This window comes from Bradyrhizobium sp., assembly GCF_047605465.1.
GTDB lineage: Bacteria > Pseudomonadota > Alphaproteobacteria > Rhizobiales > Xanthobacteraceae > Bradyrhizobium.
Genome location: NZ_JASGFS010000009.1, coordinates 1 through 110769, shown reverse-complemented (window position 1 = coordinate 110769; position 110769 = coordinate 1). Strand labels below are relative to the sequence as shown.

The window sequence follows — 110769 nt, the reverse complement described above, 5'->3', positions numbered from 1 at the left end:
CGGCTGCGCTCGTCCGGCTTGCCGGTTTCCTTCTCGACGATGGAGGCGAGCGTCACCAATTGCTCCGGCGTTTTGACCGGAAGGTCCTGGCTGCGGCGTTCCCAGATTTCGGCCAGCACGCGCTTGTGCGCCTGCTGCATGCGCTGGACCACCTGGTCGCGCGTCGTGCCGCGCGGGAACTTGTAGGTCTCCGGCAGGAGCGTTCCTTCACGCGGCAGTTCGCGCACGCTGCCGGTGAAGATGTCGTTGTCGGACAGCCGCGCCACGATCTGCTCGGAGGTCAGGCCTTCCGGGATCGTGACGGCGTGCTGCACCACCTTGCCCTCGACGATGGTAGCGATGACGTCGCGCAGCGAAGCGTTCTTCTGGAATGAATATTCACCCGGCTTCAGGTCCGAGCTCGCCTTCAGCGCCGCGACGCTGGCGATGAACACCCAGGGATTGACGTCCGTCACGCCTTCCCGGTTCAGCGTCTCGGCGATGTCGCGCTTGCCCGCGCGCTGCGGGATGTTGACGACCTTGTCTTCCTTGAGAGGGCCGGCAGCCTCAAGCACCTGGCGGCCGTAATAATAGACGGCGCCGGCGCCGATCATGGCGATCAGCAGAAGCGTGATGATGGCGTTGCCGACGACCACGAAGGGGTTGCGTGCCCGCTCCGACCGCTTCGGCGGCGGCGGGACCTGCTCGGGCTCCAGCGCAGCCCGCGGACTCCGGGGCGAAATGGGCGGCCTTTCACTCATCGAAGCAACCTGAATCCTGCCGGTTCAATCGCGGACAATCGCTTGTCCCGCCGATGCACGCGCCCACGGGTATGACTATCGCCGAATACGGCAAAACGGTGGATTCGTCCCGACCCAAATCAATTGACCAGGCGACGGACGATCACCGACGCATTGGTACCGCCAAAACCAAAAGAATTCGACAACGCGACGTTGACCTCGCGCTTCTTCGCGGTGTGCGGCACGAGATCGATCGCGGTCTCGACCGACGGGTTGTCCAGATTGATGGTCGGCGGCACGACATTATCGCGAATCGCGAGAATGGCGAAAATCGCCTCGATGGCGCCGGCCGCGCCGAGCAGATGGCCGGTCGACGATTTCGTTGAGGACATCGCGACCTTGGAGGCCGCATTGCCGAGCAAACGCTCCACCGCGCCGAGTTCGATCTCGTCACCGAGCGGCGTCGAGGTGCCGTGCGCGTTGATGTAGTCGAGATCGGAGGCCGTGAGGCCGGCGCGCTTCAAGGCTGCCGACATGCTGCGGAAGCCGCCATCGCCATCGGGTGACGGCGAGGTGATGTGGTAGGCATCGCCCGACAGGCCGTAGCCGACCACCTCGGCATAAATCTTCGCGCCGCGGCGCTTGGCATGATCGAGCTCTTCCAGGACGAGGACGCCGGCGCCCTCGCCCATCACGAAGCCGTCACGATCCTTGTCGTAAGGGCGCGAGGCCTTTTCGGGCGTCTCGTTGAAGCCCGTCGACAGCGCGCGGGCGGCGTTGAAGCCGGCAATGCCGATGCGGCTGATCGGCGATTCCGCGCCACCGGCGACCATGACGTCGGCATCGCCGAGCGCAATGAGGCGGGCGGCATCGCCGACCGCATGCGCGCCGGTCGAGCACGCCGTGACCACCGAATGATTAGGTCCCTTCAGCCCGTGGGCGATCGAGACATAGCCGGACGCGAGATTGATCAGGCGGCCCGGGATGAAGAAAGGCGACACCCGGCGCGGCCCGCGTTCCTTCAGGAGAATGGCGGTGTCGGCGATACCGTTGAGGCCACCGATGCCGGACCCGATCATGGTTCCGGTCGCGCATTTGTCTTCTTCGGTCTCGGGGTGCCAGTTGGCATCGTCGAGCGCCTGGCCCGCCGCCGCCATGCCGAAAATGATGAAGTCGTCGACCTTGCGCTGGTCCTTCGGCTCCATCCACGTGTCGGGATTGAAGCTGCCGTCGGAGCCGTCGCCGCGCACGACCGTGCAGGCGATCTTGGTCTGCAGGTCGGAGACATCGAAGCTCTCGATCCTGCGCGCACCACTCTCGCCGTTGAGAATGCGCTTCCAGGTCACGTCGACGCCACAGCCGAGTGGCGACACCATGCCGAGGCCCGTGACGACGACCCGCCTCATATCCGACAACTCCGCTTCGAAAGAATCACGGCGGATAACAAGAAACCGGCTGACCGCTGTGAAGCGGCCCGTCCGGTTTCAATGTTGTCCCCGCGAAATGAAGAGCCTTAGCTCTTCGCGTTCTTCTCGAGAAACTTGGTGGCGTCGCCGACGGTGAGAATCGTCTCCGCGGCGTCGTCCGGAATCTCGCAACCGAATTCTTCTTCGAACGCCATCACCAGCTCGACGGTGTCCAGACTGTCGGCGCCGAGGTCGTCGATGAAGCTCGCGTTGTCGACAACCTTCTCGGGCTCAACACCAAGGTGTTCGACCACGATCTTCTTAACCCGCTCGCCAATGTCACTCATTGCTTAACCTCGTGTTGTTCCCTGTAGACCCGACCCCCCGGGACGATACGAGCCGTCGTGGTCGTTTACTGCCTTCGCAATCGCTACGAACTTTAGATTGGCCCCATCCTAACCGATGCAGGGCCCGGCGAACGACGGCCAAGGCTCCGCATCGCCAATATACAGGGTTTCAAAAACCTGCAATGGCGTTCTTTGCCCATCCGTTGAAGGTCCGGTTATCACACTTCAACTGCCTTGACTACAAGCCTCATTTCGCTCCGGAAATGGCCGTTTGCCGCATCCCGCTCCACCCGCTTGTGGATGGCGGCGGGACAAGGCGTCAGACCATGGCCATGCCGCCGTTGACGTGGATCGTCTGCCCGGTGACGTAGCTTGCCTCGTTCGAACTCAGGTAGACGGCGGCCGCCGCGATGTCCTCAGGGGTGCCGAGTCGGGCTGCCGGAACCTTGGTCAGAATCGTTTCGCGCTGCTTGTCATTCAGCGCATCCGTCATCGGCGTCTTGATGAAGCCGGGCGCGATGCAGTTCGCGGTGACCCCGCGCTTGGCATATTCGGCGCCTAGCGTCTTGATCATGCCGATCAGGCCCGCCTTCGACGCGGTGTAGTTGCCCTGCCCCGGGTTGCCGGTCACACCGACCACCGAGGTGATCGCGATGATGCGGCCAAAGCGCTTGCGCATCATCAGCTTGGTGGCGGCGCGCGTGAGCCGGAAGGTCGCGGTCAGGTTGATGTTGATGACCTCGTCCCAATCCTCGTCGCGAAGCTGGACGAAAAGATTGTCACGGGTGATGCCGGCGTTGGCGACGAGGATATCGACCTGGCCCATCGCCGCTTCGGCGGCCGGCACCAGCGCCTCGACTTCGTCGGCCTTGGAGAGATTGCAGGGCAGCACGTGGGTGCGCTCGCCGAGCTTGCCGGCAAGCTCATCCAGCACTTCCTTGCGGGTTCCCGAAATCGCAACGGTGGCGCCCTGCGCATACAGCGCCTGCGCGATCGCACCGCCGATGCCGCCGGTCGCGCCGGTGACGAGCGCTTTTTTGCCAGTCAGATCGAACATGGATAACTCCCCTAGGCCTGCTTCGCGGCGGCCAATGCGTCCTTGGCAGCGGCAATATCGTTTGGTCCGCCGACGGCGACACCGACGGCACCATCCGCAATGCGCTTGACGAGACCCGTCAGCACCTTGCCCGCGCCGATCTCGAAGAAGCGGGTGACGCCCTGCCCGGCCATATAGGTCACCGACTCGCGCCAGCGCACCGTGCCGGTGACCTGCTCGACCAGACGGCGACGGATCTCGTCGGGATCGGTGATGGCGCTCGCCAGCACGTTCGAGACCAGCGGAGCGGCCGGCGCCCTGATGGTGACCTTCGACAGCGCCTCGGCCATCGCATCCGCGGCCGGCTGCATCAGCTTGCAATGGAACGGCGCGGACACCGGCAGCAGCATCGCGCGCTTGGCGCCCTTGCCCTTGGCGATCTCGACGGCGCGATCAACCGCCGCCTTGTCGCCGGAGACGACCACCTGCCCGCCGCCATTGTCGTTGGCGGCCTGACAAACCTGGCCCTGGGCCGCCTCGTTGGCGACCTCGATGGCCGCCTCGTAATCGAGGCCGAGCAGCGCGGCCATGGCGCCGACTCCGACCGGCACCGCTTTTTGCATCGCAAGACCGCGGGTGCGAAGGAGACGAGCCGTGTCGGAGATCGTCAGGCTGCCGGCCGCAGCCAGTGCCGAATATTCGCCGAGCGAATGACCCGCGACGAAAGCGGCGTCCCGCCCCACGGAAAAGCCGGCTTCGCTCTCCAGCACGCGGAGCGTGGCGACCGAAACCGCCATCAGCGCCGGTTGGGCGTTCTCGGTGAGCTGGAGGGTTTCAGCCGGGCCATCCCAGATCGTGGCCGTCAGCTTCTCCCCGAGCGCGGCGTCGACCTCGTCGAACACGGCGCGCGCCGCCGGAAAAGCGTCAGCGAGGGCCTTGCCCATGCCGACCGCCTGGGAACCCTGCCCAGGAAATGTGAATGCTGCCGTCATCGGCGCTCCCTGCTTGTCGAGCGAGATCTTTTTGGGAACCGGCAGCCAATGACGTGCGGCCGAAGCATTGGTTCCGGATCATGCTCCAAAGGGGGCCGTAGACACTGTCCAAGGCCGCGATGTCAAGCAGGGATGGCAGTTCGGGCGGGCATTCAATTGGGGATGCGGCCCTCAAAAGCCGCCGGCCGTCTGATTGGCGTCGACGTCCGCCCCTGCCCGCGCGCGGCGGGCACTGCTGACCAACTGACCGGGACGGTCGTCCTGGTCGGGCCGTGCCGTCGCCAGCCGCAGCACGGCGGCGTAGCCCGACTGCACCTCCATGCGCGCGGCATGGCGGCTTTCGCTCAGCAGGCGATGCACCTTCGGCAGATTGTAGCAGGGCACGTAGAACAGAAGATGATGCTCGAGGTGATAGTTCACGTAGTACGGCGCGATGAACAGACGCTCGAGAACGTTGGCGTGCGTGGTACGCGTGTTGCGCAAGGGATCGTTGCTGTCGGGCACGACGGCGTGCTCGGCGATGTTGCGGATGCGTGTGATGACCATCATCCAGGTCAGCAGCGGCACCAACCATAACAGCGGATAGGCCCACCACACGCCCGCCGCCGCGAGCATTGCGAACATCGCGGCGTTGACGAGGCATTGCGGGCCAAGCTTCTCCCAAAAATGCGCCACCCGCTGCCGCAACGACCAGTCCTTCGGGCCGAGCGCATTGAGCAATTGCGCCTTGCGCTGCTGGTAGCCGGTCTGTCCAGTGATGTCGCGGACGAACTTGCGGCGGTAGCTCAGCTTCGTGATCGGGAATGGTGCCGACAAAACGAGATCGGGATCGTCCTCCTGCTGGGTGCGCGCATGATGCTGAAGGTGATAGCGCCGATAGCTCCGCGTCTCCGCGAAGACCGGATAGGCACAGAACCATTGGCTCAGCGCGAGATTGGTCTTCTCGTCAGCGGACAGGCAACCATGGGCACCGTCATGCATGAGAATGGACAACCCGAGCTGGCGTGAGCCGATGATGGCGACCGCAAGGAGATAAGTGAGCGGGTTCGGCCACCACGCGACGAGCACGATCGCGCCGATGATCAGCGCCCAGGCGTGCGCGATCAGCGCGGCGCCTTTCCATGTCACGCGCTGGCGCACGTCGGCGAGTTGGTCCTCGGTCAGGAAATCACGGGCGCGCATGCGAAGTGCGGTCATGGCCTAACCCTCCCCGTTTTCGGTGGTCGACGGCTCACGGTCGCCGACGAGCCGCAGGCGCGCGGCATCGCCGGTGAATTTCGCCTGCTCGCCGAGCACGCGCAGCATCTCGGCGCATAGCGCATCCGGCGAACGCCCCATGGCGTAGCCTTCGAGGATGACGCCGATGGCGACGGCCCAGAATCGACGAGAGCTCTCGTCGGGTGAGCGCAGGGAGCGCCAGCCGTGCCGTGCGACCTGGCCCGCATAGGCGCGCGCGCCTTCGGCATGAAGACGCTCGACGGTACGCTCGACCAGGGGCGAGAGGTCCTGACGCCGCCGCGTCAGCGTCAGCGCCTCCGCGAAGAAGGCAACCGAATCGCTCGCCGTCACGGTCTCGGCCAGGGCACGGGAATATTCCTGCGGCGTCCGCGCCGTCAGCGCAGCCTGCTCGGTGGCCCGCGCCAGATACAGGAGCTCGCGGCAAGCGCATTCGACGAACAGCGCTTCCTTGGTGCGGAAGTAGTAGGTGATCTGACTCGGAAACGCATCCGCGGCCGCGGCGATGTCGGTGATCGAAGCGCCGGACAGTCCCCGCTCCCGGAACAGCGGGCTCGCCGCATCCAGGAGCTGCGAACGCATCCTGCGACCTGCCGAACGCGTGGCGCGGGCGGTATGCCTGGGGTCGCCATTTGTCGCCTCGGACGGCGCAGGGACCAGCTTTTTGGTCATTGGGGGCCTCTCCCCTGGTTTATTTGTATGACATACAAACAAATAAATCAAGCCGGCAGGATCGAGCCGCGATCAGTAAGGCCTGATGGTCGGATCGGCGCCACCCCCGTGACGGCCCGGGCGGCTAAACCTGACCTGCAACCTTGCCAAGCCGGCCAAAATCCGTATAAGGCGCTCATCCGCAGACCCCGGCCGGGAGCTGAACGGACGGTCTCAACAAGTCATTCGTGATTTTGCTGTGGCAGGGCCAGTCGGCCCGTCGTCCCGTGTTTCCGCCTTCTGAGCTTGATCCCAGAGTCCTTTCCGAAGGTCTCTTAAGGGTTTGACGCCGGGCGATGCGCCAACATGAGGAAAGGACTTCCATGCCTCTTTACGAGCATGTTTTTCTCGCGCGCCAAGACGCGAGCCCGCAGCAGGTCGAAGAGCTGACTGCGCAGATGACCGGTATCGTCGAAGGTCTCGGCGGCAAGATCACCAAGACCGAGAACTGGGGCGTACGCTCCCTCACCTACCGCATGAACAAGAACCGCAAGGCGCACTTCGTGCTGCTCAACATCGACGCGCCGTCCGCGGCGATCGCCGAGATCGAGCGCCAGGAGCGCATCAGCGAAGACGTGATCCGCTATCTCAGCGTCCGCGTCGAGGAGCTCGAGGAAGGCCCGTCCGCGATGATGCGCAAGGCCGATCGCGATCGCGATCGCGAGCGTGACGACCGTGGCGGCGGATTCCGCGGCGATCGTGAAGGTGGCTTCCGTGGCGACCGCGAAGGCGGTTTCCGTGGCGGTGACCGCGAGGGTGGCTTCCGCGGCGATCGCGGTCCGCGCCGTCCGCGCGAAGAAGCTGAAACCACGACGGATGCGGAGTAAGATCAATGGCTGAAGCTGGTGCACGCCGTCCGTTTTTCCGTCGTCGCAAGAGCTGCCCCTTCACGGGCGCGAACGCTCCGAAGATCGACTACAAGGACTCCAAGCTGCTGATGCGCTACGTCTCCGAGCGCGGCAAGATCGTGCCGAGCCGCATCACCGCGGTGTCCGCGAAGAAGCAGCGTGAGCTCGCCCGCGCCATCAAGCGCGCGCGCTTCCTGGGCCTGCTGCCCTACGTCATCCGCTAAGACGACCACTTTCGACCGGCGGCCTGCGCCGCCGGTCGCGACTTTCTGATTTCATAAGGCTTCCGGGTCGTCCGGTCGCCGATGGTTGGGGCGAGATGCCTCTAACCGCTCGAAGGGAGCGGGACAGCTGATGATGGCTTTTGGACTGATAGCCCTGATCGCCGGCGCTGCGTCGGCCCTGATGTTCGCCTCGATCGTTTCGGGCGCGCTGATCTCGCTCGTCCTGTTCTATCTCGCACCGCTGCCGCTCATGGTGGCCTCGATCGGCTGGGGGCCGCTTTGCGCGAGCCTCGGGGGCATCGCTGCCGCGATCGGCCTCGGCGCCCTGTTCGGCCTGCCCTACTGCCTCGCCTTCGCCGTCACGGTCGCGCTGCCGGCCTGGTGGCTCGGCCATCTGGTCCTGCTCGGCCGGCACGCGGCCGGCGTCTCGCCTGCCGCCGGCGCCGCGGCACAGGCCGAGCCTGACATCGAATGGTATCCGGTCGGCCGCATCCTGCTGTGGATCGCCGGCTTCGCCACACTGACCACGATCGCCGCCCTGCTCACGCTCGGGACCGATGCCGACACCATCACCGGCACGTTGCGACGTGGCCTGATGCGCATCCTCCGCGCCACCGACCCGCAGGCCTCGGGCGAGGCCGATCAGCTCGTCGACGCGCTGGTGCGCATCGCGCCGGCTGCCGCGACCGTCGTCTCGATGATGACGCTCACCCTCAATCTCTGGCTCAGCGCCAAGGTGACGGCGACGTCGGGCCGGCTGAGGCGCCCGTGGCCGGATCTGATGACGGCCGAACTGCCGTCGATGACGCTCGCCGTGCTTTGCGTCGCGCTCGCCTTCTGCTTCACCGGCGGACTGCTCGCGATCCTTGCGCAGATCGCGACGGCGGCGCTGATGATCGCCTACGCGCTGACCGGTTTCGCCGTGCTGCACACGCTGACCCTGGCGCTGAAGAGCCGCACCTTCTGGCTGGGCTCGACCTACGCCGTCGTCCTCGTGTTTGGCTGGCCGGTGATCGCAATGGTGATCCTCGGTCTCGCCGACGCCGTGTTCGGCTTTCGCGAACGATTCCTGCGCAACCGGCAACCGCCGCCTTTGCCGACCCCTTAAGTCCAACCCTGAAACTGAAACTCAAAGCACATCAAAGGAGAACGAATATGGAAGTCATTTTGCTGGAACGCGTCAACAAGCTCGGTCAGATGGGCGAAGTCGTGAAGGTTCGCGACGGCTATGCCCGCAATTTCCTGCTCAAGCGCGGCAAGGCGCTGCGCGCCACGGCTGACAACCGCGCCCGGTACGACGGCATGAAGGCCGATCTCGAGGCCCGCAACCTGCAGGCCAAGGGCGAGGCATCCAAGGTCGCCGAGAAGATCGAGGGCAAGAACATCATCGTGATCCGTCAGGCCTCCGAAGCCGGCCAGCTCTTCGGCTCGGTCACGGTGCGCGACGTCGTCGCCGCCTTCGAAGCCGACGGCGTTTCGCTCGCCCGTCCGCAGGTGCAGCTCGATGCGCCGATCAAGACCATCGGCAAGCACAGCATCACCGTCGCCGTGCACCCCGAGGTCGAGATCGAAGTGACCGTGACGGTCGCGCGCAGCCAGGAGGAGGCCGAGCGCATCAACCGCGGCGAGGATATCTCGACCCGCAACGAGGATCGCGATGCGGCCGCCGAGGCGATCGCCGCCGCCGGCGAGTTCTTCGATCCGGAAGCCCAGCACGACGACGTCGAGCCGGCGCCGGCTGCGGACGAGACCGAGAAGTAAGCTTCGCGTCCACGCGCAAAACAAAGCCCGGCTGCCTCAGGCAGCCGGGCTTTTCGTTGTCTTGGCGACGTCCTCGCTCAGGATCGTGGTCGAGGCGAGGATGCCTGCCTATCGCGAGATCGGCGGAGCGGGCGGACCACCGGACGCGTCGGCCGGTGCAGGCGTCGGAGCCGCAGCGGTCGCAGGCCGCGCCGGCTCTTGCGGCTTGGCTGCCGGCTCGGAGCTACCGCTCGTCGTGGACTCTGCCGGCTTGGCAGCCGGAGCTTCGGCGGGCTTCGCCGTGGGAGGCGGGGCCGGCGTGACCGGCGGCACGGGATCCGGCCGCGCGGCCGGAGCCGCGCCGGCGCTCGGCTCGACCTTCACGCTGTCAGGCTTCGCCTCGGCCGGCTTTTCGGTCGCCTTGCTGCTCTCGGACCTGGGCTCGTCGGCCTTGACGCTGTCGGATTTCGGCTCGGCCTTCTTGTCGTCGGCCGCCGGAGCGGCTGTATCGACCTTCGGCGCCTCGTCGGTCTCGGGCTTGCCACGCTTGCTCAAGCGCTTGGACTTGCGCCCCTCGCCGGCGGCCGCCTCACCTTCCCTCGCGCCCTCCTCGTTCGGCCGCGCCTGGCGCTTCTGGCGTGCGCCTTCGGGTCCCGGAGCGGCGCCTTCGCCCTCCGGCCTGGCGGCCTCCTGCGAGCGCTGGCGACGGCCCTGATGTTCGGAGCCCTGCGCTGGATTGGTGTTGGCGTCCTTCTCCTTGGCGCCTTCCTTCTTGTCCTTGCCGTCCTTCCCGTCCTTGGCCTGGTAGCGGGTGTCCGTCGCGCCGTTGGACACGAGATAGGATGCAAGGACGCCCGCCATGTCCGAGCTCGTGGTGTAGTGCTGGCGGAGGAAGCCCGGCAGCGATCCCGGCGCAACCGTCTTCAACAGACCACGCGGGCTCTTGTGGCACGCATTGCAGGTCTGCGCGAACAGCTGGGACGGGGTTTTGCCGGCTTCGAGGTTCTGCGCCTGTGCATTTGCGGCATCGGTCGCGCCGAAGCCGATCAGAAGCAATACCGTCGCGAGGCTGAGCGCTCGGCTCGACATTCCCGTCATCTCCATTGAAAAACTGCAGGCGCGCACCGGCATCCGGCGCGGCGGCGGTCACCTTTTAGCCGATTGTGTCGCGAATGGAAGCAGGCTCGTACGCAAGGATGCGATCCCGCGATTTTCGAATATCGGCTTTGAACACAGCGCAATAGCGGGGCCGCAACGCGCCACCTAAATTTGAATGCAAACGCATCGGAACCGCTTCGGTCCCGGAGCGTGGGATGCGAAGGCCGGGTTAGTCGCGTCTTTCGGGTTTGCTCGAAAGGAAAGGTGGGGATGGACCGTTTGTTACGCAGGTTCTTGTCTCAATTCATCCGCCGCGGGTCGATGACCGTGACCACCGCCGGCGGAACGAAGTTCACCGTCGGTGACGGCTCCGGCGAACCTGTCGCGGTTCGCTTCGTCACTGCAGAGGCACAGCGAAGGGTTCTCATCAATCCCGAACTCGGGCTTGGCGAGGCCTACATGAACGGCGAATTCGTCGTCGAGCGAGGCACCATAGCTGATGCCCTCGCAATTCTGCTCGATCAACCCGACCTATTGCCGCACTGGGCAAAACCATGGTGGCACCTGCGCTACCTGACGCGGCACCTCAAGCAGTTCAATCCGCGCTCCCGCTCCCGCAGCAACGTCGCGCATCACTACGACCTCGACGGCCGGCTCTATTCGCTCTTCCTCGATGCGGACAAGCAATATAGCTGCGCCTATTTCGAGACGCCGGAGACCACGCTCGACGACGCGCAACTCGCCAAGAAACGGCACATCGCCGCGAAGCTGGTGGTCAACGACGGCCAGCGCGTACTCGACATCGGGTCCGGCTGGGGCGGGCTCGGGCTCTATCTCGCCGAGATCGCAGGGGCCGACGTCACCGGCGTCACGCTGTCGACCGAGCAATTGCAGGTCGCCAATGCGCGCGCAGCGGAAAAGGGCCTGACGGCATCCGCCAGATTCCTGCTCCAGGACTATCGCGACATCGACGGGCCGTTTGATCGCATCACCTCGGTCGGCATGTTCGAACATGTCGGCGTGAAGTTCTACGATACCTATTTCGAGCGCTGCGCGGAGCTTCTGAGCGAAGACGGCGTCATGCTGCTGCACTCGATCGGCCGCTCGCAGGGCCCGGACTCGACCAATCCCTGGATCGCCAAATACATCTTCCCCGGCGGCTACATTCCCGCATTGTCGGAGGTGCTGCCTTCGATCGAGCGCGCCGGCCTCCTCGTTTGCGACATCGAGATCCTGCGCCTGCACTACGCCGAGACCCTCAAGGCGTGGCGCGAACGCTTCATGGCACGGCGCGAGGAGGCCGTGCAGCTCTACGATGAGCGCTTCGCGCTGATGTGGGAATTCTATCTCGCGGCGTGCGAGATGACGTTCCGCAAGCAGGACATGATGAACTTCCAGATCCAGCTCACCAAACGCCAGGGCGTAGTACCCATGACGCGCGACTACATCGCGCGGGAGGAAACCCGGCTGCGGGCTCGCGAACACGGCGCCAAGCCCAAGCTGAAGCTGGCTGGTGAATAATTCCTAATGACGCAGGGTCGAGATCGGGAGAGTCCGGAAAGAAGCCGTTAGCACCAGATGCGCCCTCAGTTCCGCCAGGATTTCCGGCGCGACCGGTTGGCGGCGAATTTCGGGCTGCTCAGCGCGTTCCATGGCGGCGATGAGCCCGCACAGCCAAAGCCGGCTTTCCGCCTCGTTCCGCGATATCTGCTGATACCGTTCTGGCTGCATTGCCTGCCTCGTCTTCCTGGTGGCGTATCGCGGGAGATAATTCCTAGCCCGCCTGCCCGTTCCGGTCTTACCCCCGAAAGAATCCGGGGAGATGTGATCTGCTTCACATTCCCTGGGTCGGGCTTGGCCTAGACCGACACCATGAGCAAAGAGACCCAACCTTCAGTCGACCTGCAGGACGACCTCCGCACCGACTACGCCCTGATCGCCACTGGCGTCGGCGCGGCCCTGGTTGCGCTGGTCTACCTTCTGCTGGTCTGAATCCGAGCCGAAAGCTCCCGGCGACGCCATCTCACGCTCTTCGATAAGTCAGCCTCCCGACGCATAAGGTTCACTCCATCCGGATTTTTCCGTGGTGCGGCGGTTGATTTCACGCGGCCAAGTTCCACGAAATTCCGTCAAGCGCGGCGCGTGCGGCGGCCGCCAGTCATCCACCGCTTTAATGATCGGTTGATAGCGATCAGCTTTTGCTTCCGCTTTGAGCCGAGGCGGCGCTTTATCCCGGCCCCGTATCCGCCCCAGAAAATTGCTATCGCTGGATCATGGCCCTGACTGATTCGAACGTCCTCAAACTCGCGCCCGAAGCTGGAACTCCCGCCTACCGGAGCGCGCCACACAATATCGAGGCGGAACAGAGCCTTCTGGGCGCGATCCTGGTCAACAACGACGCCTTCTACCGCGTCTCCGACTTCCTGGAGCCGAAGCATTACTTCGAGCCCCTGCACCAGACCATCTATGAGACCGCCGCCAGCCTGATCCGGATGGGCAAGATCGCCACGCCGGTGACACTGAAGACCTTCCTGCCGGCGGACACCGATGTCGGCGGCATGACCATCGGCCAATATCTGGCGCGGCTGGCGGCCGAGGCCACGACCATCATCAACGCCCAGGACTACGGCCGCACCATCTATGATCTCGCACTGCGGCGCGACCTCATCGGCATCGGCGAGGACATGGTCAACGTCGCCTATGACGCCCCGGTCGACTTCGCGCCGCGCGCGCAGATCGAGGATGCCGAGCGCCGCCTCTACGAGCTCGCCGAATCCGGCCGCTATGACGGCGGCTTCCAGAAATTCTCGCAGGCGCTGACGGTTGCGGTCGATCTCGCGGCCAAGGCGTTCCAGCGCGACGGAAAGCTGTCCGGCATCTCGACGGGCATGCGCGACCTCGACACCAAGATGGGCGGCCTCCAGCATTCCGACCTCATCATCGTCGCGGGACGTCCCGGCATGGGCAAGACGTCGCTGGCGACCAACATCGCCTACAACGTCGCGCAAGCCTACATTCCGGAGCTCCAGGCCGACGGCACCACGAAGGCCGCCAATGGCGGCGTGATCGGGTTCTTCTCCTGCGAAATGTCGGCCGACCAGCTCGCCACGCGTATCGTGGCCGAGCGCACAGGCATTCCCTCCTCCCACATCCGCCGCGGTGGTATTTCGGAAACCGATTTCGACAAGATCCGCGAGGTCTCGATCGAGCTGCAGTCGCTGCCGTTCTACGTCGACGCGACGGGCGGCCTGTCGATCGCACAGCTGATGGCCCGCGCGCGCCGGCTGAAGCGACAGAAAGGTCTCGATCTCCTTGTGATCGACTACATCCAGCTGCTCTCCGGCTCGGGCAAGCGCGCCAGCGACAGCCGCGTCCAGGAAATCACGGAGATCACGACCAGCCTGAAGGCGCTCGCCAAGGAACTCAATGTTCCCGTCATCGCGCTGTCCCAGCTTTCGCGCCAGGTCGAATCCCGCGACGACAAGCGGCCGCAGCTCTCCGACTTGCGTGAATCCGGATCGATCGAGCAGGACGCCGACGTCGTGCTGTTCGTTTACCGGGAGGAATATTACCTCGCCATGAAGGAGCCGCGCCCGGGCACGCCCGAGCACGAGAAGTGGCGCCTGGACATGGACCTTGCGCACGGCAAGGCCGAAGTCATCATCGGCAAGCAGCGCCACGGCCCGACCGGCACCGTCGATCTGGCATTCGAAGCCTCGGTCACGCGGTTCGGCGACCTTGCGCCCGACGCTCAGCTGCCGGCGCGCAGCGGTGGCGACTACTGAGTTCCTTGAACAGAACCAGCCTCTTGCGTAAAACGGCGGCATGGCGTCCGATCCGAAGATGATCCCGCAGACCGGCCTTCTCTCCGCCGATGCCAATCAGGCTGCCGCGCTCGCAGCTTACGGCGGCGTGCTCACCGTCGATCTCGACGCGGTCATCGCCAACTGGCGCAAGCTCGAGAAGACGGCGGTTCCCGCAGAATGCGCCGCCGTGATCAAGGCCGACGGCTACGGCTGCGGCGCCGGGCAAGTCGCGCAGGCGCTTGCCAAGGCCGGCTGCAAGACATTCTTCGTCGCGACCATCGAGGAAGCGCGCACGGTGCGAGAGGCCGTGCCCGAGATCACGATCTACGTGCTCGGCGGCTATTTCCAGAATACCGGCGAGCACTACGCCAAGATCAACTGCCGTCCGGTGATCGGCGACCTCAACGAGCTCGCCGAGTGGGACGTGTTCTGCCGTCGCACCGGCTGGTCCGGCGGCGCGGCGATCCACGTCGACACCGGCATGAATCGGCTCGGACTGACGCTTGCGGAAGCGCAGGCCATCATTCCCCGGATCAACGCCGGCGACCATGGCATCGCGCTGGTGATGAGCCATCTGGTCTCGGCCGAGCAGCTCAACAATCCCGCAAACGCCAAGCAGCTTGCGGCCTTTCGAGGCATCGCCAGCGAATTCTCCGGCGTCCCGGCCACACTCGCCAATTCCTCCGGTGTCTTCCTGGGCGCCGCGTTCCAGTTCGACATAGTGAGGCCCGGCGCGGCGCTCTACGGCGTCAATCCAACGCCGGAGGCCGACAATCCGATGCAGCCGGTGGTCGACCTCAAGGCGCGCATCGTGCAGATCCGCAATGTCGAGCGCGGCGAGACCGTCGGCTATGGCGGCACCTGGACCGCGCGGCGGCCGACCAAGCTCGCGATCATTGCGGTCGGCTATGCCGACGGCTATTTCCGCGCCGCCAGCTCCAATGACGGCACGCGCGGCGCCGAAGTGGTCGTCGCCGGCAAACGCTGCCCGATCGCCGGACGCATCTCCATGGACCTGATCGCGATCGACATCACCGATCTGCCGCCGAATGCGGCCCGGCGCGGCCATATGGTGACGCTGCTCGGCGACGGCATCACGGTCGACGAGCTCGCCCATCACTTCGGCACCATCGGCTACGAGGTCTTGACCAGCCTCGGCCGCCGCTATGCCCGCGTCTACAAGGGCGGCCACGAGGTCGCGCCGCTGACGAAGCCGGAGCCCACGCAGGCGGCCGAACAGCCGTCCTCCCCGCCGTCGACCGAGCAGCCGACGGCTCCACCGCCATTGCCGAGCTGAGCAACAAGTCTGAGTCCCGGGCGCAAGTGCAGCGCGTTGCGCTTTTGCCGGACCGCGAGAGCTACTTCTTGCGGCTGTCCAGCGCTGCCTTGCAGGCCTCGCTGAGCTGATCGCGCTTGCCGTTGAGGCAGGCCACGATGCGGCCGCCGCCGGGTGCGATGCCGGCGCAGAACTTGTCATAATCCACCTTGCACGCACCGCGCTGATCGGACGATTGTGCCGATGCGGCTCCGGAGAGCGCGACGACGAGTGCGATTGCGGCAAAGCTCAGCCTGGACATTTTATCTCCGGTATCGGGATGCAGAAGCCTTCAGCTCTACATGAAGATTGCGACATTCAACGTCAACAACATCAACCGCCGCCTGCCGAACCTGTTGCACTGGCTCAAGGCAGCAAAGCCCGATGTCGTCGCGCTTCAGGAATTGAAGGCAAGTGATGGCGAATTTCCGGCCGACGCCATCGAAAAAGCCGGCTACGGCGCGGTATGGCGCGGACAAAAGACCTGGAACGGCGTCGCCATTCTCGCCCGCAACGCAGAGCCCGTGCTGACGCGCGATCGATTGCCGGGAAAGCCCGGCGACCAGGAAGCGCGCTACATCGAGGCCGCGGTTCGTGGTGTCATCGTCACCAGCATCTACCTGCCCAACGGCAACCCGCAGCCCGGCCCGAAATTCGACTACAAGCTCGACTGGTTCGCGCGGCTCAGGCGCCACGCCAGTTCGCTCATCAAGCAGGATCTGCCCGTCGTTCTCGCCGGCGACTACAACGTCGCGCCGACCGCGATCGACATCTATCCGACGCGCTCATGGGACAAGGACGCGCTGATCCAGCCGAAGAGCCGCGCCGCGTTTGCCGCGCTCGTCAAGCAAGGCTGGTGCGACGTCCTCCGTGAGTTGCATCCGGAGAAGCGGGTCTACACGTTCTGGGACTACAAGCGGAACCGCTGGCCGCGCGATGCGGGCCTCAGGCTCGATCATCTCCTGATTAGTCCTGTCCTCGTCTCGCGCCTCGCAAAGGCCGGCGTCGACAGAGAGATTCGCGGCTTGGACGGGGCCAGCGATCATGCGCCGGCCTGGATCGTTCTCCGCTAACGCACCCGGCCGCGCCCCACCACGGCAACCTGCCCTCCCCATTTTCCGACGCACAACCAGACGAAAGGCTCTTGACCTCCGAGCTCTGGTCATCCTACTGGTCTAACCAAGATCAGACCAAAAAGAGACCGGGATGGAACTCAAGCGTGCGGCCGAAGGCGATAAGGGCTTCGAGAAGGTGTTCGCCTTCTTGCGCGAACGCCTGCTTGCGGGCTCGCTCAAGCCCGGCGACCGCCTGATCTCCGAACGTGAACTCGCCAGCCTCCTCGGCGTCAGCCGGCCGATCGTGCGCGAGGCGCTGCGCGCCCTCACCATGCTCGGCATCGTCGAGATCCGAGATCGTATCGGCACCGTGGTGACGCGGCCCGACGTCTCCGTGCTGAACGACTTCTTCACTTTCGCGCTCGCCCAACAGGCCGACATGGTCGACGACGTGATGCAGGCGCGCGTCGCGATCGAATGCCAGGCCATCAGGCTCGCCTGCGAGCGCGCCAACATCGCCAATTTCGAACGCCTGCAGCGTGCGCTCGCAAGGATCGAGGAGACGATCGACGAGGCCGATGCCGGCGGCATCGCCGACTTCGAATTTCACCGCGCCATCGTCGTCTCGTCGCGCTCGGAAACGCTGACGGTCCTGCACAATTCGATGGCGGGCCTGCTCACTCATTCGCATCGCAGCCGTCGCGAATTGGTCCAGGCCTTTCCGTCGATGAAGACCTATCTGATCGACGATCACCGGCGGATTTTCGAGGCAGTGATCGCGCGCGACCCCGAGCGGGCGGATGCGACGCTGCGCAAGCATTTCGCCATCGGCGACGAATACCGGCGGCGGGCCGTCGTCGGCGACATCGACAAGACCAGCGCCTCGCGCTGATCGCAAATATCAACCGGGAAACGGACGATCGACATGGGACGAGATGACAAGGGCAGCGTCGGCTTCATCGGCATCGGCACGATGGGCAAGGAGATGGTCCGCAACCTCCTCAAGGCTGGACACTCGGTGCGTGCCTTCGACCTCAACGAGGCGGCTATGGCCGATATCGTCAAGGACGGCGCAACGCGCGCGCACGATCCGGCGGATGCCGCACGCGCCACGGATATCGTCATCACCATGCTGCCCGACACCCCCCACGTCGAGGCGACGATCTACGGCGAGCACGGCCTCCTGAAGTCGCCCCCGACCGGCAAGCTCATCGTCGACATGAGCACGATATCTCCGGTCGCCGTGCGTCGCATCCATGCCGATCTGAAGCAGGCCGGCATCGGTTTCGTCGATGCGCCGGTCTCGGGCGGGCCGTTGGGCGCGAAGAACGCCGCTCTCTCGATCATGGCGGGCGGCGATGCCGACGACTTTGCGAGAGCCGAGCCGTTCTTCCGCGCGATGGGCACGACCATCACGCATGTCGGCGCGGCCGGCGCCGGCCAGACCGTCAAGCTTTGCAATCAGCTCATCTGCGGCATCAACATCCAGGCAATTTGCGAGGCGCTCGCGCTCGGGCGCGCCTCGGGCGTCGATCTCGATCTGCTGCGCCGGGTGCTGCTCGGCGGCTCGGCGGCATCGTGGATGCTCGACAAGCTCGGCCCCGCAATGATCGCGGGTGACGTCTCCGCGGGCTTCCGGATCGACCTGCAACTCAAGGACCTCCGCCTGGTGCAGGAACAGGCCCAGGCGCTGAGCGTGCCGCTGCCCGGCACCGCGCTCGTCACCAGCCAGTATGTCGACGCCCGTGCCCACGGCGAAGGCAGCAATGGCAACCAGGCACTGTTCCGCGTCTACGACCGCATGACCAACCAGACCACGGGCTGAACTCACAGCGATGAGCCTGCAACTCGACTTTCCCGCAGTGTTGGAGCGCTGGCCGAGTTTCCTCGGCGGCGCCGCCCTCACGCTGGAGCTTGCGGCCTTCGCGACGGTGCTCGGCGCCGCGCTCGGCACGCTCGCAGCGGTCGGGCGCGGCACTCGCAACACGCTGATCGCGAGCGCGTGCAGGATCTATGTCGAGACCATCCGCAACACTCCGCTGCTGGTGCAGATCTTCCTTGTCTATTTCGGGCTGGCCAGCCTCGGTTTGAAACTGTCCGCATTCACCGTGGCCGTGGCGGCGCTGACCATCAATGTCGGCGCCTATACCGCCGAGATCATGCGCGCCGGTTTCGAGGCGATCCCGCGCGGACAGATCGAGGCCGCCGAAGGGCTCGCCCTGTCGCGCGTCCAGATCTACTGGCACATCATCCTGCTGCCGGCCATCGAGCGGGTCTACCCGGCGCTCACGAGCCAGTTCGTCCTGCTGATGCTAGCCTCCTCCGTCTGCTCGCAGATCTCCGCCGAAGAGCTCACCGCGGTCGCCAACTACATCCAGTCGGATACCTATCGCGCCTTCGAGACCTACATCATCGTCGCCGTCCTCTACATCATCCTGTCCCTCGTGATGCGGGCGGGCTTCTGGGGCCTCGGCCTCGTGCTGTTTCCGCGCCGGCGCCGGCTCGGCACGCCCTTGTGAGATGACCATGGGCGGACATCTCAACATCAACCATCTGCTCTTCCTAGGCCATGGCGCGCTATGGACGATCGGATTGTCCGTGATTGCACTGGTGGGTGGCGGCATCGTCGGTTTCGCGATTGCGCTCGCCCGGATATCGCCGCTCAAATCCGTGCGGCTGGCCAGCGGCGCCTACGTTCAGCTCATCCAGGGCACACCCCTGCTGGTCATCCTGTTCCTCGGCTATTTCGGCCTTGCGGCGATCGGCCTTCAGGTCTCGCCGATCGTCGCTGCCGGGGCCTCGCTGACGCTCTATGTCGCCGCCTATCTCGGCGAGATCTGGCGCGGCTGCATCCAGTCGGTGCCGAAGCCGCAATGGGAGGCTGCCGAAGGCCTTGCGCTGAGCCGGACCCAGCGCATGACGAAGGTGATCCTGCCGCAAGCGATCCGCATCGCGACGCCTCCGACCGTCGGCTTCATGGTGCAGATCATCAAGAACACATCCCTAGCTTCGGTCGTCGGCTTCGTCGAACTGATGCGTTCGGGCCAGATCGTCAACAACTCGCTGTTCGAACCATTCGCCATCTACGCCATCATCGCCGTCATCTATTTCGCCATGTGCTACCCACTATCGCTGCTCAGCCAGAGGCTCGAACGGCGCATGGAGCGTGGCAGGGTCAACCTCGCTCCGGCCTGACATGCAGCAAACTCCCTCTCCTTCCGAACCGATCGTGTCGCTCCGCGACGTGCAGAAGAGCTTTGGCCCGCTTCGGGTCCTCGATGGCGTGAGCTTCGCCGTCGAGCGAGGCGAGGTTCTCGCCCTCATCGGCCGTTCCGGCTCCGGCAAGAGCACGGCGTTGCGTTGCATCGACCGCTTCGAAAAGGTCGACGGCGGCGAGATCGTCGTCTGCGGCCACCTGGTCGACCGGCCGGACGTCGACCTGCGCGCCCTGCGTCAGGACGTCGGCATCGTCTTCCAGAGCTACAATCTGTTTCCGCATCTGACGATCGAGCAGAACATCACGCTGGCGCCCTGTTCGGTGAAGCGCATGGCCGCCGGCCAGGCAAAGGACCTCGCGCGCAAGGTCCTCGCGCAGGTCGGGCTCGAGGAGAAGCTGCACGCCTATCCCGAACAGCTTTCCGGCGGCCAGCAGCAGCGTGCGGCAATCGCCCGCTCGCTGGCGATGCAGCCGAAGGTCATGCTGTTCGACGAAGTCACCTCCGCGCTCGACCCCGAGCTGACCGCCGAGGTGCTCAAGGTGATCGAGCAGCTCGCCGCGGACGGCATGACCATGGTGATGGTCACCCACGAGATGGGATTTGCGAAGAGCATCGCCGACCGGATCGTCTTCATGCATCGCGGCAAGGTCCATGAGACCGGACCCGCCTCGATCCTGACGTCGCCAACGACCCCCGAGCTGATGCAGTTCGTCGGCACGGGCAATCTGAAATCATAACAAGGAGAGGAGAACCAAGGATGACAAGCAGGATATTGCTGGGGACCGCCGCCGCGCTTTGCAGCCTCATCGTGATGGCTGCGACACCGGCTTCGGCCGACCTGCTCGACGACATCGTGCAGGCCAAGAAGATCCGTATCTCGACCGATGTCGCCATCCCGCCCTCGGGCATGATGGACAGCAACATGAAAGCGACCGGCTCCGACGTCGAAGTGGCTCAGCTGCTCGCGAAGGATTGGGGACTCGAGCTCGAATTCATCCAGACCACCGGCGCAACCCGCATCCCGAACGTCTTGACCGGCAAAGCCGACATCATCATCTCGACCCTCTCGGTGACGCCGGAGCGAGCCAAGGTCATCGACTTCACCAAGCGCTACGCGACGCTGCAGTCGGACATCGGCTGCCTGAAGTCCTCGACCATCAAGGACTGGCCCGACGTGAAGGACAAGGCGATCGGCGTCTCGCGCGGCACCACGCAGGACACGCTGCTGTCCAACATGAAGGACAAGGACCTCAAGATCTCCCGCTACGACGACGACGCCACCATGGTGACGGCTGCGGTCTCCGGCCAGGTCGATTGTGTCGGCACGTCGGCGACGATCATCAACCAGATCGGGGTGAAGAATCCGGCTCGCGTCTTCGAGTCCAGGATTCCGCTCGCGACCTTCGATCTCGCGATCGGCCTGAAGAAGGGCGAACCACGCTTGATGGACAAGCTCAACGCCTGGATTGCCGAGAACATCAAGAACGGCAAGCTGAACGCGATCTACAAGAAATTCCACGGGGTCGAGCTGCCGCCCGACATGCGTGGCTGAACCGGAGCAAAGCCGTGACGGCCGGCCGCGGCTATCACGGTCAAAGGACAATCGAAAAGGAAATCACATGCGCATCGTCATCGGATCCGACCACGCCGGATGGCCGCTCAAGCAGACCGTCATCAATCACATCCGCAGCCTCGGCCACGACGTCGTCGACGTCGGTTCCTATGACGACAAGCCGGTCGACTTCCCCGACATCGCGCGAGCCGTGGCGCATAAGGTGACCTCCGGCGAAGTCGCGCGTGGGATCATGGTGTGCGGCACCGGCGTCGGCGCTTCGATCGCGGCCAACAAGATGAAGGGCATTCGCGCCGCGGTCTGCCACGACATCCATTCGGCTCATCAGTGCGTCGAGCATGACGACGTCAACATCATGTGCATCGGCGCGCAGATCGTCGGCGCCTGGCTCGCCGTGGATCTCGTCTCTTCCTACCTGTCGGCCGAATTTTCGACGGATGAGGATTTCCGCCGCCGGGTCGAGAAGCTTCGCGTCATGGACGAAGAAGGCTGAGTCCAGGGGCCTGCCAGCCATGATCCTGGTCTTCGGATCGCTCAACATCGATCTCGTCGCGCAGGTCCCGGTCATTCCCGGCCCGGGTCGAACGGTGCTCGCACCGTCCTACCAGACGCATTTCGGCGGCAAGGGCGCCAATCAGGCGGTGGCCGCGGCACGGATCGCCGGACCGGGACGCGTCCGGATGGCAGGCCGTGTCGGTCGAGACGGATTCGGCGACAGCGCGATCGGGAATCTCGGAGCGAACGGCGTCGACAGCACTCTCATCGTCAGATCCGACGAACCGACCGGCTGCGCCTTCATCACGGTCGATCAGGCCGGCGAGAACGCGATCACGGTGGCGAGCGGCGCCAACATGACTGCGAGTGCCGGTGATCTGTCCGCCGCGCTCGTCAATTCTGGCACCATCCTCGTGCTTCAGATGGAAATTCCCGTCGCGCAGGCGCTCGAGGCCGCGCGCCGCACCGCTTCGGCATCCGGCACGGTGGTCTGGAACCTTGCGCCCGTTCCGGAAAAGATGACCCGCCGGATGGTCACGGAGCTTCTCTCCGTCACCGACCATCTCCTCGTCAACGAGCACGAGGCGCTCGACGCCGCCGCCGCGATCGGGCTCGCCTCGTCCGACTACGAAGCCGCGGCCGCCGAACTCGCCAGGACGGGCAACCTCACCTGCATCGTGACCGCGGGCGCATCGGGAGCGCTGGCGGTGACAGCCGATGGAGCCCGTCTGCGCGCGCCCGCCCCCCGGATCATGCCCGTGGACACGACCGGGGCCGGCGACACCTTCGTCGGCGTGTTCGCTGCCATGCTGAGCGAAGGAGAGTCCCTGCAGCGCGCGCTCGAGGTGAGCTGCGAGGCCGCCGCACTGAAGTGTCTCAGCGCCGGTGCCCAGGCGGGCATGCCGCGGCGCAGCGCAATAGGCTCCCTCGCCTAGACGGATCGCGCCCATCGCGGCTCGCGGCTAGAGTCTCCCGATTCGTGGAGACCGCCTTGGCCCTTCTCTTCGTCCTCAGCGTCGGCCTCGTCGCAGGCATCATCTCAGGGATCGTCGGCACCGGCTCGTCGATCATGCTGATGCCGGTGCTGGTCTATGCCTACGGCCCGAAGGAAGCCGTACCGATCATGGCGGTCGCGTCGGTGATGGCGAATTTCTCGCGCATCCTGGCATGGTGGCGCGAGGTCGACTGGCGGGCCTGCGCGGCTTATTCGGTCACGGGGATCCCGGCCGCGGCACTCGGTGCGCGCACCCTGCTCGCGCTCCCCTCGCACGCCGTCGATCTCGCCATCGGCACGTTCCTGATCGTGATGGTCCCGGTCCGGCACTGGCTGGCGCGGCATGACCTCAAGGCCAATCTCTGGCACCTGGCGATCGGCGGCGCGGTCATCGGCTATCTCACCGGCATCGTGGTGTCGACCGGACCGCTCAGCGTTCCGCTGTTCCTGTTCTACGGCCTGTCCAAGGGCGCCTTCCTCGCAACGGAGGCCGCCTCCTCGCTCGGCCTCTATTTCGCGAAGTCGGTGACCTTCGAACGTTTCGGCGCGCTGACGGGCGATGTCTTCGTCAAGGGCCTCGTCGCAGGCTCCTCGCTGATGTCAGGCGCCTTCATCGCAAAGCGTTTCGTGCTGCACCTGAGGCCGGACATGTTCCGCCTGGTGATGGATGCGATCATGATCGCGGCCGGACTCTCGATGCTCTGGAACGCATCGCAGCCGTGACGGCGCGACCGCTCAGGCGGCGAAGTCGGGCGTGATCGACGGGCTGTCGGCGAGAACGCGATTTTCCGACGCTGCCTGGCTGTCGAGCCATTGCATCGCGGCTTCGAGCGGCTGCGGCCGCTGATAGAGGAAGCCCTGCCCGAACCTCACGCCCATCTCGCGCATGGCCTGCGCCTGCTCGGCCCGTTCGATGCCTTCGGCGACCAGCGTGAGGCCCAACGTGCCGGCGAGCGAGGCGATGATCCCGACGATCGCCTTGTCCTCGGCGCTTCCAGGGATCTCGCGGATGAACGCCTTGTCGATCTTGACCTTGTCGAGCGGAAAGCGGCGCAGATGCGCGAGCGAGCTGTAACCCGTTCCGAAATCGTCGAGCGCGATCGTGGCGCCGAGGCGACGCAGACGTCGCAGCGTCTCCGATGCGCCGGCGATGTTGTTGATCAGGGATCCCTCGGTGATCTCCAGTTCCAGTGACGAGGCGGCGACGCCAAGACGATCGCAGGTCTCGCCGATCTCGCCGGCCAGCGAATGGTCGGCAAGCTCGGACGGCGGCAGGTTGATCGCGATGCGGATATCCGGCTTGCCCGCGGCGGCGAGCCGCTGCAGTGCGTGGCAGGCGTCGGTCAGCACATAGCGCGTCAGCCGCGCATTGTTGCCGCTGCGCTCGATCAGCGGAAGGAATTCACCCGGGCCGATCACGCCATATTCGGGGTGCCGCCAGCGGATAAGCGCCTCGAGGCCGACGACCCTCTGGCTCTCGATGTCGACCTGGCCCTGGTACCAGACCTCAAACTGTCCCTCGGCGAAGCCCGCGGGGATCGCCAGTTCGAGATCCCTGCGGCGGCGATAATCGCGCTGCAGCGCCTCGTCCAGCACCGCGACGGTGCCGGGCGCCTTGCTCTTGGCATGGTAGAGCGCGATGTCGGCGAGCGCCGGCAAATGCGACAGTTCGGGATCGTCGGCGCGGCGCACGGCAAGCCCGATGCTGGCGCGCGGCACGACCTGCTTGTCGTGCAGCCGGATCGGCTCGGAGATCGCATCCAGCAGGCGGTGCGCGAACGCCTGCGCGGCCTCGGGACCGCTGACTTCGGGACGAATGACCACGAACTCGTCACCGCCGAGGCGCGCGACCCAGTCCGCAGCTTCGACCGTGCCGCGAAGCCGCTCGGAAATGTGAACCAGGAACTTGTCGCCGGCATCGTGACCGAAGGTGTCGTTGATGCCCTTGAAGTCGTCGAGGTCGATGAAGCAGAAGGCGACCAGGCAATCCGCCGAGTTCGCATCGCAACTGAGGATCGCGAGGCGGTCGGAAAGCGAGCGGCGGTTGGGCAGCCCGGTGAGCGGGTCGTGCGAGGCCATGTGCCCGAGCCGGTCGAGCGCGCCCGACGTCGTGTGCTGCATGGCGTTGAAGGCGCGCGCGAGCTGGCCGAATTCGTTCGACGATTTGACGTCGGCCGGATAGGCACGGCCGTCCTGCTTGCTGCGCTGGATCGCCGACATCATCGCCGCGAGCGGCCTGCCGATGAAGATGTTGGCCGAGATGCGCATCGCAACCATGGTTGCAAGCGTCGCGAGCAGGCCGACGACGAGCAGCAGCACCAGACGGCTGCCCGTATCCGCGTACAGCGTCGCATAGGAATAGGCGATCGAGATGCGGCCGGCCTGGACCGCGATATTGCCGTTGCGGTAATTGATGGGACGCGAGACCTCGGCGACCGCCGGGCCTTCCGGCCGCGCCTCGACGCGAGCGATCGCAGCTCCGGTGTCATCATAGACGGCCGCTGCCGAAATCGACTCGTCGTGCATGATCTCGTTGAGCACGCCCGTCACCTGCTCGTAGCGCATCTTCCAGAGCGGCTCGGCGATCAGCTCGGCACGGCTCTCGGCGACACGGGCGATGCGCGCGTCGAGCAGCCTGATCTGCGACCAGAAGCTCGAGACCTCGACACCGGCGGAGGCGAGCAACTGCACCAGCAGCAGGACCGGAACGGTCGCCCAGATCATCGCGCGCACGACCGAGCGGGAGCGCGAAGGCGCCGCCTGTCCCGTGCGTTCCGGATCGGTCATCCCGCCACCTGCCCGCATCACTCGCCGCCATCGTTCGGAGGCGAGAGCGACGAGATCATGGCGTCCAGCGAGAAATCATAATCGCCGCAGCGTCCCGGCTTCGCCCTGAACTTCGTGAAGTCGATCCGGTCGAACGCGCGCGACTTGATCAGCGCGCCCACGGAGACGAGATTGTCGCGCGTGATCGCGGACGTCTTGACCTCGACATGGGGCGAGACCGCCGCAAAGTCGCAACCATCGGCATAATCGCGCAGGAGCACGATCGACCAGCCGCCGAGCAGGAAGTGGCCGCCGTCCGACATGAGAAGGCGGCCGGCCTTGATCTCGCGCAGCGCGTCATCCGACCAGTTGAGGCCGACCACCTGGATGTCGCGGCCGGGCGCGAGGCCCGCCGCCGCGACCGCCTTCAGCGCGCCGAGCGCCATCGGATCGTTGCCGGCCCATATTCCCGCGGGACGGATGCCCTTGCGCGACGCCCAGCTGAGATAATTGGCGGCGACCTGCTCGGCCTCCGATTGCGTCCAGTTGGCGAACAGCATCCGGTCCACCACCACGTCGGGGGCCGCCGCCACCGCGAGCTGGAGCCCGGCATTACGGGCGATCGAAGCCGGCGTGATTTCGTCGCCGCCGATTCCGAGAAGATGGATCTTGCCGTCCGGGCTCTGCCATTTTTCGTTGCGCGCCGCGCCGATCAACGCATTGGCCATCCGCGCACCCGCGGTCTGGAGATCGGTCGTGATGTCGCCGAGCCAGGTCTTGAGCTTGACACGCGGGGGTCCCAGACGCACCGCATCCTCGCCGATCAGCGAGTTCGACAGGAGCAGCGTCTTGACGCCGGCAGCCTCGGCAGCCTCCATGATCGGCACCGCAGCGGATTCCTCGTTCGACAGGATGAGGAAGTCGGGCTTGTCGGCACGCGCGACCACGCCGAGGCCCATCTCCTGCATGGTGCGATAATTGCGCTCGCTGGTGAGCACCTCGACATGCGCATTCAGCTTGCGGCCCGCCGCCTGCATGATCTGCGCGACCATGTCCCAATAGATTTCGCCGGTCTTGCCCGGGCTCACGAAGACGATATTGAGGGGCCGTCCGTCCGCCGCCACGGCGCGGCTGCCCGGCGCGAAGACGCCGACAGTCATGGCCATAGCGAGCAATAGTCGCAGGAGTTTCGTCATTTTCTCCGCCGTCCCCTATTAGTTCCGAAACTGGACCCCCGTCCGCTAACATTTGGCAAAGTCCGGCCCGTCGCGGCGGTGTAGAGCTAACAAACGGTGTACCGATTGCAGTGAATTGCGATGATCGGCGCGCTTGCGATCGCGCTTCCGGCCGGTCATTCCGTGCTATCAGCGCACGGTAGACATCCCCCGACTCGCTGTCCCCATGGCCAAGAACACGCTTTCCTTCGTCTGCCAGAACTGCGGCGCGGCCTATAACCGCTGGCAGGGCAAATGCGACGCCTGCGGCGAGTGGAATACGCTCGCCGAAGAGGATCCGACCGGCAGCGTCCCCGTGTCGATCCGCTCCAAGCGCAAGGGACGGACATTTGCGCTGGAGAGCCTCGCCGGGAAAAGCCCGGATGCCCCGCGCCTGTCCTCGGGCATGACCGAGCTCGACCGCGTCACCGGCGGCGGGTTCGTCCGCGGCTCGGTGCTTCTGGTGGGCGGCGACCCCGGCATCGGCAAGTCGACGCTGCTGACGCAGGCCACCAGCATGCTGGCGCGCACCGGGCATCGCATCGTCTACATTTCCGGCGAAGAAGCCGTGGCGCAGGTGCGCCTGCGCGCCGAGCGGCTCGGACTGTCCGATGCCCCGGTGCAGCTCGCCGCCGAGACGTCGGTGGAGGACATCGTGTCGACGCTGTCCGAAGGCGCGGTGCCCCGGTTGATCGTGATCGACTCGATCCAGACCATGTGGACCGACACGGTGGAATCCGCGCCCGGCACGGTGACCCAGGTGCGCGCGTCCGCGCAGGCCCTGATCCGCTTCGCCAAGAAGACGGGCGCGGCCATCATCCTGGTCGGCCATGTCACCAAGGACGGCCAGATCGCCGGTCCCCGCGTGGTCGAGCACATGGTCGATGCGGTGCTGTCCTTCGAGGGCGAAGGCTCGCAGCAGTTCCGCATTTTGCGCGCGGTGAAGAACCGTTTCGGTCCCACCGACGAGATCGGCGTGTTCGAGATGACGGGGCTCGGCCTGCGCGAGGTCACCAACCCGTCAGAGCTGTTCCTGTCCGAGCGCGATCTCGGCACGCCCGGCACGGCCGTCTTCGCCGGCATCGAGGGCACGCGACCCGTCCTGGTCGAATTGCAGGCGCTGGTCGCGCCGACCTCGCTCGGAACCCCGCGCCGCGCCGTCGTGGGCTGGGATCCGAGCCGTTTGTCCATGGTGCTGGCGGTGCTGGAGGCCCATTGCGGGGTCAAGCTGTCGGGCCACGACGTCTATCTGAACGTGGCGGGAGGCCTGCGCATTCACGAACCCGCCGCGGATGTCGCCGCCGCGGCCGCGCTGGTATCCTCGCTGGTCAATGCGCAATTGCCCACCGATGCCGTCTATTTCGGCGAGATTTCGCTGTCCGGCGTGGTCCGCCCGGTGGCACAGACCCCCGCCCGGCTCAAGGAGGCCGCGAAACTCGGGTTCAAGCGGGCCGTATTGCCCGAATCGGCCCGCGGCGAAGCCGGTGGTGATGCCGGGCTCACGCTCAATGCGGTCGGCAGCCTGACGACTCTGGTCGCCGAGATCGCCGCACGCGGCTCCCGCCGGGGTGAACCGAATGCGCCGGCGGAGAAAAATGCCACACCGGCAAGATTCCGCCGTGGAGAGGGTTAGGCGGAGGTGACGTCTCGCGCCCCCGCCGCTATACAGCCGTCACAAAAGCAGCATGGGATTGCGTGGTTGCGGCCTTGCCCGAATGGCCGTCTGCCCCTCAGTTAGGGCGGCGGCCAAAACACCGATTCGCTGAGCACCTTTGAGAGTACGAGCGGACCAGACCAGCCGATGCCGATTACAATCCTCGACCTGATCCTGCTCGGTGTGATGCTCATCTCGGGCCTGCTCGCCATGGTCCGCGGCTTCATGCGCGAAATCCTGTCGATCGCGGCCTGGGGCGCGGCGGCGATCGTGACCCTCTACTCGTTCTCCAAGCTGCTGCCGACCGCAAAGACCTATTTCAACAACGACACCGTCGCGAGCGTGGTGGTGGTCGCGGGCGTGTTCGTCGGCACCCTGGTCGTGGTCTCCGTGATCACCGTCCGGATCTCCGACATGATCCTGGATTCGCGGATCGGCGCGCTGGATCGCACCTTGGGGTTCCTGTTCGGCCTGGCTCGCGGCCTTTTGATCGTGGTCGTCGCCTTCCTGTTCTTCACCTGGCTCGTGCCGGACAAGCAGCGGCCGGACTGGGTCACGGGGGCAAAATCCCGGGTGGTGCTGCAAGGAACCGGGGATTGGCTGATGTCCCTCTTGCCGGACGACCCCGAGAACACCATCTTGAAGAGATTCAAGAAAAACAAACCAGATGATGATCAAGCTGATTCCGAGCAGCAGCCTTCGGGCAGCGGCGACGGATACAGCAAACCGGCTCGTGACAGCCTTAAAAAGCTGATCGAGAAACCTGCGGCGCGTTGATTTGAGCCCAGAGAGAGGCGCGGACGAGATGCGACACCCTGACCAGGACGCCCAATATGATCTCGATCTCGGCCCGGCCGCGCTAGAGCTTCAGGACGACCTGGAGGGGGATACGCTACGCGAGGAATGCGGCGTATTCGGCATCTACGGCCACCCGGACGCCGCCGCCATCACGGCGCTCGGCCTCCATGCTCTCCAGCACCGCGGCCAGGAAGCCGCCGGCATCGTCTCCTACGACGGCAGCCGGTTTCATTCGGAACGCCGCCTCGGCCTCGTCGGTGACACCTTCTCCCGCCGCGAGGTGATCGACCGCCTGCCCGGCAACATGGCCGTCGGCCATGTCCGCTATTCCACCACCGGCGCGACCATCCTGCGCAACACGCAGCCGCTGTTCGCCGAGCTCAACGCCGGCGGCCTTGCCGTCGCCCACAACGGCAACCTCACTAACGGTCTCACCCTGCGCCGCGAGCTCGTGAAGAACGGCGCGATGATGCAGTCGACCGTCGACACAGAGGTGATCCTTCATTTGGTCGCGCGCTCGAGGCGCAGCCGCTTCATCGAACGCTATATCGATGCGCTGCGCGAGATCGAAGGCGCCTATGCGCTGGTCTCGCTGACCAACAAGAAGCTGGTCGGCGCGCGCGATCCGCGCGGCATCCGCCCGCTGGTGCTCGGCGATCTCGACGGCTGTCCGATCCTGACGTCGGAGACTTGCGCGCTCGACATCATCGGCGCGCGCTTCGTCCGCGACATCGAGCCGGGCGAAGTCATCGTGTTCGACGAGAACGGCCAGGATGTGCACAAGCCGTTCCCGCCAACGGCGCCGCGGCCCTGCATCTTCGAATACATCTATTTCTCCCGGCCGGATTCGATCGTCCACGGCCGTTCCGTGTACGAGGTGCGCAAGGCCTTCGGCGCCCAGCTCGCGCGCGAGAGCCATGTGCCGGTCGACGTCGTGGTGCCGGTGCCGGATTCCGGCGTGCCCGCCGCGGTCGGCTACAGCCAGCATTCCGGCGTGCCGTTCGAGCTCGGCATCATCCGCAACCACTATGTGGGCCGCACCTTCATCCAGCCGACGCAGGCAATCCGCGAATCCGGCGTGCGCATGAAGCACTCGGCGAACCGCGCCGCGATCGAAGGCAAGCGGATCATCCTGATCGACGACTCGCTGGTGCGCGGCACCACCTCGAAGAAGATCGTGCGCATGATGCGCGATGCGGGCGCGACCGAAGTGCACTTCCGCCTCGCCTCGCCGCCGATCATCTATCCCGACTATTACGGCATCGACCTGCCCGACCGCGGCGGCCTCCTGGCGGCGACGCATTCGCTTGAGGAGATGCGCGAGATCATCGGCGCCGACTCCCTAGCCTTCCTGTCGATCGACGGCATGTACCGCGCCATGGGCGAGCCCGGCCGCGACCCGGCCAATCCGAAGTTCTCGGATCACTGCTTTACCGGCGCCTATCCGACGCATCTCACCGACCAGACCCAGACCGAGCCACAACAGCGGCAATTGTCGCTGCTGGCCGAAGCAAGCTGAGACCGCGGGAGCCATCCCGATCTCCGCAGGATTTCCCCCGACGCCCGAGGCGCCGGGGGGCCTGCAACGGATCTTAGCCTCTCGCTTCCGGGTCGGATGCCTTGCACCGCTCCGGAATGACGATGCCGCGGGCTTGTGCGGGCCGCGCACCTCTGCAATACCGCCCGCATGACAAAGCCCCTCGCCAACCGTATCGCTCTCGTCACCGGCGCCTCCCGCGGCATCGGCTTCGCCACCGCCAAAGCGCTCGCGAAGGCCGGCGCGCATATCGTTGCGACGGCGCGGACGCAAGGCGGCCTGGAAGAGCTCGACGACGAAATCCGGAAGGACGGCGGCAGCGCCACGCTGGTGCCGCTCAACCTGACCGATTCCGACGGCATCGCACGGCTCGGCGCAGGCCTGCACGAGCGCTACGGCAAGCTCGACATCCTCGTCGGCAATGCCGGCGTGCTCGGTCCGTCCTCGCCGATCGGCCATATCGAGTTGAAGAACTTCAACGACGTGATGGCGGTCAACGTCTCCGCGAACTTCCAGCTGATCCGCTGCATGGAGCCCTTGCTCAGGCAGTCGGACGCCGGGCGCGCCGTGTTCATCACCTCGGGCGCCGCCAACAAGGCCACCGCCTATGTCAGCCCCTACGCCGCCTCCAAGGCCGCGCTGGAAACGCTGGCCCGGGCCTGGGCGCAGGAGACCGCGAACACGCCGCTGCGCGTCAACCTGTTCAATCCGGGTCCGATCCGCACCCGGATGCGCGCCACGCTGATGCCGGGCGAGGATCCGGCGACTCTCGACACGCCCGAGCAGGTCGCCGAATTCATCGTGCCGATGTGCGCACCCGACTGGACCGAAACCGGCAAGTTCTACGACTACAAGGCCCGCAGCCTGATGAGCTTCCGTCCCCCGGCCTGATTGACTCGGATGCCTCCCCGCGATTGACTGCCCGCGCTCAAGCGGCAGCAAGCCGCAAGCCAAAAAGGGAGGTCGCCATGGCACCATGGCATGATTGCGCAGGTCTTGCTCGTGCAAGGCTGAAGCCTGTGCTCGCACGTGTCTCTCACGCCTTCTCCATCCTGATTGCAGCCGTCGTGTTCGGTCTTCCCGGCATGGCGACCGCGGGCGACATCCCGACCTTCGCCGTCGATCCTTCCTGGCCGAAGCAATTACCGAACAACTGGATCCTCGGACAAGTCGGCGGCATCACCGTCGACTGGCAGGGCCACATCTGGGTGATCCATCGCCCGCGTTCGCTCACCGACGACGAGAAAGGCGCGAGCCTCGACCCGCCGCGCTCGAAATGCTGCGTGTCGGCCCCGCCCGTGCTCGAATTCGACGTCGACGGCAACCTCCTGCGCTCCTGGGGCGGTCCGGGCCAGGGTTATGAATGGGTCGGCCGGGAGCACGGCATCGAGGTCGATGAGCGCGGCTTCGTGTGGATCGGCGGCAACGCCGACAACGACAACGCGATCCTGAAGTTCACGCTCGACGGCAAGTTCGTCGCCCAGATCGGCAAGATCGCACCGAGCCTCGGCAGCAACGACACGACGCAACTCGGCAAGCCCGCCGAGACCGCGCTCGACAAGGATGCGAACGAAATCTACGTCGCCGACGGCTACGGCAACCGCCGCGTCATCGTGTTCGACGCGACGACGCTCGCCTACAAGCGGCACTGGGGCGCCTATGGCAACAAGCCGAACGACGACAAGCAGGCCGCCTACGATCCCAAGGCGCCCGTCTCGCAACAGTTCGGCAATCCCGTTCACTGCGTGAAGATCGCCAATGACGGGCTCGTCTACGTCTGCGACCGCATCAACAACCGAATCCAAGTGTTCAAGAAGGACGGCTCATTCGTAAAGGAGTTCTTCTTCGAGAAGAACACGCTCGGCAACGGCGCGGTGTGGGACATCGCGATCTGGCCCGATCCGAAGCAGACCTGGCTGCTCAGCGCCGACGGCGAAAACAACGAGATCAGGGTCATCAAGCGCGACGACGGCAGCGTAGTCGGCAGCTTCGGACACAACGGCCGCAACGCCGGGCAATTCCACTGGGTGCACGCCATGGCGATCGACGCCAAGGGGAACGTCTATACCGCCGAGGTCGACACCGGAAAACGCATCCAGAAATTCAAGCTGACCTCCGACGCGCTGAAGTAAAGACCGCAGCGCACTCTGCCCAAAAGTTAACCGCCGGATGACGCGAGGCCACCGCATCATCCGGCTTTAGGCGCATTGCCGCAAACCGCGGGACACGGTAGAGCCAACACCCGGAACAAGGCTCCACAAGAGAGCCATCCGGATATTTGACAATGGAGGAAACCCTTTATGACGACGACGTTCGCTCGCCGCTCAGCGGCCCTTCTTGCCTTCGCCGCCTTCGGTTTTTCATCATCCGCCTACGCCCAGGACAAGACCGCAAAGATCGGCGTCCTGACCGACATGTCCAGCCTTTATGCCGACATCAACGGCCCCGGCGCCGTGGTGGCCATCAAGATGGCCGTCGAGGATTCCGGCCTGCTCGCAAAGGGCTGGAAGATCGACGTGCTGGGCGGAGATCACCAGAACAAGCCGGACGTCGGCGTCAATGTTGCACGGCAGTGGATCGACACCGAGAAAGTCGACGTGATCTCGGATACGCCGAACTCAGGCGTGGCGCTCGCCATCAGCAATCTCGTCAAGGAGAAGAACGCCATCCTGCTGAACTCGGGTGCGGCCAGCGCCGATCTGACCGGCAAGGCCTGCAACGCCAATACCATCTCCTACACCTACGACACCTATATGCTCGCCAACGGCACCGGCAAGGCACTGACCAAGGCCGGCGGTGATACCTGGTTCTTCCTGACCGCGGATTATGCCTTCGGTGCGGCGCTCGAACGCGACACCACGGCCGTCGTGACGGCGAATGGCGGCAAGGTGCTCGGCGGCGTCAAGCATCCGCTGAACACCTCGGACTTCTCGTCCTTCCTGCTCCAGGCGCAGAACTCGAAGGCCAAGATCGTCGGTCTCGCCAATGCCGGCGGCGACACCACCAACTCGATCAAGCAGGCGTCCGAATTCGGCATCGTCGAAGGCGGTCAGAAACTCGCCGCGCTGCTGTTGTTCATCAACGACGTTCACTCGCTCGGCCTCAAGACCGCGCACGGCCTGACCTTCACCGAATCCTTCTACTGGGACCTGAACGACGACACGCGCGCCTGGTCGGCCCGCTTCCAGGAACGGGCGGCCAACAAGGCAAAGCCGTCGATGACGCAGGCCGGCAACTATGCGGCCGTGCGGCATTACCTGAAGGCACTCGAGGCCCTCGGCGGCAACCCGCATGACGGCGCCAAGGTCGTCGCCAAGATGAAGGAACTTCCGACCGACGATCCGCTGTTCGGCAAGGGCCCGCTGCGCGAGGACGGACGGCGCCTGATCCCGGCCTATCTGTTCGAGGTGAAGAAGCCGGAAGAGTCCAAGGGACCGTGGGACTATTACAAGCTGATCGCCACCATCCCGGCGGAAGATGCGGCAAAGCCCCTCAAGGACAGCGACTGCCCCCTGGTGAAGAAATAGAAGACAGACGCACCTGTAGGGCGGGCCGTGGCGCGAAAGCGCCGTGTCCACCCTATGGGATGTCCTTCGCCGCGGTCAGTGTCCGCACCGCAATTGCAACGCACACGATCATCAGCACAGCCGCAAGCAGGAATGGCGCGCCGGGCAGAGGCAGCGGCGCGCCTCCGCTGATGAAATACGAAAACGTCAGCGTGAACAGGAACGGGCCGACGAGCTCCGATACGCTCTGCACGCTCGCGGTCGCTCCCTGCAACTGTCCCTGCTGATCGGGAGCGACCTGGCGCGTCATCAGGGATTGTATCGCCGCGCCGGAGACTCCCCACAACGACATCACGGGAATGCCGATCCAGAACAGCGGCCCGGTCGGCGCGCACCCGAAGATCAGGAAGCCGAGCGCTCCGCAGTACAAGCCGAGCAGCAGCGCATTCCGCTCACCGAGCACGCGCACGATCGGACCGACCGCAAGCCCCTGCACCACCATGGCGCAGATGCCGACCATCGCGAGCGTCAGCCCGACCGTCTTGGAATCCCAGCCATAACGGTACGTCGCATAGAGCACGAAGGTCGAAGGCAGCACCACATGCGCGACCTGAGCGATGAAATTGACCACCGACAGCCCGGCGAGGACGGCATGGGAGCGCAGGAGATGCAGCGCCCCGATCGGATTGGCATGAGACCAGCGGAAGGGCGCGCGCCTTTCGGCCGCCAGCGACTCCGGCAGGATCAGCAGTCCGTAGAGCGCGTTGGCAAGACTGAGACCGGCGGAAGCCCAGAACGGCAGGCGTGGATCGATGTCGCCGAGCAGGCCGCCGAGTGCGGGCCCCAGGATGAAGCCGGCGCCGAATGCCGCGCCGATCCTGCCGAAGATCGCCGCGCGGCGCTCCGGCGGCGTGACGTCGGCGATATAGGCGAACGCCGTCGAGATGCTCGCCGAGGTGATGCCGGAGATCACGCGGCCGATGAACAGCCAGATCAGGGACGGCGCGAGCGCCATCAGCACGTAGTCGGCGGCGAGCCCGAAATTCGACAGCAGCACCACCGGCCGGCGTCCGAAGCGGTCCGACAGCGCACCGAGCACCGGCGAGAACACGAACTGCATCAACGCCCAGGCGGTCCCGAACAGGCCGAAGATGCGCGCCGCGTGCGCGGCATCGTTGTCGACGAAGCTCGCGACGAGCTTCGGCAGGATCGGCATGATCACGCCGAGGGCGACCATGTCGAGCAGGATGGTGACGAAGATGAAGGCGACGGCGCTGCTCCGGACCGGTGTCACACCTGACGGAGGCTCACCGGTCTCGCCGCTCACGACAATCGCTTGCGCTTGTGCGCGAAAGGATTGGCCTTCTCGCGCAGGGTGATGCGCACCGGCGTGCCCGGCAGGTCGAACGCCTCGCGCATCGAGTTAGTCAGGTAGCGCAGGTAGGATTGCGGCACCGCGTCCGCGCGCGAGCAGAACAGCACGAAGCTCGGCGGGCGCGCCTTGGTCTGGGTGATGTAATTCAACTTCAGCCGGCGGCCCGACACCGCCGGCGGCGGATTGGCCTGGACCGCCTGCTCGAACCAGCGGTTGAGCGCGGACGTCGGCACGCGCCTGTTCCAGACCGCGTAGGCGTCCTGGATTGCCTGCATGAGGCGATCGATGCCCTCGCCCATCAAGCCGGATACGGCGACGATCGGCACGCCCTTCACCTGGGGCAGCCAGTGGTCGGCATCGCGGCGCAGACCCGAGATCGCGCCGCCGCCCTTGCTCTCCATCAGGTCCCACTTGTTGGCGGCGAGCACCACCGCGCGGCCTTCGCGCTCGATCAGGTCGGCGATCCGCAGATCCTGCTCCTCGAAGCGGTTCTGCGCGTCCATCATCATCACGACCACTTCGGCGAAGCGCACCGCGCGCAGCGCGTCCGCGACCGACAGCTTTTCCAGCTTCTCCTCGATACGCGAGCGCCGGCGCAGGCCCGCGGTGTCGAACACGCGGAAATCGCGGCCCTTCCAGTTGATCTCGACTGCGATGGAATCGCGCGTGGTGCCGGCCTCCGGGCTCGTCAGCAGGCGCTCCTCGCCGAGCAGATGGTTGATCAGCGTCGATTTGCCGGCATTGGGCCGGCCGACGATGGCGACCCGGATCGGGCGCGTCGCGGCCTCTTCCTCGGAGATCGGTTCGTCGTCCTCGTCCTCTTCCTCGTCGACGGGCTCCGGCATGAGCTTGCTGAGCGCGTCGTAGAGTTCGCCCATGCCCTCGCCGTGCTCGGCGGAGATCTGGATGGGATCGCCGAGGCCGAGGGCGAAGGCCTCCATCGCACCGGCGTCGCCGTGCTTTCCCTCGCTCTTGTTGGCGATGAGCAGCACCGGCTTGTCGGCCTTGCGGGCGAAATCGGCGAAGGCGCGATCGGTCGGCGTCAGGCCGATGCGGGCATCGATCACGAAGAACAGCGCGTCGGCCTGCGCGATCGCGGTCTCCGTCTGCTCCTGCATCCGCGCCGTCAGCGAGCCCTTGGCGCCCTCGTCGAGCCCGGCAGTATCGATGATGGTGAACTGCAGGTCGCCGAGCCTGGCCTCACCCTCGCGCCGGTCGCGGGTGACGCCGGGCAGATCATCGACCAGCGCGAGCTTCTGCCCAACCAGGCGGTTGAACAGCGTCGACTTGCCGACATTGGGCCGGCCGATGATGGCGATCGTGAAGGACATCGGTCATTCGTGCGCTGCCGGGGCTGCGCCTGTCAATGCAATGAAGGGATCAGCGTGAGAAGCTGCCGCTCGGAAGCGGAGCCGGGAAAGCGCCCGGTGACTGCTGTTGCTGCGTGGTCTGCGCCGATTGCGCGGGCTGGGCCGTCTGGGCGGATTGATCCGGCGGAGGCGCGGTGGTGCGCTTGCGCACGATCTTGTGCTTGGGCGGCGGAGTGGCCGCGGGCGGCGCCGCCTCGGGCTGGGCCTCGCCATCGACTTCGCCGGCCGGCGCCTCAGCCGGTGCCGTCTCGGCCGTGGCCGGCTGCTTGCTCTTCTTGGCCTTCGCGGATTTCGACGATTTGGGCGGCTCGGGTGGCGGCTCTGCGGCCGGAGGCGCCGCCGCAACGGCAGCGTTCTGCTGGTCCTGCTGCTGTTGCGCGCCCTTGTACATGTCTTTCGGCACGCCCTGCTCGAGGCCGGGGACGCCTTCGGGGAAGACCGGCTTGCGGTCGCCCGGCAGCTTCTTCTTGGTGTCGAGGAAGTCGAGAAGGTCGCTCGGATCGAACCCGCCGCTGGAGCAGCCGCCCAGAACGCCCGTAAAGGCGATCAGGACGGCGGCTGCGATCAAACGTGGCGTGCGGCGCATATTGATGTCCCGTCTAACTTCTGAAGGCCGTCGGCTCGTCGTCAGCTCTTGGCGACGGTCGGCAGCAGGGCCTGGAGTGCTTCGGCACGCGAACGCAGGCCCGGCGGCGTTTCGCCATCCTCGGCGATCGCGTCGAGCCACTTGCGGGCCGCGGTCATGTCGCCATTGCGCCAGGCCGACAGGGCCAGCATCTCGCGGGCACTGTGGCGGAAAGTCGCCCCCGGCGCAGCGGAGGTTTCCAGACGCTGTTGCATGTCGGCGTAGCTCGCGCCGTCGAGCAGCAAGCCGGCGGCGCGAATCTTCGCGAGATCCTGCCACTCCGTGCCCACGCTGCGATCGGCGGCGACGTCGTCGTACAGCTTGGCGGCGGCCTTGGGGTCGCGGCTCGCGGCCTCGGCGGCGGCGCGCAGCCGCGCCAGCGCGCGATAGCCCGCAGGCGCCTTGGCGGCGAGATCGGTGAACGCCGTTTCGGCTTCCGCATGCTTGCCCTGATCGGACAATTCGGCGGCCTTCTCGAAGGCGGCACCCGCTTCGGCGGCCTTCTTGCCCTCGAGGTACTGGTAACCGCGCCAGCCACCCACGGCGGCGACGATCAGCACCATCAGCGCGATGAAGTAGATCGAATACTTATCCCACAGCTTCTTGAGCTGTTCGCGACGTACTTCCTCGTCGACTTCGTCAAATAATTCAGACACTTATGCTAATCCCATGCCCGTCCGGGTGCGCGCGCCGAGGCGTTCGCGTCAGGAATCCCGTCCCCCACGTGGCGGCGAGGTACCCTAACGATATGGCGGTGGCAAGGCAAAGCGAGCCCGATCAAGGCGTTAACGCCCCGATGGGAGCCGGCAGGCCCTCCCCCGCTCACGTTCCCAGGACCTCCCGCAGCTGTCGTTTCATGACCTTGCCATTGGCGTTGCGCGGCAATGGCTGGGCCGTGATCGCCACCGTTTCGGGGACCTTGTAGTCCGACAGCCGTTCCGCACACCACGCCCGCAGCGCTTCGTCGGCCACCGGCGCACGCGTCACCACGACCGCGTGGACCCGCTCGCCGAGCACCGGACACGGCTTGGCGATGATCGCGCTCTCGACCACGGCGGGATGGCCGGCCAGCACGGATTCCACCTCGGCGGAATAGATCTTCAGGCCGCCGCGATTGATCATGTCCTTTTGCCGGTCGAAGACACGGACGAAGCCGTCGGCGTCGATCGAGCCGAGGTCGCCGGAATGCCAGAAGCCGGCGGTGAAGCTCTCGGCCGTGGCCTTCGGATTGTTCCAATAGCCCTTGATGACCGAGGCGCTCCGGATCCAGAGCTCACCGATCTCGCCATGTGGCAGTTCGCGCCCATCCGGCCCCATCGCGACGATCCGCGCGCCGGGACACGGCAGGCCGACGCTGTCGATATGGCTCGCCGTCAGCTCGCCGGGCATGATGGTCGACGGCGATGTCGTCTCGGTCGCGCCGTAGCAATTCGTCAGCTTGAGGCCGGGAATCTTCGCCTCCAGCTTCTCGATGGTCGCGACGGGCATCGGCGCGCCGCCGAAGCCCCCGATGCGCCAGCTCGACAGGTCGTAGCCGTCGAAATCCGGCTGAAGCAGGCAGAGATTGTACATCGCAGGCACCATCACCGTGTAGGTGACGCGCTCGCGCGCGGCGAGCTTGAGATAATCCGCGGCCTTGAACTCGGGCATGATGATCAGCGTGCCGCCGCAGCGGATCATCGTCGTGATATTGGCGACGACGCCGGTGACGTGGCCGAGCGGCACCGCCGCGATCGAACGGTCTGCCGCCGTCAATTTCAGGCAGGACACGAACACCATCGAGGAATGCACGATGTTGCAATGGGCGAGCATGGCGCCCTTCGGTTTGCCGGTCGTGCCCGACGTGTAGAGGATCATCGCGGTGTCCTCTTCGCCCACTTCGGCGGGCGCTGGCGCCGGCGTGTTGTCCGCGAGCACGGCAAAGCCCGACAGATGCGGGTCGTCATCGACGGCGATGCGGTGGATCACGTCGGGAATGTCCTGCGCATCGGGCAGCCGTGCGGCCAGCGTCGCTTCGTGGATCAGGATCCTGGCGCCGCAATCGGCGAGCACATAGGCGATTTCCGGCTTCTGCTGCCGCGTGCTGAGCAGCACGGTGACGAGCCCCTCATGGGCGGCCGCGAACAGCAGCAGCGGAAATTCGATGCGGTTGCCGAGCAGGATCGCGACGCGGTCGCCGCGCTGCAGGCCGAGCTTGCGAAAGCCCGCCGCGATCCGCGCGGCCCGGTCCACGGCCTGCCGCCAGCTCAGACGGACCTCGCCGCAGATCAGCGCATCACCGTCGGCGTTGCCGGCGCACGCCTCCGCGATCATCGCCCAGAGGCTGGCGGGCCGGTCGCAAAATGCCGGCACGACCCGATCGCCGAAGCGTGCTTCGGCTCGCATCGGCGGAATCTGAGATTGCGACCAGTCCATCCAGGGCCCTCGGCTTGTTGTCTCGTCACTTGCCGCGCACGGAGACGCGGAACTGTCCTGCGCAGACCTGCCGCCGCTAGCTTCCCATGACGGGAACGCCGATGACAACGGGATGGAACGCGAAAGCCAGCGCCAGATAGGCGACGACGCCGACCGCAACCGCGATCAGATCGTTGGTGACGCCGCCCACCGGAATCGGCGGTGCGCCGCGATCGGCGCGATGCTTCAGCGAAATGCGGTCATACACCGCCCAGCCGAGAAACGAGCCGAACAGGATCATGGAGCCGAGGTCGCCGTTCGCCAGCAAATGCGCGGCCGCCCACAATTTGATGCCGGCGAGCATCGGATGCTTCAGCGTCGCGTAGATGCGGCCGCGCAGATATGACGCGACCACCATGATGACGGCAGGCAGCATCAGCGCAAGGGTGATGTGCTTCAGCGCCTTCGGCGGATACCAGACATCGATCCAGCCGGTCGCACGGTAATGCGCGAAGCCCCAGATGATCAGCGCGAGCCCCGCGAGCGAAACCAGCGAATAGAGGATCTTGTAGGTCCCCTCGCCCAGCTTCGCGATCGCCTGCGCACGCGCGTCTCGTTTCGTTGTGAAAATATGGGCAGCGAAAAACAGCACCAGCCCCAGGATCATGACCAGCAGACCCACGACATCCTCTCCTCAGGAAACGCCCCCGCTGCTGAGGTATCATTGATTGGCGGCCGCTCGCAACGGGGCTGCTTTCGGAGGTCATAGCGGGAACGGGGCAACGCGCGCTTCCCGGGACGACGGAATGGAACGGCGTTACTTGCCGAGCTCCCGATTGTCGACATAGCGGATCGCGATCGGCCGGCCGGCCAGCGCGCCGCCGAGACCGCTGGTGAATTTGAGCGGCAGGCAGGCCTTCAGCGATTCGTTGATTGCGTTGAGGTAGGTCGTCCTCGTCTCCGCCGGGACGCCCCCGGTCGCGTAGGTCAGGCGCGGCGGCCCGATCAGGCCTCCGGCCCTGTTGAAGCTGAAGCGGACCGACATCTGCATGCCCGCATGCGCATTGTCCGATGGCGGCGACCAGCAGCCCCGCAGTTCGGCAAAGAGATCGCCGATCGTATCGAGATCGTGATCCGGCTTCTGGTACTTGCCGCGGTCTGCCTCGGGCGGCACGCTCTCCACCGTCAGCTGGAGATTCTCGCCGTAGGGATAGTCGATCTCGGGAATGCAGGGGCCGTGCTGGAGCACGCTGCAATAGGACGGCGTGCAAGGGCGCGAGTCGAGCACGCTGCACGGCTCGTGCGAAAACGGGATCGGATTGATCTGGCGCCGCTGCGCGTCGGCGGCGACCGCCGATATCGCCAGCAAAGCAAGAACGAGAATGCCGCGCCACATGACGTGACCTCACAGTGCCATGTCATCCAACGTGGCATCGTCGATCGACGCGTCAAGCCCGCCGCCGTTCACATGCTCGCGTTCGACCTCGGTGCCGTCGTCGGGCCTGACCGGGGCGCAACCCACAGGCTGTCCTGCCCCCAATGTGCGCAAGGCACGCTTGGCCGCGGCGGGCGCGAGCGCGCCCTAGCCTTTCTTCTTCACGTCCTTGACGTTGGTGAACTCGATGCCCTCGGCACGGTCCTTCGTATAACCGAGATAGAACTCGTTCCTCGCCAGGTACACGGGATCGCCGTCGACGTCGTCGGCGATGCTCGAGGTGTTGGCGGCGATGAAGGTGTCGAGCTTCTTGCGGTCGTCAGAGGCGACCCAGCGGGCGAGCTGGAACTCGCTCACCTCGAACTCGACCGGCAGTGAATATTCCGCCTCGAGCCGCGCCTTCAGCACGTCGAGCTGGAGCGCGCCGACGACCCCGACCAGCGCAGGCGCGCCGTCGCGCGGGCGGAACACCTGCACCACGCCCTCTTCCGACATCTGCTGAAGGGCTTCCTTCAGCTTCTTCGCCTTCATCGCGTCGGTGAGACGCACGCGGCGAACGATTTCCGGCGCGAAGCTCGGCACGCCCACGAAGGTGAAATCCTCGCCCTCCGTCAGCGTGTCGCCGATGCGCAGCGTGCCGTGATTGGGAATGCCGACGACGTCGCCGGCGAACGCCTCGTCCGCCACCGAGCGGTCCTGCGCGAAGAAGAATTGCGGGCTCGACAGCGGCATGCTCTTGCCGGTGCGCACCAGCTTGGCCTTCATGCCGCGGCTGAGCTTGCCGGAGCAGAGCCGTGCGAAGGCGATACGGTCGCGATGATTGGGATCCATGTTGGCCTGGATCTTGAACACGAAGGCGCTCATGCGCGGATCGGTCGCCTCGACCTTGCGCTGGTCGCTGTCCTGCGCGCGCGGCTCGGGCGCGAACTTGCCGAGCCCTTCCAGCAGATCGCCGACGCCGAAATTGCGCAGCGCGCTGCCGAAATAGACCGGCGTCAGATGCCCCTCGCGGAACGCGGCGAGCTCGAACGGCTTGGAGGCCTCGGTGACGAGCTCGAGTTCGTCCTTCACGGCCGACACGTCGAGATTGGCGTTGAGCTTGGCAAGCTCAGCGATCTCGATCTGCTGCGCCGCGCCGGTCTTGGCACCGCCGCCTTCGAGCAGTCGCACGCCGCCATTGACGACGTCGTAGGTGCCGAGGAAGTCGCGGCCGCGACCGACCGGCCACGTCATCGGCGTGGTGTCGAGCGCCAGCGTCTTCTCGATCTCGTCCAGGAGCTCGAAAACGTCGCGGCTCTCGCGATCCATCTTGTTGATGAAAGTGATGATGGGAATGTCGCGCAGGCGGCAGACCTCGAACAGCTTTCGCGTCCGCGCCTCGATGCCCTTGGCGGCGTCGATCACCATCACGGCGGAATCGACGGCCGTCAGCGTACGATAGGTGTCTTCCGAGAAGTCCTCGTGGCCCGGCGTATCGAGGAGGTTGAACACCAGCCCTTCGAACTCGAAGGTCATCACCGAGGTCACGACGGAGATGCCGCGCTCGCGCTCGATCTTCATCCAGTCCGAGCGCGTGTTGCGCCGCTCGCCCTTGGCCTTGACCTGGCCGGCCAGGTTGATGGCGCCGCCGAACAGCAGCAGCTTCTCGGTCAGCGTGGTCTTGCCGGCGTCCGGGTGCGAGATGATCGCAAACGTGCGTCGCCGCGCGACTTCAGCGGCAAGCGGGGAACGGGCCGGCGATTCGGCTGATATGGCGATGTCGGACATGGCGGGAGCGTTTGGCAGGGAAAATGGGCCTGATCAAGCCTCATTTGGTGATTGAAAAGCCCCCTGGCCAGCCCCATATCGGCCTTGGGAAGGACGACCTTCCTGCTCATCAGCACATCACCTGCGGGGACGACCCTGCCTCAAATGGAGGGTTGTCATGGCTTGGGCCATATTGTTCGTCGCCGGCCTTCTCGAAATCGGCTGGGCGATCGGCCTCAAATACACCGAGGGCTTCACCCGGCTCGTTCCATCCGTCCTCACGCTCGCGGCCATGGCCGGCAGCGTCATCCTGCTCGGGGTGGCCCTGAAAACGCTCCCGATTGGAACCGCCTATGCGGTTTGGACCGGTGTCGGCGCGGTCGGCACCGCGGCGCTCGGCATCATCCTGTTCGGCGAGCCCGCCACCGCGTTTCGCCTCGCCAGCATCGGGTTGATCGTCGCCGGCATCGCCGGGTTGAAGTTCGTTACCTGACGAAAATCTGGACCGCCCACCAGGACAGCGCCGCGACGATCGCCGAGGCCGGGATCGTGATCACCCAGGCATAGACGATCGAGCTCGCGACGTTCCAGCGCACCGCCGAGACCCTGCGGGCGGCACCGACACCGACGATGGCGCCGGTGATGGTATGGGTGGTCGAGACGGGAACTCCGAGGAAGGTCGCCATGAAAAGGGTCGCCGCGCCTCCGGTCTCGGCGCAAAAGCCCTGCATCGGCGTCAGCTTGGTGATGCGCAGGCCCATGGTGCGGACGATACGCCAGCCGCCCATCAGCGTGCCCAGCGCCATCGCCGCCTGGCAGGACAGCACCACCCAGAACGGCACCGAGAATTCGCTGCCCAGATGGCCCTGCGAGTACAGCAGCACGGCGATGATGCCCATGGTCTTCTGGGCGTCATTGCCGCCATGGCCGAGCGAGTACAGCGAGGCCGAGGCGAATTGCAGGATTCGGAAGGCGCGGTCGACTGCGAACGGCGTGGAGCGCACCGAGGCCCAGGACACGATCGCGACCAGCATCATGGCCAGGAGGAAGCCGACCAGCGGCGACAGCACGATCGCCAGCACCGCCTTGGACAGCCCGCTCCACACCGCGGCCGAAATCCCCGCCTTGGCCATGCCGCCGCCGACGAGGCCGCCGATCAGGGCGTGCGACGACGAGGATGGGATACCGAGGGCCCAGGTGACGAGATTCCAGACGATGGCGCCGACGAGAGCCGCGAAGATCACCTGCGCATCGACGATCGCGGGATCGATGATGCCGGTCCCAATGGTCTGGGCGACGTGCAGCCCGAACACCATGAAGGCGACGAAGTTGAAGAAGGCGGCCCAGAAGACCGCGAATTGCGGCCGCAGCACCCGGGTCGAGACGATGGTCGCGATCGAATTGGCGGCATCATGCAGGCCGTTCAGAAAGTCGAACAGCAGCGCGACGGCGATCAGTCCGACCAGGACGGGAAGACCCAACGCGGTATCCACGGCGAAGCCCCTGCTCTAGAACTTGTGCAAGATCCCCGCGCAAACGCATTTCGCGTTCGTCGCGAGGCAAGACCGCTGCCGACTTGTCCGGATCATGCCTAGACCTGCTCGATGACGATGCTGTTGATTTCGTTCGCGACGTCGTCGAAGCGGTCGGCAACCTTCTCGAGGTGATCGTAGATCTCGACGCCGACGATGAAGTCCATGGCGTTGCCTTCGCGATGCTTGAGAAACAGCTCCTTCAGTCCGATGTCGTGGAGGTCGTCGACGCGGCCTTCGAGCTTGGTCAGCTCTTCCGTGATGGCGGTCAGCATCGCGACGTTCGGGCCGATCGATTGCAGCAGCGGCAGTGCCCGGCCAACCAGATTGGCGCATTCGATGAGAAGCGCGCCGATCTCGCGCATCGGCGGCTCGAAGGTGCGGACCTCGAACAGCATCACGGCCTTGGCGGTCTGCTGCATCTGGTCGATGGCGTCGTCCATCGACGTGATCAGGTTCTTGATGTCGCCGCGGTCGAACGGCGTGATGAAGGTGCGGCGCACGGCCGTCAGCACCTCACGGGTGATGTTGTCGGCGTCGTTCTCGAATTGGCTGACCCGCTGGCAGTAGACCGGCGTCTCCTCGCCCCCGTTCAACACGCCCTGGAGCGCAATGGCACCCTGGATCACGGTCTGGGCATGGCGGTCGAACAGGTCGAAGAACCGTTCTTCCCTGGGCAGGAGAGCGCGAAACCATCGCATCATTGGGGAGTCTACCGGTTGGAAATGGCCCGGCCCGAGCGAGCCGTCACAAAACTGTCATAGACCATTTTCGATCCGCGCGCGTGTCATCTCACGCCCGCGAAGCCGGATCATCCACCGCTTTCACGAAACAGGTAAATAGGCTCTAAATCAAAGACTTAGAGCGACCGTCGGAAGTAATGCGCGATTTCACCGATGACGCCGCGGCGGAAGGCCAGGACGCAGAACACGAAGATCGAGCCCTGGATCACGGTCACCCACTGGCCAAAACCCGCCAGGTATTGCTGCATCGCGATGATCACGAAGGCTCCGACCACGGGACCGAAGATGGTGCCGAGACCACCCACCAGCGTCATCAGCACGACCTCGCCCGACATCGACCAATGCACGTCCGTGAGCGAGGCATTCTGCGCCACGAACACCTTCAGCGAGCCGGCGAAGCCGGCCAGCGTCCCCGACAGGACGAACGCCAGGAACTTGTACTGGTCGGTCCGGTAGCCGAGCGAGATCGCGCGCTGCTCGTTCTCGCGGATCGACTTCAGGACTTCGCCGAACGGCGAATTGATGATGCGGTAGATCAGCAGGAAGCCGGCAAGGAAGCCAACCAGCACGACGTAGTAGAGCACCGTCGGCTTGGACAGATCGAACACGCCGAACATGCGTCCCTGCGGAATGCCCTGGATACCGTCCTCGCCATGGGTGAACGGTGCTTGGAGATAGATGAAATACAGGAGCTGCGACAGCGCCAGCGTGATCATCGAGAAGTAGATGCCCTGGCGGCGGATCGAGATGTAGCCGGTGATGATCGAGAGCACGAAAGCCGCCGCGATGCCGACGAGAATGCCGAGCTCGGGCGGGAGCGCCCACACTTTCAGCGCATGCGCGCTGCAATAGCCGGCCGTTCCCAGGAACATCGCGTGTCCGAACGACAGCAGCCCGCCGTAGCCGATCAGGAGGTTGAAGGCGCAGGCGAGCAGCGCAAAGCACAGCGCCTGCATCACGAAGAACGGGTAGACCCCCGTGAACGGCACCGACGCCAGCAGCAGCGCCATCACCACGAACACGGTCATCTCGTCGCGCATCGCGCGCGGGGTCATCGGCAAAGTATCGTCCGTCAAGGCTGTCATATCAGGCCGCCCTTCCCGTCAGTCCCGTTGGCTTCACCAAGAGCACCAGCACCATCAGCACGAACACGACGGTGTTGGAGGCCTCGGGGTAGAAATATTTGGTCAGGCCCTCGATCACGCCGAGCGCGAAGCCGGTGATGATCGAGCCCATGATCGAACCCATGCCGCCGATCACGACCACCGCGAACACGACGATGATGAGGTCGGCGCCCATCAGCGGCCGCACCTGGTTGATCGGCGCCGAAAGCACACCGGCGAGCGCGGCGAGGCCGACGCCGAGGCCGTAGGTCAGCGTGATCATGCGCGGCACGTTGATGCCGAAGGCGCGGACCAGCGTCGGATTCTCCGTGGCGGCGCGCAGGTAGGCGCCGAGCCGGGTCTTCTCGATCAGGAACCAGGTCGCGATGCACACGACCAGCGAGAAGATGACGACCCATCCGCGGTAGACCGGCAGGAACATGAAGCCGAGGTTCATGCCGCCCTTGAGCTGGTCCGGGATGGCGTAAGGCAGGCCGGAGGAGCCGAAATAGTTCTGGAACACGCCCTGCACGATCAGCGCAATGCCGAAGGTGAGGAGAAGACCGTAGAGGTGATCGAGCCCGGTCAGCCATTGCAGCATGGTCCGCTCCAGGATCATGCCGAAGATGCCGACGATGATCGGCGCGAGCAGCAACGCCCACCAGTAGTTGATCCCGCCGAGGTTCAGCAGGAAATAGGCGACGAAGGCGCCCATCATGTAGAGCGCGCCATGGGCGAAATTGATGATGTTGAGCATGCCGAAGATCACGGCGAGCCCGAGACTGAGCAGCGCGTAGAACGAGCCGTTGATCAGTCCCACCAGTAGCTGAGCGTAAAGAGCCTGCATCGATCTCGCACCCGGTCCCTTCGGCGTCCCCTGGAGGTGCCCGCAGGCCTGAAAGACCTGCGGGCGGTTGTCTTACTTCTTGAGCAGCGCGCACTTGCTCTCGGAGAGCGGCGTGAAGGCCTGGTCGCCCGGCACGGTGCCCACGAGCTTGTAGAAATCCCACGGTCCCTTGGACTCGGAGGGCTTCTTCACCTCGAACAGATATGCGCTGTGGATGGTGCGGCCGTTCGGCTGGATCTCACCCTTGCCGAACAGCGTGTCGTCGGTGGGGATCGACTTCATCTTGTCGACCACCTTGACGCCATCATGCGGATTGCCGCCGAGGGCTTCGAGCGCCTTGAAATAGTGCAGAAGGCCGGCATAGACGCCCGCCTGCACCATCGTCGGCATCGCGCCGTTCTTCATCCGCTCCGAGAACTTCTTGGAGAACGCCCGGGTCTGGTCGTTCATGTCCCAGTAGAAGGTCTCGGTGAAGTTGAGGCCCTGCGCCGTTTCCAGGCCGATCGCCTTGACGTCGGTGAGGAACAGCAGCAGCGCCGCGAGCTTCTGGCCGCCCTTGACGATGCCGAATTCGGCCGCCTGCTTGATCGAGTTGGTGGTGTCGCCGCCGGCATTGGCAAGGCCGATGATCTTGGCCTTGGAGGCCTGTGCCTGCAGCAGGAAGGACGAGAAGTCCGGCGTGTTCAGCGGATGCTTGACGCCGCCGACCACCTTGCCGCCGTTCGCGGTGATGACCGCCGTGGTGTCGCGTTCGAGCGCCGCACCGAAGGCATAGTCGGCGGTCAGGAAGAACCAGGTGTCGCCGCCCGCCTTGACCAACGCCTGCCCCGTGGTGTGGGCCAGCATGTAGGTGTCGTAGGTCCAGTGCACGGTGTTCGGCGTGCACTGCGAGTTGGTGAGGTCCGAGGTCGCCGCGCCGGAGTTGATGTAGACGCCGTTCTTCTCCTTGACGACGTTGTTGACGGCGAGCGCCACGCCGGAATTCGGCACGTCGACGATGATGTCGACCTTGTCGACGTCGAACCATTGACGCGCGATCGCGGTGCCGATGTCGGGCTTGTTCTGGTGGTCGCCGGAGATGATGTCGATCTTCCAGCCCTTCGCCGTGAGGCCGGAATCCTCAACGGCCATTTGCGCGGCGAGCGTCGAGCCGGGTCCGCCGAGGTCGGCGTAGAGGCCGGACTGATCGGAGAGCGCTCCGATCTTGACGGTCTTGTCCTGCGCGGAGGCGACGCCGGCTGCGGCGAACGTCAGTGCAGTCGTCAGCAGAAATGACGCAATCGACTTGGTCTTCATGCAACTTCCCTTTTCAAAGCTTTCTCGTCTGGCCGTTCTAGACGCCGAGATAGGCGTGGAGCTTGTCCATGTTGGCGGCAAGCTCCGAGTTCGAAAATCCGTCGATGATCTTGCCATGCTCGACGACGTAGTAGCGATCCGCAACCGTGGACGCGAACCGGAAATTCTGTTCGACCAGAAGAATCGTGAAGCCTTCCTTCTTCAGCCGCGCGATGGTGTGGCCGATCTGCTGGATGATGACGGGCGCAAGCCCCTCGGTCGGTTCGTCCAGCATCAGGAAGCTCGCGCCGGTGCGCAGGATGCGCGCGATCGCGAGCATCTGCTGTTCGCCGCCGGACAGCTTGGTGCCCTGGCTGTTGAGCCGTTCCTTCAGGTTCGGGAACAGATCGAAGATCTGCTCGAGGGGCAATCCGCCTTCGCGGACGACCGGCGGCAGCAACAAATTCTCCCGAACGTCGAGGCTGGAGAATATCCCCCGCTCTTCCGGACAGAACGCGATTCCCATCCGCGCGATCTTGTCGGAGGTCGTGCGGATGATCTCCTGATTGTTGAACTTCACCGAGCCGGCACGCTTGCCGATGATGCCCATGATCGACTTCAGCGTGGTGGTCTTGCCGGCGCCGTTGCGGCCGAGCAGCGTGACGACTTCGCCGGCATTCACGTCGAAATTGATGCCGTGCAGGATGTGCGACTCGCCATACCAGGCCTCCAGGTTGCGGACCTGAAGCACGTTGCCGCCGGTCGCCGCCTTGGCCGGGGCTTCCGCGGTTGCAGTCTCAGGCATGACCGGCTCCCAAATAGGCTTCCTTGACGCGCTCGTCCTTGGTGAGTTCGGCGTAATTGCCCTGCGCGAGCACCTGCCCGCGCGTCAGCACCGTGATGATGTCGGAGAGGTTGGCGACAACGCTCAGATTATGCTCGACCATCAGGATGGTATATTTCGCCGAGATGCGCTTGATCAGGGCCGCGATCTTGTCGATGTCTTCATGGCCCATGCCGGCCATCGGTTCGTCCAGGAGCATCATCTCCGGATCGAGCGCGAGCGTGGTCGCGATCTCGAGCGCCCGCTTGCGCCCATAGGGCATTTCGACCGCCGGCGTATTGGCGAATTCGCTGAGCCCGACGTCGTTGAGCAGTTCCAGCGCGCGGTTGTTGAAGCGGTTGAGCACCGACTTGGAGCGCCAGAAATCGAACGAGCTGCCATGCTGGCGCTGAAGCGCGACGCGGACGTTCTCCAATGCGGTGAGATGCGGAAATACCGCCGAGATCTGGAACGAGCGCACCAATCCCATGCGCGCAACGTCGGCCGGCGCCATCGCGGTGATGTCCTGTCCCTTGTAAAGGATCTTCCCGGCGGACGGCTTGAGGAATTTGGTCAAGAGGTTGAAGCACGTCGTCTTGCCGGCCCCGTTCGGACCGATCAACGCGTGAATGCTTCCACGGCGAACCTTGAGCGCAACGTCACGGACGGCGAAGAAGCCCGCGAACTCTTTGGTCAAGCCTTCGGTTTCGAGAATGAACTCATCGGCCAAACAAATCTCCCCCTCACGCGCGACGCGCTGGCCGCGCGTGGCTGTCCTTGTTGCATTGTTTCGGCGTTCCAAAGGGGCCTTGGAGCCCGCCCTGGAAACACCGCCTCCGGGCGCGGAATATGCCGGAGGTGACGGGGGTTAGGCAAGGCGGAAAGCTGAGCAGAGCAAGGCTCCGGCCGGGATACGGATGCTCCCTTAGTCGGAGGTGTTTGAGGTCGCCCTGCCCGGCCTGGCGGCTGTCGCGGCACCGGTCATCAAGCCGTCGTTAACGGTCTTTCGCCCGGCACACCAGCCTTCATAGAAAATTTTCCCGCGGCAGAGATCATGCGCGGGTTTTCACAGGGTCGGGAATATTGTTTTGGATTTCTCAAGCGCCGCTCCGTCCGTCGTCAAGTCGATCAAGCAGCGTGATCTCCTGAACACTTGGCTGCGGCTCTATGCGCGCCAGCAGACTGCACCGGCGATCTGGGAGTATCAGCCGACGCGGCTCGAGGAAGAGCTTTCCGATCTCATTTATTATACGGTGGATACGTCCGTATCGCCGCCTCGCCTCATCATTCAGAGCGAAGGGACGCGCATCTCGCGCGCCTACGGACATACCGGCAAGGGCGCCTCACTCGAGGAATACATCGGGGCCCAGCTGGTGCCTTTCGTGATGCCGGTCTACTACGAATGCGTGGCACGCGGACTTCCGGTCTACAGCATTGCCGACGTCGACGACATCTACGGTCGCGTCGTCGCGTACGAGCGACTGCTGCTGCCCTTTCTGACCGACGGCAAGGTCTGCCACATCATCGCCTCGCTCAAGACGTTCTGCGAGGACGGCGGTTTCGAGATCAAGAATCTGATGCGCGGAAATGACGCGCCGCCGCGTCCGAAGCTGCGAACCGTGATCGATCGCGACCTCTTTCATCGCACGCCCCACCGGATCGCGGACGCCGACGTGATCGAGTTCGCCGATCAACCCGCGCCCGGCGTCACCGCCGAGATCATCGAGTTGAACTAGCCGTCAACGCGACTTGGCGCCGACTTCCTTGGCATAGATGTCCGGCTTGAAGCCGACCAGGAGCTTGCTGCCGACCTCAAGGACCGGCCGCTTGATCATCGACGGCTGAGCCAGCATCAACGCCAGCGCCTTCTTCTCGGTCAGGCCTTCCTTGTCCGCATCGGGCAGCTTCTTGAAGGTCGTGCCGGCACGATTGAGCAGCGTCTCCCAGCCGAGCTTGTCGCTCCACTGCTTCAGCTTGTCCTTCTCGACACCTGCCGTCTTGTAGTCATGAAACTCATAGGCAATGCCATGGCTATCCAGCCACGTACGCGCCTTCTTCATGGTGTCACAGTTCTTGATGCCGTAGATGATGTTGGGCAAGTCCGGTTCCTCGCACATGCTTTGCGTGTTACGTCGGCCGCGGCGTTGTACGAAACTCTGGCTCGCGCCACAATATTCCAAGCGATGCCGCGAAATCCCTGAACGGACAGACCATGCACGTGACCCACGACTCCGCCGCTCCGGCGGCACCGACCATCGACTTCAACAGTTTCCTGGCGGTCGACATCCGCGTCGGCACCATCGTCGATGCCAAGCCGTTTCCGGAAGCGCGCAAGCCGGCCTTTCGCCTCTGGATCGACTTCGGTCCGGCGATCGGCGTGCGCAAGAGCTCGGCACAGATTACCGAGAACCATCCGCTCGAAACCCTGGTCGGACAACAGGTCGCGGCTGTCGTCAATTTCCCGCCCCGCCAGATCGGACCGGTCGTGTCGGAAGTGTTGACGCTCGGCTTCCCCGATGCCGAGGGCAAGGTCGTGCTGGTGCAGCCGAGCAAGCCCGTGCCGAACGGCGGACGGCTGTTCTAGCCGCGCCTGATCAGGGTCCGGCTGCCGGCCCGCTCGTCGCCGGATCCTTCTGTTTCCCGTGCCAACGGCCACCCGGACTTGACCAAAACCCGGCCGCGGTTTAAAAATGACTGACTGATCGTTTTTTATTTATTGCGCCTGCCGTAATCGTTGAGTTCGGCAAACGCCAAAACGATCGATCTGTCAGTTATTTGGGGAACGGCCGCGATGCCCAAGATCAGCGAGACGAAACGCGAAGGCCGGCGGCAGCAGATTCTCGAAGCCGCCCTCGCCTGCTTCTCAGAGGAAGGCTTTCACCAGACCGGCATGGCCGACATCGTGAAACGGTCCGGGCTGAGCCACGGCGCGGTCTATCTCTATTTCCAGAGCAAGGACGACCTGATCGAGGCGCTCGCCGACGACCGCCATCGCCGCGAAGCCGTGCTCAACTCGGTCGCGCAGGGATCGGGCGATCCGATCGAGGGCCTTCACGCGCTGACGCGGGTCTACGCGCAATGGCTCGTCGATCCCGCCGGCGATGCACGGCGGCGCGTCGGCATTCATGGCTGGGCCGAAGCCCTGCGCAACCAGCGCGTCCGCAGCAGCGTCATCGAGGGCATCGACATGCCGCGCGCCCTAATCGTCGCGCTGGTCGAGCGCGGCCAGCACGACGGCCTGCTCAGGCGCGACCTCGATGCCGACGCGATCGCGCGCGTGCTGATCGCGATCTTCCAGGGGTTCGTGCTGCAGAAGTGCTGGGGCCAGGCTTTCGACGTGGCCGCCTGCATGGCCGCGGTCGCGGGCGTGATCGACGGATTCCGGACGACAAGGCCGGATATCCGGCGACGAACCAGGACGTGAGCGATGTCAGAGATCCACGAGTTGCTTGCAGGTCTCGGCGTTGGCCTCGTCGGAGGGCTGACATCGGGCTTCATGGGGACCAGCCCGGGCGGCGGCCTCGTGATCTTCAGCGTGCTGCTTCTCGGCGCCGAACAGCATGTCGCCCAGGGTACGTCGCTGATCGCGCAGATACCGCCGACAGGCCTCGCCGGCGTGCGCCGCTACTGGCAAAGCGGCAATCACAGCCCTCTGGCGTGGATCGTCTGGATCGGAGTTGGATTTCTCGCTGGCGGAATAAGCGGAGGCTATGCCGCGGCCGCCGTGTCTGATTCATTCCTGCAATGGACCTACGCCCTTTACCTCGTTGCGCTGCTCGCGGCGCTGGCTCTGCGCGGCGAGAAGAAGGATGGGACCGGCGAGGCCGATGATCGACGCGAGTTGCCGTGGCTGCCGCTGCTGCTCATCGGCATGCTTGCCGGCTTCTCCTCCGGCTTCATGGGCATCGGCGGCGGCCTTGCGATCACGGTCGGCCTCGCCGCCGGCCTGCGGGTGCCGCAGCATCAGGCGCAACTGGTCAGCCTCATGTTCTCGGTCATCCCGACGAACATCCCGTCGGCCTGGATCTACTGGAGCAAGGGGCTCATGGCCGGCTGGCCGGCCATCATCGGCATCGTCGCCGGCCTGTGGGTCGGCACCGATCTCGGCGCGCGCCTTGCCAACGGTGTCAGCAAGCAACTATTGCGGCAGATGATGATCGGCTTCGTCTCGCTGATGGCGCTGTTCATGACATACAAGGCGCTGAACTGAAGCGCGATGGGCTCGCGCATCAAGCTCCAGCCTCACGGACGCTTTGGAATGTTGAGCCCGCGCTGCACGGCCGGACGCGCCAGCCCGCGGTCAAGCCAGGCCGCGACCGCCGCGAACTTCGTGAAGCCGACGAGATCGCCGGCGCCGTAGAAGCCGATCAGATTGCGCACCCAGCCGAGCAGGAAATATCGGCGATGGTGTAATCGTCGTCCATGAACCATTGCCGCCCGGCGAGATGCGTGTCCATGACGCCGAGCAGACGCGCGGACTCGGCCACATAACGCTCCAGCGGCCGCTTGTCCTCGAAATCCTTCCCCGCGAATTTATGGAAGAAGCCGACCTGGCCGAACATCGGCCCGATGCCGCCCATCTGGAAATGCACCCACTGGATGGCCTGATAGCGGCGCGCCGCGTCCTGAGGCAGCAGCTTGCCGGTTTTCTCCGCGAGGTATTGCAGGATCGCACCCGACTCGAACAGCGCCAGCGGCTTGCCGCCGGGACCGTTGGGATCGAGGATCGCCGGAATCTTGCCGTTCGGATTGAGCGAGAGATATTCCGGCGTCTTCTGGTCGTCCTTGCCGAAATCGACGAGATGAACCTCGTAAGGGAGTCCGATCTCCTCCAGCATGATCGAGACCTTGACGCCGTTCGGCGTCGGCAACGAATAGAGCTGGAGCAACTCCGGGTGTGTGGCCGGCCAGCGCTTGGTGATGGCAAAGGAGGACAGGTCGGACATCGGAACCCCGGCTTTTCGTGGAATGCCGCCTAATCTAGGCGAGCCGGAGCATGGCGCAAGACCGGGAGGTGGCTACACCCATGTCCTCCCGCGATGCCCGGTCACAGCGGCCGCAGCAGATGACTGACGGCATAGACCGCGTCGCGTTTCGCGCGCTGCTCGATGAAGAACTGCCCCGTGACGATCAATGCTCCGGTGAAGACAAGCGCGAGCATTGCGGTCGCGAGTTGGCTGACATCATTCATCGTGCGGACTTCCTCGTCATCGGTTCGCACGGTGAACGCAGGCCGGCCACCACGGTTCCTGCGCGCGTCAAAGAAATTGCCGTTTTTTCCCGATCTCAGCCACACAGCCGGCGGCCTTAATAATTGATCTCCATTCGCAAGCCGCGGGGGTCGATCTCGTCACCGCCGACGCGCCGGCTGCTGTCGCGCGCCGCGACCGCGCAGGCGCAGGCATCGATGAGATCGTCGCGGCCGATGCCGGTGCCATGGCGCAGGGTCAGCCATGTCGTCAGGCGCGCAAAGCCGCGTTGCTGCAGCAGCGCGATGCGCTGCTCGCGGCCTTCCGCCGACGTCTTCCTCGCGAGCCGGGCCTGCCCCGACAAATTCCAGAAGATCAATTCCGGATGTGCCTCGCCGACGATCGCCTGTCGGGCCGGCGTCATGATTGCGTCGACGTCCCTGATCTTGTCCCTGATGTTCCAGAGCTGCGCCGACACGCCCCTGCCCTTGCCCTCGTGCTCCCAATAGTGGCGGTTGGCCGTCGTCATGTCGGGAAACGTCCAGAGATCCCGGCGCGCGCCGAGAAACACGGCAGGGCCGACCAGCTCGCGGGCGCGCAGGTCGCACGTTCGGTAGCCGCTCCTGTTCAACCCGATCGGCATGTCGATCATCGCGCGCGCATGCGGCATCGCGAGCAACCGCGTCAGGTCCGGTCCGTAGTCGAACCCATGATCGCCGCGATCGTCGATCCAGGCCGCAACCCAGCCGAAGCGAAATCCGTCGAGGCCGAGATAATTTGGCAAACCAGACTTCCATTCTGCACGCCGGTATCGATGATGGGCGGGAGGCCGTTACCTCCCGCCCCCACCCATCATGTCGCCTTCCCGTCTCGATGGCGCTCGAACAGACGCTGCGCCAGCAATGCGTGGCCGAGCGTGCCGCCGGCGCGGACGGCAGCAGCGATCAGGGCGGCTTCCGCCACTTCCTCGCGTGTCGCTCCTGCCTTCGCCGCCTGCGCCGTATGCACGTCGAGACAATAGGCGCATTGCGTGGTGAGCGCGACCGCGAGCGAGATCAGTTCGCGATATTTCGGCGGGATCAGTCCGTCCTTGCGTTCGACCGCGTGGTTGAACGCAAGGAACGCATTGGCCTCGACCGGCGCGAGCGTCACGAAGGCCGGGATCGACTTCAGGTCGTCAGGGGTTTGGTAGCCGGTCATGTTTCATCTCGTCAGATATTCGCGCATCAGGGCGCGAGCACGATGCAGGCGAGCTTTCACGGTCTGCCTTGATGCATTGAGCGCGACGGCGATCTCCTCGATGGTCATTTCCTTGACATCGCGCATCAGCGCTACCTCACGGTAATGCGGCGGAAGCGCCTCGAAGGCAGCGGCGACATCGAGCCGCAAATCGGCCTCGGGGCGCGACAGCAACGCGGCCTCCGCCTCGCTCTCGTCGATCGAAGGCGCAAGACCCGCCTTGCGCGCCAGCCGCAGGCATTCGCGCCGGACCACGCTGAAGAGCCACGCCGAGACCGCAAGCAGCGAACGGATCGACCCGACATGGCGGGACAGGATCCACAGCGCTTCCTGCGCGGCATCTTCGGCGTCCGCCGAACTGCGGCAGGTGGCGCGGGCGTATCGGCGAATGTCGGGCTGCGCCGTTTCAAGCAGGCGGACGATCGCGTGGGGATCGCCGAGCCGCGCCGCCTCGAACAGATTGGGTGAGATCGCGGCCGTGCTCACGACATGCCTCCCCGCCCGATGCCCGCCACCGCGCACATCGGGCAATAGCCGACGAGGCCGGTCAGCGCGAAAGCGCTCCCGCCGAGCGCGACCAGCCATGCCGCCGCGCCGGTCAGATACACCAATGCCGCGACCGCCGTCGCAAGCCCTGCGGCGACCCGCGCCGCCTGGTGCAGGCCGCCGATGTTCTTCCTGTAAAATGCCATCATATCCTCCGGGATGGGCCGAGGCGGAGTGCCTCGATCACCAAGAGGGCGCGATGGCCGAAAAGGATTCGCGGGCGCCTGCAATTTTTTGCGGTCAGCCTCCGATAGCCTGATAGGCCAGACGCTTGAATTCGAAGAAGAACGGATTCCAGAAGCCCATATGGCGCTGCGCCATCAGCACGCCGGCGGTATTGGCCTGCGGGCAGATCCACCAATGCGTGCCGGCCAGGCCACCCCACTGGAATTCGCCTGTCGAGTTCGGAGGATCGAACGGCATCGGGGCGAAAGTCACGGCGCCGCCGAGCCCGAAGCCCTTGCCGGGCATCGGCCCGAGGTTCGCGAAACGGATGGTCTGGCCCGCTGGCAGCTGGTTAGTCATCATCTGCCGCAGCGTCTCCGGCTTCAGCAGCCCGTCCGGACTGCGCACCAGGGCGCGCATCAGCGCAAGCATGTCCGGCAACGTCGAAACCAGACCACCGCCGCCCGACAGCCGCGGGAGTGGCCGGCGATAGGCCTGCGGGTAAGGCAGGTTGTCGGCGCGAGTGAGCCCGGGCTTCATCGGATCGAGCACGTCGGCGCCGGTGTAGTGCGCGACCAGCCTGCCCTGCTGCGCCTCAGGCACGAAGAAGCCCGTATCCGTCATGCCGAGCGGATCGAAGATGCGCGCCTTGAAGAAGGCATCGAGCGGCTTTCCCGAGACGACCTCCACGACGCGGCCGAGCACGTCGGTCGCCACCGAATATTCCCAGGACGTGCCGGGATGATAAGACAGCGGCAGATCGGCGAGCTTGTCGATCATGTCGGTCAGCGGCGTCAGCGGATTGAGCACGCGTGCGTCGTTATAGCCTTTGAACAGCACCGTTCCTGGATCGAAGATGCCGTAACTGAGACCCGACGTGTGGGTCAGCAATTGCCGGATCGTGATGGGGCCGTTCGCCGGCTCGACATCGGCAAGGCTCGAAGCTCCTTGCTTCAGCACCTTGCGGTGGCCGAGCTGCGGCAGGAACATCTCGATGGGATCATCGAGCCCGATGCGGCCTTCCTCGACCAGCAGCATGATTGCGCAGGTCACGAAGATCTTGGTGTTGGAGAACGCGCGAAAGATATGGTCGGGCTGCAGCACCGTCCCGGCTTCGCGATCGGCAAAGCCGACACATTGCTGGTCGACGACCTCGTCGCCATGCATCACTGCCCAGGACACGCCGGGGACGATGTCCTGATCGACGTACCGTTGCATCGCCGTCCGCACGGCGGAAAAATCCTGCGACTTGTTTGTCGTCCTGGCATCCATGAATTGTCTCCTCCCCGAACTGGTTGAGATGGATATAACGCCGAATCGGCGGCAGGGAAGCCTGTCCACGCGAAACCTTCGAGGCTGAGGCAAGTCTCGCATTTTTGTTTCGCCGCGTGTTCATTCCGGAGCGAGCAACAGAGCGAAAAGCGCTGCAACTGTCCCGGCAAGACCTCGTTAAGCGCGCGACCTTTAGCCTCACACCCATGTTAGGCGTATCTTCAACATCATCAGGGGTGACCGGCAATGACATCGATCTCTGCGACATCGACCAGTTCTTATTCCCCGCTCGACCTGCTCAAGAGCGAGCTCACCAAGGAGGTTTCGGCGGGCACTATCAGTTCGAGCGACGAGTCGGCGCTTTCGTCCGCGCTTGACGACATCGACTCGGCGCTCAAGAGCGGCGGATCGAGTTCGAGCTCCTCGACGCCTCCTTCGCCCGACGAGATGCAGTCCAAGATCGACGACCTCATCCAGAACGAGGTGTCGAGCGGCAAGCTGACCAGCGACCAGGCCAGCGAGCTGAAGAACGTGTTCGCCAATACGTTCTCCAATGGAGCCGGCGCTCCGCCTCCGCCGGATGGAAGCAGCGACAGCTCGAGCAGCACGGATTCCACGTCTTCGTCGAGCTCCTCGTCCGCCAGCACCGCAGACCTGATGAAGGAGCTGATCTCGCTGCTCCAGAGCGCGACCAGCCAGTCGACCTCCTACAGCTCCAGCGGCACCAATTCGGCTTCGTCGGCATCGAGTTCGCTGCTCGTCGACTACCAGACCTGACCTTCGTGGCCACGTCCTCGCGATGGCGCGGCCCTACTCCTGCTTCATCAGCACGGTCACGTGCAGGCGGCGGCGAATGCGCATTCCCTGCCGCTCGTAGAGTGCGATCGCCGACGCATTGTTCGAGAACACGTGCAGGAATGGAATTTCCCCACGCGCCTCGATCTGGCGCGCGATGGCCGCGAGCAGCGCCTGCGCGTAGCCCCGTCCACGATGTGCGGGATGCACGCAGATCGCGGTCATCTCGGTGAAACGCCCGGGCTTCATGCGCTCTCCGGCCATCGCGACCAGTTCATCACCGGCACGGATGCCGAGGAACGTACCGAGCTCGTGGGTTCGAACGGCAAACGGCCCGGGCCTGGTCAACGCGGTCAACGCCACCATGGCAGGGACGTCGCTCGCACCGAGCCTGACGATCTCGGCGCCATGGAGTGCACTTTCAGCCGGCGAGCCGATCATCTGCTCTCCGGTCTCCGCCATGACGATCTTGAAGCCTGCGGGTGGAGCGACCGGGGCGAGCGTGAACAGCGCCGCAGCCTCCGAACCCGACAGGAGATCATGCAGCGCGGCAAAGCTTGACGCCGACATGTCCACCATGTCGGCGAACGGTGTCATCGCCACGGGATAGCGCAGTGCTTGCGGCCCGCCTTCCGCCAACGCCTTCTGGCGCGTCGTCAACGCGCTCCAGATCGGACGATCCAGCAGCGTCAGATCGCTGTCCGACACCGGATCCTATTCCTTGTCGAAGCTGACAATGACGGCGGCATTGGCGATGATGATGGCATCACTGCCTTGCTCGGCCGGAATCTCGAGTCCACCCTTCACCGCGTTCACCGTGACCGTTCCGTAGGGCAGCTCCTTGGCCACGGCATCCTTGTCGACGGCTTCCGGATTGGGCACGGCGACCGTCACGTCGACGAACATGTCGTTCGCGGTTTTTCCGATCATCCGGAAGAACCCCAAGCTCGAATGCCTGATGGCGTCCGACACCGCGCGTTTGGCCGCCTTGGTGGCGTCCTTGCCGTGGACGTCGACGCCCATCCCCATCTCGGTAATGCAGCGAACGCGGGTCATGCTTCAGTCCTGTCGTTGATTGGATGATCGCGATTGTCTGCGATCGATGATCGCGACACAAGCACGGTTGTGGCATTTTGCTGGGCGCAATCGCGGCGTCCGCCACCGCGAGCACGGCAATTCACGGTGTTCGCGACGGTTTCAGGCAAACTACGCCTTTGTCTTCTCGTGCGCCCGCAGTTCGTCGACCAGCACCCGCACGTTCTCCGAATAGTCGACCGGGATCGAGACGAGGTGCACGCCGCCGTCCCTGAAGGCCGCATCCAGCGTCGGACCGAAGCTATCTATACTTTCGATGCGATGCCCCTTGGCGCCATAGGCCTTCGCGTAGGTGACGAAATCGGGATTGCCGAACGTCATGCCGAAATCGGCGAAGCGATCGACGGCCTGCTTCCAGCGGATCATGCCGTAGGCGTGATCCTCGAGCACCAGCACCACGAGATTGAGCTTGAGGCGGACGGCCGTTTCCATCTCCTGGCTGTTCATCATGAAGCCGCCGTCGCCGGCGACCGCGAGCACACGACGGTCGGGATGGAGCATCGCGGCCATCATGGCCGACGGCAGACCGGCGCCCATCGTTGCCAGCGCATTGTCGAGCAGCAGCGTATTGGCGACACGGGTCCGGTAGTTGCGCGCGAACCAGATCTTGTACATGCCGTTGTCGAGCGCGACGATGCCGTTCTCCGGCATCACCTGGCGGACGTCGTGCACGATGCGCTGCGGCGTCGGCGGCCAGCGCGCCTCGGTCGCGCGATCGGCGATGTGGCTGAGGATCGTCTCGCGCAGCGGCAGCAGCGCGGCCGCTTGCGGCAACTTGCCTTCGACGCGATCGGCCAGCAATTCGAGGCTCGGGCCGACGTCGCCGACGACCTCCGCATCGGGAAAATAGACCTGCTCGACGCTTGCCGGCGTATAGCTGACGTGGATCACCTTCGGACCCGCAGGGCCCATGATGAAGGGCGGCTTCTCGACGGGATCATGGCCGATCGCGACGATCAGGTCGGCCGCATCGATCGCGTCATGGACGTAGTCGCGCTCGGACAGCGCGGCGGTGCCCATGTAGAGATTGGTGCCGCCGGGGACGGTGCCCTTCCCCATTTGCGTCGTGAAGAACGGAATGCCGGTCCGCCGCACGAATCTGGCGATTCCGTGGGTTGAGTGCGGCCGGCTCGTGGCCGCCCCCATCATCACCAACGGACGCCTCGCCGCCAGGATCATCGCGGCGGCAGCGTCGAGCGCCATGCCATGGGCAACGGGGATTTCGATCGGATGGATCGGGATCACGGGAACAGAAGGCACTTCATCGCCCGCGATGTCCTCGGGCAGTTCGAGATGCACCGGTCCGGGCCGCTCCTCCATCGCCACACGAAAGGCATCGCGCACCACGGTCGGAATGCTGGAGGCGCTGACGATCTGCCGGGACAGCTTGGTGAGCGGCTTCATGGTCGCGACGACGTCGACGATCTGGAAGCGTGCCTGCCGGCTGCTCATGATCGGCTTCTGGCCGGTGATCAGGATCATCGGCATCGCACCAAGATGCGCATAGGCCGCGCCTGTCGACAGGTTCAGCGCGCCGGGACCAAGCGTCGAAAGACAAACGCCGGGCCTGCCCGTCAACCGTCCATGCGTGGCAGCCATGAAGGCGGCGGCCTGTTCATGGCGGGTCAGGATCAATTCAATTCTGGAGGTGCGCAGCGATTCCACCAGATCGAGGTTTTCCTCACCGGGAATGCCGAAGATGCGATCGACGCCTTCATTTTCCAGCGCCGCGACGAACAGATCCGACCCCTTTGCCGTACGTGCCTCTCCGCTCATGCCGCCTCCCGCTCACTGTGCAACTCCCGTTGTCGGGGAGCGGATGCATGGTAGCTGCCTGTCGGTTCGGTACAACTCACAATGCGGCGCGTCGGACACGGATGATCATGTTGGTTCCGACCTCCGGTGAGAGGTTCATGGTCCGGGCACATTGCAAGCTCTCGCTGCCCGGAGCAATTCCGGGCTGCGAGAGCAGAATTTTACGCCGATGCGCGACGGCTCACCGCACCTTCAACGACAGTTCGGTGCCGCCCTTGAGCGGCAGCGTCATCGAGACGAAGCCGTTCCCGGGATCGCGGATGAAGGCAAGGTAGTCCGGCTCGGCATTGTCGTTCATGACGTAACCGCCGACGAGAAGCTGGGGGGCGACGATCTCGATCACCTCCCGCGCCAGCGAGGGTCCGTCCTCCCGCGGCCAGCCATCGATCAGGATGAAGTCGACGGGGCCACCGAGATCGCGCAGCGTTTTCCGCGCGTCGCCCTCGCGGATCTCGGCGTAGTCCGACAGACCCGCCTCTGCGAGGTTGCGCCTTGCGGTTTCGACCTTCGCCGGCACGATCTCCGATCCGATCACGATCCCACCGCCATTGTCGCGCATGGCCGCCGCGAAATAGAGCGTCGACATGCCGACCGAGGTTGCGAACTCGGCAACGCGCGTGGCGCGCAGGCCGCGGCACAGCATGTAGATCAGTTCGCCCTGTTCGGGATGGATCGAGAAGCCCTGCTCGACATAGGCGTGCGGATCGCGGCTGTTGAACGATCCGCGCGGGCCGCCACCCGGAGGCCGCTGCCGCGCGCCGTGCATGCGCGCGATCACGGCGTTGATGCGTGGATCCCCGATCGGGCCATGCCATTGCTCATTCGTCATGCTGCTGCGTCCTTGAAGCGTCACTTGCCGAGGATTTCGGCCGCGGCGCGGTCCAATATCCCGGCGACACGCCGCGCCTCGGCGGAATCGCAGCCGTGCTTGCTGCGCAGCGCGCGCTTCAGACCGTGGCGGGCGCGGTGCAATTCGTCCGATGCATCGCCGTCGAGATCGCTGACGCCGGCAAAGGCCTCGCGGACCTCGTCCATGCGGCGCCCGATGCGCGTCAACGCCTGAAGGATCGTCTCCGCAGTCGCGTGGTTCGCCGAGAGATGCGCCTCGCCCTGCGGCGTGATGCTGTAGAGCTTGCGGCCGCCATCCTGCTCGACGCTGGCATGCCCGACCTCTTCGAGGTAGGTCAGAGCCGGATAGATCACACCCGGGCTCGGCGTGTAGAAGCCATCCGAGCGTTCCTCGACAATCTTGATGAGCTCGTAGCCGTGCGCGGGCTTTTCGGCGAGCAGCGCCAGGATGACGAGCTGAAGATCCTCGGAGGACAGCCGCCGCGCGCCCGGAAAATCGCCGCCGCCGCCGCGCCCGAAAAAGCCGTGCCCGCCACGACCAAAGCGGCGTCCTCCGCCGTGCCGGCCCATCGCAAGCATGAACCGGAAGTCCCTTTCGTCCCGATTGTGGAACATATCTTACGTCTCCTTCTCAAAACATATCTTACGATATTATTTGAGATAGTAAGATCGCAACCCACAAATCCGTGATCGGACAGCGAAGGAGACCCGCCGAGGGAGCCGCGCCAGCGCTCACTCCGCCGCTTCGCTATGCGGCACACCATGCTCGACCTCGATCTGGAGGATGTCGTTGAAGCGGTTGAAGGCGCCGCAGAGCGCGATCCGCCACGTCAGCTCGACAATCTGCGCTTCGGAGAAATGCGCGCGCAGGCGGCCAAAGATCTCGTCGCGGGTCTTGTTCCAGTTGTTCGTGACGGCGATGGAATATTCGACGACGAGCTTGTCGAGTTCATCGAGCTCCGGGTGATCGCTGTAGTCGACGAGGCGCGCCGCCCCCTCCTCCGAGACGCCCTGCACCGCCAACTTGGGCGCATGGTGCGAGACGCAGTAGTCACACTTGTTGAGCAACGACACCGTGACCAGTGCGAGCTCCAGATGGCGTTTCGAGACCAGACCTTCGCTCGCGAGATCGACCAGCAGGGACCACATGTGCTTGAAGATCGGGAGCCGATGCGCCATGACACCGGCTTGGTTCTCGAAGGCACCGTAGCTAGCCATCTTGTCCCACAGCGGCTTCAGCGTCTCAGGCAGATCGTCCCTGGTCTTGATCGAAACTCGCGACATGACATTTCATCCCCGGTTGGACACCACATGCTGCCACAACGGCGCGCGCGTGTCCCGTTCCGTAGCCGCGGCCGCATGACTCCGAAGACGTTTGAAGCACGCTGCCTGCGCCTGCCCGCCGTTACCAAGGTGGTGCAGTGGGAGGGCACTTCCGTGTTCAAGGTCGGCGGCAAGATGTTCGCACTTGGCGGCGGGTTCGCCGCGCGGTCCGGCGGCTACATGTTCAAAGTCTCGAACATGGCCTACGCAATGCTGATCGAACACGGCCTCGCACGACCCGCGCCCTACCTCGCGCGCGCCAAATGGGTGCAGCTCGTCAGCAACAACGCTCTGCCCGATGCAGAACTCACCGCCTACCTGGCGCAGGCCCATGCGCTGATCGCGGCAAAGCTCACGCGCAAGTCGCGCAAATCCCTGGAGCTGGACTGAGCGCGAGCCGCCTCAAGACTTGTTCTTTGCGAGCCCGGTGTTGCGCAGGAGATTGTCGCGCAAACGACTCACCGTCTGCTGCACCACCGGAAAATCGTCACCGAGGCCCGTCGCCTTGACGAGGGACCCGCTGAGCCCTTGCTCGACCAGCTTGTGTCCATCGGGCGTGAGACTCACCCGGACCTGCCGCTCGTCGGCGGGATCGCGGTGGCGCCTGATGTATCCCGTCTGCTCGAGCTTCTTGAGGATGGGCGTCAGCGTGTTGGATTCCAGGAACAGCTTTTCGCCGAGCGCGCTGACGGTCTGCTCATCCTCGTCCGACAACGCCACCAGGGCGATGTACTGGGTGTAGGTCAATCCGACCTTGTCCAGCAGCGGCTTGTAGGCCCGGCCGAAGGCGAGATTGGCCGAATAGACCGCAAAGCACAGAAAACTCGAAAGTTTTCGGCCTTTTCCGGCAGGTTTGGGTTTACGGGCCACGGGAACCTCCGCAATTCGTGATCTGGTCCACCATATAAATCGTGTGCGATTAAATCGGAAGGGCTTGACCAGGCGGCAGCCGGGCTTATTTCAGCCGCACCCGATTAACTCGGATGCGATCTAATATAACTTGAGCCAAGGAATATGCCCATGACTTCCGCTGCGAAAGTTCTGTTTACCGGCAAGACCCACGTCACTTCCGGCCCTGACGGCGCCGCGCGCTCCAGCGACGGCTTCGTCGACATCAAGCTCGCCCAGCCGCACCCCGCCGCCGAAAACCTGTTCGCGGCGGCCTGGTCCGCCTGCTACCTCGGCGCACTCGGATTGGCAGCCGCCCAGCGCAAGGTTACGCTGCCGAGCGAGCCGTCGGTCGATACCGCGATCGACCTGAACAATGCCAGTGGGGGCTTCTTCCTGCGCGCGCGTCTCGACGTCAGCGTCCCAGGTGTCGACCGGGCGGTTGCGCAGGAGTTGATCGAGGCAGCGCATGGCATCTGCCCCTATTCCAAGGCTGTGCACGGCAACATCGAAGTGACCACGACCCTCGTCTGAACGGTGCGACACGGGCCGGCCTGCATCGGCCGGACCCGCGACGCGGACCATCGATCGATCGACCATACTGAGCTGACCATGAGCCATCGTTATCTGCAGACCCTTCGAGTGCTGTCGAGCGCGGTTCTGCTCGCGGCGAACATCTACACTCTTCCGGCAGCGGCAGCGCAGGCGGGCGTCACGCGCACCGATCTGCAACGGCACGACCTCAGCACGCCCGGCCGCGAGGCCGTGCAGGTCCGCGTCGACCTCGCTCCCGGCGTGGCATTCGGCCGGCACACTCACCCCGGCGAGGAGATCATCTACGTGCTTGCGGGCGCCATCGAGTACGACGTCGACGGCAAGCCGCCGGTGATTTTGAAGGCGGGCGACGTTCTGTTCATCCCGGCCGGCACCGTGCATGCGGCGAAGAACGTCGGCCAGGACACCGCGAGCGAGCTCGCGACCTATATCGTCGCCAAGGGCAAGCCGCTATTGACGCTTGTGAAGTGATCGCGGCCGTCAAGATTGATCGTTGTGATTGATCTTGGCATGATATCTGACTAAAGTCAGATATCATGTTCGACCCCGTTTCGCGCGTCCGCCGCTTCAACCGTGCCGTGACCTCGGCCGTCGGCGCCCTCGATACCTCGTTTCTCGGGCGCGGACGGCCGCTCGGCGCAGCGCGCGTGCTCAACGCGATCGGGCATGGACGCTCCGACGTGGCGGAAATCCGCGATTATCTCGGGCTCGACTCTGGGCTGATGAGCCGTCTCCTGCGCGGCCTCGAGGACGAAGGCCTGATCGAGACCGCGGCACATGACGAGGACGCCCGCCGCCGTGTCGCCAAGCTGACGCGTACGGGCCGGCGCGAGTTCAACGCCTATGAGGCGCTGTCCAACGCGCAGGCGGAAGACTTTCTCGGCCGCCATTCGCAACGCGACATGCTGCTTGCGGCGATGGACATGGTCGCATCCGCGCTGACGCGCGATCGCGTCGTGCTGACCGAGATGGATCCGCAGGACGAGACGGCGCGCTATTGCCTCGGCGAATACTACGCCGAACTCGGCCGCCGCTTCAGGCAGGGCTTCGACGTCAAGCTGTCGCGCGATCCCGACGCCGAGGACATGCGGCGCCCGCGCGGAACATTCCTCGTGGCAATGTCAGACACGCTGCCGATCGGCTGCGTCGGGCTGAAGGGAACGGATCGCGGCTATGCCGAGATCAAGCGGCTGTGGGTCGCGCCTGCCGCGCGCGGCCTGCGGCTCGGCCGGCGCCTGATGGACGCGGCCGAAGATACCGCACGCGAGATCGGCATCGCGCTGCTGCGGCTCGACACCAACAGCGCGCTGCCCGAGGCCGGCCAGCTCTACCGCACCACCGGCTGGACCGAGATCCCGCGCTTCAACGACGATCCCTATCCCGACCTGTTCTTCGAGAAACGGCTGTGATCATTTAGGATCGACGGCAATCGATGCGGCGCGCGTCGGGCGCACGACGATCTCGTTGACGTCAACGTCATCGGGCTGAGCGATCGCATAGCGCACCGCGCGCGCGATGGCGTCAGGCTGAAGCGCGATGGCGCGGTAGGTCTTCATCGCCTCCGCCGCCACGGGATCGGTAATGGTGTCGGCGAGCTCGCTTTCGACCACACCGGGATGGATGCAGGTGACGCGGATGTTGTCGTGCTCCTGGCGCAGTCCGTCCGAGATCGCCCGCACCGCATGTTTCGTCGCGCAATAGACCGCGGCGGTCGGCGACACGCTGAGCGCACCGATCGATGCGATGTTGATCACGTGTCCGGAGCCGCGCGCCACCATCTCCGGCAGCACGGCCGCGATTCCGTAGAGCACGCCCTTGATGTTGACGTCGACCATCCGGTCCCACTCCTCGACCTTGAGCGAAGCCATCAGCGACAACGGCATCACGCCGGCATTGTTGACGATGACGTCGATGCGGCCCCAGACGCCGCGCGCCGCGCCGGCGAAAGCGTCGACGCTGGCGCGGTCCGTCACGTCGAGCGGATGTGCCAGCGCCGTTCCGCCCGCTTCATTCAGCTCAGCCGCGAAATCCTTGAGCCGATCGACGCGCCGCGCGCCCAGCAGGACCTTGGCGCCGGCGCCGGCGAGTTCGCGCGCGATGCCGGCGCCAATGCCGCTGGAGGCGCCGGTGATGAGAATGACTTTGTCGAGAGGCATGGTGGGTCCTTCCGGATCGCTTCGGGGGATCGATGCGCGGAAGATGGACCTCGGCCATTGTCATGATAAGACGACAGTCCCTAACCAGCCCGGCAAGTCCTTCTAACCAATGGAACCAGACCTCAACGCCCTCGCCGTGTTTGCGCTGGTGGCCGAAGAGCGGAGCTTTCGTGCCGCCGCCGACCGGCTCGGTGTGACACGCTCGGCCGTCAGCCAGACCGTCCGGCGACTGGAGGAAGGCCTCGGAATCGCGCTGGTCCAGCGCACGACCCGAAGCGTCAGCCTGACCGAGGCCGGCGAACGGCTGAATGCGGAGATTTCGCCTGCGATCGCCGACATGCGCGCCGCGCTCGGCAACACGGAGAGCTTACGCGGACGCCCGCGCGGGCTGCTGCGTCTGGCGGTCTCCTCGATCGCCGAACATTTTCTGTCCGGGCCGTTGCTCGCGGGCTTTGCCGAGGCCAATCCGGAGGTGCAGCTCGACATCACCGTGACCGACGCCGAGTTCGACATCGTCGCCGCCGGCTATGACGCCGGGGTCCGGCTCGGCGAAGTCATCGAGCAGGACATGATCGCGGTGCCGATCGCCGGCGACGAACGGCAGCTCGCGGTGTGCGCACCGGCCTTCCGCGACCGCTTCGGCATTCCGTCGCATCCGTCGGAACTTGCCGCCCTTCGCTGCATCGGATGGCGGCCGGCGCCCGGCGTCGCGCCCTATCGCTGGGAGTTCGCGGACGACGGCAAGGAGTTCAGCGTCGCGGTCGCGCCCGAAATCACGACCAACGACATGGCCCTGATGATCAAGCTGGCCATCGCCGGTGCAGGCATCACCTTCGGCATGGAGGCGAGCTTCCGACCCGCCATCGCGCGCGGCGAGTTGGTGCCGATCCTGGAAGACTATTGCCCCGTCTTCGCCGGGTTCTATCTCTATTATTCGAGCCGTCGCAACGTTGCCCCGAAACTGCGTGCGCTGGTCGAGCATCTGCGGCGACCGGCCTGATCTGCCAAGGAGCCTGCGATGCCGGAAGCCGAGCTTGCCGACATCTACCGCGACTACATCGCGTGCCTGAACCGGCAGGACTGGACGGCGCTCGGCCAATTCGTCCATGACGAGGCCATCCACAACGCGCGGCAGCTCGGGCTCGCCGGCTATCGCGCGATGCTGGAACAGGATTTTCGCGAGATACCGGACCTGCGCTTCAACATCGCATTCCTGATCTCCGAACCGCCGCGCATCGCCGCGCGGCTGGCGTTCGATTGCACGCCGGTCGGCACATTCATGGGACTCGCCGTGAACGGCAGGCGTGTGTCGTTCTGCGAGAACGTGTTCTACGAGTTCCGCGACGGAAAAATCCGCCAGGTATGGTCCGTGATCGACAAGGCGGCGATCGAGGCACAGCTCGAAAAGCCCTAGCCGGCACGGACCACCGAACGGCGTGAATTCACGCCGTCGCCGGCGCCGCCTCGCCTTGCCGTTTCATGAACGGGCGGAAGGTCATCGCCATCAGGAAAGCGCCGAGGCCCATCGCCCAGGAGCCGATGTAGAGCCAGGCGTAGCTCGAGAACGCGTCGTAGATCAGTCCGCCCGCGAGCGGTCCCGTCGCCATGCCGAGGCTGCCGGCCATCGCCGTGCCGCCGATCACCGTGCCCATCATCCGCAACGGAAAGTTCTCCCGCGCCAGCACCGCATAGAGCGGCATGGTGCCGGCATAGATGAAGCCGAAGATGGCCGCGACCGCGTAGAACGTGGTGAGCTGGTGCGCGAACACATAGGCGAGCGCGCCGAACGCCTGCGCGAACAGGCCCGAGACCAGCACGCGCTTGGCGCCGAAGCGATCTCCCATCAGGCCGAAGGCGATGCGGCCTCCCATGCCGGCGAGCCCCTCGACGCTGTAGATCGTCACCGCGGCGATCAGCGGAATGCCGCAGCTCACGGCGTAGCTCACCGTGTGGATGATCGGACCGGAATGGGTGGCGCAGCAGAAGAAATTGGTGCCGAGCAGGATCAGGAATTGCGGCGAGCGCAGCGCTTCGCCCATCGACATCTCCGCCTGCGCGGCCCCCTCGCCCGTGGGCGCGGCCGCTGCGTGCACGAGCGCCGGCGGACGGCGTATCAAGAGCGACAACGGGATCATGATGGCGCCGACGACCAGCGCGATGATACGCATCGAGATACGCCAGTCATGGTTCGAGACGAGCCATGCGGCAAGCGGCGACATCGTCATCGGCGCCATGCCCATGCCGGCCGAGACCAGCGACACGGCGAGGCTGCGGTGGGTGTCGAACCAGCCCGTAACGGTCGCCATCATCGGCGCGAAGATCGCCGCGCAGGACGCGCCAACCAGAAGGCCGAACACGAACTGGAACGCCAGCAGCGAGGTCGCGTGGCTCGCCGCGAACAGGCTCAAGGCCAGCACCGTCGATCCCGTCAGCACCACCGGCAGCGGCCCGAACCTGTCGGTCAGCGTGCCCCAGGCCATGCTGGTGAAGGCCATGGCGAGAAAGCCGACGGTCATCGCGCTGGAGATGCCGGTCACCGACCAGCCGGTGTCCTTCGCAATCGGCTGCAGGAACACCGGCAGCGAGAACATGCCGCCGATCGCGACACAGCCAAGCAGGCCGCCGGCAGCAACGATCACCCAGCGATAGTTGGAAGAGGTCATTTTGGTCTCCCGTCAGATCTGTCTGGATGCAAGACGAATGGGAACTGCGCGGGCCGACAGCGCCGTGACGATTTTGCGGCGCGCCTTTGCGACCCGCCGGCAAAAATCTCGAAAACAACCCCATGCACAGTAGAAGGCCGCCGCCGGCACGCAGCTCGACGCCGCCGGCGTTCGATTTGACACGTCGGGCAAAACACCGGCACGATGTCATCATCGCACTGATCTTGATCCCGTCGAGGCTCGGGACCATCTGGAGCGTGATCGTCCATTACATCGCATCCGCCATCGCCCTCCTCGGCCTCACGATCACGTCGAGGACTGGAACCATGTCCGACGATGCGCTGCAACCGCGATGGCCCGACCGCACGGCACAATTGCCGCCGAAAAACCCCGGGGAAGCATCCATGCCGAAGATCGACGTTGCCGCAGTCCCTGCCCGCAAGGGCTCCGGCTATCCCTCGCCCTTCAGCGCGCCCTGTGCCGATCGCATCCGCAAGCGGCTCGGCAATGCCGGAGGCCTGTCGGACTTCGGCGTCAACCTGATGCGCCTGCCGCCGGGCAACTGGTCCAGCCAGCGGCATTGGCACTCGCACGAGGACGAATTCGTCTACGTGCTCGAAGGCGAGCTCACGCTGATCGAGGACGACGGCGAAACCGTGCTGCGTGCGGGCGACTGCGCCGCCTTTCCGAAAGGCACCGGCAACGGCCACCACATGATCAACCGGTCGGAAACCGCGGCGGTCTATCTCGAAGTCGGCTCGCGCTCACCCGACGACATGACCACCTGCTCCGACATCGACATGAAGAGCGCCAATTCCGACGGCCGGTTCGTGCACAAGGACGGCACGCCCTATCCGGATATTTGAACGAAAGCGGTGACATCTCAAACCGCCGCGCGCCGGCGCCACTCGCCGACGGCGAGCCAGATCGCCGAGACCAGGAAATAGAGCGCGCCGACCGCAGCATAGCCCGCAACGTCCGCAATCGACGGAGTCGCGGGCTTCGACACCTGCACGATGAAGAAGCCGCCGGCCAACGCCGACTGCGCGCCGCTGAGCACCATGGCCCACTGCGCGCCATGACTGCGCCAGCGCCGGAGCGCCGTTCCGAGCTGGAGCAAACCGGCCAGGATCGCCCAGGCTCCGAACACCCCGAGCACCCGGTTCATGCTCATCTGCAAGGCGAGAAGCACCGCGACAGTGGTCGCAAGGCTCACCAGGACATTCAGCGCCTGCGTGCTGTTTCTCGTCAAACCGCCACTGCGCAGCGCATCCACCAGATTCGCCGCCGCGTCCCATGCCGGATAGAGGATGAGCAATGCGCCGGCGACGAGCGGAGAAGACAGTCCGACCGAAAATGCAGCGACGACCCAGGCGACAGAGAACGCCGCACGCAGGAAGTAGTATTGCTTCAGCCATCGCTTGCGATCGACCAGGCCGAGATCCATTTGATGATGCGCCATCGTCATTCCTTTCATGTACCTACTAGTTGGTAGTCTATGCGCCGCGACATCGCCTTCACCCGGGTCACTTGCGGAGTGACGCACATGAAAGCAGACGTGGCGGGACGCTTGCCTGCGGCGGTCCGTCGAGGCCCGCCGCGCGGATAAGATCTCAAACCCTCATGGCGAGGAGCCCGCCGCGGGCGGCCGTCTCGAACCATCAAGGCCGGGCAGACGACGGTCTCTCCATCGTGTCGTCATCATCGCGCCGACATCGCTCAGTGCTTTGCGGTCAGCCGATCCAGCAGCGGTCCGGTGATGACGCCGAACATTTTTGGATCGCCATAAGCGCGGGCCGACAGCATCGCACCGTGAATGGTCGCCATGAACGCTTCAGCCTCGACGCGGGCTGCGGAGGAGAGCTGCAGCCGTCCCTTGCGCTTGCCGCGCTCCATCACCGATGTCAGCCATGCAGCCAGCGATCGGAAATGAGCTCGAACTTCGAGCGCCACCTCGTCGGGCAGGATCGGAAGCTCGCTGGCCAGCAGCGCGCAGACGCAGAAGGGGGCCGTCGCATCGGTGATGCAGGCTTCCCAGTAAGCGACATAGTGTTTGAGCTGGTCGCGCGCATCGGGGATGTTGCGCTCGAGCGAGGCAAGCCCCGCGTCGGCCTCCTCCCGGTAGCGCGACACCAGGGTCCGGACCAGATCGACCTTGCTGGCGAAGTGGTGGTGGATGCTCGGCTTGCGTATGCCGACGACTTCGGCCACGTCGGCGTAACTGAAGCCGTTGTAGCCGCCCGCGATGATCAAACTGCGCGCGCAGGCCAGAATGTCGTCGGCCGTCGTGGAAACATTGGTCATGCAGCGTTCTACCTTCCAGTTGGTAGGCCGTCAAGAATGAGGTGCTTCAACGATCCGTGAGTGGTAGGAGCGCCTCCATGACCATCCGCCCCCTCGTCCGCTATCCCGACCGCCGACTCGCCCTGCCCGCACGGCCCGTGACCGAGTTCGACGGCGCATTGCGCGAGCTTGCAAACGACCTGCTGGAGACGATGCGTGCCGCGCCGGGGATCGGCATCACCGCGCCGCATGTCGGCGTGCCCCTGCGGATCGTCGTGCTCGAACTGGACTCCAAGGCGGGTGTGCAGACCTATGTCAACCCCGTGATCGAATGGGCTTCGGCCGAGACGATCATGCACCGCGAAGGCAGCGTCTCGATGCCCGGCGTCAACGACGAGGTCCAGCGCCACGCGCGGGTGCGGATCAGCTATCGGGATCTCGACGGCAACACGCACACCGAAGAATCGGACGGCTTGCGCGCCGTCTGTCATCAGCACGAGATCGACCAGCTCGACGGGATGTTCTGGATCCAGCGGCTGTCGCGACTGAAGCGGGAACGGCTGGTGAAGAAATACGAGAAGATGTCGCGCAATCCGTAGGACGATCCAGGATGCGGACTCATTGAAGTTGCCCTTTCCCGGCGAAATCGCGTATGCACTGCGAACAGGATCGCAGTGTGGGATACGAGGATGACGATGGAGCTGAGAGGCGCGAGCGGCGAGGGATTTGCGACGATTGCCGCTGATGGCCGCGTGTTGGATTCCTGGTTTCTTCAAGTGCGCCTGGTCGCGCAGGCCGACAAGGCGGCGACGACCCGGCTGACGAACGACCAGATCAAGGGATCGCTGGGTGAGACCGCAGACGGATATGCGCGACACGACGACATCCGCGGTGTCGACATCGTTGCGGTTCGTACGGAAATCGGCTCCCTCGCCTCTGCGCCGACCGATGTGCACGACGCCTATCTTCGTCTCCATCTTCTGAGCCACCGGCTGGTCCAGCCGAATTGCGTGAACCTCGAAGGGCTCTTCGGTCTGTTGCCCAACGTTGCCTGGACGACACTCGGGCCCTGTGAATGCTCGCGTGTCACGGACGCGCGAATCGTGGCGCGAAAGCGCGGCGTCGCGTTCGAGGTCACCGGCGTGGACAAGTTTCCGCGCATGACCGACTATGTGACGCATGCGGATGTGAGAATTGCCGATGCGGATCGCGTCAGGCTCGGAGCCCATCTGGCGCCGGGCACGACCGTCATGCATGAAGGCTTCTGCAATTTTAATGCAGGCACGCTCGGTCAGTGCATGGTCGAAGGCCGGATCAGCGCCGGTGTCGTTGTGGGAAGCGGCAGCGACATCGGTGGTGGAGCATCGATCATGGGGACGCTGTCGGGAGGAGGCAAAGAGAAGATCACAGTCGGTGAGCGCTGCCTGATCGGAGCCAACGCAGGCATCGGCATTTCACTGGGTGACGATTGCATCGTCGAGGCGGGCTGCTACGTCACGGCAGGCGCGCGCATCCTGTTGGAAGATGGCCGAGTGCTCAAGGCCAAGGATCTCTCGGGCCAGAAGGGCCTTCTTTTTCGCCGCAATTCCCAGAGCGGCGCTCTCGAGGCAAAAATCAGACGTACGGCAAATTGGGACGGCCTCAACTCGCAACTTCACGGCTAGAGATCGAAGGCGTCATCGGCGGCAGTTGAGGCGCGGCAGCGAAGTCGCCTTCCGCGGCCTATCACGACACTTGCTGCGTCTGCACGAGGGCGGCCGATATCAGCGCGAAGCGGGCGTCCCGAGTACGTCCTTCGCTCGTCAGTCGGCAATCGCGGAACCAGCCTCACGCGCAATGCTGCTCAGGTATTTTGCCGGCGGCTTGCCAAGTGCCTTCTTGAACATGGTGATGAAGGCCGCGACGGATTCATAGCCGAGGTCGGCTGAGACCTGCTGCACGCTCGCGCCGGATGTCAGCTCGCGCAGGGCAACGATCAGGTGCAGTTGCTGGCGCCAGCGCCCGAAGGTCAACCCGGTCTCCCTGACGATGAGCCTTGCCAGGCTGCTTTCGCTGAGGGCGACGATACCGGCCCATTCTCCCAGGGTCCTGCGGTCGGAAGGATTGTCCGCCAGCGCTGCGGCGATCCGCTTCAATCGCGGCTCTGACGAGAGCGGCAGATGCAGCTGCTGGACCGGCATGCGCGGCAGCTCGCGCAGGAGAACACGCGCCAGCAGGTCCGCCCTGTCGCCGTCATCGGCGGCCTGGTCGGATAACTCGACGATCAGTTCACGCAGCAGCGGCGAGATCGACAGCGTGCAGCATCGATCCGGCAGATCGACGAGTTCCGGCTCGATGTAGACGAAAAACAGCCGGGCATTGGCCGTCGCAAGATTGCTGTGCTGCATGCCTCCGGGCACCCACACCGCGCAATGGGGCGGCACCATCCACAGGCCGCTGGGGACGCGACATGTGACGCCGCCTCCCGAGGCGAAGACGAGCTGCGCCTTGCGGTGCCGATGATCGGGCACCTCCGCCCTCGTCCCGGTGACGTCGACGCGCACGGCGATGACCGGCGCGGAGAGATCATCCACATCGAGGTTCGGCCATGGAAAGCGAAGGGGCTGCCGCATGCTTGCCCGTTTTTAGCAACCGAATGACGAAATATCTAAATTCAGCAAAGCCGATTGTCGATAGGTTACCATCAGAAATCTCCCGCCCGCTGACGCGATCAGGAGCTGCGACCATGGACGACTTCACGACCCTGACGGCCGACCTGACACGGCTGGTTCACACGCAGGCCGGCCCCGTGCGCGGTCTGCAGCGCGATGCAAGCGGCGTACTGGCCTTCAAGGGCATTCCCTACGCGGCGCCGCCCGTCGGATATCTGCGCTGGTGCGCGCCGCGACCGCCGGAGCCCTGGCACGGCGTACGCGACGCGTTGGTCTTCGGCGCGGGCTGTCTGTCGTCGCTCGAGAACGACCACCGGCCGGGACCGCGCGACGAGGATTGCCTTTATCTCAATGTCTGGACCGCGGCGAAGCGGGCGGACGAGAAGCGGCCCGTGATGGTGTGGATCCATGGCGGCGGCTTTCAATTCGGCTCCTCGGCGAACCCGGCGACAGATGGCGGCGCCCTGGCCGCCAAGGGGGTCGTCGTCGTCAGCCTCAACTATCGCCTCGGCATCTTCGGCTTCCTCGCCCATCCCGATCTCGACCGGGACGCACCGTCCGGCAATTACGGCCTTCAGGACCAGCTAATGGCGCTGCGCTGGGTCAAGGCCAACATCGCCGGCTTCGGCGGAGATCCCGACAACGTCACCTTGTTCGGTGAATCCGCCGGCGCGATGGCCGTCGGACTCCTGATGGCTTCCCCGCTCGCGCACGGACTGTTTCACAAGGCGATCGGACAGAGCGGCGCCTTCTGGGACGGCAGGCACGGGCCGCTTCAGGGCTTCGAAGAAGCCCGGGCACGCGGTCTCGCGTTCGCGCGACGACAGGGCGATGCGTCGATCGCCGCCTTGCGTGCCATGCCAGCGGCGGCGTTGAACGCAGCGGCGCCGTGGAGCTTCCAGAGCAGTCCCGTCGTCGGCGCATTCTCGCCGAGCATCGACCGTCATGTCGTGCACGATGTGCCGGCCCGGCGCTTCCTGCACGGTGAACAGATGCGCATCCCCCTCTTGGCGGGCTGGAACACCGCCGAGGAATTCCCTTTCGCTGCGCAATCGCTTCCCGACCAATCGGCGGAGACCTTCCTCGCGGCCGCCGCCGAGATGTTCGGCCAGGACCGCATGGCCGAATTCCGGAAGGTCTATCCCGCCGAGACCGACGCGGAAGCGAAGGCGTCGGCAGCCGCGCTCACGGGCGACACCGTGATCAGCGAGCAGTGTTGGCAGTGGCTGCAGCTGCACCGGCATACGGCGCGGGCACCCGTCTATGGCTACCTGTTCGGCTACACGTCGCCCTATACGCCGATCGCCTCGCACGTCACCGAGATCCCGTTCGTATTCGGCACGCTCACGCCGCAACAGATCGTCGGCAGCACGACTCCGCCGGCCGAACAGGATCGCGCGCTGGCGCGGACGCTGATGGATTATTGGGTGAACTTCGCGACGAACGGCGATCCCAACGGCGCGGGCCTGCCGACCTGGCCCGCCTACGACCAGAACGACATCGTACAGATCATCGGCCCAACGATCGCAGCCGGCCCCAACCCGCAGGCCGCCCGCTTCCGCTTCCTCGACAGCTTCCGGCAGGACGGCGTGCTGCCGATGAGATGGCGCGACGCGCATTGAGGGACCTGCAGCCGCGCGCGAACGGCGGATTCGTCGGAACCACATAGGCCGGCAGCGTCATCGCACTTGGACTTACCCGCCGGCTTACGCGTTCCCTTCAGCAACGTATGTGAGAAGTGCTGGCCAACCGAAACGCTTTCTGGTTGACTGCCGGCAGACTTTATTCATTCGCCCGATTTTTCTCCGGCAGGCCCGATTTCAAGCCTGCACGACACCGACGACATCCGATGGGGACTTCGGCCGAGCGGCTCGCGGCGAACACGCGCGCGCCGATCGGCCTATCGAATATTGACGCCGCGCGAATTTCAGGCCGACGGCAGATGATGGAATCATCAGATGCAAGTGACCGTGCTTCAGACCAGCGACCAGTCCGACTATCTTCCCATCTTCAACGCGACGTCGCGGACCGCACGTGAGTTCTGCCGCAGGCAGGCGCTCGCCTACGAGGGTTTCGTCGGCGTCAAGCGCGGCCTCTGGTCCTGGCATTCGACCTACAACCGCATCTACATGATCAAGGAGCTTCTCGACGGCGGCTACAATGGCTGGCTGATCTACATGGACGCCGATGCCTATATCCACAATCTCGACTTTCCCATCGCCGGCTATCTCGCAACCTACCAAACACTGGCCGGCATCTTCGTGCGCGTCAGCGGCCTGGCGCCCTATTGGGACGTCAACGCCGGCGTCTTCCTCCTGAACGCAGGCCATCCGCTCACGCGCAAGCTGGTCGAGACCTGGATCGCCGGACACGAGAGCGTTTTCGCACGGCAGGAATTCCTGACCGACGCATGGCCCGACATCGACCTGCGGATCGACGATCAGGGCCTTCTCAACGAGATGCTGATCGCAAACCCGGAATGGCAGTTCTCCCTGCACTATGAATCCCAGGCCCTGATCAACTCGATGCACGCATCGTTTCTGCGACACCACATGCGCGCGCACACGCCGGATCTCGCGCAGCGCACTACGGCTATCGCCGGGGATGTCGAGGACATCCTGTCGAAAGCCGCGGCGAAGGACGCCGTCGGATCTCTACCCGTCCCGCGCATCTCGTCGGTGGCGCACCTGCGCAAGCTCTGGCCCGCGCGGAAGATGCGCGACTAGCCGGCGACGGACCGGACCGAGCTCAGCCGCCCGCCATCAACTCCTTCGCCAGCGCCATGTAGGCGGGCAGCGTCACGGGATCGTTGGCGGCATTGCCCGCCACGGGGTGCGAGGCGTAGCGCGCGATCACCATCTCCGCTTTAGGATCAATGTAGATGCCCTGCCCGTGAACGCCGCGCGCCATGTAGGCGCCGTGCGCGTTGTGCGTGACCCACCATTGATTGCGGTAGGACGCGCCGGGCAGCGTGGTGTAGCCGGCCGGCTTGAACTTCTCGGGATCGCCGCCGCGCGCGATGTCCTCGACCACCGAGGACGGCACGATCTGGCGGCCGTTGAAGCGGCCGTGGTTGCGGATGGTCTCTCCGAAACGGGCGAGATCGCGCAAGGTCGTGGACAGGCCGCCACCGCCGCTCTCGGTACCGATGCGGTCGACGTGATAATGCGCGTCCTCCTCGGCGCCGATCGGCTGCCAGATGCGCTCGGAGAGCAGGTCGGACAGCGTCATGCCGCTCGCGCGCCTGACGATCCAGGCCAGCACGTCGGAATTGACGGTCTTGTAGGCGAAGGCCTTGCCGTGCTCGCCCTGCTTCTTCTGCGCGACGAGGAAATCGAAAATGTTGGTCGCACCGTCATAGTCGGGCGGGATCGGCGCCATGCCGTTGGCGCGCCGCAGCCCCCACACATCCGAATTCCTGTCGGTATAGACCTCCGTGTAGAGAAGGCCCGTGGTCATATCCATGGCCTCGTGCACGCGCGCATCGCCGAACGCGCTCGCCTTCAGCTCCGGCACGTAGTCCGTGATCGGCGCCTGCGGATCGATCCGGCCTTCCGCGATCAGGATGCCGGCGAGCGTGCCGGTGAACGACTTCGTCACCGACATCGCGATGTGCGGCTTGTGCGGCTTCAACGCACCGAAGTAACGCTCGTAGATCAACTTGCCCCGATGCAGCACCGCGATGCCGTCGGTGCAAGTCTCCTCCAGCATCTGCGCGAAGGTCATGGGCCGCCCGTCCATCGTGGTCGAGGCGACCGCGCCGATGTCCTGCTCCGCGCGCTGAAGCGGCGACGCCGGCCCCGCCCCGCGCCAGACGTTCACCGTCGGCACCAACTGGCGGATGTTGCTCCACGCCCAGCGCAGTTCGGGGAAGCTGCGGAACGAGCCGTCATGGAAGGTGATGGTGCGGTCGGGGGCCGGCGGGAAGCCGCGCATCCAGCCGAGAGTTTCGGGATCGGTGGCGGCGGCGGATGGCTGGGCGGCGGAGGGCGCGTCGGACATGCAAGCTAGCTCCGGAAACGATGGGCCGGATTTCGTAGCATGACGGGACGCAAGCGAGATCCGACGTTTACGCTGGTCTGATCGTCGGAAGCATCTAGTTCTATTGCTTGAAGCAATGCTCGCGGTGCCACTGCAGGAAATGCGGATGCGGATGATCCGACTTGCGCAGCGGTGCAAGCGCGAGTCCCGTCTTGTTGATGATCGACCGCACTCCGTCCGGATCGTTTGCCTGGCGCGAAATCAAGATCTGCAAATTATCCGCCAGGCTGATGAGGCCACGATCGAACATCCAATGCGCGGTGCCCGAAAGAGCGATGCCGTTGCTGACGATGTCAGGCCCGTGGGCCTCGACAGGCCGGATGTGAGCGGCTGCAACTTCCGTACGTCCCATTCCGTTGATGAGCTTCAGTCCGGTAATAGCACAGCGCTCGTCATAGGCACGCAGCACAATGCGCCGAAAAACGCGATCGCGTACAATCCTGGACACGGTCAGACTCACGCGGTCGCGCTGCTGCTCGAAGCGGAACGGCGCCTGCTCCTCGTTCAGGTCGAACGGCCGCACGTCGTCATCGCGTCGCGGAAGCAGCGGCGAATCCTCCGCCAAGCCAAGTTCGCAGATTCTATTGAAATCATCGGGAGAGATCGGACGCACGGCCGACTGAGCGCGTCCTGAAATTCGTCCCTGCTCGTTCAGGACGCCGCGCTCCACGGGACCAGTCGATCCGTTGAAAGGAACCGGATTGGCAAAATCGAGGTAACTTCCGGGCTCTATCAAAGCGAGATACATGCCTGGAGCCGAGGGATCGGGAATAACCCGCTGAACCCGGGCGATGGCAAAGTAGCCGCGCGTCTCGGCTACCTTGCTCGGCTCGTAATAGATGATCCAATCACCGATACACGCTTCGACGCGGCGGAGATACTGACTGGGAAATTGATATCGTTCAGCGGGGCTGTCATCGTAGATCGAGTCCGACCGATGGATGAATACTCCGAAGCCCATGATCTATCTGGCGCCGCCTCTCCAGAGCCTCGGCGGAGATTGATCCGGCGCAGCCCCTACTCCCACTCGATCGTCCCCGGCGGCTTGCTCGTCACGTCGTACACGACCCGGTTCACGCCCTTCACCTCGTTGATGATGCGCGTGGCGGTCTCGCCCAGGAACTTCATGTCGAACTGGTAGAAGTCCGCGGTCATGCCGTCCGTTGACGTGACGGCGCGCAGGCCGACGACGTAGTCGTAGGTGCGGCCGTCGCCCATGACGCCGACGGTCTTGACGGGGAGCAGCACGGCGAAGGCCTGCCAGATGTCGTCGTAGAGGCCGTGCTTGCGGATCTGGTCGATGTAGACGGCATCGGCCTGGCGCAGGATGTCGAGCTTGTCGCGGGTGATGTCGCCGGGACAGCGGATGGCGAGGCCAGGGCCCGGGAACGGGTGGCGGCCGACGAATATCTCGGGCAGGCCGAGCTCGCGCCCGAGCTTGCGCACCTCGTCCTTGAACAGCTCGCGCAGAGGCTCGACGAGCTTCATGTTCATCCGCTCAGGGAGTCCGCCGACATTGTGGTGCGACTTGATCGTCACCGAGGGTCCGCCGGTGAAGGAGACGCTCTCGATCACGTCGGGATACAGCGTGCCTTGCGCCAGGAAGTCGGCGCCGCCGATCTTCTTGGCCTCCTGCTCGAACACCTCGATGAAGAGGCGGCCGATGGTCTTGCGCTTCGTCTCGGGGTCGGTGACGCCTTCGAGCTCGCCGAGGAACTGCTTGGAGGCATCCACGTGCACGAGCGGGATGTTGTAGTGGTGGCGGAACAGGTCGACCACGGTCTTGGCTTCGTCGAGGCGGAGCAGGCCATGGTCGACGAAGACGCAGGTGAGCTGCTCGCCGATGGCCTCGTGGATCAGCACGGCCGCGACGGCGGAATCGACGCCGCCGGAGAGCCCGCAGATCACCTTGCCCTTGCCGACCTGCTGGCGGATCTTCTGGATCTCCTCCTCGCGGAAGGCGCGCATGGTCCAGTCACCGGTGAGGCCGGCGATCTTGCGCACGAAATTGCGGATGAGTTTCGCGCCATCGGGCGTGTGCACCACCTCGGGGTGGAATTGCATCGCGTAGAATCTGCGCTTGTCGTCGGCGATCACGGAGATCGGCGATCCCTGCGCCTTCGCGACGCCGCGGAAGCCGTCGGGCAGCTTGGTGACGCGGTCACCATGGCTCATCCAGACGTCGTAGCGGCCGCCCTTCTCCCAGACGCCCTCGAACAGCGCGCAGTCGTCTGTGACCTCGATGGTGGCGCGGCCGAACTCGCGGTGATGGCCGGCCTCGACGGTGCCGCCGAGTTGCTGCGCCATGGTCTGCTCGCCGTAGCAGATGCCGAGCACCGGCACGCCCGCGGTGAGGATCGGCAGCGGCACGGACGGCGCGTTGTCGTCGAGCACCGAGGCAGGCCCCCCGGAGAGGATCACCGCTTTGGGCTTCATCTCCCTGAAGGCGCTGTCCGCCTTGTTGAACGGGACGATCTCGCAATAGACTCCGTCCTCGCGCACGCGACGCGCGATGAGCTGCGTCACCTGGCTGCCGAAGTCGACGATGAGAATCTTGTCATGCGCCGAGGCCACGGAGGGCGTCGACGCGGAGCGGTCGTTCTGTGCTGCTGTCATGGCCAGCAGATACGCGACGGGGGCTTTTCCCGCAACCGCGCGGGCGGCGCGCCCACATTCTTCTTTGGGCATGGACAAATGCATATATGTCAGTATTATTGACCTAATTTGCTCCGCCGTGGAAAAGGCGGGCCAGTCAGGGAGAACGCCATGACAACGCACCACCCGCCGTCAGAACTCGCCGACCTCGGCCGCACCTGGGTCGCGGCCTGGAACGGGCGCGACCTCGAACGCGTGCTCAGGCTGTACGACGATGCCGCCGTGATGACCTCCGACCGCATCCCGGCGATGGGGTTCGACGCGAGCGGCACGGTGCGCGGCAAGGACGCCTTGCGCGCCTATTGGGGCAAGGCACTCGGCCTGCTGCCGGACCTGCACTTCACGCTGATCGACCTGTTCGTCAGCCCGGACAGCGTCGTGGTGTTCTACGAGAACGAGCGCGGAAAACGGATCTGCGAATATCTGCGGGTGAACGAGGCCGGGCTGATCGTGCAAGGTTCGGCGAACCATCCGCCGCATTGACGCTTGCGGCGGCGAAGTTTGCGCGAACGTGTCGTGCACCGGCAGCGTCGCTACCCGCCGCTGTCATTCCCCGCGAAAGCGAGTACGCCGCGGACTCTCCGTCGACGACAAGCGTCTCGGCGTACTGGATCGCCCGCCTTCGCGGGCGATGACAGTGGCAGCTGGAGAGCGACTGCGTCCACATCGTCATCGCGAGCCGACGGGTCCGCGCATCGCGTCCGATGACAGGCTCCGTGAAGCAATCCGGAAATCCCTCAACGGGTACACTCTGGATTGTTTCGCTGCGCTCGCAATGACGGAGTATGTTGGCGGTGCGCTCGCGAAAACGTCCCCAAACGAGAACGCGAAACGGCCCCGCCAAGCGTATCAAGGACCTCCGCCATGAAACTCCCGACCTCCCCTTTCACCGTCACCGACTGGAGCAAGGTCGAGGCGACCGTGCATCCCGGCGAGACCGGACAGGCCTTGTGGCGGACGCTGAACATCGGCGATCTCCGCGTGCGGATGGTCGAGTACTCACCGGGCTATCTCGCCGACCATTGGTGCGACCGGGGGCACGTGCTCTACGTGCTGCAGGGCGAGCTCGACACCGAGCTGCGCGACGGGCGCAAATTCCGGCTGATGCCGGGCATGAGCTACCAGGTTTCGGATTTCGGGGATGCCGCGCACCGCTCCTCGACAGCGACGGGCGCGACGCTTTTCATCGTCGATTGACGCGGCCGGCGAAGGCGAAATTGCAGCGCAGGATAGCATCGCGACGCGCCATCGCGATCAGCGGGTGGTGCCTTGAAGTGGCCCCAATATCCCTGTATATGACAACGATCGATACTTGGCCGAACGACTGGGCCGCTTCGCCTCGTTTCAGACAGGCGCGCACGCTTCAGATGATTTCTCCAAAACATCGACTCATCAGGGCTATGGGCGCAGAGACGCGTACCGGTCCGCGTGCGTACTCTCTCAATTAAAGGACATTCCCATGGCAATGGGCACCGTGAAGTGGTTCAATACTCAAAAGGGTTATGGTTTCATCCAGCCGGATGACGGCGCAAAGGACGTTTTCGTTCACATCAGCGCCGTCGAGCGCGCCGGCCTCAGCACCCTCAACGAGGGCCAGAAGGTCTCGTTCGACATCGTCGCCGACCGCCGCAGCGGCAAGTCCTCGGCCGATAATCTCCGCGTCGGCTAACAGCCAGCGCCAGAGCGCTCTGACCACGGACGTACCGGCAGAGCGCAATTGATCAAGCCCCGCGACCGGGATCGGTCCGCGGGGTTTTTGTTTGGGGCCCATCCCTCCGTTCCCGAGCTCGCAACGTGTCCGCCGCAGCTGGAAGAGCGAAGGAGGAAGCGAGAGCCCGGATGGATACGCCGGCAGCGCCGCGCGACGGAATCCGGGCTAGCGTTACGGGCGCCCCGCAATGATGCCGGCGGAAGATCAGCCCGCCTTCTTCAGCACCGAGACGAAGAACCCGTCCGTGCCCGTGCGGCGCGGCGTCATCAGCCAGCCTTCCGGGGACTGCAGCGCGGCTTGCGCGAAGGCCTCAGCCTTGTCCCAGAGCACGCTGGCGGTCTGCTCGGGAAACACGGCCGAGAACTCGGGGTGCCGGGCAACGAAGGCCCTCACCTGCTCGCCATTCTCCTCTGACAGCACCGAGCAGGTGATGTAGGCGATGCGGCCGCCCGCCTTCACCAGCGGAACGGCGCGCTCCAGCACCTCGGCCTGGTCCTTCAGGCGGATCCCCAGCGCGCCTGGGCGCATGCGCCATTTGGCGTCGGGGTTGCGGCGCCAGGTGCCGGTTCCGGTGCAGGGCGCGTCGATGACGACGAGATCGGCCGAGGCGCGGATGTCGGCCAGCGGGTCGGCTTCGCCCTTGGGCGTCCGGATGTCGGCATTGTGGACGCCGGCGCGCGAGAGCCGCTCGTGGATCGGCGCGAGCTGGCGCTTGTCGCGGTCGGTCGCAATCAAGCGTCCCTTGCCCTGCATCAGCGCGGCGAGCGCCAGCGTCTTGCCACCGGCGCCCGCACAGAGGTCGATCACCTGCTCGCCCGGCTTGGCCGCGGTGAAGGCGGCCGCAAGCTGCGAGCCTTCGTCCTGCACCTCGATGCCGCCCTTGATGAAATCCTCTTCGGCCTGGATGCCGGGATTGCGTGCATCGGCCGACAGCTCGATGCGCAGGCCGGTCGCCGACCACGGCGTCGGTTTCGCATGAAGATGAGCAAGCGCGCGCAGCACCTTGTCGCGATTGGATTTCAGCGTGTTGACGCGCAGGTCCAGGGGCGCCCGGCTCGCCATCGCGGCCGCCTCCGCGGCGCGGTCCTCACCGAACATCTTTGCCAGATGCGGGTCGAGCCATTCCGGATAATCGCCGGCCACCGCCGCCGGAGCATCCTTCAGGGATCGCGAGGCGAGCGCCGACTGTTCGGCATCCGTCAGCGGCGACGGCGCGAACCGGTTCCCGTCGAACAGCGCGGCCATCGTGGGCGTATCCATGCCGCGCTCGAGACGGAGCATGCCGATCAGCCGCGCCCGCGCGGTGTCGTCCTCCATCAGATACGCGCTCGAGGCATAGCGGCGCAGCACGTCCCAGACGAGGCCGGCGATCGCCGCGCGGTCACCGGAGCCGGCGAAGCGGTGCGCGGTGCCCCACTCCTTCAGCGCCTTGGCCGCAGGCACGCGGTCTTTTTCGATGGTGTCGATCAGTTCGATGGCCGCGGACAGCCGGGCAGCGGGGGTCATTTGTATCTTTCAAATCAAATCGGAGAGCGCGATCCCAGGACCACGCTCCGAGTTCCTGCGATTGCGCATTCGCGCGCGGGTCAGATCAGCAACAGGATCTTCAGTGCGAAGTAGATCCACATCGCCAGCAGCACGAGCACACCGGCGAGCCAGACCACCGAGCGCCGGCCGAGATCGTTCGAGGTGACGAACACGCCCGCATGAGCGAAGCGCGTCACCACGAACACCCAGGACATCAGCACGATGAAGAGATCGGCATGGCGCAGCGGCAGCGCCAGCGCGATCAGGACATAGAACAGCACCGGCAGTTCGAACTGGTTGCGGTAGCAATTGGCGATTTGTGTGGCGTCCTTCGGCCAGTTCGGCTCGCCCAGCGCGATGTCGCGGATCCTGGTCTGGCCCGAGACCAGCGTCCTGCGCCGCGCGAACACCATGCCGATCAGCAGGGCCAGGGTGAGCCCAACCTGCACGAAGACCGGCAGCAAAACCATTTGAACGGACATCGGAACTTTCCCGGGTGGCGAAATGCCGCCGGCCGTCATTAGCGGCGACTCCTTGTCCTGACAATCAACTCGTTGAACCGGAGTTTCCGGTCCTGCGGGCAAATATCGAAATTCAAAGCGATTTCGGCCTCGACGCACGCCGTCATTGTTCCGACGCCTGGGCGGACTATGCTGCAGCCATGTCCGAATTCCGGCTGACCCAGATTTCCGACACCCATCTCGGCCGGCGCTTTCCCGGCCTGATCGCGAACTTCCATGCGGTCAGCGAACATATCGACGCGAACAGGCCCGATCTCGTCGTCAACACCGGCGATGTGTCGTTCGACGGCCCCACGAGCCGCGACGACGTCGTGTTCGCGAAGAGCCTGCACGACGCCCTGCCCGTCGCCTGCCGCTACCTGCCCGGCAATCACGACATCGGCGACAATCCGACCGCGATCGGCCCCGTGCCCAAACCGCCGGTCGAGGAAACGCACCGCCAGCAATTCCGCGCCGTGATCGGCGAAGATCATTGGTCGTTCGAGGCGGCCGGCTGGTCCTTCATCGGCCTCAACGCGCTGATGATGAATTCGGGGCTGCCCTTCGAGGCCGAGCAGTTCGACTGGCTCGCTTCCGAGATCGCGCGTGCGAGCGGCAGACCGGTCGCGCTGTTCCTGCATAAGCCTGTGTTCCTCAACGAGCCCGGCGATCCCGAAACGCCGGAGACCTCGATCCGCTACGTGCCGCAGCCCGCACGCGCGCGATTGATCGAGATGCTCGCGACCACCGACCTGCGGCTGATCGCCAGCGGCCACGTGCACCAGCGCCGCGACTTCACGTATCGCCACACGCGCCACGTCTGGGCGCCGTCGGCCGGCTTCAAGATCAACGACGCGCGCCAGGACCGGATCGCGCTCAAGGAGGTCGGACTCGTCGAGTACCGCTTCCAGCCCGACAGCCTCGAGGTCCGTCACGTCAGGGCGGCCGGACAGGTCGATGTCGATATCGAGGAGCTCTTCGCCCAGATGGGCGGCGCGCATTAGCGCGGCTCAGGCGACGTTCTTGAGGTCCTGCTGGATGGCGGCGAGCAGGGATTGCAGGGCCTCGCTGCTGACCGGCTTGGCCGCCTCGCCGGTCGCCTGGGCACCGGCAGGCCTGTCGGCCCTGACGGGACGCCTGGGGAATGGCGGCGGAGGCATCGGCATCGAAGGCACCACGAACCCGCCCTCCTCTTCGGCATGGACGAATTTGCCATGGATGACGTCGTCACGGCGCCCCATGACGAACATGGTGGCCCAATAGCCGCCGGCCAGCAGGATTACGCAGAAAATAACCGTCTCTAACATCATCGCACCTAAAATAAGCGCGATGATTCAATGCCTTCGCCGACCCGTCAATGAACCGTCGATCACACCTGCGGCTTTTGCGGACAGGTGTGGCCGATCGGTGACTCTTTCTTAACCATCGCCGGGCCGGGAGCCCCGGCTAGGCCTTGTCCGGTCCGACCCGGACGAGCTGCTTGCCGAAATTGGCACCCTTCAGCAGCCCGATGAACGCGCCGGGCGCGCTTTCCAGGCCCTCGGTGACGAACTCCTTGTACTTGACCTTGCCTTCGCGGACCCAGCCGGACATGTCGCGCAGGAAGTCACCATGGCGGTTGGCGAAGTCGGAGACGATGAAGCCGCGGAAGGTCAGCCGCTTGGTCAGCGTCGCGCGCATCATGCTGCTCGCCCATTTCGGCGGCTTGGCCTCGGTGTCGTTGTAGTGCGCGATCAGGCCGCAGACCGGCACGCGCGCGAACGGATTGAGCAGCGGGAAGACGGCTTCGAACACGGCGCCGCCGACATTCTCGAAATAGACGTCGATCCCCTTCGGGCAGGCTTCCTTCAGCTTCGCCGCGAGATCGGGATCGCGATGATCGATGCACGCGTCGAAGCCGAGCTCCCTCACGACGTAGTCGCACTTGTCCTTGCCGCCGGCGATGCCGACCGCGCGGGCGCCCTTGATCTTCGCGATCTGGCCGACGGCGGAGCCGACCGCACCGGACGCGCCGGCGACGACGACGGTCTCGCCGGACTGCGGCTTGCCGATGTCGAGCAGGCCCGTATAGGCGGTCATGCCGGGCATGCCGAGCACACCGATCGAGGTCGAGATCGGCCCGAGCTTCGGATCGACCTTGATCAGGCCTTTGCCGTTGGAGATCGCGTGCGTCTGCCAGCCGGAACGGATGCGCACGATGTCGCCCTTGGCGAAATCCGGATTGCTGGAGGCTACGACCTCGCTGACCGCCTCGCCTTCCATCACCCCGCCGACCGGCACCGGTGCGGCATAGGACGGCCCGTCGCTCATGCGCCCGCGCATGTAGGGATCGAGCGACAACCAGATCGTGCGCAGCAGGACTTCACCCGCGCCCGGCGAGGGAATCGCGAATTCCTCCAGGCGAAAATCGGACGACTTGGGTTCGCCGACGGGACGCGCGGCGAGAACGATGCGTTTGCCTTGGGACATGATGGCTTCCTCCACTTCACTGTCCTTGCGAGCGAAGCGAAGCAATCCAGTCGCGTCAACACAAAAGCGGCGGAGTGAACGGTCGGGAGCGCATGCGCTGATCTCGTGTCCCGGCTCTGCAGTGCATCGTCGAAGAGACACTGCGTCCGGGGCAAGAGAGCGGAGCGAACGAACCCGACGACTCGTCCGCGCCATATACTCCGTCGTTACGCCCGCGCTCGTCGGTGCATCCACGATGCCACGGACCCAAGACGTTGATGGCCGGGACGAGCCCGGCCATCACGACAGTCGCAGCAGTGGCCGACTAGCCCCCGCCCGGATAGTTCGGGGCTTCGCGCGTGATGGTGACGTCGTGGACGTGGCTTTCGCGCAGGCCCGCGCCGGTGATGCGGACGAACTGCGCCTTCTCGTGCAGCTCGTTCATGTCCTTTGCGCCGACGTAACCCATCGCAGCGCGGAGACCACCGGCGAGCTGGTGCATGACGTTGCCGACCGGGCCCTTGTAGGGCACCTGGCCCTCGATACCTTCCGGCACGAGCTTCAGGGAGTCCTTGATGTCCTGCTGGAAGTAGCGGTCGGCCGAGCCGCGCGCCATCGCGCCGACCGAGCCCATGCCGCGATAGGCCTTGTAGGACCGGCCCTGCCACAGGAACACTTCGCCGGGCGTCTCGTCGGTGCCGGCCAGCAGCGAGCCGACCATCGCGACGTCGGCACCGGCGGCGAGCGCCTTGGCGAGATCGCCGGAGAACTTGATGCCGCCATCGGCGATGACGGGGATATTCGACTTCTTCGCGGCTTCGACCGCGTCCATGATCGCGGTGAGCTGCGGTACGCCGACGCCGGCGACGATGCGCGTGGTGCAGATCGAGCCCGGACCGATGCCGACCTTGATGCAGTCGGCACCGGCATCGATCAGGGCCTGCGTGCCCTCAGCCGTCGCGACGTTGCCGGCGACGACCTGCACCGAGTTGGAGAGACGCTTGATACGGTTGACCGCATGCAGCACGTGGCGGGAATGGCCGTGCGCGGTGTCGACGACGACGAGGTCGACGCCGGCATCGATCAGGCGCTCGGTCCGCTCGAAGCCGGTGTCACCGACGGTGGTAGCGGCGGCGACTCGGAGGCGCCCCTGTGCGTCCTTGCAGGCCAGCGGATGGGCGACCGCCTTCTCGATGTCCTTGACCGTGATCAGGCCGACGCAGCGGTACTGATCGTCGACGACGACCAGCTTTTCGATGCGATGATGATGCAGCATCCGCTTGGCTTCGTCCTGGCTGACATTCTCGCGCACCGTGACGAGGTTCTCATGCGTCATCAGCTCGGAGACTTTCTGCCTCCGGTCGGTGGCGAAGCGCACGTCGCGGTTGGTGAGGATGCCGACCAGCTTGCCCGGCGTGGACTTGCCGGCGCCGGTGACGACGGGAATTCCGGAGATGCCGTGATCGCTCATCAGCTTGAGCGCGTCGTCGAGCGTGGCCTCGGGGCTGATGGTGAGCGGGTTCACCACCATGCCCGACTCGTAGCGCTTGACCTGCCGCACCTGCGCGGCCTGGCCCTCAGGATCGAAATTGCGGTGGATGACGCCGAGACCGCCGGCCTGCGCCATGGCGATCGCCATGCGGGCCTCGGTGACCGTGTCCATGGCGGAGGCCATGATCGGGATGTTCAGCGGGATGGCGCGGGTGACGCGGGAGCGGATGTCGACGTCGCCCGGCATGACGTCCGACAGACCCGGCTTCAACAGCACGTCGTCGAACGTAAAGGCTTCGCGGATGCCTTGTTGCACCGTGGCCATGTGCCAACTCCTTCCTGCGGCCCTGCCGCAAATAGCTATGGATGAGCGCCGCCCTCGACGTACCTTGCGGCATCGCCGGAGAATCGGAGCCCATCAGTGGGGTTGACGCGGGTCGATAGCACGGCCGGATGACGAATCAAAGCAATTCGGGCCGCTGGCCAGCCATGCACAGGCATTTTAGGCGAATTCAGCGTGGATAGCCCGGCGGCGGCCCGTGCCGGCGGATCGCATCGACCACCTCCCGGTGCCGCCGGTCCTCCCGCTTCATGTGGACCGCGATGACGGCATGCGCCGACGGGACCAGCAGCAGGACGTGGAAGACGAGGCCGAAAACGGCGCAGACGACGCACAGGACCAGGTTCAGGATCGCCGAAAACGGCTGGCCGTTGAGGAGCAGCCCGATCGGCGGCAGAAGCACGGCAAGGAGATAGATCATCGCTTGTCTCCGGCACCCGGTGCACGCTCCACGAGGGTCACACCGTTGTTACGCGGGATTTAGGTGCTATGCGCCGATCCGCAATGGCCTCGGCCCGGTGGCGGTGATAAGCCGCAAGTCTCGCCCTTCCTCCTGATTTCCATTACCAATCTGTCATGGTCGACAAGCAACGCGTCATTCCGCTGATCGTGGCCACCGCTCTGTTCATGGAGAACATGGACTCGACGGTGATCGCCACCTCGCTGCCGGCGATCGCGGCCGACATCGGCACCAGCCCGCTGACGCTCAAGCTCGCGATCACCTCCTATCTGCTGTCGCTCGCGGTGTTCATCCCCGCCAGCGGCTGGACCGCGGACCGCTTCGGCGCACGCATGGTGTTCGCGATCGCGGTCGGCGTGTTCATGGTGGGCTCGGTCGGCTGCGCGCTGTCGACCTCCGTCACCGACTTCGTGTTCGCGCGCATCCTGCAGGGAATGGGCGGGGCGATGATGACGCCCGTCGGCCGCCTCGTGCTGCTCCGCTCGGTCGACAAGAGCGCGCTGGTCAACGCCATGGCCTGGGTGACGGTCCCTGCCCTCATCGGCCCCGTGATCGGGCCACCGCTCGGCGGCTTCATCACGACCTACGCGTCGTGGCACTGGATCTTCCTGATCAACATCCCGATCGGACTGCTCGGCATCTTCATGGCCCTGCGGTTCATCGACCCCATCAAGAGCGAAACGCCGGAGCCGTTCGATCTCTACGGCATGGTGCTCGCCGGCATCGGCCTCGCGGGCATCGCGTTCGGGCTCTCCGTGGCCGGCCTCAACCTTCTGCCCTGGAGCACGATCGTGGCCCTGATCGCGGGCGGATCGATCTCGATGACGCTCTATGTGCTGCATGCCCGGCGGACCGGATCGCCGGTGCTGGACTTCTCGCTGCTGAACCTGCCGACGCTGCGCGCGGCCGTGATCGGCGGCTTCCTGTTCCGGCTCGGCATCGGCGCGCTGCCGTTCCTGCTGCCGCTGCTGATGCAGATCGGGTTCGGATTGACCCCGTTCCATTCCGGCCTCGTCACCTTCGCCTCCTCGCTCGGCGCCATGGGCATGAAGACGCTGGCGGCGCGCATCATCCGGACCTTCGGCTTCCGCAACCTGATGACAGTGAATGCGGTCGTCAGCGCATTCTTCCTCGGCATCTGCGCGCTGTTCACGGTGACGACGCCGCTGCTGATCATCATGGTGATCCTGGTGGTCGGCGGCTTCTTCCGCTCGCTCGAATTCACCGCGATCAACACCGTCGCCTATGCCGACGTCGAGACCGCGCAGATGAGCCGTGCCACGACGCTCGTCAGCGTCAACCAGCAACTCGCGGTCTCCGCCGGCGTCGCCGTCGGCGCAGCGTCGGTGGAGACGACGATGTGGCTCAGCCATGTCAGCGAGCTCAACGCCACCGTGTTCGCTCCGGCCTTCGTCGTGGTCGCGCTGACCTCGGCGGCATCGAGCTATTTCTTCTGGCAGATGCCGGCCGATGCCGGCCACGAGATCTCCGGCCGCAAGGTCACGGAGATCGCCAGCCGCAAGGGCGCCGGCAAGGGCGCCGCCAAGGCCGCCGTCAAGGTCGCGACCGAGGATACGCAGGACGTCCGGGATCAGCGGCTGGGGTAGAGGACGCAAGGTGAAGCCCCTCATCCTGAGGAGCGCGGAACGCGCGTCTCGAAGGATGAAGGCCAGGCCTATGGCCTCGCCCCTCAAGATGCGCGCCCTGGCGCGCTCCTCAGGGCGAGGAACCGGCGCTCGCTACTGCCTCGCCTCGCCCCGAAATCCCGTCGCGAGCACGTAGCGCTCGGAGGAATCCTGCCGGCTCGCCGCCGGCTTGACGTGGCGCACGGTGGCGAAATCGCGCTTGAGTTGGGCGAGCAGTTCGGCGTCGGCGCCGCTCTGGAACGTCTTGGCCAGGAACGTCCCGCCCGGCTTCAGCACGTCGCACGCGAACGCGGCCGCGGTCTCGACCAGGCCGACGATACGGAGCTGGTCGGTCTTGCGATGACCGGTGGTGTTGGCGGCCATGTCCGACATCACGACATCAGCCCCGCCCCCGAGCATGGCCGTGAGCCTGTCCGGCGCGTCATTGTCCATGAAGTCGAGCTGCGCGAAATCGACACCGGGAATCTCCGGCATCTCCAGCAAATCGATCGCGACGACCTTGCCCTTGCCCTCGACCGAGCCGACGCGCTTGGCGGCAATCTGGCTCCAGCCGCCCGGCGCGGCGCCGAGATCGACCACGGCCATGCCGGGCTTCAGCAGGCGATATTTGTCGTCGATCTCCAGAAGCTTGAACGCGGCGCGCGAGCGATAGCCCTGCGCCTTCGCCTTGACGACGTAGGGATCGTTGAGCTGCCGCTCGAGCCAGAGCTTCGACGACAGTTTGCGCTTGCCGCCGGTCTTGACCTGGACGTGCAAGCGGCCGGTGGTGTCCTTGGCCATCTCACCAGCTCCTGAGCGCGCCGTCCTCGCGCATCATCTCGACCAGCATGCCCTCGCGCAGGCCGCGGTCCGCGACCCGCAGGCGCGGCAGCGGAAAGGCGCGGCGGATGGCGTCGAGGATGGCGCAGCCGGCCAGCACGAGATCCGCGCGCTCGACGCTGATGCAGCTGTTGGCCGCGCGTTCCTCGTAGCTCATGCCGAGCAGCTTGTTGATGGTCGCGGTGATGTCGGAATCGTTCATCCAGATGCTGTCGATGCGTCGGCGGTCGTAGCGCGCGAGGTTGAGATGGATGCCGGCGAGCGTGGTCACCGTGCCGGACGTGCCGAGCAGATGCATGTCCGCGAGGTCGCGGCCGTGTTGTTCCGCGAACGGCTCGACGTGGTTGGCCACCTCCCGCTCCATCGCCGCATAGATCTCCGGCGTGACGTCGCGGCCGCCGAACTGCTCGGCAAGCGTGACCACGCCCAGCGGGATCGACATCCAGGCCTTGATCCGCGGCTGCGGATCGGCGCCGGCCGGATCGCGCTCGATGCGCACGAGCTCGGTCGAGCCGCCGCCGATGTCGAACAGGATCGCGCCGCGTCCTCTCGGGTCGACCAGCGGCGAGCAGCCGAGCACGGCGAGCGAGGCCTCGGTCTCACGGTCGATCACTTCGAGCTCGATGCCGGTTTCGGCGGCGACGCGGCTGCGGAAGCCCTCCGCGTTCGAGGCCGCGCGGCAGGCTTCGGTCGCGATCAGGCGCAGGCGGCGCGCCTTGCGCAGGTTGATCTTGTCGCGGCAGATGCTGAGCGCCGCGATGGCGCGCTCGATCGCGGCCTCGCTGATGCAGCCGGTCGCCGAGACACCCTCGCCGAGCCGGATGATGCGCGAGAAGGAATCGACCACGCGAAAGCCGTCGCTGGTCGGACAGGCGATCAGCAGCCTGCAATTGTTGGTGCCGAGGTCCAGCGCCGCGTAGACGCCGGTTCCAGGCGCCTGCGCGCCGACAGCCGGTTCGGTGGCCAATGCCACCGCCGCCATCGACCCCTCCAGCTCACCGTGCGGCGCATGGCCGTCGCGGAGCCGCGTGTGGTCATTCATACAAACTGTCTTTCCACGGCCCGCGAGGGGCCGGTCCGGAATTGATTTTTCGCCTGAAACATTAGCAGCGCGGCGGGCCTGCGCAACATCGCATCACATGGGACCATGCCCATTCGTGCGTTGTCGTGAACGGGGTGGTGGGCTATCTGAACAGGGTCCGGTCCGCCGCTGCCGCGAAAATGCGCAAATGCAGGCTTTTCAGGTCATTTTCATGCAAGAACACACGAAATCGTCTACGCTCGAAAACGCTATTGCACTGCAAAAATACGGCGTGGGACAGCCGGTCCGCCGCAAGGAGGACGACACGCTGGTGCGCGGCAAGGGCCGCTATACCGACGATTTCAACCTGCCCGGCCAGGCCTATGCCGTGATCGTCCGTTCGAGCCACGCCCATGGAATCATCCGCAATATCGGCACCGAGGCCGCCAAGGCGCTGCCGGGCGTGCTGGGCGTGTGGACCGGAACAGACCTCGATGCCGCCGGCTACGGCCCCTTCACCTGCGGCCTGCCGCTGAAGAGCCGCGACGGCTCCCCCCTGCTCCAGACCAATCGCCAGCCGCTGCCGACCGCGAAGGTCAGCTTCGTGGGCGATCCCGTCGCCTTCGTGGTGGCCGAGACGCTGGCCCAGGCGCGCGACGCCGCCGAAGCGGTCGAGGTCGATATCGAGCCGCTGCCGTCGGTGACCGATCCCGAGGAAGCGGCGCAGCCCGGCGCGCCGCAGCTCTACGACCACATCCCGAACAACGTCGCGCTCGATTATCACTACGGCGACATGGAGAAGGTGAACGCCGCCTTCGCCGGCGCAGCGCACGTCACCCGCCTCGACATCGACAACACCCGCGTCGCCGTGGTCTCGATGGAGCCGCGCGTGGGACTGGCCTCCTACGACAAGACGACGGAGCGCTACACCATCCAGATGCCGACGCAGGGCGTCGCCGGCAACCGCGCCAACCTCGCCAAGAACATGAAGGTGCCGAACGAGAAGGTGCGCATCCTCACCGCCAATGTCGGCGGCTCCTTCGGCATGAAGAACGTCAACTACCCCGAATACATGTGCATCCTGTACGCAGCCAAGGCGCTGGGACGCCCGGTGAAGTGGCTCGACGAGCGCTCCACCAGCTTCCTGTCCGACAGCCATGGCCGCGCGCAGAAGATCCATGCCGAGCTCGCGCTCGACGCCAAGGGGCACTTCCTCGCCGCGAAGCTCTCCGGCTACGGCAATCTCGGTGCCTACATCACCGGCGTCGCGCCCGGTCCGTTGTCGCTCAACACCGGCAAGAACTTCTCGAGCGTCTACCGCACGCCGCTGATGGGCGTCGACATCAAGACGGTGCTGACCAACACCACGCCGATGGGCGCGTATCGCGGTGCCGGCCGGCCCGAAGCGAACTATTACATGGAGCGGCTGATCGACCGCGCCGCCGACGAGATGGGCATCGACCGGCTCACCTTGCGCAAACGCAACTTCATCAAGCCGGACCAGATGCCCTTCCCGGCATCCTCCGGCGTCACCTATGACAGCGGCGACTTCCAGGCGGTCTTCAACAAGGCGCTCGCGATCTCCGATCACGAGAACTTCGCCAAGCGCAGGAAGGAGAGCAGGAAGGCCGGCAAGCTGCGCGGCATCGCCGTCGGCTCCTATCTCGAGGTGACCGCGCCGCCGAGCCCCGAACTCGGCAAGATCGTGTTCGATGCCGACGGCAGCGTGCAGCTCATCACCGGCACGCTCGATTACGGCCAGGGCCATGCCACGCCGTTCGCGCAGGTGCTGTGCGCCCAGCTCGGCGTTCCCTTCGAGAGCGTCAAGCTCGTGCAGGGCGACAGCGACATCGTGCACACCGGCAACGGCACCGGCGGCTCGCGTTCGATCATGGCGACCGGCCAAGCCATCGTGGAATCCTCGAAGCTCGTGATCGAGAAGGGCAAGCGCGCCGCCGCGCACATGCTGGAGGCCTCGGAAGCCGACATCGAGTTCGCCGACGGCAGCTTCACCATCGCAGGCACCGACCGCAGCATCGACATCATGGAGCTGGCTAAACGCCTGCACGACGGCAAGGTGCCGGATGGCGTGCCCGACAGCCTCGACGTCGATCACACCAGTGAGCCGGTGCCGTCGGCGTTCCCCAACGGTTGCCATGTCGCCGAGGTCGAGGTCGATCCCGACACCGGCGTGGTGCAGATCGTGCGCTACAGCGCGGTCAACGATTTCGGTACGGTGATCAACCCGATGCTGGTCGCAGGCCAGCTTCATGGCGGCGTCGTCCAGGGCATCGGGCAGGCGCTGATGGAGCACGTTCGCTACGATGAGAGCGGCCAGCCGATCACGGGCTCACTGATGGACTACGCGCTGCCGCGCGCCGAGGACGTGCCGTTCATGACGGTCGGCGACCATCCGGTGCCGGCGACGACAAATCCGCTCGGCAGCAAGGGCTGCGGCGAAGCCGGCTGCGCCGGCAGCCTGTCGACGGTCGTGAACGCGGTGGTCGATGCGCTGGCCGATTACGGTATCAAGCACATCGACATGCCGCTGACCCCGGAGCGCGTGTGGCGCGCCATCCAGGATGCGAAGGGCAAGGCGGCGTAGTCGCCGCCTCCACAACACCGACCGCCGCCGCCCCACCCACCGCTGTCGTCGCCCGACTTGATCGGGCGATCCGGTATTCCGAGATGGTCGCCATCGACGGTCGCCCTCAGCGCACGGGATACCCGCCTTCGCAGGGCATGACGCCGCAGACGGGGCGCGGAGCCTCAAACTCGCGCTCAGGCCCCCGCGCCCTACGCCGCCGCCTGCTCGCGCGGCTGGTAGATCGCGATGTGCTGGCAATGCGCCAACGGCGTCGCACCGTTGGCGACGACCAGCGCATCGAGCTCGACGAAGCGGTGCCCCTTCTTCTCGTAATTGGCGGTGACTTTCGCGCGTGCGGTGATCTCGTCCCCGGCGTGCGCGGCGGACAGCAACTGCATGCGGCTGCCGACGTGGATCCACGGCCCGAGTATCGTATTGTCCACCAGCACGCGGTTCATGACGCGCTGGATCAGGCCGGGATGGCCGAGCTGCTCGCGCGCGAAGATCGGATCGGTCTCCCGGATGTCGGCGAGATAGTCCGTCGCCGCCTGCCCGGCCCAGCGCCGTGGCTCGGTGCCGAGCCATTTGCCGGTCTCGAACGTCTCCGGGCTGACCGGCTTCCGCTCGGCCACCGCCGGCACCGCGACATAGTCGCTCAATGAGACCGCAGGCGCCGCGGCCGGCAGCGAGGCCGTTCCCGTCGCGCAGAGTTCGCCGCGGCTGAACACCTCGATCGTCAGCACGCCACCATGCTCGGCCGCGTCGACATCGGCGGTCTCGCCGTCATAGACCGGCTTGACGAAGCACGCCTCGCTCAGCCCGCGCACGAGGAAATCGCGGCCCCAGCGCGCCACCGGCACGTGCATCATGTAAGCGAAGACGTCGACGCCCGGGACCAGCCCGCCGGAAAAGCCGAAGCGGCGCGCCACCGTGTCGTCATGCATCTTGTTTTCGGATTGCCTGGCCGTGTTGTAGGCCTCGACGCGGTAGGTTTCGAGCCGGTTCGGCATGGCTTGGCTTCCCCTGTGTTCTTGTTGTTCGGCCCGATGGTAGGCCCTGAGGAACCGGGGTCAATCCCCTCGCCTTTGCAGCCCGAATGGGGTACCACGCCGCCGATGACCGACACTGCCACCCGCATCTATGTCGACGCCGACGCCTGTCCGGTCAAGGACGAGATCTATCGCGTCGCGATCCGGCTCGGCGTGCCCGTGAGCGTGGTTGCGGGCAATTTCATCCGCGTGCCGCAGGACCCGCTGATCGAGCGCATCGCCGCGGGCGCCGGCATGGACGCGGCCGACGACTGGATCGCGGAACGGGCAAAGCCCGGCGACGTCGTGGTGACATCGGACATTCCCCTGGCAAGTCGCTGCGTGAAGGCGGGCGCCGAGGTGATCGCGCCGAACGGCAAGCCGTTCACCGAGGAATCGATCGGGATGACGCTGGCCGTGCGCAATCTGATGACCGATCTGCGCTCGGCCGGCGAAGTTACCGGCGGCCCGCGATCATTCTCGCCGCGCGATCGCTCCGCATTCCTCTCGGCGCTCGACCAGACGCTGCGACGGATCCAGCGCCGCCGCACCGATCAGGCCGCGACGAGCCAGAATTCCAGCCAAGGTTAGTCATGGCGCCGCCACTGATCCAATTGAAAGACATCAAGCTGACATTCGGCGGGACGCCGCTGCTGAGCGGCGTCGAGCTCAATGTCGCGCCGGGCGAACGCGTCTGCCTGATCGGCCGCAACGGTTCCGGCAAGTCGACGCTGCTGAAGATCGCGGCCGGCCTGGTCGAGCCCGACGGCGGAACGCGCTTCGTGCAGCCCGGCGCCACCGTTCGCTATCTGCCGCAAGAGCCGGATTTCGGCGACCACAAGACCACGCTCGCCTATGTCGAGGCAGGGCTCGCGCCCGGCGACGACCTGTACCAGGCGCGCTACCTGGTCGAGCAGCTCGGCCTGACCGGCAACGAGAACCCGGCCAACGTTTCCGGCGGTGAGGCTCGCCGCGCCGCGCTGGCGCGGATGCTGGCGCCCTCGCCCGACATCCTGCTGCTGGACGAGCCGACCAACCATCTCGATCTCGCGACCATCGAGTGGTTGGAAAAGGAGCTCGACAGCCGCCGCAGCGCGTTGGTGCTCATCAGCCATGACCGCCGTTTCCTCACCAATCTCTCGCGCGCGACGGCGTGGCTCGACCGCGGCAAGATCAAGCAGATCGATCGCGGCTTTGCTTCTTTCGAGACCTGGCGCGACGAGGTTCTGGCCGAGGAAGAGCGTGACCAGCACAAGCTCGACCGCAAGATCGTCGACGAGGAGCACTGGCTGCGCCACGGCGTTTCCGGCCGGCGCAAGCGCAACGTCAAGCGTCTGGCCAATCTGCACGCGCTGCGCGATCAGCGCCGCGACTATCGCGGCGCCGCCGGCAGCGCCACGCTCGCCGCCGCCGAGGCGGAGCAATCCGGCAAGCTGGTGATCGAGGCGAAGGGAGTCACGAAGGCCTTCGGCGAACGCAAGATCGTCGAGAACTTCTCCACGCGTATCCAGCGCGGCGACCGGCTGGGGATCATCGGACCGAACGGCGCCGGCAAGACCACGCTGGTCAATCTGCTCACGGGCGGCGCACAGCCGGATTCCGGCACCGTGCGGCTCGGGGCCAATCTGGAGATGGCGACGCTCGACCAGCACCGCGAAAGCCTCGATCCCAAATCGACGCTCGCCGAGGCGCTGACCGGCGGGCGCGGCGATCACGTCATGGTCGGCGGCAAGTCCAAGCACGTCGTCGGCTACATGAAGGACTTCCTGTTCGCGCAGGAGCAGCGCGGCACACCGCTGGAAGTGCTGTCGGGCGGTGAACGCGGCCGGCTGATGCTGGCGCGCGCGCTGGCGAAGCCCTCGAACCTGCTGGTGCTGGACGAGCCGACCAACGACCTCGACCTCGAAACGCTCGACGTGCTGGAAGACATGCTCGGCGATTACGAAGGCACCGTCATCCTGATCAGCCATGACCGCGATTTCCTCGACCGCGTCGTCACCTCGGTGATCGCTCCCGAAGGCAGCGGCAAGTGGACCGAATACGCCGGCGGCTACAGCGACATGCTGACCCAACGCGGAGCGGACCTGAAGCGCGAGACGGCGAAGGCGCAGGCGCCTGCCGAGAAGAAGGAGGAGCGCGCCGCAGCTCCGGCTGCCGCGCCCAAGAGAAAGCTGAGCTTCAACGAGAAGCACGCGCTGGAAACGCTCCCGAAGAAGATGGATAGCTTGCAGGCCGACATCGCAAAACTGCAACGCGTGCTCGACGACCCGAACCTCTACGCCAAGGATCGCAAGAAATTCGACGATACGTCAGCCGCCATCGCCAAGGCGCACGAGGAATTGTCCGCCGCCGAAGAACGCTGGCTCGAACTTGAAATGCTTCGCGAAGAAATAGAGCAGGCTTGACCCATGACAACCACCCTCGCCGCCAAGATCGCCCGCGAATACGGCACGCCCTGTGCCGTGATCGACATGGACAAGGTCGAGCGCAACATCGCTCGGATCCAGAAGGCCTGTGATGACGCCGGAATCGCCAACCGGCCGCATATCAAGACACACAAGAACCCGACCATCGCGAAGATGCAGGTCGCAGCCGGGGCCAAGGGCATCACCTGCCAGAAGATCGGCGAAGCCGAGATCATGGCCAATGCCGGGATCGACGATATCCTGATCAGCTACAACCTTCTCGGCGAAGAGAAGATGGCACGGCTCGGCGCACTGAATGCCAAGGCAAACATGACGGTCGCGGCCGACAATTCGACCGTCGTCGCGGGCCTGCCCAAGGCAGCCGCGGCCTCGGGCCGTCCGCTGTCGGTCGTCGTCGAGTGCGACACGGGCCGCAAGCGCGCCGGTGTCGAGACGCCGGCGGAAGCGATCGCGCTGGCGCGCGAGATTGCCGCGTCCAAGGGGCTCGCGTTCGCCGGGTTCATGCTCTACCCGACCGAGACGGGCTGGGGCGATGCGCAGAAGTTTTTCGACGAGGCGCTGTCCGGCGTGCGCGCGCACGGGCTCGACGCCAGGATCGTCTCGACCGGCGGCACGCCGAACCTCGTCAACATCGGCAAGCTCAAGGGCGGCACCGAGCATCGCTTCGGCACATACATCTATAACGACCGTATGCAGGTCGCGGCCGGTTCCGCCACCTGGGACGATTGCGCCCTCCACATCTACTCAACGGTGGTGAGCCGCGCCGCACCCGAGCGCGGCATTCTCGACGCCGGCTCGAAGACGCTGACCACGGATACCGGCGGGCTCGATGGTCACGGCCTGATCCTCGAGCACCCCGAAGCCAAGATCGCAAAATTCGCCGAGGAGCACGGCTTCCTCGACCTCTCCCGCAGCAACACCCGGCCGAATGTCGGCGACGTCGTCCGCATCGTGCCGAACCATGTCTGCGTCGTCGTCAACATGATGGACGAGGTCGTGATGGTCCGCGGCGATGAGATCATCGGCACGCTGCCCGTCGCGGCACGAGGAAAACTGAGGTAGAGGCCTTTTCGCGTTGGTCATTGCCAGCGCGCCAATCCAGTCCGCGAGATATTGGATTGCTTCGCTGCACTCGCAATGACGGCGACTAACGCGACAGCCATTCCAGCGCGCCCCTGCCCGCGGCCGCACCGGTCGCGAACGATGCCTGGAGCAGATAGCCGCCCGTCGGCGCCTCCCAGTCCAGCATCTCGCCGGCGGCGAAGACGCCCGGCAATCTGCGCAGCATGAAGGTCTCATCGAGCTCGTCGAAGGCGACTCCGCCCGCGCTCGAGATGGCGCGATCGATCGGGGCGGTGCCGGTGAGATGAACCGGAATTGCATTGATCAGGTGGGCGAGCTCCGCCGGCGAAAGCGAGGCCAATGGCCGGTCGGCCGCGATGGCCGCCTCCTGCATCAGACCGATTCCGACCGGAGACAATTGCGCGGCCTTGCGCAGGAAATTCGCCAGCGATTGCTTGCCGCGTGTGCCTGACAGGCGGGTGGTCAGCGCCGAGGCATCCAGATCGGGCCGCAACGCGATCGTCAGCGTCGCCTGCCCGATTCCCAGCACAGCCTCGCGCAGTTCGGCCGACAATGCGTAGATCGCGCCGCCCTCGATGCCGGTGCGCGTGATCATGGCCTCGCCGCGCACGGTGTGCGCGCCGATCGTCAGCGCCACGCCCTTGAGCGGCTGTCCTTCGAAACGGTCGCGAAACACATCGGACCATGCGACCGTGAAACCGGAATTCGCCGGCCGCAGCGTCGAGATCGCAATCCCCTTCTCCGAGAGCGGACCGACCCACGTGCCATCCGAACCCAGCCGCGGCCAGCTTGCGCCGCCAAGCGCCAGCACCGTTGCACCCGCCGTGACGGACTGCTGGCCGCCGGCCGCTTGAAACAGCAGGCGACCGTGCTCGTCCCATCCAGTCCAGCGATGCCGAAATGCGAACTTCACGCCCGCCGCATCCAGCCGCCGCAGCCACGCGCGCAGCAATGGCGATGCCTTGAACGTCTTCGGAAACACCCGCCCGCTGGTCCCGACGAAGGTCGGCTGGCCGAGAGCCTCGCTCCAGCCGCGCAGCGCGTCAGGGGAAAACGCCGCGATCGCCGCCTGCAGCCTGGGGGCCGCCTCCCGATAGCGCGGCATGAACTGCGGCAGCGGCTCGCTGTGCGTGAGATTGAGCCCGCCCCGGCCGGCCATCAGAAACTTGCGGCCGGCAGACGGCATCGCGTCGTAGACGGTCACGACGGCACCGCCCTGCGCCAGCACCTCCGCCGCCATCAACCCGGCGGGACCGGCGCCGATGACAGCGACCTGATTGTCGGTTGTGGTCATGACGGGAGCTTAGACCAGTCCGAGCGCCAAACGACAAGCCGCCATGACCAGGCGAGCATCGGCCGAGACAGACTGCGCCCTAGGCACGTGCGCCTGCATCATCCCCCGACGAGGAAGCGCGTTGCTGCCTCACGGTCGAAGGAAACGCCGCGCGGCAATAGAATGGCGTCCTCGACCCATGCGATGGCCGACGAAACGTCGTCGAAGGTCTTCGCAGGAACGCCAAAGAGCTTTTCCGCGTTCATGCGGCTCACGTCCTCGAAGGACTCGGCAGGCACGATCGTCGCCATGCCCATGACGAGCGACTTCACGCGATCGGCATTCGCCTGGAGCCAAGCCTTCGCTTCCTTGGCGCCGCCCTCCGGACGCTCGAGCGATGCGGCGTCCGAAAAGACGCGTAGCGTGATGAAAGGCTCGCCGCGATCGAGCCAGCCGTTCCATTCGGAGAAGAAGCCCACTTGCTCGTCGAGCGTCGTGACGCCGCGCATGACGGACAAGACGAGCGGCCATTGCGTCAAATCGTGCTGGATCATGCCTGGGTTTCCTTGATGTCGGCAATTGGCCTTCGTTCTTGGCCAGGCCGTTGCCGTTGATGTCTTGCCCGCCAGTCGCGGCCGAAGATCGGGCGAGACGTGACGGAGCGGCAGCGTCGCAATCATGCGATCGGATTTGCCGTTGCTCTCCCGACGAGGCGCGCGACAGCCGCCAGATCCATTGAGTAGCCGCTATACATTCGTTCAGTCAATTGACCAGACATACAAATCGTTCTAAATCCGGGTCACGCGAGACCAGCGAAGAACATGCAAGAGCGATCCATGCGGGAATTGAAACCGGTCTTCGCGACGATCGACGCCCGCGACAAATTGCTGGAAGCGGCGCTCTCCGCCTTCGCGGAATTGGGCTTTCATGGCGCCACCGTCCGCGACATCACCCTTCGGGCGGGCGTTTCCCAGGGCTTGCTGACCCATCATTTCGGAGACAAGGAGCGGCTCTGGAATCTCGTTGGCGAGCGTGTCTCGGAGGATTTTCTCGAGCATCTCGGACCAGCCCTGCAGGTCGAGCACATCGATGCAGAGACGATTCCGTCCATTCTGGCGGCCTATATGGGCTACTGGCGCACGCATCCATCCGCGCTGCGGTTACAGATCTGGCGTGTTCTGGGCGCTCCGGAAGCGGAACGGCGTGCGCGTATCGAACGGCTCAACCGACGCATCGTGCCGGTTTTCGTTCGGGCACAGGAAGCGGGCTTCATCCGCTGTGATGTCCCGGCGGGCCAGGCCATGGTGACCGCCGGCAGCGTCATTCAATATCGGCTGCACAGCCAGCTCGAAATGCAGGATGCGGTCGGTGTGACTGGTGATGCGGTGCCGGCCGACGAGGCGTTCCTGCGCTACGTGTTCAGTCTCATCGCCGCACGAGCGGACGACCGGCGTCGCTGATCGAATCGCGCCCCGCACACTCGATCGCGACATGGCCTGGAAAGTGAATGGCCGGGCTATCGCGCGCGAATACGCGCTCCTGCCCGGCCATGATGGAAAGTCGCGTCCCGGGGTGAGCCTCAACGCCCCAGAATGGCGGCCTCAGAGCTTGATGCCGGCCCTCGCCGCGGCTTGCGCCACGTATTTCTGCGTCTGCTCGAACGCGCCCTGGAGGGCCTTGGCTTTCGACATGTCGCTGATCTCGGCGAAATGCGCGGCGACGGCATCGGGGGTCCAGTCGGACTCCGGCAGATTGATGCCCTCGCTCTCCAGGATCTTGATCACGGCGAAGGAGCCGGCCCCGGCGCCCATGATGGTGCGGGTCGGCGCGTCCTCGCTGAGCATGTATTCGACCGCGGGCGTGATCGCGTTCGGCTTCATCAACTGCAGGGCCTGCGGCGGCAGCAGTTCTTCCGTCATGCGGGTTGCCGCGGTCGGCGAGATGATGTTGACGCGGATGTTGTTCTTGCGGCCTTCCTCGGCGAGGACATTCATCAGCCCGACCATGCCGGACTTCGCCGCGCCGTAATTGGCCTGGCCGAAATTGCCGTAGAGGCCGGACGACGACGTGGTCAGCACGATGCGGCCGTAGTTGCGGTCGCGCATGCCGGCCCAGGCCGCCTTGCAGCAGTAGAAGGTGCCGACGAGGTGCACGTCGAGCACCTTCTGGAAGTCGGCGGCTTCCATCTTGCCAAACGACTTGTCGCGCAGAATGCCGGCATTGGCGCACATGAGATCGACGCTGCCCCATTCCTTGGTGGCGCGCTCGACCATGGCGGTGACCTGCTCGAAATTCGAGACGTCGGCGCCGTCCGCCATCGCGGTGCCGCCGGCCTTGCGGATCTCCTCGACCACGGTTTCCGCCGGCGACAACGAGCCGCCGGTACCGTCGCGCGCGCCGCCGAAATCGTTGACCACGACCTTGGCGCCGCGGCTGGCCAGACCCAGCGCATGCGCGCGCCCGAGGCCATTGCCCGCGCCGGTGACGATGGCGACGCGTCCGTCGAACCTGATTGCCATGAGTGATTCCTTTCTTCCCTCTCCCCTTTTCGGGAGACGGTGGCGCGCAGGCGCCGGCTGAGGGTTGTCTCTACGGGCGAGTCCGTGGAAAGAGGACCCTCGCCCGGCTTGGCGTTGCGCGAAGCCACCTCTCCCACAAGGGAAAGCGCAAGGGCGCTTCGCAAAGATTTGGTCAGCTTTTGAGCAGCGATGGATGGCCGGGTCAAGCCCGGCCATGACGGCACCACTCAGGCGAAATAGATCAGGCCGAGCCACTCCGCGACCAGCGCGGGCTTGTCCTCGCCCTCGATCTCGACCGTCACGTTGGTGCGGGACTGCAACTCGTTCGGCTTGCGCAGCTTGGCTTCCGCAAGCACGAAACGGCCACGCACGCGCTTGCCCGAGCGCACCGGCGAAATGAAGCGCAGCTTGTCGAAACCGTAATTGACGCCCATCGTGGTGCCCGCGATCGCCGGCATCACCTCGTAGGACATGATCGACAGCAGCGACATCGTCAGGAAGCCATGCGCGATGGTGGTGCCGAAGGCGGTTTCCTTCTTGGCACGCTCGGGATCGACGTGGATGAACTGGTGGTCCTCGATCACGTCCGCATAGGTGTCGATGCGAGGCTGATCGACCAGGTGCCACGACGACACGCCGATCTCATTGCCGACCATGGCCTGATAGGCTTCGAGGGAAACCGGCGGTTTCTTCCAGACTTCGTTCATTCATCACTCCTGGTGCCGTCATTCCGGGACGCGCAAAGCGCGAGCCCGGACTCCATTCGGCAATGAACCCTGCTGCCGAATGGAGTCCGGGCTCGATGCGACGCATCGCTCATGAATGACCAGCGTACTTCGTCCGCTCAGCTCTCGCCACGAGTTTTCGGCAGCTCCGGAAAATCCTCCTCGCGGAATTCGCGACCACGCAGGGGATCGTTACGGTCGTCGTCGCGTTCGAGGCGCCTGAGCTGAACGCGGCGAATCTTGCCCGAGATCGTCTTCGGCAGCTCGGTGACTATTTCGAGACGACGGATTCGCTTGAACGGGGCAAGGCGCGTGTGCAGATGCCTGAAGATGGAGAGCGCCGTCTCCGGCGTCCGCTCCGCGCCCGAGGTCAGCAGCACGAACGCCTTGGGGATCGCGAGGCGGATCGGATCCGGGCTCGGCACCACGGCAGCTTCGGCGACCAGTTCGTGCTCGAGCAGCACGCTCTCCAGCTCGAACGGGCTGATGCGGTAGTCCGAGGATTTGAACACGTCGTCGGAACGGCCGACGAAGGTGAGATAGCCTTCGTCGTCTGCGAACACGACGTCGCCGCTGCGATAGAGCTCACCTTCGGCGCCGGACAGCTTGCCGTCGTCGCCCTGATAGCCCTGCATCAGGCCGGCGGGGCGATCCGCGCCCAGCAGCAACGCGACCTCGCCTTCTTTTGCCGGATGCCCATCGGCGTCGCTGACCTGTACGCGATAGCCCGGCAGCGGCCGGCCCATCGAGCCTACCTTGATCTTCTGGCCCGGCGAGTTGCCCGCCAGCGCCGTGGTCTCGGTCTGCCCGTAGCCGTCGCGGATGGTGAGGCCCCAGGCCGCCTGGACCTGGTCGATCACCTCGGGATTGAGCGGCTCGCCGGCACCGCAGACCTCGCGAAGCGCGACCTTGAACGACGCAAGGTTCTCCTGGATGAACAGCCGCCACACCGTCGGCGGCGCGCACAGCGTGGTGACGCCGCAGCGGCCGATGGTGGCGAGCAGCCCCTTCGCATCGAAGCGCGGCTGATTGACCACGAACACTGTCGCGCCCGCGTTCCACGGCGCGAAGAAGCAGCTCCAGGCGTGTTTGGCCCAGCCGGGCGAGGAGATGTTGAGATGGACGTCGCCGGGTTTGAGCCCGATCCAGTACATGGTCGAGAGATGACCGACGGGATAGCTGCGCTGGCTGTGGCGCACGAGCTTCGGCTTCGCGGTCGTGCCCGAGGTGAAATAGAGCAGCATCGGATCGTCGGCGTTGGTCGGGCCATCGGACGTGAAGCTCTCCGAAGCATTCGCCGCCTCGTCATAGGAAAGCCAGCCTCCCGAGCCTGGGCCGACCACGATGCGCAGAAGGTTCTCGGCACCAAGCGTGACGAACTTCGCGACCTGATCCTCGGCGGCCACCACCGCCTTCGCCCTGCCGCGATCGAGCCGGTCGCGCAGTTCCTCCGCCGTCAGCAGCGTGGTCGCGGGAATCACGACGACGCCGAGCTTCATCGCCGCGAGCATCGTCTCCCATAGCGGAACGACATTGCCGAGCAGCAGCAGGAGATGATCGCCGCGCTTCAGGCCCTGCGCGCGAAGGAAGTTCGCAACCTGGTTCGACCGCTTCGAGAGCGCCGCGAAGGACAGTTTGGTCTGCCGATCCTGCGCGGCGTCGACGATCCAGAGCGCAGGAAGATCCCGGCTGTCCGCATTCGTCGCAAGTTCGGCGTCGAACCAGTCGAGCGCCCAGTTGAACGGAACCGGATCAGGCCAGCGGAACCCCTTCACCGCCGAGTCGTAATCCGTACGGTGCTGCAGAAGGAACGCGCGTGCTTGCTGGAATGTCGTCATGGTCCGGGCCCGTCGAATTGAATTTCGACCGTAGCCCGGATTGAGCGCAGCGCAAACCGGGGCCGGTTACGCAATTGGACGAAATTGTCCCGCCCGCGCGGAGCCCGCCATCGGGCGACGCTTCGCGGCGACCCGCTGGCTGCATCCGCGCGAGGGAAAAAGCCCGCTATTTTCCAGCGAGGCCGCGAACGTGCTTGATGATTCCGGAGAAATCCACCCCGCCCTGCCCGGCTGAATCGAAGGACTGGTAGATCTCCTGCGCATGCTTGCCGAGCGGGGTCGCCGCGCCGGCCGCCTTCGCCGCGTCCTGCGCCAGCGTCAGGTCCTTCATCATCAGCGCCGTGGCAAAGCCCGGCTTGTAGTCGTTGTTGGCGGGCGATGCCGGCACCGGACCCGGCACCGGGCAGTAGGTCGTCAGCGACCAGCACTGGCCCGACGAGGTCGAGGCGACGTCGAACAGCGCCTGATGCGAGAGGCCGAGCTTCTCGCCGAGCGCGAACGCCTCGCTCACGGCGATCATGGAGATGCCGAGGATCATGTTGTTGCAGATCTTGGCCGCCTGCCCTGCACCTGCGCCGCCGCAATGGACGATCTTCTTGCCCATCTTCTCCAGCACGGGCTTGGCCGCGGCGAATGCCGTCTCGTCGCCGCCGCACATGAAGGTGAGGGTCGCGCCCTTGGCACCGCCCGTGCCGCCGGAGACCGGCGCGTCGACCGAGAGCACGCCGTGCTTGGCCGCCAGCGCATGAGCCTGACGCGCGCTTTCGACGTCGATCGTGGAGCTGTCGATGATCAGCGTGCCCTTGGCCATGGCGGGAACGATGTCACTCCAGACGGCCAGCACGTGCTTTCCGGCCGGCAGCATGGTGACGACGACCTCAGCACCCTTCACCGCGCCCGATGCGCTGTCCGCGATGGCGGCGCCGTCGGCCTTGGCCTGATTGCGGGAGGCTTCGACGAGATCGAACGCCACGACCTTGTGGCCGGCCTTGACCAGGTTGGCGGCCATCGGACCGCCCATGTTGCCGAGACCAATAAATGCGACCGTGGCCATCTTCGTTTCCTCCGCTTCAATCGTTGTTAGTTGAGTTTCAGCTCGTCGGCGCCGATCTCGGCGAAATACGGCGCGAGCATCGGCGGCGTGACATCCTGGATGCGCGGCGGCGACCAGGTCGGGTTGCGATCCTTGTCGATCACGGCGGCGCGCACCCCCTCGCGGAAATCGTCGCTTCGGAACACTTCCAGCGCGGCGCGATATTCGCGCACCAGGCACGCCTCCAGGCTCGAGGCAGTACGCGCAAGCCGCAACAGCTTCAGCGTCACCACCATGCCGCGCGGCGACTTCTCGCCGAGCGTCTTCAGGGTTGCCTGCGCGAAATCGGAGCCGTCGCGCTCGAGCGCGGCCACGATGTCCTCCATGCGGTCAAAACCGAACAGCGCGTCGATCATCGCCTGCTTCGCGGCCACGGGACCCGCTGCATCGCCGGTCGCAAAACCGTTGATGAGTGCGCTGACGTCGGCCGCGGTCGCGCCCGGGCGCACTTTCGTCAGCGCCTCGCGCAGCTCCGGCCATTTAGCCGCCGGCACCACCGCGTCCGCAAACTTCGCGTGGATCGCGTCGGGTCCGTTCATGGTCTGGCCGGTCAGGCCGAAATAGGTGCCGATCTCGCCGGGCGAGCGCGACAATAACCAGGTGCCGCCGACATCGGGAAAGAAGCCGAGCCCGACCTCGGGCATCGCGAGCTTGGTGCGATCGGTGACGACGCGATGGCTGGCATGGCCGGACAGGCCGACCCCGCCGCCCATCACGAGGCCGTCCATGAACGCGACATAGGGCTTGGGATACTTCGCGATCCGCGCGTTCATGGTGTATTCCTGACGCCAGAAACGGGCGCCGAGATCCCCGCCTTCGCGCGAGCTCTCCCACAGGCCGCGAATGTCGCCGCCGGCGCAGAGGCCGCGTTCGCCGGCGCCTTCCAGCACGATCACCGCGACTTCCGGATCGGCTTCGAACCGGTCGAGCGCCGCATCGATGCCGATGGACATTTCGAGCGTCATGGCGTTGATCGCCTTGGGACGGTTGAGGCGGATCACCCCCGCCGCGCCCTCGCGGCGAACGATGAGATCTCCCTCTTCCACTGCAGTCATTGCGCGCCCTCGATCAGTTTGCGCGCCACGATGAGCCGCATGATTTCATTGGTGCCTTCGAGGATCTGGTGCACGCGCAAATCGCGCACGATCTTCTCGATGCCGTATTCGCTGAGATATCCGTAGCCGCCGTGAAGCTGCAGCGCGTGGTTGGCGACCTCGAAGCCGACATCGGTGCCGAAGCGCTTCGCCATCGCGCACAGCATGGTGGCCTCGGGATCTTTCCGGTCGAGCGCCGCAGCCGCCCGCCACAGGAAAGTCCGTGCGGCCTCGAGCTCGATCGCCATGTCGGCAAGCCGGAACTGCAGCGCCTGGAATTCGTCGAGGCGCTTGCCGAAGGCCTTGCGCTCCTTCATGTAGGATCGCGCCTTGTCGAGCGCGGTCTGGGCGCCGCCGAGCGAGCAGGCCGTGATGTTCAGGCGTCCACCATCGAGGCCGGCCATCGCGATCTTGAAGCCGACGCCCTCCTCGCTCAGCCGGTTGGCGACCGGCACACGCGCGTTCTCGAACATCACGGCGCGGGTCGGCTGCGCATTCCAGCCCATCTTGCGCTCGTTGGCGCCGTAGGACACGCCGGGTGTCTTGCCGTCGATGACGAGGGTCGAGATGCCGCCGGGGCCGTCACCGCCGGTGCGGACCATCGCGACCAGGAGATCGGTGCCGCCGGCCCCCGAGATGAACTGCTTCTGGCCATTCAGCACATAGTGATCGCCGTCGCGCACCGCGCGCGTGCGCAAGCCGGCCGCGTCGGAGCCGGCGCCCGGCTCTGTCAGGCAATAGCTCGCAATCAGCTCCATCGCGCAGAGCTTCGGCAACCATTTGTGGCGCTGGGTGTCGTTGCCGAAAGCATCGATCATCCAGGACGCCATGTTGTGGATGGAGATGAAGGCCGAGGTGGTGGGGCAGCCAGCCGCCAGCGCCTCGAAGATCAGCGCCGCGTCGAACCGTGACATCCCGGAGCCGCCGACATCGTCGCGGATGTAGATGCCGCCCATGCCGAGCGCGGCCGCTTCGCGCATCACGTCGACGGGGAAATGCTTCTCCTCGTCCCAACGCAGCGCGTGCGGCGCGATCTTCTCCGCCGCAAACGCCTGCGCCATGTCGCGAACCGCGACCTGATCCTCATTCAGAGCGAACTGCATGCTGGGCTGCTCATTCTTCTCGTCATTGCGAGGAGCGAAGCGACGAAGCAATCCATTCTCTTCCGCGGCGATATGGATTGCTTCGCTGCGCTCGCAATGAGGGGCTGGGGTACAGCCTTATTTCATGGTCGGGATCGAGAACTCCGCACCTTCCTTGACACCGGACGGCCAGCGCGAGGTCACCGTCTTGGTCTTGGTGTAGAAGCGAATCGAGTCCGGGCCGTGCTGGTTGAGATCGCCGAAGCCCGACTTCTTCCAGCCGCCGAAGGTGTAGTAGGCGATCGGCACCGGGATCGGCACG

General features: G+C 65.2%; 116 protein-coding genes and 2 pseudogenes (1 of these 118 only partly in view). 50 read left to right on the top strand and 68 right to left on the bottom strand.

What is annotated here, in order from left to right:
* The 7 genes from mltG to QM712_RS11285 all read right to left on the bottom strand — a co-directional run.
* Positions 1-740, bottom strand: the 5' portion of a protein-coding gene (gene mltG / locus QM712_RS11315; protein WP_415023179.1) for an endolytic transglycosylase MltG. Its footprint begins 532 nt before the window's first position; only the first 740 of its 1272 coding nucleotides appear in the window; the start codon lies at positions 738-740; its stop codon lies beyond the left edge, outside the window.
* A 119-nt stretch (positions 741-859) separates the two neighbouring features.
* Positions 860-2125, bottom strand: coding sequence for a beta-ketoacyl-ACP synthase II (gene fabF / locus QM712_RS11310; RefSeq protein WP_415023178.1), 1266 nt, complete (start codon positions 2123-2125; stop codon positions 860-862).
* Between the two features lie 107 nt (positions 2126-2232).
* The gene (locus QM712_RS11305; RefSeq protein ID WP_008551805.1) at positions 2233-2472 is read right to left on the bottom strand and encodes an acyl carrier protein; all 240 of its coding nucleotides are present in this window, start codon (positions 2470-2472) and stop codon (positions 2233-2235) included.
* A 319-nt stretch (positions 2473-2791) separates the two neighbouring features.
* Entirely contained in the window at positions 2792-3529 is a 738-nt protein-coding gene (gene fabG, locus QM712_RS11300; protein ID WP_415023177.1) for a 3-oxoacyl-[acyl-carrier-protein] reductase, read from the bottom strand.
* Positions 3530-3540: 11 nt separating this feature from the next.
* A complete protein-coding gene (fabD, locus tag QM712_RS11295; RefSeq protein ID WP_415023176.1) occupies positions 3541-4500 on the bottom strand; it encodes an ACP S-malonyltransferase in 960 nt (319 codons plus the stop codon).
* A 171-nt stretch (positions 4501-4671) separates the two neighbouring features.
* The gene (locus tag QM712_RS11290) at positions 4672-5697 is read right to left on the bottom strand and encodes a fatty acid desaturase family protein (protein ID WP_415023175.1); all 1026 of its coding nucleotides are present in this window, start codon (positions 5695-5697) and stop codon (positions 4672-4674) included.
* A gap of 3 nt (positions 5698-5700) precedes the next feature.
* Positions 5701-6408, bottom strand: coding sequence for a TetR/AcrR family transcriptional regulator C-terminal domain-containing protein (locus tag QM712_RS11285; RefSeq protein WP_415023174.1), 708 nt, complete (start codon positions 6406-6408; stop codon positions 5701-5703).
* Between the two features lie 362 nt (positions 6409-6770).
* Between QM712_RS11285 and rpsF the strand changes: the two genes are divergently transcribed.
* From rpsF to rplI, 4 genes are all read left to right on the top strand, one after another.
* Positions 6771-7274 carry a 30S ribosomal protein S6 gene (gene rpsF / locus QM712_RS11280; RefSeq protein WP_415023173.1) on the top strand — a complete coding sequence of 168 codons (504 nt, stop codon included), beginning with the start codon at positions 6771-6773 and terminating at the stop codon, positions 7272-7274.
* Positions 7275-7279: 5 nt separating this feature from the next.
* Positions 7280-7519 carry a 30S ribosomal protein S18 gene (rpsR, locus tag QM712_RS11275; protein ID WP_007592020.1) on the top strand — a complete coding sequence of 80 codons (240 nt, stop codon included), beginning with the start codon at positions 7280-7282 and terminating at the stop codon, positions 7517-7519.
* A gap of 130 nt (positions 7520-7649) precedes the next feature.
* The gene (locus QM712_RS11270; protein WP_415023172.1) at positions 7650-8627 is read left to right on the top strand and encodes a hypothetical protein; all 978 of its coding nucleotides are present in this window, start codon (positions 7650-7652) and stop codon (positions 8625-8627) included.
* A 47-nt stretch (positions 8628-8674) separates the two neighbouring features.
* Positions 8675-9280 (top strand): 50S ribosomal protein L9, encoded by a 606-nt coding sequence (gene rplI, locus QM712_RS11265; RefSeq protein WP_415023171.1) that lies wholly within the window; start codon positions 8675-8677, stop codon positions 9278-9280.
* A gap of 108 nt (positions 9281-9388) precedes the next feature.
* Here the strand turns inward: rplI and QM712_RS11260 are convergent, their stop codons facing one another.
* Positions 9389-10348 (bottom strand): hypothetical protein, encoded by a 960-nt coding sequence (locus QM712_RS11260; protein WP_415023170.1) that lies wholly within the window; start codon positions 10346-10348, stop codon positions 9389-9391.
* 279 nt (positions 10349-10627) lie between these two features.
* Here QM712_RS11260 and QM712_RS11255 point away from each other — a divergent pair, with 279 nt between their 5' ends.
* Positions 10628-11878: a class I SAM-dependent methyltransferase gene (locus tag QM712_RS11255; RefSeq protein ID WP_415023169.1), complete on the top strand. Its 1251-nt coding sequence runs from the start codon at positions 10628-10630 to the stop codon at positions 11876-11878.
* A gap of 3 nt (positions 11879-11881) precedes the next feature.
* Here the strand turns inward: QM712_RS11255 and QM712_RS11250 are convergent, their stop codons facing one another.
* Positions 11882-12088 carry a transcriptional regulator gene (locus QM712_RS11250; RefSeq protein ID WP_415023168.1) on the bottom strand — a complete coding sequence of 69 codons (207 nt, stop codon included), beginning with the start codon at positions 12086-12088 and terminating at the stop codon, positions 11882-11884.
* 542 nt (positions 12089-12630) lie between these two features.
* On the opposite strand from QM712_RS11250, the gene QM712_RS11245 reads away from it, so the two are divergent.
* Both QM712_RS11245 and alr read left to right on the top strand, forming a co-directional pair.
* Complete coding sequence (locus QM712_RS11245) at positions 12631-14142, top strand: replicative DNA helicase (RefSeq protein ID WP_415023167.1); 1512 nt, start codon at positions 12631-12633, stop codon at positions 14140-14142.
* 40 nt (positions 14143-14182) lie between these two features.
* Positions 14183-15460 (top strand): alanine racemase, encoded by a 1278-nt coding sequence (gene alr, locus QM712_RS11240; protein ID WP_415023166.1) that lies wholly within the window; start codon positions 14183-14185, stop codon positions 15458-15460.
* Positions 15461-15521: 61 nt separating this feature from the next.
* Here alr and QM712_RS11235 read toward each other — a convergent pair whose 3' ends face one another.
* Positions 15522-15740, bottom strand: coding sequence for a cysteine rich repeat-containing protein (locus QM712_RS11235; protein WP_415023165.1), 219 nt, complete (start codon positions 15738-15740; stop codon positions 15522-15524).
* A gap of 40 nt (positions 15741-15780) precedes the next feature.
* On the opposite strand from QM712_RS11235, the gene QM712_RS11230 reads away from it, so the two are divergent.
* From QM712_RS11230 to QM712_RS11185, 10 genes are all read left to right on the top strand, one after another.
* Positions 15781-16551, top strand: coding sequence for an exodeoxyribonuclease III (locus QM712_RS11230; RefSeq protein ID WP_415023164.1), 771 nt, complete (start codon positions 15781-15783; stop codon positions 16549-16551).
* 133 nt (positions 16552-16684) lie between these two features.
* Complete coding sequence (locus QM712_RS11225) at positions 16685-17425, top strand: FadR/GntR family transcriptional regulator (protein WP_415023163.1); 741 nt, start codon at positions 16685-16687, stop codon at positions 17423-17425.
* 33 nt (positions 17426-17458) lie between these two features.
* The gene (locus QM712_RS11220; protein ID WP_415023162.1) at positions 17459-18358 is read left to right on the top strand and encodes an NAD(P)-dependent oxidoreductase; all 900 of its coding nucleotides are present in this window, start codon (positions 17459-17461) and stop codon (positions 18356-18358) included.
* Between the two features lie 10 nt (positions 18359-18368).
* Complete coding sequence (locus QM712_RS11215; protein WP_415023161.1) at positions 18369-19052, top strand: amino acid ABC transporter permease; 684 nt, start codon at positions 18369-18371, stop codon at positions 19050-19052.
* A gap of 7 nt (positions 19053-19059) precedes the next feature.
* Positions 19060-19728 (top strand): amino acid ABC transporter permease, encoded by a 669-nt coding sequence (locus tag QM712_RS11210; RefSeq protein WP_415023160.1) that lies wholly within the window; start codon positions 19060-19062, stop codon positions 19726-19728.
* A 1-nt stretch (position 19729) separates the two neighbouring features.
* The gene (locus QM712_RS11205) at positions 19730-20488 is read left to right on the top strand and encodes an amino acid ABC transporter ATP-binding protein (RefSeq protein ID WP_415023159.1); all 759 of its coding nucleotides are present in this window, start codon (positions 19730-19732) and stop codon (positions 20486-20488) included.
* Between the two features lie 20 nt (positions 20489-20508).
* Positions 20509-21303 (top strand): transporter substrate-binding domain-containing protein, encoded by a 795-nt coding sequence (locus tag QM712_RS11200; RefSeq protein ID WP_415023158.1) that lies wholly within the window; start codon positions 20509-20511, stop codon positions 21301-21303.
* 67 nt (positions 21304-21370) lie between these two features.
* A complete protein-coding gene (gene rpiB / locus QM712_RS11195) occupies positions 21371-21817 on the top strand; it encodes a ribose 5-phosphate isomerase B (RefSeq protein ID WP_415023157.1) in 447 nt (148 codons plus the stop codon).
* Between the two features lie 19 nt (positions 21818-21836).
* On the top strand, positions 21837-22754 hold the full coding sequence (locus tag QM712_RS11190; protein WP_415023156.1) for a ribokinase: 918 nt from the start codon (positions 21837-21839) through the stop codon (positions 22752-22754).
* 56 nt (positions 22755-22810) lie between these two features.
* Positions 22811-23536, top strand: coding sequence for a sulfite exporter TauE/SafE family protein (locus QM712_RS11185; RefSeq protein ID WP_415023155.1), 726 nt, complete (start codon positions 22811-22813; stop codon positions 23534-23536).
* A gap of 12 nt (positions 23537-23548) precedes the next feature.
* On the opposite strand, the gene QM712_RS11180 is transcribed toward QM712_RS11185, so the two are convergent.
* Positions 23549-25618 (bottom strand): putative bifunctional diguanylate cyclase/phosphodiesterase, encoded by a 2070-nt coding sequence (locus QM712_RS11180; protein ID WP_415023225.1) that lies wholly within the window; start codon positions 25616-25618, stop codon positions 23549-23551.
* The gene (locus tag QM712_RS11175; protein ID WP_415023154.1) at positions 25618-26775 is read right to left on the bottom strand and encodes an ABC transporter substrate-binding protein; all 1158 of its coding nucleotides are present in this window, start codon (positions 26773-26775) and stop codon (positions 25618-25620) included. The genes QM712_RS11180 and QM712_RS11175 overlap by 1 nt, the downstream gene beginning before the upstream one ends.
* A 205-nt stretch (positions 26776-26980) precedes the next feature.
* Between QM712_RS11175 and radA the strand changes: the two genes are divergently transcribed.
* The 6 genes from radA to QM712_RS11145 all read left to right on the top strand — a co-directional run bounded on the left by radA (position 26981) and on the right by QM712_RS11145 (position 34309).
* Positions 26981-28426 carry a DNA repair protein RadA gene (radA, locus tag QM712_RS11170; RefSeq protein WP_415023153.1) on the top strand — a complete coding sequence of 482 codons (1446 nt, stop codon included), beginning with the start codon at positions 26981-26983 and terminating at the stop codon, positions 28424-28426.
* 168 nt (positions 28427-28594) lie between these two features.
* Positions 28595-29224, top strand: coding sequence for a CvpA family protein (locus tag QM712_RS11165; RefSeq protein ID WP_415023152.1), 630 nt, complete (start codon positions 28595-28597; stop codon positions 29222-29224).
* Positions 29225-29252: 28 nt separating this feature from the next.
* Entirely contained in the window at positions 29253-30764 is a 1512-nt protein-coding gene (gene purF, locus QM712_RS11160) for an amidophosphoribosyltransferase (RefSeq protein ID WP_415023151.1), read from the top strand.
* Positions 30765-30932: 168 nt separating this feature from the next.
* Positions 30933-31673, top strand: a complete 741-nt coding sequence (locus QM712_RS11155; RefSeq protein WP_415023150.1) for an SDR family NAD(P)-dependent oxidoreductase — start codon at positions 30933-30935, stop codon at positions 31671-31673.
* A gap of 77 nt (positions 31674-31750) precedes the next feature.
* Positions 31751-32914, top strand: coding sequence for a hypothetical protein (locus tag QM712_RS11150; RefSeq protein ID WP_415023149.1), 1164 nt, complete (start codon positions 31751-31753; stop codon positions 32912-32914).
* A gap of 168 nt (positions 32915-33082) precedes the next feature.
* Positions 33083-34309, top strand: coding sequence for an ABC transporter substrate-binding protein (locus QM712_RS11145; RefSeq protein WP_415023148.1), 1227 nt, complete (start codon positions 33083-33085; stop codon positions 34307-34309).
* Between the two features lie 52 nt (positions 34310-34361).
* Here the strand turns inward: QM712_RS11145 and QM712_RS11140 are convergent, their stop codons facing one another.
* The 8 genes from QM712_RS11140 to QM712_RS11105 form a co-directional block, all read right to left on the bottom strand.
* Positions 34362-35615, bottom strand: coding sequence for a TCR/Tet family MFS transporter (locus QM712_RS11140; protein WP_415023147.1), 1254 nt, complete (start codon positions 35613-35615; stop codon positions 34362-34364).
* Positions 35612-36994 (bottom strand): ribosome biogenesis GTPase Der, encoded by a 1383-nt coding sequence (gene der / locus QM712_RS11135; RefSeq protein ID WP_415023146.1) that lies wholly within the window; start codon positions 36992-36994, stop codon positions 35612-35614. Before der ends, QM712_RS11140 begins: the two co-directional genes overlap by 4 nt.
* Positions 36995-37043: 49 nt before the next feature.
* Positions 37044-37619: a hypothetical protein gene (locus tag QM712_RS11130; protein ID WP_415023145.1), complete on the bottom strand. Its 576-nt coding sequence runs from the start codon at positions 37617-37619 to the stop codon at positions 37044-37046.
* Between the two features lie 41 nt (positions 37620-37660).
* Positions 37661-38314 (bottom strand): tetratricopeptide repeat protein, encoded by a 654-nt coding sequence (locus QM712_RS11125; protein WP_415023144.1) that lies wholly within the window; start codon positions 38312-38314, stop codon positions 37661-37663.
* A 166-nt stretch (positions 38315-38480) separates the two neighbouring features.
* Positions 38481-40073, bottom strand: coding sequence for a class I adenylate-forming enzyme family protein (locus QM712_RS11120; protein WP_415023143.1), 1593 nt, complete (start codon positions 40071-40073; stop codon positions 38481-38483).
* A 76-nt stretch (positions 40074-40149) separates the two neighbouring features.
* Positions 40150-40734 carry an NnrU family protein gene (locus QM712_RS11115; protein WP_415023142.1) on the bottom strand — a complete coding sequence of 195 codons (585 nt, stop codon included), beginning with the start codon at positions 40732-40734 and terminating at the stop codon, positions 40150-40152.
* Positions 40735-40869: 135 nt separating this feature from the next.
* Positions 40870-41448: a hypothetical protein gene (locus QM712_RS11110; protein WP_415023141.1), complete on the bottom strand. Its 579-nt coding sequence runs from the start codon at positions 41446-41448 to the stop codon at positions 40870-40872.
* A 186-nt stretch (positions 41449-41634) separates the two neighbouring features.
* Positions 41635-43254 carry a peptide chain release factor 3 gene (locus QM712_RS11105; RefSeq protein ID WP_415023140.1) on the bottom strand — a complete coding sequence of 540 codons (1620 nt, stop codon included), beginning with the start codon at positions 43252-43254 and terminating at the stop codon, positions 41635-41637.
* A gap of 157 nt (positions 43255-43411) precedes the next feature.
* On the opposite strand from QM712_RS11105, the gene sugE reads away from it, so the two are divergent.
* Positions 43412-43726 carry a quaternary ammonium compound efflux SMR transporter SugE gene (gene sugE, locus QM712_RS11100; RefSeq protein WP_415023139.1) on the top strand — a complete coding sequence of 105 codons (315 nt, stop codon included), beginning with the start codon at positions 43412-43414 and terminating at the stop codon, positions 43724-43726.
* Here the strand turns inward: sugE and QM712_RS11095 are convergent.
* The 7 genes from QM712_RS11095 to QM712_RS11065 all read right to left on the bottom strand — a co-directional run bounded on the left by QM712_RS11095 (position 43719) and on the right by QM712_RS11065 (position 50286).
* Positions 43719-44726 (bottom strand): inorganic phosphate transporter, encoded by a 1008-nt coding sequence (locus QM712_RS11095; RefSeq protein ID WP_415023138.1) that lies wholly within the window; start codon positions 44724-44726, stop codon positions 43719-43721. The genes sugE and QM712_RS11095 overlap by 8 nt on opposite strands.
* Positions 44727-44824: 98 nt before the next feature.
* Positions 44825-45469 carry a DUF47 domain-containing protein gene (locus QM712_RS11090; RefSeq protein ID WP_415023137.1) on the bottom strand — a complete coding sequence of 215 codons (645 nt, stop codon included), beginning with the start codon at positions 45467-45469 and terminating at the stop codon, positions 44825-44827.
* Between the two features lie 155 nt (positions 45470-45624).
* Positions 45625-46593, bottom strand: coding sequence for a branched-chain amino acid ABC transporter permease (locus QM712_RS11085; protein ID WP_415023136.1), 969 nt, complete (start codon positions 46591-46593; stop codon positions 45625-45627).
* A gap of 1 nt (position 46594) precedes the next feature.
* Positions 46595-47458 carry a branched-chain amino acid ABC transporter permease gene (locus QM712_RS11080; protein ID WP_415023135.1) on the bottom strand — a complete coding sequence of 288 codons (864 nt, stop codon included), beginning with the start codon at positions 47456-47458 and terminating at the stop codon, positions 46595-46597.
* 72 nt (positions 47459-47530) lie between these two features.
* Positions 47531-48754, bottom strand: coding sequence for an ABC transporter substrate-binding protein (locus QM712_RS11075; RefSeq protein ID WP_415023134.1), 1224 nt, complete (start codon positions 48752-48754; stop codon positions 47531-47533).
* Between the two features lie 37 nt (positions 48755-48791).
* The gene (locus QM712_RS11070; protein WP_415023133.1) at positions 48792-49538 is read right to left on the bottom strand and encodes an ABC transporter ATP-binding protein; all 747 of its coding nucleotides are present in this window, start codon (positions 49536-49538) and stop codon (positions 48792-48794) included.
* Complete coding sequence (locus QM712_RS11065; protein ID WP_254118694.1) at positions 49531-50286, bottom strand: ABC transporter ATP-binding protein; 756 nt, start codon at positions 50284-50286, stop codon at positions 49531-49533. The genes QM712_RS11070 and QM712_RS11065 overlap by 8 nt, the downstream gene beginning before the upstream one ends.
* Before the next feature lie 358 nt (positions 50287-50644).
* On the opposite strand from QM712_RS11065, the gene QM712_RS11060 reads away from it, so the two are divergent.
* The gene (locus tag QM712_RS11060) at positions 50645-51292 is read left to right on the top strand and encodes a hypothetical protein (RefSeq protein ID WP_415023132.1); all 648 of its coding nucleotides are present in this window, start codon (positions 50645-50647) and stop codon (positions 51290-51292) included.
* Positions 51293-51295: 3 nt separating this feature from the next.
* Here the strand turns inward: QM712_RS11060 and QM712_RS11055 are convergent, their stop codons facing one another.
* Positions 51296-51655 carry an ArsC family reductase gene (locus QM712_RS11055; RefSeq protein WP_415023131.1) on the bottom strand — a complete coding sequence of 120 codons (360 nt, stop codon included), beginning with the start codon at positions 51653-51655 and terminating at the stop codon, positions 51296-51298.
* A 113-nt stretch (positions 51656-51768) separates the two neighbouring features.
* Here QM712_RS11055 and QM712_RS11050 point away from each other — a divergent pair, with 113 nt between their 5' ends.
* The 3 genes from QM712_RS11050 to QM712_RS11040 all read left to right on the top strand — a co-directional run bounded on the left by QM712_RS11050 (position 51769) and on the right by QM712_RS11040 (position 53766).
* The gene (locus tag QM712_RS11050) at positions 51769-52140 is read left to right on the top strand and encodes a tRNA-binding protein (RefSeq protein WP_415023130.1); all 372 of its coding nucleotides are present in this window, start codon (positions 51769-51771) and stop codon (positions 52138-52140) included.
* Between the two features lie 207 nt (positions 52141-52347).
* Positions 52348-52980 carry a TetR/AcrR family transcriptional regulator gene (locus QM712_RS11045; RefSeq protein ID WP_415023129.1) on the top strand — a complete coding sequence of 211 codons (633 nt, stop codon included), beginning with the start codon at positions 52348-52350 and terminating at the stop codon, positions 52978-52980.
* Positions 52981-52983: 3 nt separating this feature from the next.
* Positions 52984-53766: a sulfite exporter TauE/SafE family protein gene (locus QM712_RS11040; RefSeq protein ID WP_415023128.1), complete on the top strand. Its 783-nt coding sequence runs from the start codon at positions 52984-52986 to the stop codon at positions 53764-53766.
* A 32-nt stretch (positions 53767-53798) separates the two neighbouring features.
* Here QM712_RS11040 and QM712_RS11035 read toward each other — a convergent pair.
* The 7 genes and pseudogenes from QM712_RS11035 to QM712_RS11005 all read right to left on the bottom strand — a co-directional run bounded on the left by QM712_RS11035 (position 53799) and on the right by QM712_RS11005 (position 57967).
* Positions 53799-54502 (bottom strand): annotated as a pseudogene (locus QM712_RS11035) (glutathione S-transferase family protein).
* Between the two features lie 101 nt (positions 54503-54603).
* Positions 54604-54747 carry a hypothetical protein gene (locus tag QM712_RS11030; RefSeq protein WP_415023127.1) on the bottom strand — a complete coding sequence of 48 codons (144 nt, stop codon included), beginning with the start codon at positions 54745-54747 and terminating at the stop codon, positions 54604-54606.
* A gap of 116 nt (positions 54748-54863) precedes the next feature.
* A complete protein-coding gene (locus QM712_RS11025; protein ID WP_415023126.1) occupies positions 54864-55529 on the bottom strand; it encodes a DUF429 domain-containing protein in 666 nt (221 codons plus the stop codon).
* Positions 55530-55597: 68 nt separating this feature from the next.
* Complete coding sequence (locus QM712_RS11020; protein ID WP_415023125.1) at positions 55598-55945, bottom strand: carboxymuconolactone decarboxylase family protein; 348 nt, start codon at positions 55943-55945, stop codon at positions 55598-55600.
* Between the two features lie 3 nt (positions 55946-55948).
* Positions 55949-56470 (bottom strand): RNA polymerase sigma factor, encoded by a 522-nt coding sequence (locus QM712_RS11015; protein WP_415023124.1) that lies wholly within the window; start codon positions 56468-56470, stop codon positions 55949-55951.
* Positions 56467-56676, bottom strand: a complete 210-nt coding sequence (locus tag QM712_RS11010; protein ID WP_415023123.1) for a DUF2892 domain-containing protein — start codon at positions 56674-56676, stop codon at positions 56467-56469. The genes QM712_RS11015 and QM712_RS11010 overlap by 4 nt, the downstream gene beginning before the upstream one ends.
* Before the next feature lie 94 nt (positions 56677-56770).
* Complete coding sequence (locus QM712_RS11005) at positions 56771-57967, bottom strand: serine hydrolase domain-containing protein (protein WP_415023122.1); 1197 nt, start codon at positions 57965-57967, stop codon at positions 56771-56773.
* Between the two features lie 246 nt (positions 57968-58213).
* On the opposite strand from QM712_RS11005, the gene QM712_RS11000 reads away from it, so the two are divergent.
* Positions 58214-58744, top strand: coding sequence for a hypothetical protein (locus tag QM712_RS11000; protein WP_415023121.1), 531 nt, complete (start codon positions 58214-58216; stop codon positions 58742-58744).
* 33 nt (positions 58745-58777) lie between these two features.
* Here QM712_RS11000 and QM712_RS10995 read toward each other — a convergent pair whose 3' ends face one another.
* The 6 genes from QM712_RS10995 to QM712_RS10970 all read right to left on the bottom strand — a co-directional run bounded on the left by QM712_RS10995 (position 58778) and on the right by QM712_RS10970 (position 63805).
* Positions 58778-59470: a GNAT family N-acetyltransferase gene (locus QM712_RS10995; RefSeq protein WP_415023120.1), complete on the bottom strand. Its 693-nt coding sequence runs from the start codon at positions 59468-59470 to the stop codon at positions 58778-58780.
* Between the two features lie 6 nt (positions 59471-59476).
* Positions 59477-59818 (bottom strand): Lin0512 family protein, encoded by a 342-nt coding sequence (locus QM712_RS10990; RefSeq protein ID WP_415023119.1) that lies wholly within the window; start codon positions 59816-59818, stop codon positions 59477-59479.
* A gap of 150 nt (positions 59819-59968) precedes the next feature.
* Positions 59969-61633 (bottom strand): acetolactate synthase large subunit, encoded by a 1665-nt coding sequence (locus QM712_RS10985; RefSeq protein WP_415023118.1) that lies wholly within the window; start codon positions 61631-61633, stop codon positions 59969-59971.
* A gap of 220 nt (positions 61634-61853) precedes the next feature.
* Positions 61854-62501, bottom strand: coding sequence for an O-methyltransferase (locus QM712_RS10980; protein WP_415023117.1), 648 nt, complete (start codon positions 62499-62501; stop codon positions 61854-61856).
* A 20-nt stretch (positions 62502-62521) separates the two neighbouring features.
* Complete coding sequence (locus tag QM712_RS10975) at positions 62522-63136, bottom strand: PadR family transcriptional regulator (protein ID WP_415023116.1); 615 nt, start codon at positions 63134-63136, stop codon at positions 62522-62524.
* A 117-nt stretch (positions 63137-63253) separates the two neighbouring features.
* Positions 63254-63805: a carboxymuconolactone decarboxylase family protein gene (locus QM712_RS10970; protein ID WP_415023115.1), complete on the bottom strand. Its 552-nt coding sequence runs from the start codon at positions 63803-63805 to the stop codon at positions 63254-63256.
* A 75-nt stretch (positions 63806-63880) separates the two neighbouring features.
* Between QM712_RS10970 and QM712_RS10965 the strand changes: the two genes are divergently transcribed.
* Entirely contained in the window at positions 63881-64234 is a 354-nt protein-coding gene (locus QM712_RS10965) for an MmcQ/YjbR family DNA-binding protein (protein WP_415023114.1), read from the top strand.
* 12 nt (positions 64235-64246) lie between these two features.
* Here QM712_RS10965 and QM712_RS10960 read toward each other — a convergent pair whose 3' ends face one another.
* The gene (locus tag QM712_RS10960; RefSeq protein WP_415023113.1) at positions 64247-64714 is read right to left on the bottom strand and encodes a MarR family winged helix-turn-helix transcriptional regulator; all 468 of its coding nucleotides are present in this window, start codon (positions 64712-64714) and stop codon (positions 64247-64249) included.
* Positions 64715-64864: 150 nt separating this feature from the next.
* Between QM712_RS10960 and QM712_RS10955 the strand changes: the two genes are divergently transcribed.
* The 3 genes from QM712_RS10955 (at position 64865) to QM712_RS10945 (ending at position 66696) form a co-directional block, all read left to right on the top strand.
* Entirely contained in the window at positions 64865-65266 is a 402-nt protein-coding gene (locus QM712_RS10955) for an Ohr family peroxiredoxin (protein WP_415023112.1), read from the top strand.
* A gap of 78 nt (positions 65267-65344) precedes the next feature.
* Positions 65345-65758 carry a cupin domain-containing protein gene (locus QM712_RS10950; protein ID WP_415023111.1) on the top strand — a complete coding sequence of 138 codons (414 nt, stop codon included), beginning with the start codon at positions 65345-65347 and terminating at the stop codon, positions 65756-65758.
* 65 nt (positions 65759-65823) lie between these two features.
* Positions 65824-66696, top strand: a complete 873-nt coding sequence (locus QM712_RS10945; RefSeq protein WP_415023110.1) for a GNAT family N-acetyltransferase — start codon at positions 65824-65826, stop codon at positions 66694-66696.
* Here QM712_RS10945 and QM712_RS10940 read toward each other — a convergent pair whose 3' ends face one another.
* Entirely contained in the window at positions 66697-67443 is a 747-nt protein-coding gene (locus QM712_RS10940) for an SDR family oxidoreductase (protein ID WP_415023109.1), read from the bottom strand.
* 109 nt (positions 67444-67552) lie between these two features.
* Between QM712_RS10940 and QM712_RS10935 the strand changes: the two genes are divergently transcribed.
* Complete coding sequence (locus tag QM712_RS10935) at positions 67553-68443, top strand: LysR family transcriptional regulator (protein WP_415023108.1); 891 nt, start codon at positions 67553-67555, stop codon at positions 68441-68443.
* 18 nt (positions 68444-68461) lie between these two features.
* Positions 68462-68857 carry an ester cyclase gene (locus tag QM712_RS10930; protein ID WP_415023107.1) on the top strand — a complete coding sequence of 132 codons (396 nt, stop codon included), beginning with the start codon at positions 68462-68464 and terminating at the stop codon, positions 68855-68857.
* 28 nt (positions 68858-68885) lie between these two features.
* Here QM712_RS10930 and QM712_RS10925 read toward each other — a convergent pair whose 3' ends face one another.
* Positions 68886-70106: an MFS transporter gene (locus tag QM712_RS10925; protein WP_415023106.1), complete on the bottom strand. Its 1221-nt coding sequence runs from the start codon at positions 70104-70106 to the stop codon at positions 68886-68888.
* 404 nt (positions 70107-70510) lie between these two features.
* On the opposite strand from QM712_RS10925, the gene QM712_RS10920 reads away from it, so the two are divergent.
* A complete protein-coding gene (locus tag QM712_RS10920; protein WP_415023224.1) occupies positions 70511-70972 on the top strand; it encodes a cupin domain-containing protein in 462 nt (153 codons plus the stop codon).
* A gap of 17 nt (positions 70973-70989) precedes the next feature.
* Here the strand turns inward: QM712_RS10920 and QM712_RS10915 are convergent, their stop codons facing one another.
* On the bottom strand, positions 70990-71568 hold the full coding sequence (locus QM712_RS10915; protein WP_415023105.1) for a DUF308 domain-containing protein: 579 nt from the start codon (positions 71566-71568) through the stop codon (positions 70990-70992).
* A gap of 257 nt (positions 71569-71825) precedes the next feature.
* Positions 71826-72410 (bottom strand): TetR/AcrR family transcriptional regulator, encoded by a 585-nt coding sequence (locus QM712_RS10910; protein ID WP_415023104.1) that lies wholly within the window; start codon positions 72408-72410, stop codon positions 71826-71828.
* A gap of 77 nt (positions 72411-72487) precedes the next feature.
* Between QM712_RS10910 and QM712_RS10905 the strand changes: the two genes are divergently transcribed.
* Together QM712_RS10905 and dapD are read left to right on the top strand one after the other, a co-directional pair.
* Positions 72488-72988: a peptide deformylase gene (locus QM712_RS10905; RefSeq protein ID WP_415023103.1), complete on the top strand. Its 501-nt coding sequence runs from the start codon at positions 72488-72490 to the stop codon at positions 72986-72988.
* A 90-nt stretch (positions 72989-73078) separates the two neighbouring features.
* The gene (dapD, locus tag QM712_RS10900) at positions 73079-74053 is read left to right on the top strand and encodes a 2,3,4,5-tetrahydropyridine-2,6-dicarboxylate N-succinyltransferase (RefSeq protein WP_415023102.1); all 975 of its coding nucleotides are present in this window, start codon (positions 73079-73081) and stop codon (positions 74051-74053) included.
* A 138-nt stretch (positions 74054-74191) separates the two neighbouring features.
* Here dapD and QM712_RS10895 read toward each other — a convergent pair whose 3' ends face one another.
* On the bottom strand, positions 74192-75001 hold the full coding sequence (locus QM712_RS10895) for an AraC family transcriptional regulator (RefSeq protein ID WP_415023101.1): 810 nt from the start codon (positions 74999-75001) through the stop codon (positions 74192-74194).
* Positions 75002-75114: 113 nt separating this feature from the next.
* Here QM712_RS10895 and QM712_RS10890 point away from each other — a divergent pair, with 113 nt between their 5' ends.
* A complete protein-coding gene (locus tag QM712_RS10890; RefSeq protein ID WP_415023100.1) occupies positions 75115-76662 on the top strand; it encodes a carboxylesterase/lipase family protein in 1548 nt (515 codons plus the stop codon).
* A 336-nt stretch (positions 76663-76998) separates the two neighbouring features.
* Complete coding sequence (locus QM712_RS10885; RefSeq protein WP_415023099.1) at positions 76999-77766, top strand: hypothetical protein; 768 nt, start codon at positions 76999-77001, stop codon at positions 77764-77766.
* 22 nt (positions 77767-77788) lie between these two features.
* On the opposite strand, the gene QM712_RS10880 is transcribed toward QM712_RS10885, so the two are convergent.
* From QM712_RS10880 to guaA, 3 genes are all read right to left on the bottom strand, one after another.
* Positions 77789-79042, bottom strand: a complete 1254-nt coding sequence (locus QM712_RS10880; protein ID WP_415023098.1) for a serine hydrolase domain-containing protein — start codon at positions 79040-79042, stop codon at positions 77789-77791.
* 100 nt (positions 79043-79142) lie between these two features.
* The gene (locus QM712_RS10875; protein ID WP_415023097.1) at positions 79143-80042 is read right to left on the bottom strand and encodes an HNH endonuclease; all 900 of its coding nucleotides are present in this window, start codon (positions 80040-80042) and stop codon (positions 79143-79145) included.
* 56 nt (positions 80043-80098) lie between these two features.
* On the bottom strand, positions 80099-81697 hold the full coding sequence (gene guaA, locus QM712_RS10870) for a glutamine-hydrolyzing GMP synthase (RefSeq protein WP_415023096.1): 1599 nt from the start codon (positions 81695-81697) through the stop codon (positions 80099-80101).
* A gap of 150 nt (positions 81698-81847) precedes the next feature.
* Here guaA and QM712_RS10865 point away from each other — a divergent pair, with 150 nt between their 5' ends.
* The 3 genes from QM712_RS10865 to QM712_RS10855 all read left to right on the top strand — a co-directional run bounded on the left by QM712_RS10865 (position 81848) and on the right by QM712_RS10855 (position 83405).
* The gene (locus QM712_RS10865) at positions 81848-82219 is read left to right on the top strand and encodes a nuclear transport factor 2 family protein (RefSeq protein WP_415023095.1); all 372 of its coding nucleotides are present in this window, start codon (positions 81848-81850) and stop codon (positions 82217-82219) included.
* Positions 82220-82600: 381 nt separating this feature from the next.
* Positions 82601-82933, top strand: coding sequence for a DHCW motif cupin fold protein (locus tag QM712_RS10860; RefSeq protein WP_415023094.1), 333 nt, complete (start codon positions 82601-82603; stop codon positions 82931-82933).
* A 262-nt stretch (positions 82934-83195) separates the two neighbouring features.
* Positions 83196-83405, top strand: coding sequence for a cold-shock protein (locus QM712_RS10855; RefSeq protein WP_415023223.1), 210 nt, complete (start codon positions 83196-83198; stop codon positions 83403-83405).
* Between the two features lie 246 nt (positions 83406-83651).
* On the opposite strand, the gene QM712_RS10850 is transcribed toward QM712_RS10855, so the two are convergent.
* Both QM712_RS10850 and QM712_RS10845 read right to left on the bottom strand, forming a co-directional pair.
* Entirely contained in the window at positions 83652-84953 is a 1302-nt protein-coding gene (locus QM712_RS10850; RefSeq protein ID WP_415023093.1) for an RsmB/NOP family class I SAM-dependent RNA methyltransferase, read from the bottom strand.
* Positions 84954-85033: 80 nt separating this feature from the next.
* Entirely contained in the window at positions 85034-85456 is a 423-nt protein-coding gene (locus QM712_RS10845; protein WP_415023092.1) for an MAPEG family protein, read from the bottom strand.
* Between the two features lie 179 nt (positions 85457-85635).
* Between QM712_RS10845 and QM712_RS10840 the strand changes: the two genes are divergently transcribed.
* Complete coding sequence (locus QM712_RS10840; protein ID WP_415023222.1) at positions 85636-86478, top strand: metallophosphoesterase family protein; 843 nt, start codon at positions 85636-85638, stop codon at positions 86476-86478.
* Positions 86479-86484: 6 nt separating this feature from the next.
* On the opposite strand, the gene QM712_RS10835 is transcribed toward QM712_RS10840, so the two are convergent.
* The 4 genes from QM712_RS10835 to QM712_RS10820 form a co-directional block, all read right to left on the bottom strand.
* Positions 86485-86781 (bottom strand): hypothetical protein, encoded by a 297-nt coding sequence (locus QM712_RS10835; protein WP_415023091.1) that lies wholly within the window; start codon positions 86779-86781, stop codon positions 86485-86487.
* A gap of 139 nt (positions 86782-86920) precedes the next feature.
* The gene (locus QM712_RS10830) at positions 86921-87943 is read right to left on the bottom strand and encodes an NADP-dependent oxidoreductase (protein ID WP_415023090.1); all 1023 of its coding nucleotides are present in this window, start codon (positions 87941-87943) and stop codon (positions 86921-86923) included.
* Between the two features lie 304 nt (positions 87944-88247).
* Positions 88248-89738, bottom strand: coding sequence for an IMP dehydrogenase (gene guaB / locus QM712_RS10825; protein WP_415023089.1), 1491 nt, complete (start codon positions 89736-89738; stop codon positions 88248-88250).
* Between the two features lie 187 nt (positions 89739-89925).
* Complete coding sequence (locus QM712_RS10820) at positions 89926-90174, bottom strand: hypothetical protein (protein ID WP_415023088.1); 249 nt, start codon at positions 90172-90174, stop codon at positions 89926-89928.
* 155 nt (positions 90175-90329) lie between these two features.
* Between QM712_RS10820 and QM712_RS10815 the strand changes: the two genes are divergently transcribed.
* On the top strand, positions 90330-91820 hold the full coding sequence (locus QM712_RS10815) for an MFS transporter (RefSeq protein WP_415023087.1): 1491 nt from the start codon (positions 90330-90332) through the stop codon (positions 91818-91820).
* A 132-nt stretch (positions 91821-91952) separates the two neighbouring features.
* Here the strand turns inward: QM712_RS10815 and QM712_RS10810 are convergent, their stop codons facing one another.
* Positions 91953-92639 (bottom strand): RlmE family RNA methyltransferase, encoded by a 687-nt coding sequence (locus tag QM712_RS10810; RefSeq protein ID WP_415023086.1) that lies wholly within the window; start codon positions 92637-92639, stop codon positions 91953-91955.
* 1 nt (position 92640) lies between these two features.
* Positions 92641-93720 (bottom strand): Ppx/GppA phosphatase family protein, encoded by a 1080-nt coding sequence (locus QM712_RS10805; RefSeq protein ID WP_415023085.1) that lies wholly within the window; start codon positions 93718-93720, stop codon positions 92641-92643.
* Positions 93721-93931: 211 nt separating this feature from the next.
* Here QM712_RS10805 and QM712_RS10800 point away from each other — a divergent pair, with 211 nt between their 5' ends.
* Positions 93932-96304, top strand: a complete 2373-nt coding sequence (locus QM712_RS10800; protein WP_415023084.1) for a xanthine dehydrogenase family protein molybdopterin-binding subunit — start codon at positions 93932-93934, stop codon at positions 96302-96304.
* Between the two features lie 191 nt (positions 96305-96495).
* On the opposite strand, the gene QM712_RS10795 is transcribed toward QM712_RS10800, so the two are convergent.
* Positions 96496-97296, bottom strand: a complete 801-nt coding sequence (locus QM712_RS10795) for a hypothetical protein (protein ID WP_415023083.1) — start codon at positions 97294-97296, stop codon at positions 96496-96498.
* Between the two features lie 105 nt (positions 97297-97401).
* On the opposite strand from QM712_RS10795, the gene QM712_RS10790 reads away from it, so the two are divergent.
* Genes QM712_RS10790 through QM712_RS10780 form a run of 3 tightly spaced genes read left to right on the top strand, consistent with a single transcriptional unit; the run spans position 97402 to position 100802 of the window.
* Positions 97402-97905 carry a YaiI/YqxD family protein gene (locus QM712_RS10790; protein WP_415023082.1) on the top strand — a complete coding sequence of 168 codons (504 nt, stop codon included), beginning with the start codon at positions 97402-97404 and terminating at the stop codon, positions 97903-97905.
* A gap of 2 nt (positions 97906-97907) precedes the next feature.
* Positions 97908-99719, top strand: a complete 1812-nt coding sequence (locus QM712_RS10785) for an ABC-F family ATP-binding cassette domain-containing protein (RefSeq protein ID WP_415023081.1) — start codon at positions 97908-97910, stop codon at positions 99717-99719.
* A 3-nt stretch (positions 99720-99722) separates the two neighbouring features.
* Positions 99723-100802, top strand: a complete 1080-nt coding sequence (locus QM712_RS10780) for a D-TA family PLP-dependent enzyme (protein ID WP_415023080.1) — start codon at positions 99723-99725, stop codon at positions 100800-100802.
* A gap of 85 nt (positions 100803-100887) precedes the next feature.
* Here the strand turns inward: QM712_RS10780 and QM712_RS10775 are convergent, their stop codons facing one another.
* Positions 100888-102117, bottom strand: coding sequence for an NAD(P)/FAD-dependent oxidoreductase (locus QM712_RS10775; RefSeq protein ID WP_415023079.1), 1230 nt, complete (start codon positions 102115-102117; stop codon positions 100888-100890).
* Between the two features lie 98 nt (positions 102118-102215).
* Positions 102216-102650, bottom strand: a complete 435-nt coding sequence (locus tag QM712_RS10770; protein WP_415023078.1) for a hypothetical protein — start codon at positions 102648-102650, stop codon at positions 102216-102218.
* A gap of 282 nt (positions 102651-102932) precedes the next feature.
* Between QM712_RS10770 and QM712_RS10765 the strand changes: the two genes are divergently transcribed.
* Complete coding sequence (locus QM712_RS10765) at positions 102933-103556, top strand: TetR/AcrR family transcriptional regulator (RefSeq protein WP_415023077.1); 624 nt, start codon at positions 102933-102935, stop codon at positions 103554-103556.
* 141 nt (positions 103557-103697) lie between these two features.
* Here the strand turns inward: QM712_RS10765 and QM712_RS10760 are convergent, their stop codons facing one another.
* The 7 genes and pseudogenes from QM712_RS10760 to QM712_RS10730 all read right to left on the bottom strand — a co-directional run.
* Complete coding sequence (locus QM712_RS10760; protein ID WP_415023076.1) at positions 103698-104615, bottom strand: SDR family NAD(P)-dependent oxidoreductase; 918 nt, start codon at positions 104613-104615, stop codon at positions 103698-103700.
* A gap of 227 nt (positions 104616-104842) precedes the next feature.
* Positions 104843-105322 (bottom strand): MaoC family dehydratase, encoded by a 480-nt coding sequence (locus QM712_RS10755; RefSeq protein ID WP_415023075.1) that lies wholly within the window; start codon positions 105320-105322, stop codon positions 104843-104845.
* Between the two features lie 137 nt (positions 105323-105459).
* Complete coding sequence (locus QM712_RS10750; protein ID WP_415023074.1) at positions 105460-107178, bottom strand: AMP-binding protein; 1719 nt, start codon at positions 107176-107178, stop codon at positions 105460-105462.
* Between the two features lie 166 nt (positions 107179-107344).
* Positions 107345-108232 carry a 3-hydroxyisobutyrate dehydrogenase gene (gene mmsB / locus QM712_RS10745; RefSeq protein WP_415023073.1) on the bottom strand — a complete coding sequence of 296 codons (888 nt, stop codon included), beginning with the start codon at positions 108230-108232 and terminating at the stop codon, positions 107345-107347.
* Positions 108233-108258: 26 nt separating this feature from the next.
* Positions 108259-109326 (bottom strand): enoyl-CoA hydratase/isomerase family protein, encoded by a 1068-nt coding sequence (locus QM712_RS10740; protein ID WP_415023072.1) that lies wholly within the window; start codon positions 109324-109326, stop codon positions 108259-108261.
* The gene (locus QM712_RS10735; protein WP_415023071.1) at positions 109323-110468 is read right to left on the bottom strand and encodes an isobutyryl-CoA dehydrogenase; all 1146 of its coding nucleotides are present in this window, start codon (positions 110466-110468) and stop codon (positions 109323-109325) included. The genes QM712_RS10740 and QM712_RS10735 overlap by 4 nt, the downstream gene beginning before the upstream one ends.
* A gap of 117 nt (positions 110469-110585) precedes the next feature.
* Positions 110586-110769, bottom strand: a pseudogene (locus QM712_RS10730) (methylmalonate-semialdehyde dehydrogenase (CoA acylating)); the annotation flags it as partial.

Excerpts from the sequence above, each read along its gene's own strand:
- QM712_RS10990 (WP_415023119.1), bottom strand. The coding sequence starts at position 59,818 with ATGACCCGCGTTCGCTGCATTACCGAGATGGGGATGGGCGTCGACGTC.
- QM712_RS10775 (WP_415023079.1), bottom strand. The coding sequence starts at position 102,117 with ATGACCACAACCGACAATCAGGTCGCTGTCATCGGCGCCGGTCCCGCC.
- QM712_RS10980 (WP_415023117.1), bottom strand. The coding sequence starts at position 62,501 with ATGACGAATGAGCAATGGCATGGCCCGATCGGGGATCCACGCATCAAC.
- QM712_RS10910 (WP_415023104.1), bottom strand. The coding sequence starts at position 72,410 with ATGACCAATGTTTCCACGACGGCCGACGACATTCTGGCCTGCGCGCGC.
- QM712_RS11200 (WP_415023158.1), top strand. The coding sequence starts at position 20,509 with ATGACAAGCAGGATATTGCTGGGGACCGCCGCCGCGCTTTGCAGCCTC.
- QM712_RS11250 (WP_415023168.1), bottom strand. The coding sequence starts at position 12,088 with ATGCAGCCAGAACGGTATCAGCAGATATCGCGGAACGAGGCGGAAAGC.
- QM712_RS10925 (WP_415023106.1), bottom strand. The coding sequence starts at position 70,106 with ATGACCTCTTCCAACTATCGCTGGGTGATCGTTGCTGCCGGCGGCCTG.
- QM712_RS10945 (WP_415023110.1), top strand. The coding sequence starts at position 65,824 with ATGTTCGACCCCGTTTCGCGCGTCCGCCGCTTCAACCGTGCCGTGACC.
- QM712_RS10885 (WP_415023099.1), top strand. The coding sequence starts at position 76,999 with ATGCAAGTGACCGTGCTTCAGACCAGCGACCAGTCCGACTATCTTCCC.
- QM712_RS11175 (WP_415023154.1), bottom strand. The coding sequence starts at position 26,775 with ATGACGAAACTCCTGCGACTATTGCTCGCTATGGCCATGACTGTCGGC.
- QM712_RS10750 (WP_415023074.1), bottom strand. The coding sequence starts at position 107,178 with ATGACGACATTCCAGCAAGCACGCGCGTTCCTTCTGCAGCACCGTACG.
- QM712_RS11120 (WP_415023143.1), bottom strand. The coding sequence starts at position 40,073 with ATGGACTGGTCGCAATCTCAGATTCCGCCGATGCGAGCCGAAGCACGC.
- QM712_RS11105 (WP_415023140.1), bottom strand. The coding sequence starts at position 43,254 with ATGTCCGACATCGCCATATCAGCCGAATCGCCGGCCCGTTCCCCGCTT.
- QM712_RS10805 (WP_415023085.1), bottom strand. The coding sequence starts at position 93,720 with ATGAATGACCACACGCGGCTCCGCGACGGCCATGCGCCGCACGGTGAG.
- QM712_RS11030 (WP_415023127.1), bottom strand. The coding sequence starts at position 54,747 with ATGAATGATGTCAGCCAACTCGCGACCGCAATGCTCGCGCTTGTCTTC.
- QM712_RS10760 (WP_415023076.1), bottom strand. The coding sequence starts at position 104,615 with ATGGCAATCAGGTTCGACGGACGCGTCGCCATCGTCACCGGCGCGGGC.
- QM712_RS11005 (WP_415023122.1), bottom strand. The coding sequence starts at position 57,967 with ATGGATGCCAGGACGACAAACAAGTCGCAGGATTTTTCCGCCGTGCGG.
- QM712_RS11045 (WP_415023129.1), top strand. The coding sequence starts at position 52,348 with ATGCCCAAGATCAGCGAGACGAAACGCGAAGGCCGGCGGCAGCAGATT.
- QM712_RS10905 (WP_415023103.1), top strand. The coding sequence starts at position 72,488 with ATGACCATCCGCCCCCTCGTCCGCTATCCCGACCGCCGACTCGCCCTG.
- QM712_RS11150 (WP_415023149.1), top strand. The coding sequence starts at position 31,751 with ATGGCACCATGGCATGATTGCGCAGGTCTTGCTCGTGCAAGGCTGAAG.
- QM712_RS11285 (WP_415023174.1), bottom strand. The coding sequence starts at position 6,408 with ATGACCAAAAAGCTGGTCCCTGCGCCGTCCGAGGCGACAAATGGCGAC.
- QM712_RS11205 (WP_415023159.1), top strand. The coding sequence starts at position 19,730 with ATGCAGCAAACTCCCTCTCCTTCCGAACCGATCGTGTCGCTCCGCGAC.
- alr (WP_415023166.1), top strand. The coding sequence starts at position 14,183 with ATGGCGTCCGATCCGAAGATGATCCCGCAGACCGGCCTTCTCTCCGCC.
- QM712_RS10895 (WP_415023101.1), bottom strand. The coding sequence starts at position 75,001 with ATGCGGCAGCCCCTTCGCTTTCCATGGCCGAACCTCGATGTGGATGAT.
- radA (WP_415023153.1), top strand. The coding sequence starts at position 26,981 with ATGGCCAAGAACACGCTTTCCTTCGTCTGCCAGAACTGCGGCGCGGCC.
- QM712_RS10800 (WP_415023084.1), top strand. The coding sequence starts at position 93,932 with ATGCAAGAACACACGAAATCGTCTACGCTCGAAAACGCTATTGCACTG.
- QM712_RS11215 (WP_415023161.1), top strand. The coding sequence starts at position 18,369 with ATGAGCCTGCAACTCGACTTTCCCGCAGTGTTGGAGCGCTGGCCGAGT.
- QM712_RS10855 (WP_415023223.1), top strand. The coding sequence starts at position 83,196 with ATGGCAATGGGCACCGTGAAGTGGTTCAATACTCAAAAGGGTTATGGT.
- QM712_RS10770 (WP_415023078.1), bottom strand. The coding sequence starts at position 102,650 with ATGATCCAGCACGATTTGACGCAATGGCCGCTCGTCTTGTCCGTCATG.
- QM712_RS11245 (WP_415023167.1), top strand. The coding sequence starts at position 12,631 with ATGGCCCTGACTGATTCGAACGTCCTCAAACTCGCGCCCGAAGCTGGA.
- QM712_RS11225 (WP_415023163.1), top strand. The coding sequence starts at position 16,685 with ATGGAACTCAAGCGTGCGGCCGAAGGCGATAAGGGCTTCGAGAAGGTG.
- QM712_RS10955 (WP_415023112.1), top strand. The coding sequence starts at position 64,865 with ATGACTTCCGCTGCGAAAGTTCTGTTTACCGGCAAGACCCACGTCACT.
- fabF (WP_415023178.1), bottom strand. The coding sequence starts at position 2,125 with ATGAGGCGGGTCGTCGTCACGGGCCTCGGCATGGTGTCGCCACTCGGC.
- QM712_RS11210 (WP_415023160.1), top strand. The coding sequence starts at position 19,060 with ATGGGCGGACATCTCAACATCAACCATCTGCTCTTCCTAGGCCATGGC.
- QM712_RS10930 (WP_415023107.1), top strand. The coding sequence starts at position 68,462 with ATGCCGGAAGCCGAGCTTGCCGACATCTACCGCGACTACATCGCGTGC.
- QM712_RS10755 (WP_415023075.1), bottom strand. The coding sequence starts at position 105,322 with ATGAACGAAGTCTGGAAGAAACCGCCGGTTTCCCTCGAAGCCTATCAG.
- QM712_RS11220 (WP_415023162.1), top strand. The coding sequence starts at position 17,459 with ATGGGACGAGATGACAAGGGCAGCGTCGGCTTCATCGGCATCGGCACG.
- QM712_RS10890 (WP_415023100.1), top strand. The coding sequence starts at position 75,115 with ATGGACGACTTCACGACCCTGACGGCCGACCTGACACGGCTGGTTCAC.
- QM712_RS10815 (WP_415023087.1), top strand. The coding sequence starts at position 90,330 with ATGGTCGACAAGCAACGCGTCATTCCGCTGATCGTGGCCACCGCTCTG.
- QM712_RS11020 (WP_415023125.1), bottom strand. The coding sequence starts at position 55,945 with ATGACCGGCTACCAAACCCCTGACGACCTGAAGTCGATCCCGGCCTTC.
- QM712_RS11260 (WP_415023170.1), bottom strand. The coding sequence starts at position 10,348 with ATGTCGAGCCGAGCGCTCAGCCTCGCGACGGTATTGCTTCTGATCGGC.
- QM712_RS10950 (WP_415023111.1), top strand. The coding sequence starts at position 65,345 with ATGAGCCATCGTTATCTGCAGACCCTTCGAGTGCTGTCGAGCGCGGTT.
- QM712_RS10875 (WP_415023097.1), bottom strand. The coding sequence starts at position 80,042 with ATGGGCTTCGGAGTATTCATCCATCGGTCGGACTCGATCTACGATGAC.
- QM712_RS11085 (WP_415023136.1), bottom strand. The coding sequence starts at position 46,593 with ATGACAGCCTTGACGGACGATACTTTGCCGATGACCCCGCGCGCGATG.
- QM712_RS10790 (WP_415023082.1), top strand. The coding sequence starts at position 97,402 with ATGACCGACACTGCCACCCGCATCTATGTCGACGCCGACGCCTGTCCG.
- dapD (WP_415023102.1), top strand. The coding sequence starts at position 73,079 with ATGACGATGGAGCTGAGAGGCGCGAGCGGCGAGGGATTTGCGACGATT.
- QM712_RS10850 (WP_415023093.1), bottom strand. The coding sequence starts at position 84,953 with ATGACCCCCGCTGCCCGGCTGTCCGCGGCCATCGAACTGATCGACACC.
- QM712_RS11190 (WP_415023156.1), top strand. The coding sequence starts at position 21,837 with ATGATCCTGGTCTTCGGATCGCTCAACATCGATCTCGTCGCGCAGGTC.
- QM712_RS11270 (WP_415023172.1), top strand. The coding sequence starts at position 7,650 with ATGATGGCTTTTGGACTGATAGCCCTGATCGCCGGCGCTGCGTCGGCC.
- der (WP_415023146.1), bottom strand. The coding sequence starts at position 36,994 with ATGTCCTTCACGATCGCCATCATCGGCCGGCCCAATGTCGGCAAGTCG.
- QM712_RS10880 (WP_415023098.1), bottom strand. The coding sequence starts at position 79,042 with ATGTCCGACGCGCCCTCCGCCGCCCAGCCATCCGCCGCCGCCACCGAT.
- QM712_RS11255 (WP_415023169.1), top strand. The coding sequence starts at position 10,628 with ATGGACCGTTTGTTACGCAGGTTCTTGTCTCAATTCATCCGCCGCGGG.
- QM712_RS11040 (WP_415023128.1), top strand. The coding sequence starts at position 52,984 with ATGTCAGAGATCCACGAGTTGCTTGCAGGTCTCGGCGTTGGCCTCGTC.
- QM712_RS10975 (WP_415023116.1), bottom strand. The coding sequence starts at position 63,136 with ATGTTCCACAATCGGGACGAAAGGGACTTCCGGTTCATGCTTGCGATG.
- QM712_RS10940 (WP_415023109.1), bottom strand. The coding sequence starts at position 67,443 with ATGCCTCTCGACAAAGTCATTCTCATCACCGGCGCCTCCAGCGGCATT.
- sugE (WP_415023139.1), top strand. The coding sequence starts at position 43,412 with ATGGCTTGGGCCATATTGTTCGTCGCCGGCCTTCTCGAAATCGGCTGG.
- QM712_RS11010 (WP_415023123.1), bottom strand. The coding sequence starts at position 56,676 with ATGGCATTTTACAGGAAGAACATCGGCGGCCTGCACCAGGCGGCGCGG.
- QM712_RS11155 (WP_415023150.1), top strand. The coding sequence starts at position 30,933 with ATGACAAAGCCCCTCGCCAACCGTATCGCTCTCGTCACCGGCGCCTCC.
- guaA (WP_415023096.1), bottom strand. The coding sequence starts at position 81,697 with ATGACAGCAGCACAGAACGACCGCTCCGCGTCGACGCCCTCCGTGGCC.
- QM712_RS10795 (WP_415023083.1), bottom strand. The coding sequence starts at position 97,296 with ATGCCGAACCGGCTCGAAACCTACCGCGTCGAGGCCTACAACACGGCC.
- QM712_RS11180 (WP_415023225.1), bottom strand. The coding sequence starts at position 25,618 with ATGCGGGCAGGTGGCGGGATGACCGATCCGGAACGCACGGGACAGGCG.
- rpsR (WP_007592020.1), top strand. The coding sequence starts at position 7,280 with ATGGCTGAAGCTGGTGCACGCCGTCCGTTTTTCCGTCGTCGCAAGAGC.
- QM712_RS11305 (WP_008551805.1), bottom strand. The coding sequence starts at position 2,472 with ATGAGTGACATTGGCGAGCGGGTTAAGAAGATCGTGGTCGAACACCTT.
- QM712_RS10735 (WP_415023071.1), bottom strand. The coding sequence starts at position 110,468 with ATGCAGTTCGCTCTGAATGAGGATCAGGTCGCGGTTCGCGACATGGCG.
- fabD (WP_415023176.1), bottom strand. The coding sequence starts at position 4,500 with ATGACGGCAGCATTCACATTTCCTGGGCAGGGTTCCCAGGCGGTCGGC.
- guaB (WP_415023089.1), bottom strand. The coding sequence starts at position 89,738 with ATGGCCACGGTGCAACAAGGCATCCGCGAAGCCTTTACGTTCGACGAC.
- QM712_RS11090 (WP_415023137.1), bottom strand. The coding sequence starts at position 45,469 with ATGATGCGATGGTTTCGCGCTCTCCTGCCCAGGGAAGAACGGTTCTTC.
- QM712_RS11070 (WP_415023133.1), bottom strand. The coding sequence starts at position 49,538 with ATGCCTGAGACTGCAACCGCGGAAGCCCCGGCCAAGGCGGCGACCGGC.
- rpiB (WP_415023157.1), top strand. The coding sequence starts at position 21,371 with ATGCGCATCGTCATCGGATCCGACCACGCCGGATGGCCGCTCAAGCAG.
- rpsF (WP_415023173.1), top strand. The coding sequence starts at position 6,771 with ATGCCTCTTTACGAGCATGTTTTTCTCGCGCGCCAAGACGCGAGCCCG.
- QM712_RS10845 (WP_415023092.1), bottom strand. The coding sequence starts at position 85,456 with ATGTCCGTTCAAATGGTTTTGCTGCCGGTCTTCGTGCAGGTTGGGCTC.
- QM712_RS11080 (WP_415023135.1), bottom strand. The coding sequence starts at position 47,458 with ATGCAGGCTCTTTACGCTCAGCTACTGGTGGGACTGATCAACGGCTCG.
- QM712_RS10915 (WP_415023105.1), bottom strand. The coding sequence starts at position 71,568 with ATGGCGCATCATCAAATGGATCTCGGCCTGGTCGATCGCAAGCGATGG.
- QM712_RS10965 (WP_415023114.1), top strand. The coding sequence starts at position 63,881 with ATGACTCCGAAGACGTTTGAAGCACGCTGCCTGCGCCTGCCCGCCGTT.
- QM712_RS11230 (WP_415023164.1), top strand. The coding sequence starts at position 15,781 with ATGAAGATTGCGACATTCAACGTCAACAACATCAACCGCCGCCTGCCG.
- QM712_RS11290 (WP_415023175.1), bottom strand. The coding sequence starts at position 5,697 with ATGACCGCACTTCGCATGCGCGCCCGTGATTTCCTGACCGAGGACCAA.
- QM712_RS10985 (WP_415023118.1), bottom strand. The coding sequence starts at position 61,633 with ATGAGCGGAGAGGCACGTACGGCAAAGGGGTCGGATCTGTTCGTCGCG.
- QM712_RS10935 (WP_415023108.1), top strand. The coding sequence starts at position 67,553 with ATGGAACCAGACCTCAACGCCCTCGCCGTGTTTGCGCTGGTGGCCGAA.
- purF (WP_415023151.1), top strand. The coding sequence starts at position 29,253 with ATGCGACACCCTGACCAGGACGCCCAATATGATCTCGATCTCGGCCCG.
- QM712_RS10740 (WP_415023072.1), bottom strand. The coding sequence starts at position 109,326 with ATGACTGCAGTGGAAGAGGGAGATCTCATCGTTCGCCGCGAGGGCGCG.
- QM712_RS10840 (WP_415023222.1), top strand. The coding sequence starts at position 85,636 with ATGTCCGAATTCCGGCTGACCCAGATTTCCGACACCCATCTCGGCCGG.
- QM712_RS11000 (WP_415023121.1), top strand. The coding sequence starts at position 58,214 with ATGACATCGATCTCTGCGACATCGACCAGTTCTTATTCCCCGCTCGAC.
- QM712_RS10920 (WP_415023224.1), top strand. The coding sequence starts at position 70,511 with ATGCCGAAGATCGACGTTGCCGCAGTCCCTGCCCGCAAGGGCTCCGGC.
- QM712_RS11110 (WP_415023141.1), bottom strand. The coding sequence starts at position 41,448 with ATGTGGCGCGGCATTCTCGTTCTTGCTTTGCTGGCGATATCGGCGGTC.
- QM712_RS10830 (WP_415023090.1), bottom strand. The coding sequence starts at position 87,943 with ATGTCCCAAGGCAAACGCATCGTTCTCGCCGCGCGTCCCGTCGGCGAA.
- QM712_RS10835 (WP_415023091.1), bottom strand. The coding sequence starts at position 86,781 with ATGTTAGAGACGGTTATTTTCTGCGTAATCCTGCTGGCCGGCGGCTAT.
- QM712_RS10970 (WP_415023115.1), bottom strand. The coding sequence starts at position 63,805 with ATGTCGCGAGTTTCGATCAAGACCAGGGACGATCTGCCTGAGACGCTG.
- QM712_RS11165 (WP_415023152.1), top strand. The coding sequence starts at position 28,595 with ATGCCGATTACAATCCTCGACCTGATCCTGCTCGGTGTGATGCTCATC.
- QM712_RS10780 (WP_415023080.1), top strand. The coding sequence starts at position 99,723 with ATGACAACCACCCTCGCCGCCAAGATCGCCCGCGAATACGGCACGCCC.
- fabG (WP_415023177.1), bottom strand. The coding sequence starts at position 3,529 with ATGTTCGATCTGACTGGCAAAAAAGCGCTCGTCACCGGCGCGACCGGC.
- QM712_RS11235 (WP_415023165.1), bottom strand. The coding sequence starts at position 15,740 with ATGTCCAGGCTGAGCTTTGCCGCAATCGCACTCGTCGTCGCGCTCTCC.
- QM712_RS11050 (WP_415023130.1), top strand. The coding sequence starts at position 51,769 with ATGCACGTGACCCACGACTCCGCCGCTCCGGCGGCACCGACCATCGAC.
- QM712_RS11145 (WP_415023148.1), top strand. The coding sequence starts at position 33,083 with ATGACGACGACGTTCGCTCGCCGCTCAGCGGCCCTTCTTGCCTTCGCC.
- QM712_RS10765 (WP_415023077.1), top strand. The coding sequence starts at position 102,933 with ATGCGGGAATTGAAACCGGTCTTCGCGACGATCGACGCCCGCGACAAA.
- mmsB (WP_415023073.1), bottom strand. The coding sequence starts at position 108,232 with ATGGCCACGGTCGCATTTATTGGTCTCGGCAACATGGGCGGTCCGATG.
- rplI (WP_415023171.1), top strand. The coding sequence starts at position 8,675 with ATGGAAGTCATTTTGCTGGAACGCGTCAACAAGCTCGGTCAGATGGGC.
- QM712_RS11075 (WP_415023134.1), bottom strand. The coding sequence starts at position 48,754 with ATGAAGACCAAGTCGATTGCGTCATTTCTGCTGACGACTGCACTGACG.
- QM712_RS10810 (WP_415023086.1), bottom strand. The coding sequence starts at position 92,639 with ATGGCCAAGGACACCACCGGCCGCTTGCACGTCCAGGTCAAGACCGGC.
- QM712_RS10820 (WP_415023088.1), bottom strand. The coding sequence starts at position 90,174 with ATGATCTATCTCCTTGCCGTGCTTCTGCCGCCGATCGGGCTGCTCCTC.
- QM712_RS10860 (WP_415023094.1), top strand. The coding sequence starts at position 82,601 with ATGAAACTCCCGACCTCCCCTTTCACCGTCACCGACTGGAGCAAGGTC.
- QM712_RS10785 (WP_415023081.1), top strand. The coding sequence starts at position 97,908 with ATGGCGCCGCCACTGATCCAATTGAAAGACATCAAGCTGACATTCGGC.
- QM712_RS11130 (WP_415023145.1), bottom strand. The coding sequence starts at position 37,619 with ATGCGCCGCACGCCACGTTTGATCGCAGCCGCCGTCCTGATCGCCTTT.
- QM712_RS10865 (WP_415023095.1), top strand. The coding sequence starts at position 81,848 with ATGACAACGCACCACCCGCCGTCAGAACTCGCCGACCTCGGCCGCACC.